This is a genomic window from Microbulbifer echini, from assembly GCF_041447225.1.
Lineage (GTDB): Bacteria > Pseudomonadota > Gammaproteobacteria > Pseudomonadales > Cellvibrionaceae > Microbulbifer > Microbulbifer echini.
In genome coordinates this window covers 229,342-344,684 of the sequence record NZ_JBGMEL010000002.1, presented here as the reverse complement: position 1 = coordinate 344,684, position 115,343 = coordinate 229,342, and the positions used below count along the sequence as shown (strand labels likewise).

General features: G+C 54.7%; 98 protein-coding genes (1 of these 98 running past the window's edge). 28 read left to right on the top strand and 70 right to left on the bottom strand.

Going from position 1 to position 115,343, the window contains the following annotated elements; translation table 11 throughout:
- Positions 1–109: 109 nt before the first annotated feature.
- The 13 genes from tssC to ACCI51_RS03645 form a co-directional block, all read right to left on the bottom strand.
- Positions 110–1,597: a type VI secretion system contractile sheath large subunit gene (gene tssC, locus ACCI51_RS03705; protein WP_299580771.1), complete on the bottom strand. Its 1,488-nt coding sequence runs from the start codon at positions 1,595–1,597 to the stop codon at positions 110–112.
- Positions 1,594–2,115, bottom strand: coding sequence for a type VI secretion system contractile sheath small subunit (tssB, locus tag ACCI51_RS03700; RefSeq protein ID WP_299580767.1), 522 nt, complete (start codon positions 2,113–2,115; stop codon positions 1,594–1,596). Before tssB ends, tssC begins: the two co-directional genes overlap by 4 nt.
- A gap of 44 nt (positions 2,116–2,159) precedes the next feature.
- Positions 2,160–3,452 carry a type VI secretion system protein TssA gene (gene tssA, locus ACCI51_RS03695; RefSeq protein WP_299580764.1) on the bottom strand — a complete coding sequence of 431 codons (1,293 nt, stop codon included), beginning with the start codon at positions 3,450–3,452 and terminating at the stop codon, positions 2,160–2,162.
- Positions 3,453–3,639: 187 nt separating this feature from the next.
- Entirely contained in the window at positions 3,640–4,422 is a 783-nt protein-coding gene (locus ACCI51_RS03690) for a hypothetical protein (protein ID WP_371842638.1), read from the bottom strand.
- Positions 4,423–4,544: 122 nt separating this feature from the next.
- Positions 4,545–5,297, bottom strand: a complete 753-nt coding sequence (locus tag ACCI51_RS03685; RefSeq protein WP_371842637.1) for a SapC family protein — start codon at positions 5,295–5,297, stop codon at positions 4,545–4,547.
- Positions 5,294–5,965 (bottom strand): type VI secretion system-associated protein TagF, encoded by a 672-nt coding sequence (gene tagF / locus ACCI51_RS03680; protein ID WP_371842636.1) that lies wholly within the window; start codon positions 5,963–5,965, stop codon positions 5,294–5,296. Before tagF ends, ACCI51_RS03685 begins: the two co-directional genes overlap by 4 nt.
- A gap of 16 nt (positions 5,966–5,981) precedes the next feature.
- Entirely contained in the window at positions 5,982–9,521 is a 3,540-nt protein-coding gene (gene tssM, locus ACCI51_RS03675; protein ID WP_371842635.1) for a type VI secretion system membrane subunit TssM, read from the bottom strand.
- Positions 9,522–9,574: 53 nt separating this feature from the next.
- Positions 9,575–10,441 (bottom strand): type IVB secretion system protein IcmH/DotU, encoded by an 867-nt coding sequence (gene icmH / locus ACCI51_RS03670; RefSeq protein ID WP_299580748.1) that lies wholly within the window; start codon positions 10,439–10,441, stop codon positions 9,575–9,577.
- A 1-nt stretch (position 10,442) separates the two neighbouring features.
- The gene (gene tssK / locus ACCI51_RS03665; RefSeq protein ID WP_299580745.1) at positions 10,443–11,780 is read right to left on the bottom strand and encodes a type VI secretion system baseplate subunit TssK; all 1,338 of its coding nucleotides are present in this window, start codon (positions 11,778–11,780) and stop codon (positions 10,443–10,445) included.
- A gap of 78 nt (positions 11,781–11,858) precedes the next feature.
- Positions 11,859–12,470 (bottom strand): type VI secretion system lipoprotein TssJ, encoded by a 612-nt coding sequence (gene tssJ / locus ACCI51_RS03660; RefSeq protein ID WP_299580742.1) that lies wholly within the window; start codon positions 12,468–12,470, stop codon positions 11,859–11,861.
- A gap of 30 nt (positions 12,471–12,500) precedes the next feature.
- The gene (gene tagH, locus ACCI51_RS03655; RefSeq protein ID WP_371842634.1) at positions 12,501–14,297 is read right to left on the bottom strand and encodes a type VI secretion system-associated FHA domain protein TagH; all 1,797 of its coding nucleotides are present in this window, start codon (positions 14,295–14,297) and stop codon (positions 12,501–12,503) included.
- Between the two features lie 131 nt (positions 14,298–14,428).
- Entirely contained in the window at positions 14,429–15,928 is a 1,500-nt protein-coding gene (locus ACCI51_RS03650) for a type VI secretion system contractile sheath domain-containing protein (protein WP_371842633.1), read from the bottom strand.
- 70 nt (positions 15,929–15,998) lie between these two features.
- Positions 15,999–16,718, bottom strand: a complete 720-nt coding sequence (locus tag ACCI51_RS03645) for a transposase (RefSeq protein WP_299580733.1) — start codon at positions 16,716–16,718, stop codon at positions 15,999–16,001.
- A 190-nt stretch (positions 16,719–16,908) separates the two neighbouring features.
- Here ACCI51_RS03645 and ACCI51_RS03640 point away from each other — a divergent pair, with 190 nt between their 5' ends.
- The 3 genes from ACCI51_RS03640 to ACCI51_RS03630 all read left to right on the top strand — a co-directional run bounded on the left by ACCI51_RS03640 (position 16,909) and on the right by ACCI51_RS03630 (position 21,983).
- Positions 16,909–17,772, top strand: coding sequence for a Stp1/IreP family PP2C-type Ser/Thr phosphatase (locus ACCI51_RS03640; protein WP_299580730.1), 864 nt, complete (start codon positions 16,909–16,911; stop codon positions 17,770–17,772).
- A 23-nt stretch (positions 17,773–17,795) separates the two neighbouring features.
- Positions 17,796–20,876, top strand: coding sequence for a DUF6531 domain-containing protein (locus tag ACCI51_RS03635; protein ID WP_371842632.1), 3,081 nt, complete (start codon positions 17,796–17,798; stop codon positions 20,874–20,876).
- 84 nt (positions 20,877–20,960) lie between these two features.
- A complete protein-coding gene (locus ACCI51_RS03630; RefSeq protein ID WP_299580724.1) occupies positions 20,961–21,983 on the top strand; it encodes a succinylglutamate desuccinylase/aspartoacylase family protein in 1,023 nt (340 codons plus the stop codon).
- A gap of 6 nt (positions 21,984–21,989) precedes the next feature.
- On the opposite strand, the gene ACCI51_RS03625 is transcribed toward ACCI51_RS03630, so the two are convergent.
- The 13 genes from ACCI51_RS03625 to ACCI51_RS03565 form a co-directional block, all read right to left on the bottom strand.
- Complete coding sequence (locus tag ACCI51_RS03625) at positions 21,990–23,210, bottom strand: lytic murein transglycosylase (RefSeq protein WP_371842631.1); 1,221 nt, start codon at positions 23,208–23,210, stop codon at positions 21,990–21,992.
- 169 nt (positions 23,211–23,379) lie between these two features.
- Entirely contained in the window at positions 23,380–24,033 is a 654-nt protein-coding gene (gene trhA / locus ACCI51_RS03620) for a PAQR family membrane homeostasis protein TrhA (protein WP_299580718.1), read from the bottom strand.
- Between the two features lie 143 nt (positions 24,034–24,176).
- Positions 24,177–25,499, bottom strand: coding sequence for an adenylosuccinate synthase (locus ACCI51_RS03615; RefSeq protein WP_371842630.1), 1,323 nt, complete (start codon positions 25,497–25,499; stop codon positions 24,177–24,179).
- Positions 25,500–25,626: 127 nt separating this feature from the next.
- Positions 25,627–26,820: an ATP phosphoribosyltransferase regulatory subunit gene (locus tag ACCI51_RS03610; RefSeq protein ID WP_299580712.1), complete on the bottom strand. Its 1,194-nt coding sequence runs from the start codon at positions 26,818–26,820 to the stop codon at positions 25,627–25,629.
- A gap of 188 nt (positions 26,821–27,008) precedes the next feature.
- Positions 27,009–27,881, bottom strand: a complete 873-nt coding sequence (hflC, locus tag ACCI51_RS03605) for a protease modulator HflC (protein WP_299580709.1) — start codon at positions 27,879–27,881, stop codon at positions 27,009–27,011.
- Between the two features lie 11 nt (positions 27,882–27,892).
- A complete protein-coding gene (gene hflK / locus ACCI51_RS03600) occupies positions 27,893–29,035 on the bottom strand; it encodes an FtsH protease activity modulator HflK (RefSeq protein ID WP_299580706.1) in 1,143 nt (380 codons plus the stop codon).
- 155 nt (positions 29,036–29,190) lie between these two features.
- Positions 29,191–30,522: a ribosome rescue GTPase HflX gene (gene hflX / locus ACCI51_RS03595; protein ID WP_371842629.1), complete on the bottom strand. Its 1,332-nt coding sequence runs from the start codon at positions 30,520–30,522 to the stop codon at positions 29,191–29,193.
- Positions 30,523–30,655: 133 nt separating this feature from the next.
- A complete protein-coding gene (gene hfq, locus ACCI51_RS03590) occupies positions 30,656–30,940 on the bottom strand; it encodes an RNA chaperone Hfq (protein WP_299580699.1) in 285 nt (94 codons plus the stop codon).
- Positions 30,941–31,130: 190 nt separating this feature from the next.
- Positions 31,131–32,054 (bottom strand): tRNA (adenosine(37)-N6)-dimethylallyltransferase MiaA, encoded by a 924-nt coding sequence (gene miaA, locus ACCI51_RS03585; protein WP_371842651.1) that lies wholly within the window; start codon positions 32,052–32,054, stop codon positions 31,131–31,133.
- A 70-nt stretch (positions 32,055–32,124) separates the two neighbouring features.
- A complete protein-coding gene (gene mutL, locus ACCI51_RS03580) occupies positions 32,125–33,996 on the bottom strand; it encodes a DNA mismatch repair endonuclease MutL (protein ID WP_371842628.1) in 1,872 nt (623 codons plus the stop codon).
- A gap of 56 nt (positions 33,997–34,052) precedes the next feature.
- Positions 34,053–35,363 (bottom strand): N-acetylmuramoyl-L-alanine amidase, encoded by a 1,311-nt coding sequence (locus ACCI51_RS03575; protein ID WP_371842627.1) that lies wholly within the window; start codon positions 35,361–35,363, stop codon positions 34,053–34,055.
- 55 nt (positions 35,364–35,418) lie between these two features.
- Positions 35,419–35,910: a tRNA (adenosine(37)-N6)-threonylcarbamoyltransferase complex ATPase subunit type 1 TsaE gene (tsaE, locus tag ACCI51_RS03570; RefSeq protein ID WP_299580690.1), complete on the bottom strand. Its 492-nt coding sequence runs from the start codon at positions 35,908–35,910 to the stop codon at positions 35,419–35,421.
- Positions 35,910–37,391, bottom strand: a complete 1,482-nt coding sequence (locus ACCI51_RS03565) for an NAD(P)H-hydrate dehydratase (protein WP_371842626.1) — start codon at positions 37,389–37,391, stop codon at positions 35,910–35,912. The genes tsaE and ACCI51_RS03565 overlap by 1 nt, the downstream gene beginning before the upstream one ends.
- 132 nt (positions 37,392–37,523) lie before the next feature.
- On the opposite strand from ACCI51_RS03565, the gene queG reads away from it, so the two are divergent.
- Positions 37,524–38,630, top strand: a complete 1,107-nt coding sequence (queG, locus tag ACCI51_RS03560) for a tRNA epoxyqueuosine(34) reductase QueG (protein ID WP_371842624.1) — start codon at positions 37,524–37,526, stop codon at positions 38,628–38,630.
- Between the two features lie 30 nt (positions 38,631–38,660).
- Here the strand turns inward: queG and orn are convergent, their stop codons facing one another.
- Positions 38,661–39,203, bottom strand: a complete 543-nt coding sequence (orn, locus tag ACCI51_RS03555) for an oligoribonuclease (protein WP_299580681.1) — start codon at positions 39,201–39,203, stop codon at positions 38,661–38,663.
- A gap of 86 nt (positions 39,204–39,289) precedes the next feature.
- Here orn and rsgA point away from each other — a divergent pair, with 86 nt between their 5' ends.
- From rsgA to asd, 3 genes are read left to right on the top strand one after another with little or no spacing between them, the layout of a single operon-like run.
- Positions 39,290–40,330 (top strand): small ribosomal subunit biogenesis GTPase RsgA, encoded by a 1,041-nt coding sequence (rsgA, locus tag ACCI51_RS03550; RefSeq protein WP_371842623.1) that lies wholly within the window; start codon positions 39,290–39,292, stop codon positions 40,328–40,330.
- Positions 40,327–41,121 carry a sulfurtransferase gene (locus ACCI51_RS03545; protein WP_299580676.1) on the top strand — a complete coding sequence of 265 codons (795 nt, stop codon included), beginning with the start codon at positions 40,327–40,329 and terminating at the stop codon, positions 41,119–41,121. Before rsgA ends, ACCI51_RS03545 begins: the two co-directional genes overlap by 4 nt.
- Positions 41,122–41,146: 25 nt before the next feature.
- On the top strand, positions 41,147–42,010 hold the full coding sequence (gene asd, locus ACCI51_RS03540) for an archaetidylserine decarboxylase (RefSeq protein WP_371842622.1): 864 nt from the start codon (positions 41,147–41,149) through the stop codon (positions 42,008–42,010).
- A gap of 72 nt (positions 42,011–42,082) precedes the next feature.
- Here asd and ACCI51_RS03535 read toward each other — a convergent pair whose 3' ends face one another.
- The 11 genes from ACCI51_RS03535 to ACCI51_RS03485 form a co-directional block, all read right to left on the bottom strand.
- A complete protein-coding gene (locus tag ACCI51_RS03535) occupies positions 42,083–43,435 on the bottom strand; it encodes an HD-GYP domain-containing protein (protein ID WP_371842621.1) in 1,353 nt (450 codons plus the stop codon).
- A gap of 172 nt (positions 43,436–43,607) precedes the next feature.
- Positions 43,608–44,687 (bottom strand): uroporphyrinogen decarboxylase, encoded by a 1,080-nt coding sequence (hemE, locus tag ACCI51_RS03530; RefSeq protein ID WP_371842620.1) that lies wholly within the window; start codon positions 44,685–44,687, stop codon positions 43,608–43,610.
- 148 nt (positions 44,688–44,835) lie between these two features.
- Positions 44,836–46,254, bottom strand: coding sequence for an FAD-dependent oxidoreductase (locus ACCI51_RS03525; protein WP_371842619.1), 1,419 nt, complete (start codon positions 46,252–46,254; stop codon positions 44,836–44,838).
- Between the two features lie 20 nt (positions 46,255–46,274).
- A complete protein-coding gene (gene gltB / locus ACCI51_RS03520; RefSeq protein ID WP_371842618.1) occupies positions 46,275–50,723 on the bottom strand; it encodes a glutamate synthase large subunit in 4,449 nt (1,482 codons plus the stop codon).
- Positions 50,724–51,066: 343 nt separating this feature from the next.
- Positions 51,067–52,152 carry a 3-dehydroquinate synthase gene (gene aroB, locus ACCI51_RS03515; RefSeq protein ID WP_371842617.1) on the bottom strand — a complete coding sequence of 362 codons (1,086 nt, stop codon included), beginning with the start codon at positions 52,150–52,152 and terminating at the stop codon, positions 51,067–51,069.
- 78 nt (positions 52,153–52,230) lie between these two features.
- Entirely contained in the window at positions 52,231–52,755 is a 525-nt protein-coding gene (gene aroK / locus ACCI51_RS03510; RefSeq protein WP_371842616.1) for a shikimate kinase AroK, read from the bottom strand.
- A complete protein-coding gene (gene pilQ, locus ACCI51_RS03505) occupies positions 52,752–54,953 on the bottom strand; it encodes a type IV pilus secretin PilQ (protein WP_299580655.1) in 2,202 nt (733 codons plus the stop codon). Before pilQ ends, aroK begins: the two co-directional genes overlap by 4 nt.
- Entirely contained in the window at positions 54,953–55,483 is a 531-nt protein-coding gene (locus ACCI51_RS03500) for a pilus assembly protein PilP (protein ID WP_299580652.1), read from the bottom strand. The genes pilQ and ACCI51_RS03500 overlap by 1 nt, the downstream gene beginning before the upstream one ends.
- Positions 55,480–56,100 carry a type IV pilus inner membrane component PilO gene (pilO, locus tag ACCI51_RS03495; protein WP_299580649.1) on the bottom strand — a complete coding sequence of 207 codons (621 nt, stop codon included), beginning with the start codon at positions 56,098–56,100 and terminating at the stop codon, positions 55,480–55,482. The genes ACCI51_RS03500 and pilO overlap by 4 nt, the downstream gene beginning before the upstream one ends.
- A gap of 12 nt (positions 56,101–56,112) precedes the next feature.
- On the bottom strand, positions 56,113–56,688 hold the full coding sequence (locus ACCI51_RS03490) for a PilN domain-containing protein (protein WP_371842614.1): 576 nt from the start codon (positions 56,686–56,688) through the stop codon (positions 56,113–56,115).
- Position 56,689: 1 nt separating this feature from the next.
- A complete protein-coding gene (locus ACCI51_RS03485; RefSeq protein WP_299580643.1) occupies positions 56,690–57,766 on the bottom strand; it encodes a pilus assembly protein PilM in 1,077 nt (358 codons plus the stop codon).
- A gap of 147 nt (positions 57,767–57,913) precedes the next feature.
- On the opposite strand from ACCI51_RS03485, the gene ACCI51_RS03480 reads away from it, so the two are divergent.
- On the top strand, positions 57,914–60,580 hold the full coding sequence (locus ACCI51_RS03480) for a penicillin-binding protein 1A (RefSeq protein ID WP_371842613.1): 2,667 nt from the start codon (positions 57,914–57,916) through the stop codon (positions 60,578–60,580).
- 104 nt (positions 60,581–60,684) lie between these two features.
- Here the strand turns inward: ACCI51_RS03480 and ACCI51_RS03475 are convergent, their stop codons facing one another.
- The 6 genes from ACCI51_RS03475 to pilG form a co-directional block, all read right to left on the bottom strand.
- Positions 60,685–61,167 (bottom strand): chemotaxis protein CheW, encoded by a 483-nt coding sequence (locus ACCI51_RS03475; RefSeq protein ID WP_371842612.1) that lies wholly within the window; start codon positions 61,165–61,167, stop codon positions 60,685–60,687.
- Positions 61,168–61,226: 59 nt separating this feature from the next.
- Positions 61,227–67,679, bottom strand: a complete 6,453-nt coding sequence (locus tag ACCI51_RS03470; protein WP_371842650.1) for a hybrid sensor histidine kinase/response regulator — start codon at positions 67,677–67,679, stop codon at positions 61,227–61,229.
- Positions 67,680–67,841: 162 nt separating this feature from the next.
- Positions 67,842–69,983 (bottom strand): methyl-accepting chemotaxis protein, encoded by a 2,142-nt coding sequence (locus tag ACCI51_RS03465; protein WP_371842611.1) that lies wholly within the window; start codon positions 69,981–69,983, stop codon positions 67,842–67,844.
- Positions 69,984–70,146: 163 nt separating this feature from the next.
- Positions 70,147–70,686 carry a chemotaxis protein CheW gene (locus tag ACCI51_RS03460; RefSeq protein ID WP_299580628.1) on the bottom strand — a complete coding sequence of 180 codons (540 nt, stop codon included), beginning with the start codon at positions 70,684–70,686 and terminating at the stop codon, positions 70,147–70,149.
- 16 nt (positions 70,687–70,702) lie between these two features.
- Positions 70,703–71,065, bottom strand: a complete 363-nt coding sequence (gene pilH / locus ACCI51_RS03455; RefSeq protein WP_299580625.1) for a twitching motility response regulator PilH — start codon at positions 71,063–71,065, stop codon at positions 70,703–70,705.
- Between the two features lie 244 nt (positions 71,066–71,309).
- On the bottom strand, positions 71,310–71,705 hold the full coding sequence (gene pilG, locus ACCI51_RS03450; RefSeq protein ID WP_020413651.1) for a twitching motility response regulator PilG: 396 nt from the start codon (positions 71,703–71,705) through the stop codon (positions 71,310–71,312).
- 352 nt (positions 71,706–72,057) lie between these two features.
- On the opposite strand from pilG, the gene gshB reads away from it, so the two are divergent.
- From gshB to ACCI51_RS03405, 9 genes are all read left to right on the top strand, one after another.
- Positions 72,058–73,014 (top strand): glutathione synthase, encoded by a 957-nt coding sequence (gene gshB / locus ACCI51_RS03445; protein WP_299580622.1) that lies wholly within the window; start codon positions 72,058–72,060, stop codon positions 73,012–73,014.
- Between the two features lie 110 nt (positions 73,015–73,124).
- On the top strand, positions 73,125–74,030 hold the full coding sequence (locus tag ACCI51_RS03440) for an energy transducer TonB (protein WP_371842610.1): 906 nt from the start codon (positions 73,125–73,127) through the stop codon (positions 74,028–74,030).
- 35 nt (positions 74,031–74,065) lie between these two features.
- Entirely contained in the window at positions 74,066–74,650 is a 585-nt protein-coding gene (locus ACCI51_RS03435; RefSeq protein WP_371842609.1) for a YqgE/AlgH family protein, read from the top strand.
- A 59-nt stretch (positions 74,651–74,709) separates the two neighbouring features.
- Entirely contained in the window at positions 74,710–75,138 is a 429-nt protein-coding gene (gene ruvX / locus ACCI51_RS03430; protein ID WP_299580613.1) for a Holliday junction resolvase RuvX, read from the top strand.
- A gap of 88 nt (positions 75,139–75,226) precedes the next feature.
- Positions 75,227–76,144 carry a hydroxymethylbilane synthase gene (gene hemC / locus ACCI51_RS03425; protein WP_371842608.1) on the top strand — a complete coding sequence of 306 codons (918 nt, stop codon included), beginning with the start codon at positions 75,227–75,229 and terminating at the stop codon, positions 76,142–76,144.
- 12 nt (positions 76,145–76,156) lie between these two features.
- Complete coding sequence (locus tag ACCI51_RS03420) at positions 76,157–76,927, top strand: uroporphyrinogen-III synthase (protein WP_371842607.1); 771 nt, start codon at positions 76,157–76,159, stop codon at positions 76,925–76,927.
- A 119-nt stretch (positions 76,928–77,046) separates the two neighbouring features.
- On the top strand, positions 77,047–78,408 hold the full coding sequence (locus ACCI51_RS03415) for a uroporphyrinogen-III C-methyltransferase (RefSeq protein ID WP_371842606.1): 1,362 nt from the start codon (positions 77,047–77,049) through the stop codon (positions 78,406–78,408).
- On the top strand, positions 78,405–79,655 hold the full coding sequence (locus tag ACCI51_RS03410; protein WP_371842605.1) for a heme biosynthesis protein HemY: 1,251 nt from the start codon (positions 78,405–78,407) through the stop codon (positions 79,653–79,655). The genes ACCI51_RS03415 and ACCI51_RS03410 overlap by 4 nt, the downstream gene beginning before the upstream one ends.
- Before the next feature lie 92 nt (positions 79,656–79,747).
- Entirely contained in the window at positions 79,748–80,788 is a 1,041-nt protein-coding gene (locus tag ACCI51_RS03405; RefSeq protein WP_371842604.1) for an alpha/beta fold hydrolase, read from the top strand.
- A gap of 285 nt (positions 80,789–81,073) precedes the next feature.
- On the opposite strand, the gene ACCI51_RS03400 is transcribed toward ACCI51_RS03405, so the two are convergent.
- The 15 genes from ACCI51_RS03400 to proC all read right to left on the bottom strand — a co-directional run bounded on the left by ACCI51_RS03400 (position 81,074) and on the right by proC (position 95,818).
- Positions 81,074–81,403, bottom strand: a complete 330-nt coding sequence (locus ACCI51_RS03400) for a hypothetical protein (RefSeq protein WP_299580595.1) — start codon at positions 81,401–81,403, stop codon at positions 81,074–81,076.
- Positions 81,404–81,695: 292 nt separating this feature from the next.
- Positions 81,696–82,208 carry a hypothetical protein gene (locus ACCI51_RS03395; RefSeq protein WP_371842603.1) on the bottom strand — a complete coding sequence of 171 codons (513 nt, stop codon included), beginning with the start codon at positions 82,206–82,208 and terminating at the stop codon, positions 81,696–81,698.
- Between the two features lie 156 nt (positions 82,209–82,364).
- Positions 82,365–82,820 (bottom strand): hypothetical protein, encoded by a 456-nt coding sequence (locus ACCI51_RS03390; RefSeq protein ID WP_371842601.1) that lies wholly within the window; start codon positions 82,818–82,820, stop codon positions 82,365–82,367.
- Positions 82,821–83,516: 696 nt separating this feature from the next.
- Complete coding sequence (gene ubiD, locus ACCI51_RS03385) at positions 83,517–84,980, bottom strand: 4-hydroxy-3-polyprenylbenzoate decarboxylase (protein WP_371842600.1); 1,464 nt, start codon at positions 84,978–84,980, stop codon at positions 83,517–83,519.
- A 156-nt stretch (positions 84,981–85,136) separates the two neighbouring features.
- The gene (locus ACCI51_RS03380) at positions 85,137–85,406 is read right to left on the bottom strand and encodes an RNA recognition motif domain-containing protein (RefSeq protein WP_108731407.1); all 270 of its coding nucleotides are present in this window, start codon (positions 85,404–85,406) and stop codon (positions 85,137–85,139) included.
- Between the two features lie 270 nt (positions 85,407–85,676).
- On the bottom strand, positions 85,677–86,936 hold the full coding sequence (rho, locus tag ACCI51_RS03375; protein WP_299580584.1) for a transcription termination factor Rho: 1,260 nt from the start codon (positions 86,934–86,936) through the stop codon (positions 85,677–85,679).
- Between the two features lie 364 nt (positions 86,937–87,300).
- Positions 87,301–87,630: a thioredoxin TrxA gene (gene trxA / locus ACCI51_RS03370; protein WP_152450637.1), complete on the bottom strand. Its 330-nt coding sequence runs from the start codon at positions 87,628–87,630 to the stop codon at positions 87,301–87,303.
- Positions 87,631–87,772: 142 nt separating this feature from the next.
- Entirely contained in the window at positions 87,773–88,987 is a 1,215-nt protein-coding gene (gene hemW, locus ACCI51_RS03365) for a radical SAM family heme chaperone HemW (RefSeq protein WP_371842599.1), read from the bottom strand.
- On the bottom strand, positions 88,974–89,597 hold the full coding sequence (rdgB, locus tag ACCI51_RS03360) for an RdgB/HAM1 family non-canonical purine NTP pyrophosphatase (protein WP_371842598.1): 624 nt from the start codon (positions 89,595–89,597) through the stop codon (positions 88,974–88,976). The genes hemW and rdgB overlap by 14 nt, the downstream gene beginning before the upstream one ends.
- A 132-nt stretch (positions 89,598–89,729) precedes the next feature.
- Entirely contained in the window at positions 89,730–90,173 is a 444-nt protein-coding gene (locus ACCI51_RS03355; RefSeq protein WP_299580574.1) for a DUF4426 domain-containing protein, read from the bottom strand.
- A 136-nt stretch (positions 90,174–90,309) separates the two neighbouring features.
- Positions 90,310–90,900 (bottom strand): methionine biosynthesis protein MetW, encoded by a 591-nt coding sequence (gene metW, locus ACCI51_RS03350; protein ID WP_299580571.1) that lies wholly within the window; start codon positions 90,898–90,900, stop codon positions 90,310–90,312.
- Positions 90,897–92,096, bottom strand: a complete 1,200-nt coding sequence (metX, locus tag ACCI51_RS03345) for a homoserine O-succinyltransferase MetX (RefSeq protein WP_371842597.1) — start codon at positions 92,094–92,096, stop codon at positions 90,897–90,899. The genes metW and metX overlap by 4 nt, the downstream gene beginning before the upstream one ends.
- A gap of 103 nt (positions 92,097–92,199) precedes the next feature.
- Complete coding sequence (locus ACCI51_RS03340; protein WP_371842596.1) at positions 92,200–94,167, bottom strand: dynamin family protein; 1,968 nt, start codon at positions 94,165–94,167, stop codon at positions 92,200–92,202.
- A 145-nt stretch (positions 94,168–94,312) separates the two neighbouring features.
- A complete protein-coding gene (locus ACCI51_RS03335; protein ID WP_371842595.1) occupies positions 94,313–94,921 on the bottom strand; it encodes a YggT family protein in 609 nt (202 codons plus the stop codon).
- A gap of 63 nt (positions 94,922–94,984) precedes the next feature.
- Complete coding sequence (gene proC, locus ACCI51_RS03330; RefSeq protein WP_299580562.1) at positions 94,985–95,818, bottom strand: pyrroline-5-carboxylate reductase; 834 nt, start codon at positions 95,816–95,818, stop codon at positions 94,985–94,987.
- 132 nt (positions 95,819–95,950) lie between these two features.
- On the opposite strand from proC, the gene ACCI51_RS03325 reads away from it, so the two are divergent.
- The gene (locus ACCI51_RS03325; RefSeq protein WP_371842594.1) at positions 95,951–97,975 is read left to right on the top strand and encodes a S9 family peptidase; all 2,025 of its coding nucleotides are present in this window, start codon (positions 95,951–95,953) and stop codon (positions 97,973–97,975) included.
- A gap of 78 nt (positions 97,976–98,053) precedes the next feature.
- Here the strand turns inward: ACCI51_RS03325 and ACCI51_RS03320 are convergent, their stop codons facing one another.
- Positions 98,054–98,341 carry a hypothetical protein gene (locus ACCI51_RS03320; RefSeq protein ID WP_371842593.1) on the bottom strand — a complete coding sequence of 96 codons (288 nt, stop codon included), beginning with the start codon at positions 98,339–98,341 and terminating at the stop codon, positions 98,054–98,056.
- Between the two features lie 41 nt (positions 98,342–98,382).
- The gene (locus ACCI51_RS03315; protein ID WP_371842592.1) at positions 98,383–99,087 is read right to left on the bottom strand and encodes a YggS family pyridoxal phosphate-dependent enzyme; all 705 of its coding nucleotides are present in this window, start codon (positions 99,085–99,087) and stop codon (positions 98,383–98,385) included.
- 69 nt (positions 99,088–99,156) lie between these two features.
- Here ACCI51_RS03315 and ACCI51_RS03310 point away from each other — a divergent pair, with 69 nt between their 5' ends.
- The 4 genes from ACCI51_RS03310 (at position 99,157) to ACCI51_RS03295 (ending at position 102,932) form a co-directional block, all read left to right on the top strand.
- Positions 99,157–100,191, top strand: a complete 1,035-nt coding sequence (locus ACCI51_RS03310) for a type IV pilus twitching motility protein PilT (RefSeq protein WP_299580550.1) — start codon at positions 99,157–99,159, stop codon at positions 100,189–100,191.
- Between the two features lie 64 nt (positions 100,192–100,255).
- Positions 100,256–101,407: a PilT/PilU family type 4a pilus ATPase gene (locus ACCI51_RS03305; protein WP_299580547.1), complete on the top strand. Its 1,152-nt coding sequence runs from the start codon at positions 100,256–100,258 to the stop codon at positions 101,405–101,407.
- Positions 101,408–101,565: 158 nt separating this feature from the next.
- Complete coding sequence (locus ACCI51_RS03300) at positions 101,566–102,321, top strand: SDR family oxidoreductase (RefSeq protein ID WP_371842591.1); 756 nt, start codon at positions 101,566–101,568, stop codon at positions 102,319–102,321.
- 11 nt (positions 102,322–102,332) lie between these two features.
- Positions 102,333–102,932 (top strand): LysE family translocator, encoded by a 600-nt coding sequence (locus ACCI51_RS03295; RefSeq protein WP_371842590.1) that lies wholly within the window; start codon positions 102,333–102,335, stop codon positions 102,930–102,932.
- Between the two features lie 12 nt (positions 102,933–102,944).
- On the opposite strand, the gene ACCI51_RS03290 is transcribed toward ACCI51_RS03295, so the two are convergent.
- Both ACCI51_RS03290 and ACCI51_RS03285 read right to left on the bottom strand, forming a co-directional pair.
- On the bottom strand, positions 102,945–103,685 hold the full coding sequence (locus tag ACCI51_RS03290) for a LytR/AlgR family response regulator transcription factor (RefSeq protein WP_371842589.1): 741 nt from the start codon (positions 103,683–103,685) through the stop codon (positions 102,945–102,947).
- On the bottom strand, positions 103,682–104,839 hold the full coding sequence (locus ACCI51_RS03285; RefSeq protein ID WP_371842588.1) for a sensor histidine kinase: 1,158 nt from the start codon (positions 104,837–104,839) through the stop codon (positions 103,682–103,684). Before ACCI51_RS03285 ends, ACCI51_RS03290 begins: the two co-directional genes overlap by 4 nt.
- 89 nt (positions 104,840–104,928) lie before the next feature.
- On the opposite strand from ACCI51_RS03285, the gene argH reads away from it, so the two are divergent.
- The gene (argH, locus tag ACCI51_RS03280; protein WP_371842587.1) at positions 104,929–106,353 is read left to right on the top strand and encodes an argininosuccinate lyase; all 1,425 of its coding nucleotides are present in this window, start codon (positions 104,929–104,931) and stop codon (positions 106,351–106,353) included.
- 49 nt (positions 106,354–106,402) lie between these two features.
- Here argH and ACCI51_RS03275 read toward each other — a convergent pair whose 3' ends face one another.
- Both ACCI51_RS03275 and cyaY read right to left on the bottom strand, forming a co-directional pair.
- Positions 106,403–107,302, bottom strand: coding sequence for an alpha/beta hydrolase (locus tag ACCI51_RS03275; protein ID WP_371842586.1), 900 nt, complete (start codon positions 107,300–107,302; stop codon positions 106,403–106,405).
- 50 nt (positions 107,303–107,352) lie between these two features.
- On the bottom strand, positions 107,353–107,679 hold the full coding sequence (gene cyaY, locus ACCI51_RS03270; RefSeq protein ID WP_299580526.1) for an iron donor protein CyaY: 327 nt from the start codon (positions 107,677–107,679) through the stop codon (positions 107,353–107,355).
- A gap of 106 nt (positions 107,680–107,785) precedes the next feature.
- Between cyaY and lptM the strand changes: the two genes are divergently transcribed.
- The 4 genes from lptM (at position 107,786) to ACCI51_RS03250 (ending at position 111,185) form a co-directional block, all read left to right on the top strand.
- Positions 107,786–108,088 (top strand): LPS translocon maturation chaperone LptM, encoded by a 303-nt coding sequence (gene lptM, locus ACCI51_RS03265; RefSeq protein WP_371842585.1) that lies wholly within the window; start codon positions 107,786–107,788, stop codon positions 108,086–108,088.
- Positions 108,085–109,338 carry a diaminopimelate decarboxylase gene (gene lysA / locus ACCI51_RS03260; protein ID WP_371842584.1) on the top strand — a complete coding sequence of 418 codons (1,254 nt, stop codon included), beginning with the start codon at positions 108,085–108,087 and terminating at the stop codon, positions 109,336–109,338. Before lptM ends, lysA begins: the two co-directional genes overlap by 4 nt.
- 154 nt (positions 109,339–109,492) lie before the next feature.
- Entirely contained in the window at positions 109,493–110,323 is an 831-nt protein-coding gene (gene dapF, locus ACCI51_RS03255; protein ID WP_371842583.1) for a diaminopimelate epimerase, read from the top strand.
- 124 nt (positions 110,324–110,447) lie between these two features.
- Positions 110,448–111,185, top strand: a complete 738-nt coding sequence (locus ACCI51_RS03250; RefSeq protein ID WP_299580514.1) for a DUF484 family protein — start codon at positions 110,448–110,450, stop codon at positions 111,183–111,185.
- A gap of 104 nt (positions 111,186–111,289) precedes the next feature.
- On the opposite strand, the gene ACCI51_RS03245 is transcribed toward ACCI51_RS03250, so the two are convergent.
- The 5 genes from ACCI51_RS03245 to ACCI51_RS03225 all read right to left on the bottom strand — a co-directional run bounded on the left by ACCI51_RS03245 (position 111,290) and on the right by ACCI51_RS03225 (position 114,766).
- The gene (locus tag ACCI51_RS03245) at positions 111,290–111,514 is read right to left on the bottom strand and encodes a hypothetical protein (protein WP_299580511.1); all 225 of its coding nucleotides are present in this window, start codon (positions 111,512–111,514) and stop codon (positions 111,290–111,292) included.
- A gap of 374 nt (positions 111,515–111,888) precedes the next feature.
- Positions 111,889–112,227, bottom strand: coding sequence for a P-II family nitrogen regulator (locus ACCI51_RS03240; protein ID WP_299580508.1), 339 nt, complete (start codon positions 112,225–112,227; stop codon positions 111,889–111,891).
- A gap of 85 nt (positions 112,228–112,312) precedes the next feature.
- Entirely contained in the window at positions 112,313–113,572 is a 1,260-nt protein-coding gene (locus ACCI51_RS03235; RefSeq protein WP_371842582.1) for an ammonium transporter, read from the bottom strand.
- Positions 113,573–113,626: 54 nt separating this feature from the next.
- Positions 113,627–113,965, bottom strand: coding sequence for a P-II family nitrogen regulator (locus ACCI51_RS03230; protein WP_299580501.1), 339 nt, complete (start codon positions 113,963–113,965; stop codon positions 113,627–113,629).
- Positions 113,966–114,010: 45 nt separating this feature from the next.
- A complete protein-coding gene (locus tag ACCI51_RS03225; RefSeq protein ID WP_299580498.1) occupies positions 114,011–114,766 on the bottom strand; it encodes a TorF family putative porin in 756 nt (251 codons plus the stop codon).
- Between the two features lie 420 nt (positions 114,767–115,186).
- Between ACCI51_RS03225 and ACCI51_RS03220 the strand changes: the two genes are divergently transcribed.
- Positions 115,187–115,343, top strand: partial view of an accessory factor UbiK family protein gene (locus tag ACCI51_RS03220; protein WP_299580495.1) — the 5' portion only. It continues 86 nt past the right edge of the window; only the first 157 of its 243 coding nucleotides appear in the window; its start codon is at positions 115,187–115,189; its stop codon lies beyond the right edge, outside the window.

The window sequence follows — 115,343 nt, the reverse complement described above, 5'->3', positions numbered from 1 at the left end:
GGAAAACTCCAATAACCATTATTTTCGGAGAAGTTCGATTGATTTTAGGCCCAAGGTCAGGCCTGTCCCAATAAAAGATAGCCCGCCACTGAGGGGCGGGCCTTAGGCTTTATCCGGCAGATGGGATATTGGCTACCATGCGCATGGAAGTAGTCAGCTCTTCCATTTGCAGCCAAGGCTTCAGATAGGCAACAGCACTATAGCAACCAGGTTGACCAGGAATTTCCTTAACTTCTACACGAGCTTCGGAAAGCGGATATTTCGCTTTCATTTCTGGGCTCGCATCCGGGTTAGAGTTGGTGTATTGGGTAATCCATTTATTCAGCCAGCGCTCACAATCGCCCGCCTCCATAAAGGAGCCAACTTTATCCCGCGCCATGACCTTTAGGTAATGAGCAATACGGGAAGTAGCCATCAAGTAAGGCAGGCGCGCAGAAATAGCCGCGTTTGCCGTTGCATCGGGATCATCATATGTTTTTGGCTTCTGCGCACTCTGAGAGCCAAAGAACACTGAGTAATCTGTATTTTTATAATGGCACAGAGGCAGGAATCCCTGGGAGCTCAATTCGGCTTCACGTCGATCGGTAATACCAATCTCGGTTGGGCACTTTTGGTCCATGTCTCCATCATCACTTTTGAACACATGGGAAGGTAGGCCTTCCACTTTACCACCTCCTTCAGCCCCGCGAATTGCGGTACACCAGGAGTTCTCGGAGAACGCCTTGGTCATGGTTGTTCCCATCACATAGGAGGCATTCATCCAACAGTATTGATCGTGCTCAGCTGGACGGGATACGCCAGACTCATCGACTTCAAACTCTTCGAAGTCAAAAGCTTCGATCGGTTTGGTATTGGCACCATAGGGAGTCCGAGCCAGGGTGCGAGGCATAACCAGAGTCACAAATCGTGAGTCTTCGCTATCGCGGAAGCTGCGCCACTTAATATATTCTGCAGATTCAAAAATACCGCCAAGATCGCGGGGCTTTGACAGCTCAGTAAAATCGTCAAAACCAAACATGCCCGAACCGGCTGCGGCAACAAATGGACAGAATCCTGCTGCCGCAACATTAGACATTTTACTCAGAAGTTCGATATCTTCAGGGTGGCTGGTGAATTCAAAATCACCAATCATGCAACCGTAGGGCTCGCCACCTGCAATACCAAATTCTTCTTCATAAATCTTTTTGAAGGTTTGACTTTGGTCGAACTCAACCGCCTTATCCAGATCACGGAACAATTCACGCTTGCTCAAATTGAGCATGCGAATCTTCATGGTTGCTCCGGTTTCGGAATTCATTACCAGGTGATTGAGACCGCGCCAGGAGCCTTCTAGTTTCTGGAATTTTTCATCATGCAAAATTGCGGCCATCTGCCTGGACATCGCCTGATCAATAGCACTAACTGCTTTCTTGATTGTTTGGGTCAGATTGCGATCCCAGGATACCGTGCCTTTTAAAACCTGATCCGTAAGGTTGGCAATAAGATCTTGCGCTTCCTGCGGCTCAGTTTGCTTGGTAGCTGCAATCGCCTGCTCGAGAAGATTAACCGATTGTTCCTCAGTTTCACTTTCCGCAACATTTTCTACTTCTGTGCTCATTCTGAGTCCTCTCCTTTATCCTTGTTCAATCCCAGCTGCTCAGAAATAGCGCCGACATTTTCCGTACTCTTCAGGATATCTTCCAAAACCTTTTCCAGCTCTTCAGAGCGGTCAGCCTTACTAAGCAGGTCACGCAATTTACTGCGCGCTTCCAATAGCTGTTTGAGCGGTTCAACCTGATCGACGATTTTTTCGGGAGAGAAGTCATCCATGTGTTTGAAGTCAAGATCAACACCAATCTTGCTACCATCACCAGACAGCGTATTTTCTACCTGCAGATTCAGCTTTGGATTTACTTTGGTCATTACATCATTGAAATTATCGCGATCAATTTGTACAAACTTGCGATCCTTCAATGCTTTGCGGTTCTCAGTGTTATCACCTGAGTAGTCGCCCATAACACCAGCGACAAAAGGAAGTTCCTTTTTAACTTCCGCTCCATTGGTCTCAACATCATAAGTAATATGCACACGCGGCTTGCGCACGCGCTTTAGTTTATTGTGGATACTCTCAGACATCTCAGGTCTCCTTCCTAGATTTAGGGACTGCTATTCTTAATAAATTACCAGCCTGTGCTGGCTTCTTCGTGTGGTTGGCCCCACTCACTATCTGCTGCGAGTGCGGATTCAGTTGTGGCTGAAGGTGGCTCAGACGCAGCCGGAGCTGATGATGGGGGGTTACTCGTTACTGGAGGTGCAACGTAACGCTGAGTATCCGTACCATCGAGGCGTACCCCCGTAAGCTGAGAATAGAGAGCGCGGGACTGTTCATCCGGCAACAACTCTGTCATTAGTTCAGATACGGTCATACGTCCCCAAGCGATTAGCCTCTCCAAGCCAGGGGCCAGAGGAGTATGGGGTTCGTAAGTACGGAAATATTTCGCGGCCTGCTCAAGTAATTTAAGAGCATCTTCCCGTGAGCTAACCGGCCCCGTAGGTGCTGCAATAGCATTAGCGACGATTGTCGCTGCCACATTGGGAACGGCTTCTTCAGTAGCACTGTCTGTGGGTTCAGCCTCACTTGAAGCGGGAGCTTCACTCTCGGCTAAAGAGTCCAGTTGACTCTTATAAATAAACCTCGTTGTCCGCAATACTTCATCAAGTAATGTGGAAATATTTGTCGAAGGAGGGGCATCGTGACCACAACTTGAGCGCAGTGCATCATTGATATTTTTATAACTGCTAATTGTGGATTCTAATGTTTCAATCAGGTCCTTTGCCCATTCATTGGTAGCGCTGTTAACACATTGATTAACATCCTCCAGGCTATAGCCTAGAGTCTCAATACGGGCGGCCTGTGCATCTTCATCCGCGATGCGGTCAGCGTCCCTGGCCTGCTGATGTTGAAAGAAAGAAAAATCCCCGTAATCCCCTTCCGGGGTGATCGGTGCGCTACGAATCGGCATCATCAGTGTACCGTCACCGCCGTCTCCATTAAGACCTGTCAGCGGTGCCACTTTGGTCTCAATGCCATCTTCATCAGGTAGCGGGTACAAGCCCTCCCAGAATTCACTGACCAGTTGCTCAACCAGCTGGAAGCCATCTCTCAGACCACGAAAGCCGTGAAGTCGGATGAGGGCCTCGGTATACCAGCTCGCTACTTCCAGATCTTTACTCTTTTTGGTCAGAATCTTTTCTGCTGCTTTTGCCACATCGCGCCAGGGCGCCAACAGGTCAGAATCTGCATCATCAAACATGGCCGAGCGTTCTGCAGCCCTCGCACTGTTACGCGCATCTTTGATGGAGTAGTAGTCAGAGGTCGGTGATCGATCCTCTCGAATATCTTCACCGACGGGGCTCTCTGAAGAGACTGGAGCCGTGAGTTCTTCGATATTTATTGTATTTGGGAATGCCATGAATAAAAGTCCCTTCTACCGAATCAATTCCTTCATTAAGAATCCCGAGAAGAGTACACGTTGTAAAGATCTAATCAAGGCAAATGACCCGATGAAACCGCAATACCGCAAAAAATGGGCATAAATCACAAAATTAAACAAATTTATTTGCCTAAAATTTTTATTTTTATGAACACCTAAACACCTATTACACGGCAATTACAGCTGAACCCTTATTTTCTGCGGTATCTTCTTCACTGAGCACGATACGACAAGATCCCACTATTTGAATAAATTCGATTTTTGCCTCTACATAGCTTTGCAAAGCCGTCCAGAGAAACAGTGTATAGAACCTTTCTTCTCCTTGAAAAAAAACGACCATATATTGAACGGATTCATCACCAACATCGGCTCGCATTTCATACAACAAACCTGCTTGCCATTCGCGCCGCAGCGCTTCAGGTCCATTCACAACTCGCCCGCTAGTCACTTTGGACAAACATTGTTGCATCTGAGCATGCGCATAATCGGTCAAAGTAAGACTCGGCGGCAGCTCCGAACGCTCTTGTGCCAGTACAATTAAATAGCGGTTCAAATCGGTATTACCAGCCTGAATTTCAGCATTGGAGTTCAAATAATCACAGAGTGCCCAGCTACGAGGTGCGCACAAAGACAGCCGGGAATCTCTACTGTGGAGCTTGTCCAGAACGACTGGAAATTCGGCGCCACCACTTTCAACTGACTCCCGGGTACAATGTATCAGTTCAGAATCCAAATAGAGACGGGAGTGCCAACCTCCCATCCATAGCATTTGTATAAACCGACACGCCTCTGCTCTATCACCGGTTTTCTTGAGCTGGGAATGGCTACTGGCCATAAGTGCTTTTATTTGGGTAAAGCTAAACCCAAACTCGCTACCCAACGCTGCGATAGCCCTGCGTCGCTCAAAATGCGCTCTGATCTCCCCAGTAAATACCACAATGTACGACATACCCTAAACCTTGCTTCCTGCAGCGATTGATAGGTAGGCGACGCTAAACGTATTTAGTACGCTCAGCCAGCGGGTGCTATTTTCGCCTTAAGAGATCCATCTAATTGATTCTATTTTACCGGCTAGTGAAGCACTCTCGCTTGATATTTTTTGAATAGCTGGCTTAAGTTTCCAGACTGATGCAGAGAAAACATATGGGCATATATAGCGGTTAGATACCCTTTCTCACGCAAACACAAAAAATCGCTGTTGCTCAGTTCACTTATCCGTTCTTTGGTAACGCAGAAAACGCCCGTTAAGTTGTGCTTAGTATTTGCCGGTAGGTCCACAGTCACCACCTGCTCTTGAAACAGGTCCATCTCTGTTAGACAACGAATAAACTCTCGGCTTTGTATTTTCTGCTGGTGGATACCTCGTAACAGATTACTGGCTTCTAGCAAGGTTGGGGTTGCGTCACCACTGTCATTGAAAAGCCGTTGCCCTACACCAGAAAAATCATTCAGAGAGATTGAAGAAGCGTCAATACAGATTATGGGATTTATACCTATAGAATCTTTGTAGTGTAAATAAAAGGGATAGGCTCTCAAGGTTGCCGGAATATAAGCACCCTGCCACTTACCCTCCTGCCAAAATAAATTTTTCCCCGGTGTGATACCCAGCAGTGCGCAACTCTCCAGAGCATCGCCATCTTTCGACTTCAAAAATATGATTGGGCATTCCCCGGCCAAAACAGAGAATTCAGACACATACACCTGACAGACATGGTGTGTTTCACTGCGAGACAGATCACCGGTCAATATGTTATGTCTGCGATGTTTATTTTTGTCCAAAGCCACTATTTGGTTCACACTTGACATCCTTTCGCTATTTTTCACTGTCTTTCTTGACTTGCACCAAGCATGGAGCAATAGAACTCCGGGCCAGGCAGCGATGGACAGAGCACACTGGTTGGGGCCAGGTGTTGCGAACCTTCACAAGACCACATGCTGTAACTGGCAAATTGTTTCCGGCAAACCTGCCCCAACAATCCAGCATAGCGGCTTGTGACACCTGAGCTATCACCACTGGCGATATAAAACTCAGTCTGTAACAGAGTATTTACCTGCTTGCCTAGCCCTACCGGTACACTGTTAAACGCCTCGAATAACTGGTCGGCATGCAACATATTTTGCAGAGCGCTGATCGCTAACTCGGTGAGTTCCCGATACCAGTCCTCTGCCTCAGCCATAAAAGAAACAATGTCCACAGTCGGTGATAAGGGTGAAGCTATTGTCAAAGGGAAATAGCGACCAACACTATCCACACTGGGAACAAGAACTCCTACCCAAGCATTTTCATCAATAACGCCTTTACTGTGTGCAAAGCGCCAGACTGGGCTGGTCAAATAATAATCTAGCCAGCTGTCTCCCATAATTTCACGTGAGCCATGCACCGCACGCTGCAACCACCCATCCCAAATACCGACAAAACTTGCGGGCAACTGGCGCTGAATAAAGTCTCCATGCCCCGGAAGTTTTCCGAAAATACCTATGCTGTTGTGCAAGTCACTCTCTCCCTAACTACAGAGTTTCCGGGCAGCGATAACCACGCAGCAGGCTTCGATCAAACGGGTTGTTTACATTCGAAGCCACCAACCTGAATTGTGCCTTGCGCCCTTCTTCCGAGAAAGTCACCAGACGCTCAGCATTGCTTCGCCCTACTTCTAGTTCTGAACTTGCGAGCAATCGATACCATGCCCAGTCACCTTCAAAGTGCTTACGGTGCACGGTCTCGTTAAGATCCTCAAAAATAATTCTCGCCCGATTACTCTCTCCACCGCGCCAAGTGAGCTTTTTACTGGTCTTGGGGCCATGAGAATAAGGGACCCGCTGATCACCCAACTCCAGCTCAAAAAGACGAACACCAGAATCCAGCTTGGTAGGTTCTATACGGAACGAATAAGAAGCATTTTTCCCGGCTTTAAAGAAGGTCTTACGGATTTTTTCCGCCCTACGTAATTGAGAGAGAGTTTCTCTGGAGAGGCTCATACCCTGGCCTTCAACATACTTAACCCGCCAATTTCTTGTATCGATAAAAGGCTTCAAGTACTCACTTACAAATTTCTGCTCAATACCACCTGGCATGAAGTACTGGTTAAACTCAATAACTGGTACTTCCTGATCTCGATCACTGCGCAGTGGGTATCGATTAGCCAGACTATTGGCGTAGCTGAGGTATACCTGCTCACGCCACACTCGATTGAGGTGGCCCTTGGCCTTAGACATTACCAATGCCCAGGCGCTATCGGCGATACCGGTGAGCCACTGATCGAAAGGTGCCGGCGCATTGGCCGCTTTTACCCTGAGTTGCTTAATTGCATCCCCGCCCCCAGCAAAACGTATCTTGGCCCTGGCGAAGGCAGCCTCATTGGAGTCTGGAGCGCTATCGATCTCAGTGAGGTACTCCTGAATTTTGTTGATGGTCAGGAGATACTCCTGAACTCGCGCCGGCCGGCCTTTTTCACTCTGGGTAATACGCTGTATCTCCTCAAAGCGCACATCGACAATGTTGGGCTTGTAGTGATCCTTCAGCGCCCCTGTCGCACCCTCTAGTGCCGCACCGCCCAACCGGCGTGTTGTACTGGATACCGGCAATGGCACACCCCTGGCATCCACTGGCAGTTCTGGCCGAGGCGTCAAGCGAGTATTATCTGAGGTAATTTCAGTAACCGCTAACAGCGGTGAGTAAATCGGATCGGACAGTGTCGAAAGCACCTCCAGCGCCTGAGAAGTACTTTTAAATCTCTGGATACTGAAACCACCGAGAAAAGATTGCCAGCGCTGCAGGTACTCGCCTAAATAAATGCGTTTTACATCCTCTCCGAGTTTCTCCCGATCGGCTTCGGTGAAGTCCTCGCCACTGAGATCACCGCCATAAATCCAGCGCTCTTCGGCCATATTGGTCATCAGCTGGGAGTCTGCGCCAAAATCCATCTCCTTGTAGCCCGCCTTGGTGTACAGGAAAGGAATGCTGAAACGCGGATCAGTGGCGTTCAAACCAAACACCTGCTGAGTGTCTCCACCAATTTCCTGATATAAATCCACAGAGCTTTGGCCCAAATCGCTATTCTGCAGTTGTGCAAAGAGCCTTTGCGGCACTGGAATACGGCGTAACTGCTGTCGGGCACGGGCGACGACTCGCTCGTTTTGCTGGACATCGGCGGGAATGGGGCGGGCCAGTAATTGACCGAGGTGAAAGCGTAGCTTGTCCTGCTCTTTAGCCTCTCCCGGCAACTGGCGTTCCCAGCGGGCACTGTAATATGCATCGATACTGGCAATATCCAACTTATCCGGATTGAAGAACATCAGATAAGTTTTGAGTGTGCTCACCAGCGCAGGATCATCACTCCCCAAGCGGTTCAGATTACTTTCGATATCCCGCATTAGCGCCGGCAGAAAAACGGTTTCGAGCTTGTGACGATAGAGCGCATCCACCGCCTGGTCGATACGGTTGTCATACAGGCCCAGATTGGAAATCCATGGGTGCTCCTCACGATCGTACACCGAAGTGGCATGACGCAGAGGCTCCAGCATCTTCAGCGCACTGGCAGGCGTGGGTCTCTTGCCTTTGAGTTCCCCCTCCGCCTGCTGATAAGCCGCGAGGCTGTCATTGACTTCGCCCATAGACAGCTTGTTTGACGCAAGGCTGCCGCTCCAGAGGAAAATCGAACCCACAAATGCCACCGCCAATGTTGCGTATACACCCCTGCGCAGCCACTGGTTAGCGCTCTCCACCTTGCGGTTAACCCCAACCAACTCCGCCTCTGGGAATACCACATCCTTAAGCAACCGGTGTAGGAAGAAACTCTTACCCACGCCCTGAAACTTGGGCCCGACACTGCGCTCCAGGCCAAAATCCGCAGTTACCGCTGCCATCATACGGTCTACCGGGCTACCCTCCTGTGTGCCACTGGTAAAGTAAATCCCACGGACCATGGGCACCGTTTCATAGCGATTCGGCTCAAAGGTCTGCTTGATAAAGTCTGATAGGATTTCCGATAGACTCTCCATGCGAGCGGGGAATCCCTGCAACAGGGCACGTTTCTCCACGTTGCGCTCCTGGTGTACCCGCCACAGTACCCGCTGATTCAACCGCTCAATCAACTGGTTAAACTCGGCCCGGAAATTATCCAATGGCGCACCGACCGTTGCATTGGCTTCGCGAGGAAAGCTTACCCCCCAAACCTGTTCGCGTTCGGCTTGAGACAGGTTGTCGAAAAACTCACTGAATCCCGCCACCAAGTCACACTTGGTAAAGGTGAGATAGATAGGAAAGCGGATACCCAACTGCTGCTGGAGTTCGTTCACGCGCTGGCGAATAGTCTTGGCTTGATGCTGGCGCTGCTCATCGGTCTGCACCATCAGGTCCTGTAAGCTAATCGCCACCAGTGCGCCATTTATTGGACGGCGGCGACGGTAACGTTTGAGTAGTCCCAAAAATGCTTGCCAGGCGCTATTGTCGTACACCCGGTGACTATCCTGTGTGGTGTAGCGGCCGGCGGTATCAATCAGCACAGCTTCATTGGTAAACCACCAGTCGCAGTTTCGCGTACCACCAACGCCACCCAGAGCCTCTTTGCCGTGACTCTGTGCCAGGGGAAACTCGAGCCCGGAATTCACCAGGGCCGTGGTTTTTCCGCATCCGGGCGGGCCGATAATGACGTACCAGGGCAGCTGGTATAGGGAAACTTTGCCCTTCTCCGACTTGAAGCGGGCATTGCGTAGAACACCCATAGCCTCGCGGAAACGCCCCGACAGGGCATCGAGCTCTTCGCGGGAGTGCTCTTCATCCGGGTCCTGAGTATCCGCCTGGGACTCCTCAATACCCTTGATTAGCGCCTGGTTTTGGCGCCGCTCCACAAGCCACTGGCTCAGGTTCCACACCAGCCAGATGGCAAAAATAAATACGATGATGGTTATGCGAACGGTATGGGAAAGCGTGGCGTTGTCACTGCCAAACTTAATATAGTTCGCCCCAAACCAAATGAGGGCGGACAGTGCCGCAAGGCCGATAATGCCGAGCACCCACTTGTTGGTGAAAAAATCGCGCAAGCGTTTCATGAATAGCTCCATCTCCCGGGCTCAAGCGGCACCGGATCAATTCAGTCCGAGTGTCACCCATCCCCTTGCGGGGTTTCGCTGTCACTGCCGGATAGTTCCACCACACGATCAGCAACAGGCGTGGTCGTTTCGTAAAGCCACCAGCGATAACCGCTGTATGTAGCCATCAACAATCCCACAGCGACACTCATAATGACCCACAACGGCACGTAGTGAATCAGGCGCGATTTACGCTCTACACAACCCTGCCAGTGCGGCGACAGATCCCGGTCCATCGCCGTTTTATGCTGCTCTATGGTGCGATACAGCTCATCGCGAATCTGCTCTATCTGTTCGTGACCCCGCTGTACCAGACGATATTTTCCCTGGAAACCCAAGCTCAGGCAGAGGTAGAAAAGCTCCAATAATTCGAGGTGGGAAGCCGGGGTTTCCAACATGCGCTGTAAAATAGCGAAGCATTTTTCACCTCCAAATGTCTCCTTGTGGAACAGACTGAGCAGAGAGTGCTGGCTCCAACCACTCGCTGTTCCCCAGGGCGTAGTCAATACCACCTCATCAACCACGGTACACAGCAGATAGCGGGCGGTAAGTACAGTCTCCGGTGCGAGACCCAGCTGTTTGGACTCCCGCTCAAAGGCCTGGATTTCCTTGGTAAGGCGCTTGTGTAGGTCCGGCACATTGGTGTGATTCATGGTTGTGCGCAGCTTGATAACCACCCCCAGTAACTTGGAGGCAGCGGAAACCAGCGGGTTCAAGCTGTTGCGGATCTGCATATCTGCCGAGCTGCCGGGATTGGCAAAAAACTGCGGCTGGGCAGCCGGGCCCGGCTGCGCCGGAGCTGCGGCGCCAGGGGTCGGGATCATTACAGTTCTGTCACCGGCATTCGGAGCCTGTGGAGGGGAGAAGCCGTCATTGCTCATGTCAGTTATTCCTTATGGCCCAAAGCTCCATGGTCAGACCCGGAAATTCCGCTCCGAGATGCACCGCAAAGCCACCAGACCTCTGCATCGCCTGCCACAGCTCACCGCTGCGCTCCAGTTCGAAATAGGTGAAGCCCGCGTGGTAGGGAATTTGTCTGGGTGCCACCGGTAGTGGGCGCAGTGACAACCCCGGCAACTGGGCGGAAATCAACTCGCGAATAGCCTCTACCGGTGCCACCTTGGTCTGGGTAGGGAAACGGCTGCGTAGCAGATCGCCGGGCATATCCGCTTTGGCCGCCATAACAAAACTCGCGGTCTTGAGTAGTGAAGGATCGGAAATTGGCGCTACATAGATACCAAATTTTCTCTGTACCAACTCCATGGCGATTGCAGTTTGCTCTAGAACCGTGGAGAGGGACTGGCGCAGGGCCGAGAATAAACCGGCAAAACTCAGCTGCAGGTTTTCGTGAGCATAATTTGGAATTTCCGGCGGGCGCTTGGTCGACGAGGTAAAGGTCGATAGCTCACCGGCCAATTGCAAGAGCTCCACAAACAGACTGTGCGGGTGCAGGCGCGGTTGCCCCGTAATCTGTTTGAGCAGCGGCTCAAAGCGGTTCAGTACCTGCAGCAACAGATAATCGGCAATTTCGGCAGAGCCACTGCGGCCACTGTCACTCAGGCGGTGCCCCAAAGCCGAGCCGCGGTGATCCAAAAGACCTTTAACTTCTTCGATATAAGCTTTAATTACCGGGGAGGTTTCGGTATTCAGTAGTGGCGGGATATAGTCTGTGTCCAGCTCGACCGGCTTTTCCGGTTGGCGCTCGCGTATCCTGGCAATACCGATAGCCGCGTAACCGCTGAGATCATCGCTCTCCAATTTCAGGCACACACGCAGCTTGCCCACTTGAATACGCGCGGATTCACCCGAAGCCGCAGCACTATTGCGCGCATCAAAGTTTGCGGTCTGGAAGCGCGCCTGGGGGAAGTCTTCCTGATCGCGAATAGACTCCTGGCTGCCTGGACGCTTCATCGGCACACACAAATAAACAATCTCGTCGCGGGCATTTACCGGCACATCCAAAACATCCGGCAGAATCTCATTCTCCGGTGCCAGGATGGGCGTACCATCGGGGAATATTGCCCGCACGCGGGATAGTGAAATCTTGCCCATCGAGAGCGGTTCGCTATCGATCGCCAATTCGAGAACCCCCCAGGTGTAGGGGCCCAGTGAAGCCGTGCGCGCTTCGACCAGTTGCTCGAGATAGCGATCCTGTTGCTGGAAGTGCTGAGGGCGCAAGAACATGCCCTCACTCCAAATCACCTTGTTGTTAGCCGACATAAGTCTTCCTTGTAAAGCCCTAACCGAACGGAATAGGGCTTAATTAAAACGGGGCTGAGCGACAAAATGGGCAGTGCCCTACTTGGACTGTTCGGCTTCCTGAAGGCGTTTTTTCATCAGCTCATAGTCCTCGCTGGAAATCGTTATCGTATCGTCACTTCCCTTGCCTGCATCGTTGCGCGACAGGGGCGAGACAATCCCGCGTCTCCGCTTGGCAATATTATCTGGTGTGCCGATACGAGTATCCGCCAGGGCCACTTGGTAAGTATTTTTCTTGTGGTCAGTAATAGGGAGCACCATCAAAGCATCGGCTTGTTGGTACTGGACAAATTCCGCCAGTAGACCGATGTACTTCACATCCGGACTCAACGGTAGCTCTTCTACACGTTGCTCGCCGGGGGCAAACTCTTTCAGGATAACGGTATCCAGCAGATCCTTACCGAGGCGGGATTCCGCATTTTCATACAAGTTGAGAAAATCCTCTCGCGCAAACTGGCGGTCATCTGCAAGCATAAACACCCGTACCACCACCGGTGAAGCGCGGCCGTCGTCATCGGGGTTGACGTCTTCGCGAATCTCGACCGACAGCTCCACTGTGGTGTCCAGATTCAGGGTGCGCCTGGTGGTCTGACAAGCTGCTAAACTAACCACTAATATTCCCAGCAGGGTGAGTTGTAATAGTTTTCCCATCGACACGAGTCATTCCCTCTTTTCGATCAATTAATTTTTTAGCTGTCTGGCATTCTTCAATTCAGACAGTTGGTTTTCGTATGTCGCCGCAAATTCATCACCAAACAGCTTGCGGTAGCAGGCATCCGGGTCACCCACTAAATCCCGATACATAGCGCTGAAACCTTCCCACTTCTTCGCATTCTTATTGCCGAATACACCGGAAGTGTTGCCCAAGCGCCGCTCGATATTGCCCGGACTGAAATACTGCAACATCGCGCTGTAACCCGCTCGCATTCCCGCCAATACCGCGACCTGATGATCGGATAGATCATCGAAACTATCCTGCACCGCCTCTTTGGGCTGTAAAAAAGCACCGTTACCCGCAAACATCGCCTCCAGCGCATCCCGCTCTGTAGCACTAAATTTCAGCGGGTTATTCGCCTCTGTTTGAATCATGGTGCGCTGTACCCGCAACTCATTTTTGATGCTGCTGCGCGCGCGCAGGAGGTCAATCAGACGCGCAACCGTTTCGCGAACAATTTCCGCGGCCTGCTGATCCGCCAGTTGTTGCTGGGCTGGATTCATAGACAGACCCAGCGTCGACGCCAACACGCTGGATCGCGGAGTAGCCGGTGCCGCGGGAGGTGGCGCTGGCTGGACCGGCACTTCAGGAGCCGGACTCTGTGGGTTACCCGCCTGCTGTAACGAAGAAAAACGCTGCCCCTGAGCGGCAAAACCAGCTGGGCTCGCGACGGGTGCCTGTGCGGTATCGAATCCCGGCGCACCTGCCACTTGCTGCCCCTGAATCGCGGCGAAAGAATCCGCAAAAGGATTATCCTGCGGACCCAGTGGTGCTTGGTTCTGTGGCGCCTGTGGCTGGGCTTGTACCGGAGGCGGCGGTGGTGTCACTGGCGCCTGGGGAGGAGCGTATTGTGACTGTTGGGAGGCAACTTGCGGCTGCGGCGGCACTGGTGCCGCTTGCGGTTGTATCGGTGGCGCCTGGAAAGGTTGCGGCTGGGGGGGCTGTGGCGGTGCAGCCGGTGGTACCTCTACCGGTTGCGCCTGGGCTTGCGGAGCGATATGCACCGCATGACGATCTGCCGGCACATGATCCTGGTCACTGCCATCTTTCCACCACTCATCATCCGACCACTGCCCGGAAGCACCCTGCCCTTGAGGCTCAGAGCCAAAGGAAGCAAAGCCGGGAGTGTCTGTCAGGCCCAAAGACTGGGGTTGTTCAAAAGCGGAAAGGGGATCGAGCGGGCCCGATTCAGCCCCTAGCAAACCTTCTTGGGAGGGAGCATTTGGGCTGCCCGGAGCGATATACCCCCACTCACCGGACTGGGATATATCACTACTGCCGCCCGGCTCAAGCCAGTTATCTAACTGCTTGGCCTCGGCCTGACTCTGCATCTTGGCCATAGCACTGGCGTTGAACGTGGTGCGGTCTGAGGTATCGAGAAAATCGGCACTGTCCAGCCCTTTGGGTAAATCGCTCTCGGCCTGTGGCTGGCGCAACGTCACCTTGAGGCGGTAATCCCCAACATTGATGATATCGCCCTCGTTTAAAGGGATTTTATTCCCTTTTCCCAGTGGGTTGTCTCCATCGTTGTGATAGGTACCGTTGGTACTGGTATCAGTCAGGAAAAACTGATTTCCGCTAAAAGAAATTTGTGCGTGCTGAGATGAGACGACACGTTCGGGATCGGGCAGCACCCAGTTGTTATCCGCAGAGCGGCCCAGACTGCCCCCCTCTTTCGTAAACAGCTTGGTGTGCTTGAGCATATTGGCTCCCGCGGGGTCGGCCAATACTGAGAGAATTAGATCCATGTCTTCCTGACTCACACAGTTGATGTACTTCGCACCCCCTCCTGGACTAGAGCCACACAGAAGTAGGCGAATTGATCGGGGCAAATTTGCCGGTCACATAATAAATTCAAATCCGGCTCAGGAGTTTCCGCAGCCGGGGAACACTTTTAGCCCCAAGGGCCTTTTAAGGCACTGCCAGCGAGAGACCTCAGGCTCGGCAAGACAATCTGGTCCCGTCCCTGAACAGAGCGCATAGTGCTCAACCCTGCCTGAGTAAATTCTGCAGCTGCACGGTCGGTAAGCAGTGCTTCCGCGCAGGGGGTGATCCACTGCCCCTGGGGCAGCTTGCGCAGGTGCAGTGGCAGGCTTTCATAGGTTGCTGAAGCGGGCACCTGGAGTTTGCCAGTGGAGGAAAAGCCCTGACAGATTGCCAGGGTGAGCAGGTAGGCGCTATTGCCCCACTGATAATATTGATGTCCCTGTTCTGGGGTCAGCTCTTCAAAGTTGAAATGCTCTGTGGTTGAGGTCTCACGCCCAAACGGCAGACGCAGCATAAACCGGGGGGCGGCCAGGGCCACGTATTCACTTGCGGAATAATCCCGCACTGCCTGCCAGCTTTCTGCAAAGCGTTCACTCAAGGGGTAGCACCAGTCATCCGGATCGACTGAACCCGCCAGGTTAGGGCAACCGGCCAGCTTAGTATCGCCGCCCAGAAGCAGCGCGCTACCAGCCGCCTCTGAGATTGTGGAGAGGTCGATCAGCAGGTGCAGATCGCGCTCCTCGTCGGTGATGTAAAAATCACCCAGTACGAGGTTGTAAGGGCGATTGCCCGCAGCGGTCTCACGCTCCACCAGCAACTTGAATACCTGCGATTTTTCCAGGTCGCTCTCAGCACTGGCGAAGTCAGCAAGCAGCTCTTCTTTGCTGACGTCTATCAGGTGTAACTCTAGGTTTGGGTGCTCATCAAGGCGCCTCATCAGAAAATGCAGGCTGAGCCAACTCGCCTCGAGTTGGCGAAAGTCACTGTGATGCATCACTTTGCGCATGGTCTCTGAAGTGGCCTCAGCCAGCGCATTTAAATACTCATCCTGACGCGGGTCTGTGCTCTTTTGCACGTAGGGCGCGACAATGTCTCTGATCAACTTATCCACCTGAAACGCGCTGCCGCTATCCCTGGCTTGGCGGGCACGACCCGCTGCGAGGATTTCATCGAGTACGGACTGCTCAGCTGAATAGCCTACAGTCTCACTCGGGGCTTCACGCAGCTCGGGCTTCCATTGACGAAGTTCTTCCGCGGCCTGCTGGAATTGTGTGGGGTCGCACAGGCGCTGTCCCAGTTCAATAAAATGATTGAAAAGGGGGAGGCGGCTGTAAAGGTAGTCCGGGTGTAAATCATCGAAATAAGGCAGCCGCAGAAGCTCATCCATCACTGGCAATTGCAGACTCACCCCCAAATCGCTAAACACCCCTTCGAAGGTATCGCGATTCAGTAAGTACACCCTGCGCTGGGCAATGGTCTCCGGTTCGCACTGACGGCGGCTGGAGCGCCCACTGAAATCACCCAGAATCGCGACTTTCAGGTTATCGCTGCCAAGATCCATTATTTCTCCCACATTATCCTTGTCACCGTGGATCTGAAATCCCGCGGTTATCGTCGCTTTATTCACAGTCAATTATCCACAGGTAAAAGAGATACGCAGCACAGCGACATCTCATGTATTTATCATGCTTATTTATCTAATTGGTTTCCACCAATTGTTTTTCGATTTTATTTGATTTTCTTGGGCGCCCTCTCTTAAGTGGGCGGACCCTCTGATTGGCAATTTGCTCAATTTTATCCTTGAAGGCATCGCCCCCCAGCACATGACCCAGTTTGATGGTCTCGGCAATATAATCGAGTAAACGGCTATCAAAGCTGTAGCGGAAAAGCTTTCGATAGGCCTGGGCACGCTGCTCGGCATTCTCACCCAGATCTACATATAAACGGTGGTCTTTGATTAAGTTGTCATGCTGATCATTTACATGATGATTAAAACTTGACCAGCGATAATTCCCTAGAGAATCGGCAAGCCCCAAATACAACGGGCGCAGCTCCACATAGCGATAGCAGGTCAACAAATAGGCATCGGAGTCAATCAAGCTCGACTTGTAACGCCCGCGCCAAATCGTACCAGAGCGCTTGTAACGGTGATTAACAAACTGTACGTAACGCCTACCCAATGATTGCATCATCGAAGGTATGCCATCTGGAACCCTCGGAGTGGCGATAATCTGGATCATATTGGGCAGCAAGACGTAAGCATGTACATCCACACGATATTGATCAGCGGCGTTTCGCAAACTAATCAAATAATATTGATAATCTTCCTCATCAAAGAAACAGGGCAAATTATTGTGACCAACCTGCACAATATGTTGGGGGATATCTATTAGATTGAGCCTGGGCAAACGAGGCATTTTGCCTGCAAATCCTTTTTTATAAGGCGCGATGCCTTTCTAGTGATGGATAAAGGTTTTATTATCGCAAACCAAGGAAAAAAATTTCAAACTTAGTCTACTGCCAAGTTAACATGAACGCTGGTTAGTGGTTGTAATAATGTTACGCTGCATTTTGTTGCTATTTAAATAAAGGGGAGTTGCACCAGACATGGATCAGATAAGTCTGGCGGTCAACGGACGCACTGACATCGGTCAAGTGCGCGAGGAAAACGAGGATAGTATCCGCTGGCATGCCAGTGCTGAAAAACCCTTCGCCTATATCGTAATTGCGGATGGTATGGGAGGGTACACCGGTGGTGCTACAGCCAGTAAAATAGCGGCAGAAACCGTTCAAACTCACCTCGACGCCCTTTTAAAACACACCTTTCTCTCTTGCACCCCAGAACAGCAACAACTGATTTTACGCGCGACCCTGATCGACGCTATCAACAGTGCCAATAACGCTCTCCTGAACACCAAAAATACCAATCCCCAATTTTCTAAAATGGGGACAACGATTGTTGCCGCAGTTATGTGGCACGACTTCCTGATCGTGGCGCATATTGGCGATTCACGTGCTTATCTATGGAATAACTTCGGCTTACAGCGCCTTACGCGAGATCACAGCGTTGTTCAGGAAATGATAGACAGCGGTCAAATTACCGAGGAGCAGGCTCAACACTCCAGTGTGAGAAACCATATAACACGCGCATTAGGTGTCTCCAATACCGTAGAAGCAGAAATTAACAGTTGGAAATTAACAGAAAACGCCCTCTTGTTACTCTGCAGTGATGGCCTCACCGAATACTTGGATGATCACGCAATCGAGCGTGTACTTGCCACCCATCGCCCCGCATTGGAGTGCGTCTACCGTTTTATCGACGATGCCAACAGAATGGGAGGGCGAGACAATATCAGTGCGGGTATTCTCGAGTACTCCTCTCAGCACGCAGCGCAAATACTCACTCAAGAGCAAAGCGCAACGCAAAGACCCCATTCACCCGATGTAACTATCCGAAAAGCGCAACGCTAAACCCGTTTGCCGGAAGCTGAAGAATGACACCGGAACGTCTTACCCAGCTGGTCCCCAACCTGCTCAAAGTTCTCAGCCCTCCTACCACCTCCTTCCCTCAAGGAAGTCCAGCGGCGGCCTGCCGTTGGCTGGAGGCAATTCGAGAGCTACCCGAAGCCCAGCTCCCAAGCGAGAGCGCCCAGGCCTTATGGCCCGAGCCACCGGCCATCGATGTCAATGCCTTTACCATTGCCTGCGCGCCTGAGGTTCAACTCTTGCCAGGCATCGGCGAAGGCCCAGTCCTCTTTGTTAATACCGCGGGTGTCAATCCGCAGGGCTCCTATATTCCACCTCTTACACACTGTCACCGGATTAAAGATCGAGTGACCACAGCGACTGGTGAACTGAGCTTTGAACAAGTAGATCTCACCATTCCCGGCCCATTACCGTTTGAGTGGAAACGCTTCTATCGCTCAACAATTAGCGAGGACTGCGGAATAGGTGCGGGCTGGCGCCATTCGCTGAGCGAACAGCTCATGGTGCAGGATAACAAGGTAGAACTACACACCGCTGAAGGCCGCCGGGTGCAGTTCCAATTACCCGCCATAGGGCACGGCTGCTACAACCGCTTCGAGCGACTGCTCCTATTTCGGCAGAGTCTGCACAGTTACCGGCTATCCGCTCTCAACGAACCGCATAAAATTTTTCGTGCCGACGGTGTCAACAGCGCCCTGCCACTCACCGAGATCCGCGATCAATTCGGCAATGCGCTAACAATCGATTTCAGCGAGGGACTACCCAAAAAAATTGTCAGCTCCTGGGGACGGGTACTGGATTTTGAAACCCGAGGTGGCCGTATTGGAAAATTGGTTAACAACCACGCTCCCGACGACCAACGCCAGCTGTGCGCTTATGAGTTCCAGGGGGGGGTACTTATAGAGGCTAACAGTAACCGCGGCCTGGAGCACTATAGCTATCACGACTTATCCCTTGTGCGGGCACACAGCGGAGCAAACGGCGATTTCCAGTTTGAGTACGACCACCAGGGGCACTGCCACAGGCTTATACAAGGCGATTCAGAAACCCTATTAAGTTGGCAAAACACCCTGGGAAATTGCCAGGTGGAAACTACCGATCGCGACCCTCAGCAGCTGCACTTTAACCAATTTGGACAGCTTACCGGCGAGCGAAAGGGTCCGTGTAAACAAAGTTGGCTGTACGATTTCTATGGCAATATGTGTCAGCACATCAGCGAGGATGGGCAACGCACTTACCTGCGCTACGATGAGTTCGGACGCCTGCGGCGCACCACCCGGGGGAAGAATAGTAACCGCTACCTCTATGGAGAAGACGGCTATCCTCTAGCTGTTCTGCTCAATACACAGCAAACCTGGCGCTACCATTTCAATGATAGGGGGCGGCCGCTGGCAATTATTGATCCGGAACAACAAGAGTGGAAATTCCACTACAGTGAGCGCGGCCTACTCACGCAGATCACCGATCCCGAGGGGGGAAGCGTGAACTTCAGCTGGGACGGCCAGGGCCAGCTACAAACCGTGCGCAGAGGAGAGCAACAGTGGAATTTTGAGTACGACCATTGGCAGCGTCTGACTGCGCTGATTGTAAATGGGGAATCCTGGCGCGTATGGCGTTACGGTCCCACGGGCGAGCTGCGCGAATCTCATATCGGCACCTACCAATACGGGATAGATTACACTGAGCGCGGACAGCCCCACGCCATCCATGCCAGCAATAGCCAGAGCCTGCAATGGGAGTACGATAATAGTGGGCGTATTTGCCAGATTCATTTTGCCGATGGCAACCAATGGGCCCTGCACACCGATACCCAGGGTCAGCTAACCCACCTGCAAACATCCAGCGGGGATTACCGCTGGCAATACGATGGGTTAGGCCAGCTGGTAAGCCAGCAGACGCCTGACAATCAGCTCCTCAGCTGGAATTACCATATTGATGGCCGCCTCAGCGAATATAACGATAACGACTGCCGCTGGTATTTTCACTACAACGGCAGTGGCTGTATTACCAGCATACGCAATAACAACGGCCAGATTAGTGAGTTTCACTACGATGCACACGAACGCCTGATACAGGCTAACAATTTACACTCCTCAGTGCGCTTTAAATACGACCGGCGCAGCCGGATTATCGCTGAGAACCACGACAGCAGCGACGTGCGCGATTTCAGTCTGAGATACCAGTACGACTCGCGCGGCTGGCTAAAAAGCGCGAGTTCCGACAACCTTGATCTAGCCTATACTCTCACGCCCTGCGGGGCACTGTATGGCATAGATGCCAATGGCGAGCCGGTACTGCGCACCGAGTTCAATGAAAAAAGCGCCATTCATGTACAGGGCAATGTACGCAGCACTTACAAACACCAGTTTGGGCGCCCCAGCGCTCTAGAGAGCGGCCTCGCTCTCGCCTGGCAGTTCGACAAGCACCCCCCATTACAACTCACTGCCCCCGCACGCTCCAGCGGGTTTACCCAGGCGCAAATCGAAAGAGATAAGCGCGGCAACGTAATCAGTGAGCAACAAATTCCGGGCCGCAGAGATTACCAATATCAATATGATGGCTGGGGACTGATGAGCACGGCAGAATGTAGCGATTTCAAGACTTATTTCCGCTATGATCCTTTCGGGCGCCGTCTGAGCAAAACTTGTACTCACCGCAAATCAACACGCCAGCGCCGAGTCACCACCAGCTGGAGCGGCCTGGGTATCTGGGCAGAGGCCCATCACGTCGATGGTAAATCACGGGGTATCGGTCACTGGATCACCCACCCACTGAGCGGGTCCATCTTGTGCCACTGGAGTTCCGGCCGCTTTGAACATTACCACGCAGACCCTACGGGTAAGCCACTGGCCATCTTTGATGCGCAGGGCACTGTGCAGTGGTCGCAGGGAAGTGATGCCGAAGACAGTGCCGGCAGGGGGTTCGGACAGACTCCGGGCCCCTGGCGAGGCATTAATTTGATTGCCGATATCGAGACCGGTCTCTGGTACACCCCCTCAGGATATTGGAATCCGGCCCTGCATATCTGGCTGAATGGCTCGGGAATTTTCTCCCACAGCACATCCGATGTGCCTCTGGCCATGCTCTGACCTCCTCGCGGAAGCCCAAATCGCGGCCCATCAGGGCCTGCGCCCCCCCCCTTTCTATGAATCGAGTAATTGCGTAGAACAATCATGCAAGAAGGCCTGGACTTTGAAATCGGCGGTATCACGGTGGCCAAGGGAGAATCCCGGCACATCGACCTGCCAGTGGTGAGCCTCTACACCAACACGGAGATGGCTATTCCCGTCTATGTGCAGCGCGGTAAACGCGAGGGCCCCACAATATTTGTATGCGCGGCCGTGCACGGAGATGAGTTAAACGGCATTGAGGTGATCAGCCGCCTGATCCAAAGCCGAAGCCTTAAGTCTTTGCGCGGCACTCTCATCGCCGTACCCATGGTCAATGTCTACGGCGTGCTCCAGCACACCCGTTACCTGCCCGACCGCCGCGACCTAAACCGCAGTTTTCCCGGTTCCGCCAAGGGCTCCATGGCAGCGCGTATGGCCCATGTATTCCTGCGGGAGATAGTGGCCAAATGCGACTATGGTATCGACCTACACACGGGAGCCGCACATCGCAGTAACCTGCCGCAAGTGCGCGCCAACCTCGACGATGACACTACCCGCGAAATGGCCAAAGCTTTCGGCGTGCCGGTCCTGCTCAACGCCTCGATCCGCGATGGCTCCCTGCGACAGGCGGCTGCGGATCGGGGGGTGCGTGTCTTGCTATATGAGGCTGGCGAGGCCCTGCGCTTCGACGAACTGTGTATACGCGCAGGTCTTAAAGGGGTCACCAACGTTCTGCGGCATCTGGGTATGCTGCCCGCGAGGCGCAGGCGCAACCCGATAGAACCGTTTATCGCCCGTAGAAGTGGCTGGCTGCGCGCCGGGGACAGTGGTATTGCTACCCACCTAAAAGCGTTGGGCGATCAGGTCTATAAGGGCGACCTACTCGCTACCATAGCCGACCCCTACGGCAATGAACTCGACCAGGTGCGCAGTAACGGCGAGGGTATCATTATCGGCAAGCAGAACATCCCCTTAGTACAAGAGGGTGAGGCGATGTATCACATCGCCTATTTCCAAGAATCGCAGGAGGTGGTGGATAACCTCGAGTTATTACAGGATAGCCTGCTCCCAGATGAAAATTTTTAAGGGCCTCTACTGCTGCTGGAGTAACTCCAACACTTCCTTGCTGGGGAAGCCCTGAACCTCTACACCGGCGCGCTTTTCGAATGCCCGGATGGCCTTGCGGGTACCCGGTCCGGCCTTGCCATCGATTTCGCCGCTGTAAAAACCCTTTTGCTTCAGTAGTTTTTGCAGCTGCTCGACCTGACCGCTCTCGAGGGGAGTAAAGGGGCGATTCCAGTCCTTTACCAGAGGCGGGCCCCCAGCAATCCGATCGGCAAGAAGGCCTATTGCGGTAGCGTAGCGATCTGAGTTGTTGTAACGCTTGAGAACAAAGAAGTTCTTAAACACCAGGAAGGCCGGACCGTTACGCCCATCTGGCAACTTAAGCTCGGCTATGGCTTTTTTGTTCGGGTACGGCTTGCCGTTGGCCCGTTTGACTCCAAGCTTTTCCCACTCCGCAACGGTCAATTTGCCTCCGGGCATTTTGCGCGCGGGGATGGAGACTTCATAGCCCCAGGGCTTGCCCTTCTGCCATCCATTGCTGGACAAAAGATTAGCCGCGGTGGCCAGGGCATCGGGCACAGAGTTCCAAATATCACGCTTGCCATCGCCATCAATATCCACAGCGTAGGCTTGGTAGCTAGTGGGGATAAACTGAGTGTGTCCCATGGCACCGGCCCAGGAGCCTAGCAGGTGCTGCCCTTCAACGTCACCGGCCTGCAGTATTTTCAGGGCCGCAAGCAGCTGCTGTCGTCCAAATTTCTTACGCTGCGGATCTGCGTAGGCCAGAGTCGCCAGGGAGCGAACTACGCTGCGCATCACTTTCTCGTTACCGAGAATGCCACCGAAGCTCGATTCTACCGACCAGATCGCCAACAGGATATTCGGGTCCACACCAAAGCGCTTCTCGATCTTATCCAGCCAGGATCCCATCTTTTCCTTTTCCTGCTGGCCCCGCAGGATGGCGCGTTTTTGCACCCGGTTATCAAAATACTGCCAGACTGGCGCCTTGAATTCCGGCTGATAACTGGCCCGATCCAACACCCATTGGTCCGGGGAGGTAACCCCCTGGAATGCTTGGTCGTAGACCTTCGGCGAAATTCCATTCTTAATGGCGGTTTTGCGGAACTCCTGCACCCACTTTTCGAACGCCGGGTCCGGCTTATCGGCAGCCTGAGCCCCCAGTGTAAACAGGGTTAGGCAGAGGGTGAGGAAATACAATAGCGTGGGGAACCTGTGCAATCTGCGCATGGGAGTACCTTTGACACGACATTTCGCTCGCACAAGGTTAGGACGAGCCACTCTCTTCTGAAAGGCGGATTTTCCAAGGGTGACACCCACCCGATCAGTCATTAATGAGGACATCGGAGCCGAAGGGAAGTTCTGACGCTAAGTTGATCTTGTGATCAAGGCCACAAAATCAGGGAATCACGTAAAAGAGCACGGCAAAGAAGTGCAGTATGCCGCCGGCCAGCACAAACAAGTGCCAGATCGCATGATGGAAGCGCAGACTGCGCCATAAGTAGAAAGCGATACCCCCGGTGTAACAGAGTCCGCCCAGGACCAGCAGCCACAGACCACCGGTTTCAAGACTATTCGCAAGCGGCTTAATCGCAGCGATAACAACCCAGCCCATCAGGGCACTGAGCGTTATTGAAAGCGCGCGAATCTTTTTCAGAGGGGTGAATTGGATAACCAATCCGAGTAGCGCCAACCCCCAGATAATCCCAAACAGCCACCAACCCCAGGGCCCGCGCAGGGTAACCAGGGTAAAGGGCGTGTAAGTCCCGGCAATCAGGAGGAATATCGAGGTGTGATCGAGGGTCCGCAGAATTTCTTTGGCACCGATGTGGCTGACCGCGTGATACAGGGTCGAGGCGAGGAAACAGAGAATCAGCGTGGAGGCATAGACACTAGAGCTGACGATATGCCAGGCATCCCCACGCAGTACGGCAAAACCAATAAGAACACCGAGGCCGGCAATAGCCAGTACAGCTCCGATACCGTGGGTTATGCTATTGGCGATCTCTTCAGCAAAGCTATAGCGGTTGGCAACGGAAACGGATGCGGTCATAAATTGGCCCGATTAAATTTTGGTTCTGAACGGCCTCAAAAGCCACTCGACCGATAATTTGTATCAAGTCTAATGATCAGAGGCCTCACTAAAAATAGCAAGGCCAGGATCAGACCGGCTATTCACAACCGCTCCATTACCACTTATTCACTCGCGTTGTGAATTCCCATTTCACACAATGCCGAGGAGGCGCGGACAATAGTCTCATTGCGATCGGGACCAGTAGAAACGATATCTACCGGCGCGCTCACCAACTCCTCAATACGGGCGATATAGGCCTTGGCATTAGCAGGTAGGTCCGCCTCGCGACGCACACCAAAAGTGTTGTCGCTCCAACCCGGCATGGTCTCGTATACGGGCTCGACATTTTCCCAACCAGCGGCATCGAATGGCACCGGCATTTCTTCTCCCGCACTATTGCGGTAGCCCACACAGATCTTCACTTCCTCGAGGCCATCGAGCACATCCAGCTTGGTCAGGCACAAACCCGAGATACTGTTGATACGAATCGCGTGGCGCACAGCGACTGCATCGAACCAGCCAGTACGGCGCTGGCGACCGGTGGTGGCACCGAATTCGTGCCCTTTCTCGCCCAGGTGACGGCCTACTTCGCAGTCGAGCTCAGTGGGAAAAGGACCACTACCAACGCGAGTGGTATAGGCCTTGGTAATACCCAACACATAGTCCAGATACAGAGGGCCAAAACCGGAGCCCGTGGCAGTGCCACCAGCGGTGGTGTTAGAGGACGTGACAAACGGGTAGGTACCGTGATCGATATCCAGCAGGGAGCCCTGGGCGCCCTCGAACAGAATATGCTCGCCCTGCTCTCGGGTCTTGTGCAAATGATCGGCCACATCGGTCATCATTGGCAGCAGCTGCTCACGCCAAATTTGAGCTTGCTCCAGGGTGTCCTCGTAGCTGACTGGATCGACTTTGTAGTATTGGGTCAGGGCAAAGTTGTGGTAGTCAATCAGTTCCTTGAGCTGACTACAGAAGTTCTCCCAGTTGCACAGATCGCCCAGACGCAAGCCGCGGCGGGCAACTTTATCTTCATAGGCGGGGCCGATGCCGCGGCCAGTGGTGCCAATCGCCTTGGCGCCGCGCGCCTTCTCACGGGCTTGGTCCAGTGCTACGTGCACCGGCAGAATCAACGGACAAGCTGGGGAAAGACGCAAACGCTCGCGCACAGGTACGCCGCGCTCTTCCAGTTCCGCCATTTCCTTGAGCAATGCTTCCGGAGACAGTACCACGCCATTGCCAATCAAACAGGTTACGCTGGGGCGCAGGATACCGGAGGGAATCAGGTGCAGTACGGTTTTCTCACCATCGATCACCAGGGTGTGGCCGGCATTGTGTCCGCCCTGGAAGCGCACCACCAGAGAGACCTGTTCGGTCAGCAAGTCGACAATCTTGCCCTTGCCTTCATCGCCCCACTGGGTACCCAGTACTACTACGTTCTTGCCCATCTGTATCAATCTCTAACTCAGGTTTCGTTCTGCGAGAAGCCCGGAGGCCCCTACATCAAAGGATCTTGCGGAGTTCACCGCATCAATATAGGCGCATAATCGGCACATCCGCTGCACCCGCCTCTGTTCAGTCCCGGGGCTTGACCACCCAGGAATCGCCTTCCAACACCAGCTCGCGATCACAGCGCGAGTGGAGATCGCTTTCCGCGCTATCGGAAAGCGTGGCGATCACCACCTCTCCCCGCTTGCGCAGCTCGTCAACTTTGCGCCAAAGCTCGGCCCCTTGCGGGCCACTCACCTCTGGAGCGAGTATGGCTCCAGCAGTGGCTGCCATACCGCTACCGAGGGTATTGAGTGCCACCAGATCACTACTAAAGCCCGTTGCTGGGCGGTCCCGACCAAATACCGCACCAATACCGTTGTAGCGGCCACCATTGGCAAGCGCTTGGCCGTGGCCTGGAGTGTAAGCGGCAAAAACCAGTCCGGTTTCGTAGTCGTAACCACGCACTTCACTCAAATCAAAAAAGAACTTCACGGCCGGATAGCGCTGCCCCAGGGCCTCGGCTACCCGCTGCAAATCCGACAGCGCACTCAGTAGCGGTTGCGGTGCCTCTGACAGCAACACTCGCGCTCGTTCCAGGCAGTCGAGTCCACCGGCGAGGCCGGGCAAAGCCAGCAACCAGGATGCCACCTGGGGGTCATTAATATTTTGCTCCACCCAACTGTGCACATCGGCACTTGCCTTGCTCTGCAACAGGGCGGACAGCGCTTCCCGCTCGGTTTCGCTCAGGCCGGCCGTCTCTGCGAGGCTGCGGTAGATAGCCACGTGGCCGAGATCCAGATAAATGTTCTCTATCCCGGCAGCCTGGAGGCTCTCCAGCATCAGGGACATAACTTCGATATCCCCACTGAGGCTGTCCACACCAAACAGTTCCGCGCCTATCTGTATCGGCGCGCGTGAGCCCATGGCGGTCCGCGGTCGGGTGTGGAGAACTTGGCCTGCATAGCACAGGCGATTGGCTCCTGCGCGTGGGAAACTATGCGCATCAATACGCGCAGTTTGCGGAGTAATATCGGCGCGAATGCCCAAAGTGCGCCCAGAAATCTGATCGGTGACTTTAAAAGTACTCAAATCGAGATCATGCCCCATACCAACCAGTAGGGACTCGGTGAATTCCAACATAGGCGGTATCACTAACTCGTACCCCCAGCAATGGTAGAGGTCCAGCAGTCGGCGGCGCAAAGTTTCGACCTGGATGGCACCCGCGGGCAAAATCTCCGCGATGCCATCCGGCAGCATCCAACGATCGGCTTGAGTCATGGTGAAACGAACTTTTCAGAGTTAACGGGGTGCATCAGCTTCCACAAAAAAACCGGGCGAGGCCCGGTTTGCGTGATTTTAGCACCAACTGCCGGCAGGAAGGTAGGGCTGTCGCAAGGACAGCCTCGACCTCGGGCAAACAGCGGGAGACTACCGATAATCCGCTGCCATTTGCCCTGCTGGCTGGTTTATTGCCCTTTGGGATCCTTCAGATAGCGGAAAAATTCACTATCCGGGTCCACCAGCAACATATCGGATTTGCTCTGGAAAGACTCTTTATAGGCCTGCAGGCTGCGGGTAAAGCGATAGAACTCGGGGTTCTTGTTGTAGGCTGAGGCATAAATAGCCGCGGCCGTTGCATCACCAGCACCGCGCAATTCTTCCGACTGGCGGTAGGCTTCAGACTCAATCACTACTCTCTGACGATCGGCGTTGGCCTTGATACGCTCACTGGCCTCCTGACCTTTGGCGCGGTGATCTCGCGCTTCCAGCTCACGACCGGCGCGCATACGCTGGAACACCGATTCAGAAACTTCCGGCGGCAGGTCGATACGCTTCACGCGCACGTCGATCACTTCCACACCCAGATTCTTCTGCGCAATCTGGTTCAGGTTCTTGGTGATTTCTGCCATCAGCTCATCGCGCTCACCACTGACCACTTCGTGTAGATCGCGCACACCAAACTGGTTACGCAGGCGATCGTTAATCTGTTCGGACAACAGACGTACCGCATTGCGCTCATCGCCACGGGTAGCAATATAAAACTTGCTCACGTCGGAGATACGGTACTTAGCGTACGAATCCACCATCATGAACTTGTTTTCGCTGTTGAGCATACGCACCGGACTAGAATCCACTGTCTGGATACGCGCATCAAACTTGCGCAGCCTCTCGGCGAAGGGGATCTTGAAGTGGAGTCCGGGCTCGGTATAGGTGCGCACCAGCTCACCAAAGCGCAGCAGTACGCCCTTTTCCGTCTCCTTGACGACAAAGGCACTGGAGGTAACCAGCAGGATACCTAGCAGTAGTACGACAATAATTCCCAGAGTTTTGTTGTTCATTCTATCACCTCCTAGCGAACAGTCTGGCTGCGGCGGTTGCTGGCAGCATCCTGGCGCAGGCGCTCGACGATCCGCTGGTAGACCTCCTCAATCACGACCGGGGAGGTGTCTTTACGCTGGCCTGATTGGGTAGTGCCCTCTTGCGTCAACTTGTCGAGCGGCAGGTACATCATGTTATTGCCACCCTCGACATCCACCATGACTTTGGAAGTGCTGGTCATGACTTGCTGCATCGCATCCAGATAGAGACGCTCTCGGGTCACTTCGGGCGCACGCTCATATTCGGCCAGCAGCTTTTCGAAACGCACCGCCTCACCGCGAGCACTCTCGACAACCTGGGCCTTGTAGCCTTCAGCCTCTTCGATAATGCGCTGAGCCTGACCGCGAGCCACCGGAATTACCTGGTTGGCGTAGGCCTGGGCTTCATTTTGCAGGCGGACCTCGTCCTCGCGGGCCTTGGTCACATCATCAAAGGCATCCTGAACTTCACGGGGCGCCTTGGCGTCGGTCAAGTTGACCACGTCGACGAGGATACCGGTCTGATAAAGGTCCAGATACTCCTGCAGGCGTTTCTGGGTATCGGTGGATACCTGGGTACGATTCTGGGAAATAACACCGTTGAGGGTCAGGGAACCGACTACGTGGCGCAGGGCACTATCGGTAGCTTCCTGCAGACTCTTCACCGGATCGCGAACACGCAGCACATAGGACTCTGCATCACCCACCTGCCACTGCACGGTCAATACCACTTCAACAATGTTCGCGTCTTCGGTCAGCATCTGCCCGGTGGTGCGCTCGGTACGCACCTCGGTCATGTTGACCTTGGTGACACTGTCGATCAGCGGTGGGTTCCAGTGTAGGCCGGCGGACTCTGTAGAGTGGTATTTGCCCAGGCGCAGCACCACCGCCTGTTCGTTCGCGTTGACCTGGTAAATTCCCAGCCCCGCATATATTAAAACCGCAACAACAATCACCAGCATCCAGGGAAAGTTGCCGGTCCCCGTGCTGGGGCTACCGCCAAACAACCCACCAAGTTTCTGCTGAATTTTGCGAAACAGCTCGTCGAGGTCCGGCGGACCATCGTTATTGCGGTTGCCACCGCCACCGCCCCAAGGGTCTTTGCCGTTATTACCACCCGGTTCATTCCAGGCCATTTACATTACTCCAACTCTGATCATTTAAGCTTTAACTCCGGCGGATTCTAGCACTCCCCGCCGGTAAATATTGCCGCCAGACTTCTGCTGGAGGCAAGTTTGTCGCAATCACAGCCCCTCGGGCTGTATGAAATCGTGTCCACAAGCGGATTAGACTAGGATTCCCACCACTCGATATCTCCGCTGGTTTCCTCTTCCGGCTGCCATTCAGGCGCCTCATCATCGCTTAAAAATGGGGCGAGCAAACGCTGGAAATCACTGCGCGGTAACAGCAACTGCAATGCACAGTCTCCATTATCCCGGTAGTGCTCGCTCTGCACAGCATTAATCTGGTAGAGCTGGGCGCGTAGGCGCGACTGTTGCGGCTTCACCACCAATCGTCCAGATACCATCTGCTCGCCCAGGCGCTCGGCGATCGCCTCCACCAACAGATCACAGCCCACACCGGTCACAGCGGATAGCCATACCGCACGCGGTACACCCTCCTCATCGCGATCGATACGGGGCTCGCAATCGGCGAGCAGATCAATTTTGTTGTACACCAGCAGTTGCGGCAGGTCCGACGCACCGATCTCCTCGAGTACAGTCTGCACTTCTTCCATCAGGTGCAGGCGGTTCTCCGCGGCGGCATCCACGACGTGCAATAGCAGGGTGGCCTGGGCCGCCTCTTCAAGAGTTGCACGAAAGGCCTCCACCAGTTTATGCGGTAGGTGTGAAACAAAACCCACCGTGTCTGCAAGAATCATGGCGCCGACATTGGGTAATTCAACCCTACGCATGGTCGGATCCAGTGTTGCGAATAATTGATCGCGCACATAAACATCGGCATCGGTGAGCCGATTAAACAGAGTCGACTTGCCCGCATTGGTGTAGCCCACCAGGGAAACCGTGGCCACTTGCGCGCGGGAACGTGCGCGCCGGCCCTGCTCCCGCTGACGACGGACTTTTTCCAGGCGCTTCTCGATAGAATCGATACGCGCGCGCAAAAGGCGGCGGTCGGTTTCCAGCTGGGTTTCACCCGGTCCGCGCAGACCGATACCACCTTTCTGGCGCTCCAAGTGGGTCCAGCCACGCACGAGTCTGGTGGCCATATGGCGCAACTGCGCCAGTTCCACCTGCAACTTGCCCTCATGGGTGCGCGCGCGCTGGGCAAAAATATCCAGGATCAGGCCGGTGCGATCGAGCACCCGGCACTCCAATTCGCGCTCTATATTGCGCTCCTGGCTGGGGGAGAGGATGTGATCGAATATCACAAGCTCCGCGCCCTGCTCCGTGACTACCTGGCGAATCTCTTCCAGTTTACCCCGCCCAACAAAAGTTTTCGGGTCCGGACTAGCGCGCTGTCCAAAGATAAAACTGACCGGGTCTGCTCCAGCAGAGAGGGCCAGTTCCTCGAATTCGCGAGGGTCGTCGGGGCTGTCAATAGCGGAGAGCTCTAGGTGTACCAGCACCGCCAGTTCACCGGATTCCGGTCGATCGAAAAACAATGGGAAATCTCTATATGAGGAAACGGGCGCCCACCCGGCTCCCAGATTGAAGTGGCAGCCGAAAACCCGGATCGGGTTCACTCGGCTGCTAGCGCCCCGGAATTGGGGCGCGAGTCTCGTTAGCGCGACTCAATCAGCTGAAAGATTCGCGCTCACCACCTTCGCCATTGCCTTCGCCACCCGGTTGCGCGGCCGGATTCAGCAGCGGAACACGCACAGCGCGAGAAGGAACAACAGTGGAAATAGCGTGCTTATAAACCATTTGACTGACGGTATTTTTGAGTAACACCACAAATTGGTCGAAAGATTCAATTTGCCCTTGGAGCTTGATGCCGTTTACCAAATAAATAGAAACAGGGATACGCTCTTTGCGCAGTACATTGAGGTAAGGGTCTTGTAAGCTATGCCCTTTTGACATCTTTTTTCTCCTTGTCAAAAAGCTGAATGCGGTATGCAGGCCGCAATCGTATCCGCGAAGTGCGCGGATCAAAGAACGACTGAGGTCGAATACGCGTATAAGTAGTGTAGTAGCGAGCCGGGAAAGGCCGACCCTATGTAAACTGACTGACTGAGCTTGTCGTTTTTTAGCCCAACCACGTTATGGATGCTCAAGCGAGAAATTTCAAGGCTTCCGCCAATATTTCGTCATTCTCCCGCACCCCGCCCGCACTGTCCTGAGTGTACAAAATTTCCAGCTCTGGCCAGCGCCGCAACCACGTCAGCTGACGCTTGGCCAGCTGTCGTGTCGCGGCAATGCCCGCGGCAACCATCTCATCATAGTGACAGCGCCCATCCAGGTACTGCCAGACTTGACGATAGCCCACCGCGCGAATCGCCGGCAGGTCTTCATGCAGGTCTCCACGTTCGTACAAACCGCGTACCTCCTGTACAAACCCGGCCTCGAGCATACGCTGGAAACGCAGCTCAATACGCTGGTGCAGCAGTGATCTATCCTGGGGCATTATCGCAAACTGATTTAGCTGATAGCGTTCCTGCACCCCGCCCCCAGCCTGCTCGCGCCGCAACTGCGACAGAGGCACACCAGTCAGCCGGTAGACCTCCAGCCCCCGCTCGATACGCACCGAGTGATTGGGATGCAGCTCCGCCGCCAACTCCGGATCCACCCGTGACAGCTCCGCGTGCAGGGCGGGCCAGCCCTCGCGCTCGGCACGCGCCTCGATATCGGCGCGTAGCTGTGCATCGGCCGCTGGCAATTTTGCCATTCCCTCCAGGAGAGAACGGAAATACAACATAGTTCCGCCAACCAGTAAAGGGATCTTACCGTTTGCGCTGATTTCGTCCATAGCCGCCAGGGCCTCTTTGCGAAAACGACCGGCGGAATAAGACTCACTGGGGTCGCAAATATCGATCAGCCGGTGAGGATAACGGGCCAACTCCTGCGCACTCGGTTTGGCCGATCCCAGATCGAGGCCGCGGTAGACCAGAGCCGAATCTACGCTGATCAACTCCACCGGCAGACGATCCGCCAGCGCCATGGCCAAATCTGTTTTACCCGATGCCGTGGGGCCCATCAGAAAAATTGCGCGGGGTTTGCCGCCCGGCGTGCTCTCGCTCAAATCACCACCTACTTCCACGACGCGGTTACTGGCCGCGCATAAACCACTTATCCATATCCGCCAGTTTAACCTGGGTCCAGGTCGGGCGGCCGTGATTGCACTGGCCGCTGCGTTCGGTGCGCTCCATATCCCGCAGCAGCGCATTCATTTCCGGCACCGTCAGGCGGCGGTTGGCTCGGACTGAACCGTGACAGGCCATGGTGCCGAGCACTTCGTTGATACGCTCACCGATACGCTCACTATCACCCTGTCCGAGCAGGTCCGACAGCACATCGCGCACCAGCTGCTCCACCTGAGCGCCGTGCAACATAGTGGGCACCTGGCGCACCAGTAGGGTTTCCGGCCCCGCGCGCTGCAGCACAAAGCCGAGCGCAGTAAACACCTCGCTGCGCTCTTCAAAACAGTCCGCTTCGCGCTGACTCACGGCCAGGCTTACCGGCACTAAAAGGGGCTGAGCCTGAATACCACCGGCGGCATGAGCCACCTTCATCTGTTCATAAACAATGCGCTCATGGGCCGCGTGCATGTCCACTACAATCATGCCCAGCGCATTTTGCGCGAGGATATAAATACCGTGTAGTTGGGCCATAGCGAAACCCAGCGGCGGTATGTCTTCCCCGCTGGCTGCGGGCATTGAAGGGGCAACTGGAGCCGCAACATGGGCCTCAACCAGCGATCCGGTGGGCTCGGCAATCCCCGCCGGTTCACGGTAGGGCTGGTGAAGAGCGCCGTAAGTATTCATCTGCTGCTGAAGGTTCGCCGGGGAGGGGCGGTTGCTGAGCGGCATTTTGTGTTGGCCGGCAAACTCACCCGTCTGAATACCACTTGCCCGCTCTCCCGTCTCAGCCTCTCCTGTATCTACCTCCGCGGTGCCCTCTTCCCGCTGCCCTGGGCGCACGTCCGCCAGAGCACGGTGCAAACTGCCAAACAAGAAGTCGTGCACCAGACGGCCATCGCGGAAGCGCACCTCGTGCTTGGTGGGGTGCACATTCACATCCACAGACGCCGGGTCCAGCTCCAGGTAAAGAACAAACGCCGGGTGGCGGCCGTGATACAGCACATCGGCATAGGCGCGACGCACCGCGTGGCTCACGACCTTGTCGCGAATGGCACGGCCATTGACATAAAAAAACTGTAAGTCGGCCTGGGAGCGCGAGAATGCCGGCTCAGCCACCCAGCCCCACAGACGCAATCCGCTGCGCTCCACATCAATATGCAGGGCATTTTGCATAAACGCCGGACCGCATACCTGGGCCACGCGGCGCTCCATCTCTACACGACCGCTGCCCGCACGCAGGTTGTGCACCCCCTTGCCATTGTGGCGCAGGCTGATGGAGACATCGAATCTAGACAGTGCCAGGCGTTTAATGGTGTCGTCGATACGGTTAAATTCGGTCTTTTCGGTGCGCAGGAATTTGCGCCTTGCGGGCGTGTTAAAGAAGAGGTCGCGCACATCCACGGTGGTGCCGCGGGGATGAGCAGCCGGGGCCAACTGCGCCTGCATATCGCGGCCCTCGGCACTCACCTGCCAGCCCTTGCCACTCTCATCGCGGCTACTTGTAAGAGACAGGCGCGCCACCGAGGAAATACTGGCCAACGCCTCGCCGCGAAATCCCAGAGTAGCCACCGCCTCCAGATCCTCCAGCGCGTGTATTTTTGAGGTGGCATGGCGTGCCAGGGCCATTGGCAGATCTTCGCGCTCGATTCCCTTGCCGTTATCGTGCACCTTCATGCGCTTGATACCGCCGTTGTCGATATCCACTTCCAAGCGCGTAGCACCGGCATCGAGACTGTTTTCCAGCAACTCCTTGACAACCGAGGCAGGCCGTTCGACCACCTCACCGGCGGCAATCTGGTTGGCGAGACGGGGCGATAATTGCTGGATACGTTCGTGCATGATTCTGGCCTGTTAACGCTGATATGACCGGCCTGGAAGGCAGTAAAACTTGAGGGTTATCCCGAGGGGATGCTCAGGGTCTGACCCACTCGAATGACAGAGTTTTTAATCCCGTTGGCGCTCATCAAGGCTGCCACGGAGATATTATACCGCGCGGCGATCCCGGACAGGGTCTCACCACGGGCGATCACATGGCGCCGCGACTTGGTGTGCTGATTGGCCGCCAGCCAGGTCCCCGCAGGGGGGCGGCTGCTGAAGTAGGCCACTATACCTTCGCTGAGTTTTTCTGCCATACGTTGCTGAAATTTGGGGTCGCTCAACCGTCGGGATTCGTAGGGGTTGGTGATAAAGCCAGTCTCCACCAGAATTGAGGGCACATCCGGGTTGCGCAGCTCCGAGAAGTTAGCCTGCTCCACTTTCTTTTTATGCAGGTGGGTAAAACTCCCCAGCGAGCTTAATACACTGGCACCAATATCCAGGCTGGCATTCATCGTGGCGGTCATCGATAGATCCAGAAGTACCCCGGCGAGGGTGTCGTCCTTGTCATCCAAGCTCAGATCTCCGACACCGCCGATCAGGTCAGACTCGTTTTCCCGCTGAGCCAAAAAGCGCGCAGTTTCACTGGTGGCGCCGCGTGAGGAAACCGCATAGACACCGGCCCCGCGAGCTTCCTTGCGCGTAAAGGCATCGGCGTGAACCGAAACATACAGATCCGCACGCATTTTGCGCCCTTTCTTTACCCTCTGCCGTAGGGGAATGAAGTAATCGCCAGTTCTCACGAGCTTCGCGCTGAAGCCCCGCTCGCGCTCAAGCGCCCTTTGCAGTTTGCGCGCAATCGCCAGTACGACATCCTTCTCCCGCAGTCCCCCGGGGCCCAGGGCCCCCGGGTCTTCCCCGCCGTGACCAGCATTTACAGCGATCACGATATCCCGCTCGGTGCTCACCTCCTGTAGGGTTTTCTCCTTGTTCTCAGTCTTGTCATAGAGGTCGAGCACAAGGCGGTCCGGCAGCAGCTCGTGGCGGCGCAGGGCGAAACTGCGTGGATTGATTTGCTGTTTGAGGTCGAGCACCACTCGCAGGTCTTTCTTGTTGTGGCGGGCGTGGCGCACCTGGGCAATAGGCGTATCCTTAAGGTCCAGTTCGCTCAGCTGTGCTTGCAACTTGGTATCGGCAATATCCACCACAACCCGGTGCGGGCTGCTCAGGGTAAACAGTTTGTGCTCCGCCGGACCACTCAAGTCAAAAACCAAGCGCGTGTGGTCTGGTGCACGCCACAGGCGCACCCCCTCCACTTCCGCCGCCTTCAGGGGCAGTATGATTGCCAGCCCGAACCCCCAGGCCACCAGCGAGTACCACATCCTACTCATCACTTCCCAACCCTTTCACTTTTTTATCCCGCTTCCCTGAATCCAGGTCTATCCGCTACTTTTGCAACATCTTTACCAGCGTGTGGATCACCGCACTGCCCTGTTTGGAGTGCGCTTCCAGCAAAAGCTGGCGGCCGCTATCCGGGACGCCCAAATCCAACTGCAGATCTGGCTCTGGCAATACGCCGACGCCTCGCTCGGGCCACTCCACCAGGCTCAGGCTGTGCGCGGCAAAATAATCCCGCACCCCCATAAATTCCAATTCCTCGGCATCGCCTAGGCGGTAGAGGTCAAAATGATAAACTCGTTGCGTACCGAGCTCGTAGGGTTCCACCAGTGTGTAAGTGGGACTCTTCACCGCACCCTGGTGCCCAAAAGCCCTTAACACACCCCGACAAAACGTAGTCTTGCCGGCACCCAGCTGGCCATTCAAGTAGAGGGTTAGGCCCCGTTGCAGGCCACTGGCCAGGCAGGCGCGACCCAGCGCTTCACCGCTGGCCACCGTCGCTTCTTCGTCCCTTAAATACAGTTTCAGTTCACTCGCCATCAGTCCACCAATCGTCGAATCCAGGGCAATAAATCGGTAGCCAACAAACCGCGCAGCCCCTCTTCCGCGGCGCGATCCCCCGCTTCGCCGTGCAGCCAAACCGCTAGGCGCGCGGCTTCCACCAGTGGCAAGTGCTGACCGATCAGCGCCGCAACTATCCCGGTAAGCAGGTCGCCCATACCCCCGGACGCCATACCCGGATTGCCGCTGTTAATCAGGTCGACACCGCCATCGTGGGCAACCAGGGTACCCGCGCCTTTAAGTATCACCACCCCACTGAATTTCTGCTGAACTGCCACCGCTGCGGCGCGGGGGTCGGCCAGTACTTCCTTTGTGTCGCAACCAAGCAGGCGCGCTGCCTCGCCCACATGTGGGGTCAGTACCCAGTCATCACGCTTTACTCCTGCGAGCACCCGCCCACCGGCGAGGATATTCAGCGCATCGGCATCCACCACCAGCGGCACCTGCGCGCGGCCGGCCCGAGCCAACAACTGCTCGCTCCAAGGGGAACGCCCCAGGCCTGGGCCCACCGCAATGACATCCGGTCCCTCGAGCAGCGGTTCCAGCTCCTGACCGGAAATCACCGAGTGTGCCATTACTTCCGGGCAGCGGGTCAGAGCAGCGGTGAGGTGCTCAGGGCGGGTTGCCAGAGATATCAAGCCGGCGCCACAGCGCGCGGAAGATTGCGCAGCCATTAACACCGCGCCACCAAAGCCGTTATCGCCGCCCACGACCAGGATATGCCCGAATAGATTTTTGAAGCTGTCCACAGGACGGGCTGACAGGCGCTTAATACTGGTAGCCGAATAACGCTGCACCAGAGGCTGCAGTGCCTGCTGAGCTGATACCGGCGCACCCAAATCTGCAAAAATCACCTCACCGCAAAGGGCCGGGCCGCGCCCACAATAGAGCCCCAGCTTGCGCCCGATAAAAGTCACCGTCATGTCCGCCTGAACCGCCAGCTCGGCGCAGCCACTATCGGCATTCAAGCCCGAGGGAATATCCACAGAGAAAACGGGACCGGGGCTTTTCCGAATTCGTTCAATAGCATGACCTACATCCGGGCGCAGCTCACCGCTAAATCCCGTTCCCAGCAGCGCATCCACGATCAGGGTGTCCCCATCCGCACTGTCCAGCTCGGTGAGAGAGTTCAGCACCTGTACCCCTTCCCGGCACGCGTACGCATGGGCCTCACGCGCATCGCCCTTCAACTGCACTGGGTCGACACAGGCAAAAACCGTGACGGGGATTTTCTTCTGCGCAGCCAGGGCCGCGATTACATAGCCGTCGCCGCCATTATTGCCACCACCACAAAAAACCTGGATGCGACCGATATCGCCCCAGCGCCTGTGCAGGTGCGCAAAGGCCGCACGGGCGGCGCGCTTCATCAACTGAATAGAGGGAATTCCCAGTGCTGCGATGGTTTGTCGGTCGAGTTCCCGTACCGATTCGGCACTGTACAAAGGTTGTGGCGTATCCATGCGGCTCCCGCAATATGGTGAAGATGTCATCTGTGGCAAAATGGACGATTGCATCGCCATCACTTGCTGACGGCAAAGTATACCGCCCCGGCCAGTCAATGTGCTTGCATGGGATATCGAGCCGCTTTATCTATGACCGAATCACTGCTCGCCGAATTAGCTGACCTGATCAAACTCTGGGGGCGAGAACTGGGTTTTCAGCAGGTCGGGATCACCGACTGCCAGCTGGAGGAGGACGGCGAGCGCCTGCGCGCCTGGATCGATAAAGGCTACCACGCAGACATGGAGTGGATGGGGGCTCACGGGGCAAAACGCTGGCGGCCGGAGCTGCTGGAAGAAGGCACCCTGCGCGCCATCAGCGTGCGCCTCGACTACCTGCCACCGGACACCCAGCCGATCAAAATACTTAAAGATTCCAGCAAAGCCTATATCTCGCGCTACGCCAATGGGCGCGATTACCATAAGTTGATCCGTAAACGCCTAGCCGCCCTGGCCAAGAAAATTGACGCTTTCTGTGCAGAGCGCGGTATCGAATCCAAGGGGCGCGCCTTCACCGACAGCGCTCCGGTAATGGAGCGTGCCCTGGCGCGCAAGGCCGGCCTGGGCTGGGTGGGCAAAAACTGCCTGCTGATCAATTCCAGGGCCGGCTCCTTCTTTTTTCTCGGTGAGATTTACACCAACCTGGCTCTACCGGTGGACAAGGGTGATTTTGCCGACGAGTGTGGCGACTGTGTGGCCTGCCTCAAAGTCTGCCCGACCGATGCCTTTATCAGCCCGCGCACCCTGGATGCGGGCCGCTGTATTTCCTACCTGACCATCGAAAACAAGGGGCCCATTCCAGAGGAGTTCCGCGAGCCCATCGGAAACCGCGTATTCGGCTGCGACGACTGTCAGACAATCTGTCCCTGGAATAAATTTGCCAAACCTACCGCTGAGCAGGATTTCCACCCGCGCCATGGCCTCGATAGCGGCGATCTGCTAGCGCTGTTTCATTGGAGCGAGGAAGAGTTTCTGCGCAAGACTGAGGGCTCGCCCATTCGCCGCATCGGCTACGAGCGCTGGCAGCGCAATCTGGCAGTAGGCCTCGGCAACGGCGAGGCCGGCGCCGAGGTTTTCGAAACCCTGGAGCAGGCACGGCAAACGGCAACACCTCTGGTGCAGGAGCACATCGACTGGGCCCTGGCGAGGCTGCGCAGTGGACGCAAACGCAAGCGTAAAATCAAGCGTGCAACCCAGTAGCCCCTCACCAGCAGAGGAGTAATCGGGCCCTCAACTGAGGCGAAAAAAGGTCTCACGATAGTGGCGCAGTTCTTCGATGGAATCGCGAATATCGTCGAGGGCCAGATGGCTACTGTGCTTTTTCACTCCATCCAATACATCCGGTCGCCAGCGCCTGGCCAATTCCTTTACCGAGCTCACATCCAGATTGCGATAGTGAAAGTAGGCTTCCAGGTACGGCATATATTTGACTAGGAAACGGCGGTCCTGACCGATAGAGTTACCGCACATCGGCGAGGCCCCTTCGGGTACCCAATGGCGCAAAAACTCCAGAGTCTCCCGCTCCGCCTCCCGCTCAGAGATGACCGATTCCTTCACTTTTGCGACCAGACCCGAACCACCGTGCTGTTCGGTGTTCCAGTCATCCATGGCATCGAGCAACTCATTACTCTGATGCACCACCAAGGCCGGGCCCTCAGCGAGGATATTGAGCCGGGAATCGGTCACGACTGTCGCAATCTCGATAATGCGCTCTTTTTCTGGATCGAGGCCGGTCATTTCCAGATCAATCCAGATCAGGTTGTTCTGATCCACAGCGGGTCTCCTCAAACTTTCCGCGCAAGTTACCGCAACTACCCGGCAATGGCTATAATCCGCCGCTAATCTCCAGGTGTCTGTGCATGAGTAAACGCAAATTGAACCGCCGCCAGCAGTGGCGAGTGACCAAAATCCAGCAGGAGCGCGAGGCGCGAGCGCGCAAACGCGAAGAGTCCGCAGAGCAGGTTCTCGACGATGGCCAGCTGGGTCAGGAGCAGACCGGTTTGGTCATTGCCAATTACGGCACCCAAATTCTGGTAGAGAGTGAGAGTGATGCCTCCTTGCGCCAGCGCTGCCACCTTCGCGCCAATATAGACACCCTGGTGACAGGTGACCGTGTCGCCTGGCACCCGGCCACCAGTGACAGCGATGGTGGCTACGGGGTTGTGGGAGCGCGTTTGCCGCGCAGCTCGGAACTACAGCGCCCGGACCGCTACGGAGACCTGAAAACTGTCGCGGCCAATATCGATCGTATCGTCATCGTTATTGCACCCTACCCGGAGCCCTTCGCCAATGCTATCGACCGCTATCTGGTCGCCGCTGAAACCACCGGCATAGCGCCGATCCTGCTGCTGAACAAAATCGACCTGATCGACGACGGCAACCGCGAAGCGCTCGAGGCGCTACTCGCGCCCTATCCCGATCTCGGCTACCCGGTGCTGCGCCTCTCCACCAAAACCGGTGAGGGCCTGCCGCATCTGCTCCAAACCCTAGCAAAAGGCAGTAGCGTTTTTGTGGGGCAGTCCGGCGTGGGCAAATCATCTCTGGTAAACGCCCTGCTGCCCAGCGCCGGGGCGCGTACAGGCGCCCTATCCGAGGCGACGCTCAAAGGCACCCACACCACCACCGCGGCGGAACTGTTTCACCTGCCCAGTGGCGGTGATCTGATAGACTCCCCCGGCATCCGTGAGTTTGGCCTTTGGCACATGGAGGAGGCCGCGCTTTTGGAGGGATTCGTGGAGTTTCGCCCTTTTATCGGCCACTGCCGCTTTCGCGACTGCCGCCACCAGGGCGAGCCCGGCTGTGCCATTCACGAGGCACTGGCCAATGGCGACATCAGTGAGCGCCGCATGAACAGCTTTCTGCACCTGCGCAACAGCCTGGAATCGGAGAACAAATTTTGAACCTGATTATCGAGGCGGAAGAACTCGCCGCCGAGCTGGAGCACGAGGAACTACTGGTTATCGACCTCAGCTCCAGCCAAAACTACCTCAATGGCCATATTCCCGGCGCTCTGCACCTGCCTTTTCAGGCACTGATGGCCGGCACTTCACCGGCACCGGGTAAACTGCCAGATTTGGAACAGCTCACTCGTGTCTTTCGCGCTATTGGTTTGCATGCGGAAACCCATGTGGTGGCCTGCGATGATGAGGGCGGTGGCTGGGCCGGGCGTTTCCTGTGGACCTTAGAGAGTATTGGCCACCGCAACTACAGCTACCTGAACGGCGGTATGCACGCCTGGCGCGGTGCCGGCCTGCCAGTGACCACTGAAGAGTCACGGGCCACTCCAAGTGAGATTGAAATCTCCATCGATACCAATGCCGCCATGAATGCCCAGCAGATTCAGGAGCAATTGGGCAACCCCGATTTCCTCATCTGGGATGCCCGTTCCCCCCAGGAATATTGTGGTGAAAGAGTATTGGCGATGAAGGGCGGCCATATTCCCGGTGCCATTAACTGCGAGTGGACCCAGCTGATGGACCCACAACGCGACCTGCGTATCCGCACCGATGCGCGGGAGATTCTGGCCAAACTGGGCATTGATGGTGAGCACAAAATCGTCACCCACTGCCAGAGCCACCACCGTTCCGGTTTTACCTGGTTAGTGGGCAAATCCCTGGGCTTTGATATCCGCCCCTATCCCGGCTCCTGGAGCGAATGGGGCAATCTGCCCGGTACGCCCGTTGAACAGTAAGCATTAGCAGAAACGTTGTACTTGTATGAACCCGAAACTCTTTACCACACTGCAATACCTGACCCCACAGCATGCGCTATCCCGCGCAGCCGGTTGGCTGGCGAATACGCCGATCAAGTCGATCAAAGACCCTTTCACCCGCTGGTTTGTCGATAAGTATGGCGTCGATATGCAGGAGGCCAAAGAAACCGACTGCACTGCCTACCGCACGTTCAACGATTTTTTTACCCGCGAGCTTAAGGAAGGTGTACGACCGGTTGTCAGCGGAGAACAGAGCCTCGCCTGCCCTGCCGATGGCGCAATCAGCCAGCTGGGCGGAATCCACAACGGACGCGTGTTCCAGGCCAAAGGTCACGATTACAGCCTGTTGGAGCTGGTCGGTGGCAACCCCGAGTTAGCGGCGCAGTTTAACGACGGCCATTTCGCCACGGTTTACCTGTCACCCAAGGATTATCACCGGGTGCATATGCCGGTCGACGGTACCCTGCGCAGCATGACCTATGTACCGGGCCAGCTGTTTTCGGTCAACACCGTCACTGCAGAAAATGTGCCGCGCCTCTTTGCCCGTAACGAACGCCTGGTATGCGTGTTCGATACGGCCGCCGGTCCCATGGCCATGATTTTGGTCGGCGCCATGATCGTCGCTGGAATAGAAACCGTATGGGCTGGTCAGGTGACCCCGCACACTCGTACAGTGCGCACCACGGACTACCAAGAAAAATCGCCGGTCTATTTGCGTAAAGGCGAAGAAATGGGGCGCTTTAAACTGGGTTCCACGGTGATCATGCTGTTCGGTGCTGACCAAGTGCGCTGGCTGGATAGCCTGGAAGCGGAATCCCCTGTGCAAATGGGGGAGCACTTTGGCAATAAAATTGCCGATAAAGGCTAGCCTCTTGGGAAGCGGCCTAAATGCGCCGCTTCCACTCGTCCAGGCGCTCCCTGTTTCAAGACAGTAAGCCGCCTACCTGGCTAGGCGCGAGAAGAAACGGGACAGCTGCCCACCACTCTTGAATAGATAATTGTCCCGCACGGCTGTGGTATTGACCTCGGGATAGGCTCCCGGCTCTATATCCCGCACAATGCTGACCTTTTCCTCGGGGCGCATCTTACCGCTCTGGATCAGCTTTTCAGCGCGATCTTCGGCCGCAGCCAAGTCAAATAGGCGCGGTTTACTCAACTGGCGCTTGTGCGCATCGAGCACGATCATCACCTTGGGGCGCAGGCGGCGGTCATAAGTCTGTTCCACCACAACCCCCACCTCTCCACTGGAAAGTTCTACCTGGGTGCCCGTGGGGTAAAGCCCTATGGCCTGAATAAATTCGACCACCAGCTGCTCCTGGTAGGCGATGCCGCGAAGGTCATAGAGATCCGCAACTGCCCTGGAGGGAGCAATGGGCTGGCTGGCTCCACGGGGATTAGTCGCCTCATCGTAAAAGGTCACTATCCCGCACATGCGTGCCAGCACAGGAATTTTGTCGCCGCGCAAGCCATCGGGATAGCCACCACCATCGTGGCGCTCGCGGTGACCACGCACAATATTGATCACCTGGGGGTCGACCTGCGCATCTGCGGACAACATCTGCACACTGTGCTGTACAAACTTGCGGTACTCCAGTTCAGCGCGCGGATCGCGCTGCTTCACTTGCAGTACCTCGGCCGGGATTGCCAGTTTCCCCACGTCCTTGAGGAGTGTGGCCACCCCCAATTGCACTAACTCGTGCCGCGCCAGGCCAATATGTCGACCAAACAACACGGCCCAAATACTGGCGCGCACCGAGTGGCTGTAGGTGTGCTCATCTCTATCGCGCACTCGAGCCAGCCAGGCAAAAGCATCGGGACTGCGCAACACGCTCTCGACCAAATCCTCCACTACCCGATTCATTGGCTGTACTGGCAGGGGGCGGTTACTCGCTACCAGTCCCATCACCTCGCCCATCCCACGCAGTATCTGCCCGTGTAGCTTGCGCGCATTGCCCGCCTCGCGCTGAGCCGGCTGCGGGGGTGGATAGGCCTTATGAGTAACCGTGACAGGGCGACAGGGAATGGTGACACGGGAGACAGTGCGTCCCTGCCCCTTGGCACTCGCGCCACTGCCAATCAGGCGGCGCAATGTGGCACCAGCGCTGCCCACCGTTTTATGTACATCCACGTAAACGTAACGGCAATACTTCTGCAGCTGGCGAATCTCTTCCAAATCGCGAACATAAAAACCCTGTAATGCGAATGGGGTGCGCGTCCAGGGCCTGTCGAGCCGGGATACAAACATGCCGCGCTGTAGATCACCGACGGAGATTTTTACTTGTTCGATTGCCACTTGGAGAGATGCCGACCAGTGTGATGATTGCCTGAAGACCGTCCTGAGTGCGGGCCCCGGCACAGCGACCGGGGCCCCTCAGACAGGCGCACCTTTATATCACGGACAGATATTGGCGAGCACCCTGACAAACTGCGACTGTATTCACAGACTTAGACACTAAACACCACAATTAAGCGTGATATTTTGCGGAAAGCTCCACAACAGCCTCGATCATGGCGCCAGCGTGGGCTGGATCGACTTTCGGGGTGATACCGTGACCGAGGTTGAATATGTGGCCGTTACCCTGGCCAAAGGACTTCAAAATCGCCTCTACTTCCTCGCGAATACGCTTCGGGCTGGCGTAGAGCACAGAGGGATCCAGGTTACCCTGCAGAGCGACGCGGTCCCCTACTCGTGCGCGGGCGCTGCCGATATCGGTGGTCCAGTCGAGCCCCAGGGCATCGGCACCGGTATCCGCCATGGCTTCCAGCCATTGGCCACCACCTTTCGTGAACAGGATCGCGGGTACCCGACGGCCATCGGCCTCCTTGATCAGACCGCTGAGAATACGCTGCATATACTGCAGGGAGAACTCGCGATAAGCGCTGTGGCTCAAAGCGCCACCCCAGGTATCAAAGATCTGTACCGCTTGAGCGCCGGCGCGAATCTGCGTATTCAGGTAATCGGTCACCGAGTCGGCCAGCACCGTTAGCAGCTGGTGCATCAATTCCGGGCGGTTGTAGAGCATCTCCTTACAACGGGCAAAGTCCTTGCTCGAGCCACCCTCGATCATATAGGTAGCCAGAGTCCAGGGGCTGCCGGAAAAGCCAATCAACGGCACACGCCCATTCAGTTCCCGGCGAATAGTGGAAACGGCGTTCATAACGTAGTCGAGGTCGCGCTCGCTGTTGACCACTTCCAGGGCCTCAATATCGGCGGCACTGCGCAGCGGCTTGTGGAATTTGGGCCCCTCGCCCTCCGCAAAATAGAGACCCAATCCCATGGCATCTGGAATTGTGAGGATATCCGAGAACAGGATCGCCGCATCCAGCGGGTAGCGTTCCAGCGGCTGCAAAGTGACCTCGCACGCCAGTTCAGTATTGCGGCACAAGTCCATAAAACTGCCCGCCTCCGCGCGACTGGCGCGGTACTCGGGTAAATAACGACCCGCTTGGCGCATCATCCACACAGGCGTTCGATCCACGGGCTGACGCAAAAGGGCGCGAAGAAAGCGGTCGTTTTTCAATTCGGACGGTTTGTTATCAGACATGGGTACACCGAGCGGGCTAAAAAAACGGCCATTGTACAGGGGGCGGGGCCACTATAAACAGAGCGACAAAAATATCATTGATACGAACTCAAACTCGCACGAAGAAAAAAACGGGAGGCTTAAAGCCTCCCATTCATGATTTAGCCGATCAGATATCCAAATAATCCAAAATACCCTCGCCGGCCTGCCGCCCCTCCCAGATGGCCGTCACCACCAAGTCGGATCCGCGCACCATATCGCCACCGGCAAAGACCTTCTCGTTGGAGGTCTGGAATTTGTATTTCTGCTCTTCCGGGGCAACCACGCCGCCCCAGTCCGCCACCTCAATTTTGTGCTCGGCAAACCACTCCGCCGGGCTTGGACGAAAACCGAATGCAACCAACACAATATCCGCCGGGATCACCTCTTCGGATTCCGGTACCACTTGCGGGCGGCGGCGGCCGTTCTCGTCGGGCTCGCCCAGCTGTGTAGTGACCACCTTAACCCCAGAAACCTTGCCATCGCCGACAATCTCCACCGGCTGACGGTTAAACAGAAATTGCACGCCCTCTTCTTTGGCGTTGACCACCTCGCGGCGGGAGCCGGGCATATTTTCCTCGTCGCGACGATAGGCGCAGGTCACGCTTTTCGCCCCCAGGCGGACAGAGCTGCGATTACAGTCCATGGCGGTATCACCACCACCGAGTACCACTACGCGCTTGCCCTCCACCGATACAAATTCAGCGGGGTCCTTTTCCCAACCCATATTGCGATTGACGTTGGCCACCAGGAACGGCAGGGCGTCGTGGACGCCGGGTAGGTCCTCGCCAGGAAAGCCGCCTTTCATATAGTTGTAAGTGCCCATTCCCAGGAATACGGCATCGTAGTCGTTGAGCAGCTGATCAAAACTGATGTCCTTGCCCACCTCAGTATTGAGACAGAACTCCACTCCCATCTCGACAAACACCTCACGGCGCTTTTCCATCACCGATTTTTCCAGCTTGAACTCGGGGATACCGAAGGTGATCAGGCCGCCGATCTCTGGGTGCTTGTCGAAAACCACCGGCTGTACGCCATTGCGCACCAAAATATCGGCACAACCCAACCCTGCGGGACCGGCGCCCACAATAGCGACCTTTTTACCGGTTTTTTCCACATGGCTGAGATCCGGGCGCCAGCCCAGGGCAAAAGCCGTATCGGTGATGTACTTTTCCGCATTGCCTATAGTCACTGCGCCAAAGCCATCATTGAGAGTGCAGGCGCCCTCGCACAGGCGATCCTGGGGACACACGCGCCCGCAGACTTCCGGCAGCGTATTGGTTTCATGGCAGAGTTCCGCCGCCTCAATCACGTTCCCCTCGCTGATCAACTTGAGCCAGTTGGGAATATAATTGTGCACCGGGCATTTCCACTCACAATAGGGATTGCCACAGTCCAAGCAACGGTGCGCTTGGCTCGCTACCTGGTTTTCGCTGAAAGGTTGGTAGATCTCCACAAACTCGTTGGTGCGCGTGATGATGTCTTTTTTCGGCGGATCGATACGGGACACATCGATAAACTGGAAATCGTTGTTCAGTCTGTCTTTCATACTGTTTCTCCACCCCAGCCTTATTCGCCGCGCTTGCGCACGTCAGAAAGAAGATCCGCAAGGCTTGCCGCCTTGGGTTTAACCAGCCAGAAACGGCTCAGGTAATCATCGAAATTATCCAGTAGCTCCGCGCCCCAGGCACTGCCGGTCTCCGCGGCGTAGGCCTCGGTCACCTCGCGCAGGTGGCTCTGGTGCGGCTCTAAAATCTCGCTGCTGATACGGCGCAACTCGATGAGCTCGTGATTGCAACGGTCAAAGAAATCGCGCTCCAAATCCAGTACATAGGCAAAACCGCCGGTCATGCCGGCACCAAAGTTGAAGCCTGTGCGCCCCAGTACCGCGACCATACCGCCGGTCATATATTCACAACAGTGATCGCCGGCCCCCTCCACCACGGCGAAGGCGCCGGAGTTGCGCACGGCAAAGCGCTCACCGGCACGGCCCGCAGCAAACAGTTTGCCGCCGGTGGCGCCATACAGGCAGGTGTTGCCGACGATACTGGTGTCCTGGGAGGCAAACTCGCTGCCCTGTGGCGGGCGAATAACCAGCTTGCCACCGGCCATGCCCTTACCGACATAATCGTTGGCATCCCCCTCGAGGTACATCTCCAGGCCACCGGCATTCCATACGCCAAAAGACTGCCCGGCGACCCCTTTGAGATGGAGCTTGATCGGGGCCTCGACCATGCCCTGGTTACCATGGCGTTTGGCGATTTCACCTGACAGGCGCGCACCCAGGGAACGATCGCAGTTGGTCACGTCATAACTGAAGTCGCCACCACTTAGGTTTTCTATGGCGGGCAGAATCTCTTCCACCATACGCTCGGCCAACTCCCCCTTATCCCAGGGTGCGTTCTTGGCCTGCTGGCACGTCTGCGGTTTGCTGTCGAGCAATGCGTCGGTGTGCAACAGCGGCGACAGATCCAATCTCTTCTGCTTATCGGTTTCACCTTCCAGGACGCGCAACAAATCAACGCGACCGACCAGCTCTTCCATAGTGCGCACCCCGAGGCGCGCCATCCACTCGCGGGTTTCCTCGGCGACAAAACGGAAGAAGTTCATCGCCATCTCGGCGGTACCGATATAGTGCTCGTCGCGCAAATTTTTGCGCTGAGTGGCAATGCCTGTGGCGCAATTATTCAGGTGACAGATACGCAGGTATTTACAGCCGATCGCTACCATGGGCGCGGTACCAAAGCCAAAGCTCTCCGCACCGAGAATCGCCGCTTTCACCACATCCAGACCCGTCTTGAGGCCACCATCGGTCTGCACCCGCACTTTGCCGCGCAAGTCATTGGCGCGCAGGGTCTGATGCGTCTCCGCCAGACCCAATTCCCAGGGGGAACCGGCGTAACGAATGGAAGTAATAGGGCTGGCGGCGGTGCCGCCGTCGTAGCCGGAGATCGTGATCAGATCGGCATAGGCCTTAGCCACGCCGGCAGCAATGGTGCCGACACCGGGGCGGGACACCAGTTTGACCGAGACCAGGGCATCGGGGTTGACCTGTTTCAGATCGAAGATCAGCTGGGCCAAATCCTCAATGGAATAGATATCGTGGTGCGGTGGCGGTGAAATCAGAGTGACACCAGGCACCGAGTAGCGCAGCCGCGCGATTAGGTCATTCACCTTGCCGCCGGGCAACTGCCCGCCCTCACCGGGCTTGGCGCCCTGAGCCACCTTGATCTGCAGAACTTCGGCATTCACCAGATAATGGGGCGTGACACCAAAACGCCCCGAGGCGATCTGCTTGATCTTTGAAACCTTGTCGGTACCAAAACGCGCCGGGTCCTCGCCACCCTCTCCACTGTTGGAGCGGCCGCCCAGACGGTTCATCGCCTGAGCCAGGGATTCATGTGCCTCCGGAGAGAGGGCCCCCAGGGACATGGCGGCAGAATCAAAGCGGCGCACAATCTGCTCGACCGGCTCAACGTCCTCGAGGGCGACCGGTTCGAGGTTTTCCTTGAAATCGAGCATATCCCGCAGAGTCGCTACCGGACGCTGATTGACCAGCTGTGCATAATCACGCCAGGCGGAGTAATCCCCGGTGCTGGCGGCACGGCGCAAGGCCGTCACCACATCCGGGTTAAAGGTATGGTATTCGGTACCGTGCACATACTTGTGCAAGCCTCCAGGGGACACCGGCTTGCGCGCCTTCCAGGCAATATCGGCGCGCGAGGCCATATCCGCCTGTAATTCAGTAAAGCCCGCGCCCTCAATACGAGAGGGAGCACCGGGGAAGCACAGGTTAACCACTTCTTTGGAGAGACCAACCAATTCAAAGAGCAGTGCACCGCGGTAGGAAGCCACCGTGGAAATTCCCATTTTTGACAGAATTTTCAGCAAGCCTTTGATAATGCCGTTGCGATAATTCTTTTGCGCTTCTGCCGCATCCAGCAGAAGTTCACCAGTATCGATCAGGTGATTGATGATGCTGTAGGAGAAGTAGGGGTGCACTGCGGTAGCGCCCACACCGACCAGGCAGGCGAGCTGGTGAGCATCCCGCGCACTGGCCGTATCCACAACCACGTTGGAGTCACAGCGTAGGCCGGCATGCACAAGATGGTGGTGCACGGCTCCGGTGGCGAGCAGCGCATCTATCGGTAGGTGGCCCTGGCGGATATCCCGATCGGAGAGCACCACGATCACGGTGCCGGCGCGCACCGAGGCCTCGACTTTGGCGCACAACCGCTCAATGGCGCCTTGTAAATCCAGTTCAACCGGGTCGAAATTCAGGTCGAAAATCTCCGCATCGAAGCCAGGACGATCCAGCGACAGCAGTGCGGTGTATTTCATATGGGACAATACCGGGGAGGACAAAATCACCCGGTCGGCGTGCTCCGGGGTTTCCTCGAAGACAGACTTCTCACGCCCCAAACAAGTCTCTAGGGACATCACCACCGTCTCCCGCAGGGGGTCAATAGGCGGGTTGGTCACCTGGGCAAACTGCTGGCGGAAGTAGTCGTAGAGAGAACGGTTGTAACGGGACAACACCGCCATCGGCGTGTCATCCCCCATGGAACCCACCGCTTCCTGGCCGGCTTCCGCCATGGGACGCACGACCTTATCGCGCTCTTCCAGGGAAGAGCTGAACAGCTTCTGGTAGACCTTGAACTGCTGGTGAGAAAAGTTGTTATCGACAGGGGCCGTTACCAGAGTGGAGCGAATACGGCGCGCCTTGTCTTTCAACCAGCGTTTATAGGGCTGGGTGCGCTTGAGCATATTGTCAATATCGGTGGTGTGGTAAAGCTTACCTTCCACAGTATCCACAGAGAGCATCTGCCCAGGTCCCAGTCGCCCCTTGGCGACCACATCTTCCGGCGCATAGTCGTATACGCCGACTTCCGAGGCGACAGTGATGATATCGTCCTTGGTAATCACCCAGCGGGATGGACGTAAACCATTGCGGTCGAGGGTACACACGGCGTGACGACCATCCGTCATCACCAGGCCGGCGGGACCATCCCAGGGCTCCATATGCATGGAGATATATTCGTAAAAAGCACGCAGATCCGCGTCCATACCCTCGACATTCTGCCAGGCTGGTGGGACTAGCATACGCACCGCGCGGTGCAGTTCCATTCCGCCCGCCACCAACATTTCCAGCATATTATCCAGGCTGGAGGAATCGGAGCCCTCGCGGTTCACCAACGGCACCAGCTCATTCAACTCGGGAATCAGCTCGGTGACAAACTTGTTGGTGCGCGCCACGGACCAATTGCGGTTGCCGGTGATGGTGTTGATTTCGCCATTGTGTGCCAATAGGCGGAATGGCTGTGCCAGGGGCCAGCGGGGCATAGTATTGGTGGAAAATCGCTGGTGGAAAACACAAATTGCGGTCTCCAGGCGGGGGTCGGCCAGTTCGGGGAAGAACTTGGGCAGGTCCGCCGGGATCATCAATCCCTTGTAAGAGAGCACACTGGTGGAAAGGCTGGCGATATAGACATCACCACTGAGCTGCAATTCGGCTTTGCGCCTAGCCACATACAAGCGCGCATTAAAGCGGGCCTCACCCTGAGCATTTTCGGCGTCATTGATAAGGAGCTGCTCGAAACGCGGCTGACAGTCCCTGGCGATGGGACCGAGGCATTCTGGGTTGGTGGGAACCGTACGCCAACCAACGATGCGCATCCCCTGCCCCTGCAGCTCACGCTCGAGAATCTGACGGGCGCCTTGCGCTTCTCCTTCGTCCAGCGGCAGCATCACGGAGCCCACCGCATAGGTCTCAGAAAGCTCGGCCCCAAAAAGCTGGCGAGCCTCCTCGCGCAGGAAGGAATCGGGCTTCTGCAGCAGTAAACCACAACCATCGCCAGTCTTGCCATCTGCAGCAATACCGCCTCGGTGGGTCATACAGGTGAGGGACTCGATGGCCGTCTGTACCAACTTATGGCTCGCCACACCGTGTAAATGAGCGATCAGACCAAAACCGCAATTGTCCTTAAACTCATCCAACTGATACAGACTGCTACCCATAGAATTCCTCGTCACTATCGATTGGGGGACCACAGGCATTGCCAGTTAGCGGCCTGCTATGGGCAAAAATGGCTTAACGCTCGCGCTACGCTCTCCTGCGGTCCCTAGGTAAAAGATCCCGAGATAAAAAAAGCCCTCATCTGGGGCTTTTTTATTGTTCTTTTGGCGGTCATCTGGCCCCGCCATTATCTCCGGGGGGCGCGCAATATTACTTTCTCATCACTACATTTTCAATATTTTGCAGTTTTTTTATCTGCCAAACAAAATTAAGACAGACGTATTTCCTATATGAGGGGTTATACGTAACCATCGACTCTAATGACCTGGATTTGCGAAGCCTCTGTCACCTGGCACCACAGTTCCTTAGCGCTTCCATAACTTTTTCCATTGGTGTGTCGTCGACAACTTTTGCATCGCCCAACGCCCTCAGCAAAACGAGGCGCAATTTGCCATCGATGACTTTCTTGTCGACCTGCATCACCCGTAAAAAATCATCGACACGCATGTCCTCAGGTGACCGCTGAGGCAGCTGGGCCCTTTGCAACAGATTACACACACGCTCGAGCAGCTCGCTGTCCACACCCCCTTGCAGTCGCGACAACTCCAGCGCCATTACCATACCTGCTGCAACCGCCTCACCGTGTAGCCAGCGTCCGTAGCCTTGCACCGCCTCAATGGCGTGCCCAAAAGTATGACCAAAGTTCAATATGGCACGCCGGCCTCCCTCGCGCTCGTCACTGGCGACGACCTCGGCCTTATCCCGGCAGCAGCGGTCAACCGCATAGGCCAGGGCCCGCGGGTCTCGTATCAGTAGCGCATCGATATTGGATTCTATCCAGTGGAAAAATGGCGCATCGCAGATCAAACCGTATTTGATCACCTCGGCAATGCCGGCAGAGAACTCTCGCTCTGGCAGAGTGCCCAGGGTATCCATATCCGCAAGCACCAATCGGGGTTGGTAAAAAGCCCCGATCATATTTTTGCCCAAGGGGTGATTCACGCCAGTCTTTCCCCCCACAGAGGAATCCACTTGAGCGAGAAGGGTGGTGGGCACTTGGATAAAGTCGACGCCGCGCTGGTAACAGGCGGCGGCAAAGCCGCACATATCTCCCACAACTCCTCCACCCAGAGCAATCAGGGTAGTGGATCGGTTGTGGCGCTGCTCCAGCAAGGTGTCAAAAATACGATTGAGCGTTTCCAGGGTTTTAAAAGCCTCCCCGTCGGGTAGCTCAACAACATCAAATTTATCGAAGTCGGAAAGTCCATCGAGGAGCTGGGCCAGATACAGGGGGGCCACAGTCTCATTGGTAACCACACACACCTGGCGTCCACGAATATAGGGCAGCAAGTATTGTGAATCGCCGAGTAGCTTGGACCCGATAACAATGGGGTAACTGCGCTCCCCCAGCTCTACATTGAATGAATGCATGGTGCTCCTCTTCCCACTAACGTCTATATGCAACGATTTGAGTCAATGAGACGCACTTTAGCACAGTGTATTTAGAGGTTACTGGGAGAGACTGGCCTGTAGGCGTTCTGCGACTAGAGTCGATGCCTGTTTGGGGGTGAGGTGGTCGGTATCGCAGATCACATCCGCCACTTCACGATAGAGAGGGTCCCGCTCCTGCAAAATTTCTTCAATACGCAGGCGTGGATTTGGCACGCGTAAAAGCGGGCGGTTACTGTTCTTGGAAGTGCGCTCTAGCAACTGCTCCACACTGGCCTGCAGATAGACTACATGGCCAAATTTCTGCAGCAGCCTCCTGTTCTCCTCCAACAGAACAATACCACCACCGGTGCCTATTACTTGGCAATCACCCCGGCAGAGATCTTCAAGTACTTCACTCTCCCGGCGGCGAAATCCCACCTCCCCTTCCACATCAAAAATCCAGGGAATATCCGCCCCTGTGCGCTCTTCCAGCACCTTATCGGTATCGGCAAAAGGTAGCTGCAACTGCGCCGCCAGCAACTTGCCGATCGTGGATTTGCCGGCCCCCATGGGGCCGACAAGAAAGATAGAGCGGTTAATCACTTGGCGTAAAAATTCTCATCATCCATTATTCGCGGGGTAATGAACATTAAAAGCTCCCGCTTGTTATCTTCGCGAATGGTTTTTTTGAACAATCTACCAAGATATGGAATATCTCCCAGTAAAGGGACTTTGGATTCAGTTTCAATTGCCACGCTTTCAAAAACCCCACCCAATACTATAGTCTCACCATCACGAACAAGAACTTTCGTCTCTAAGGTATTTACATTAATTGAAGGCACCGCAGCAAAGCTTGACACACTAAACAGTTGGCCAACCGTATTCTGTTCAATATTTAAAGTCATGATAATATTATTATCGGGTGTGATTTGAGGAAGCACATTAAGTTCCAATACTGCCTCACGGAATGTTACCGCTGCCGCACCGGAGGATGTAGCCTCGAGATATGGAATTTCCACACCAGACTGTATACTTGCCTCTTGCTTATCTCCTGTGACAACTTTGGGCTGAGAGACAATCTCAGCCATTCCCACATCCTCCAAGGCAGATAATTCCAAGCCTAAATAAAAACTCTCTTTCAAAATCGCATAAGCTAGACTTCCAGCCGGTGAACCAACACCCAAATCTACCATCAAAGGTTCATGAAAACTAATAGGTGAAGAGACACTTCCCCCTGATCCGCTCCCAATAACCGTGGAACTATTTTGTCCGCCAGAGCCAATAGCTATCGTATCATCATTAACGTCATGGGTTCCTGTGTAGTTCCATTGCACACCTAGCTCTTTAGAAAAATCACTATTCGCCGTCACTATACGAGCTTCGATCATGACCTGCCGAATTGGAACATCAATAACCTCAATCAATTCACGAAACTGGGCTATTTTATCCTCGGTATCAGTGAGGATAATTGTATTTGTACGCTCATCTACAATTGCGCTGCCGCGCGGGGATAATATACTGCCTTTATTTGCATCCCGGCTATTACCTCCTGTAAAGCCACCCTGACCAGAACTCCCACTATCCTTACCGGAGAACAATGTGAAAATTTCGCCCGCATCAGCATATCGGACATGTATATATTCAGTGCGTAGGGGGGCTAATTCTTGTAACTGCTTCCGAGTCTCCAGCTCTTGCCGCTCCCTTTCAGCGATTTCTGCTGCAGGAGCCACCATAATAACACTGCCTTCCTGCCGCTTATCTAACCCTTTGGCCTTTAGTATTAATGCCAAGGCCTGATCCCAGGGAACGCCATCAAGGCGTAAGGTAATGCGCCCTTGCACTGTGTCACTAGCTACAAGATTTAAGCCTGTAAAATCTGCAATTACCTGAAGGACAGAGCGAACTTCAATATCCTGAAAATTTAAGGATAGCTTTTTCCCGACAAACTGGAATTCTTTTTCTTTCTCACGAATTTCAGCTTCTGTCAGGGGCTTTACGCTAAGTACATATTCATTATCTGTCTGATAAGCTAGATAGTCATAATCTATATTCGTTGGATCAACAGCAATAACTGTATTGCGACCATCATAATCTACAGTTATTGAATTTACTGGTGTTGCAAAATCCGTCACATCAAGACGTTGACGTAATGATTCTGGAAGATCGGCGCCCAGAAACGTTAAATAAATTTTTCCTTTAGCCCGTTCAACATCAATATTAACTCCTGGATCAGACAGACTGACAATTACCTTGCCTTCCCCATCTTCGCCACGACGAAAATCAACATTCTTTACAGCTATCGAATCTGTCGCATGAAAATCATTATTTCCACCGAAACCCAAGCCAGCACTTTGAGAGTCCTGGCTCCCTGAGTTCCCTACAGTGGCAACAGAAGCAGAGTTTGCTCCAATCTCCATGACTAATTGATTACCCTTGCGCTCAGTAGAGTACACCGGTAATTGGTCCAAATTCACAATTAGGCGAGTGCGATCATCATTAGATACAACTACTGCACTCCTGGCCCCACCTATTCCTAAAGAATACTTCTTTTGGGGCAAGGCACTTTCAACTCCAGGAAAGTCAATCACAATTCGTGCAGGTTGTTCAATCGTGTAGCCTGTGGGCTCTGGAGCGGCATCGCTAAAAGACAAACGCAATTGCACTCGACTGCCAGGCAGTTCAGAAAACTGTATATCATTTAACTGGTTTACCTGTGCTTGTAAAATCGCCGGCACCATTAGTACCGCAAGCACTACTAACCGAATCGTAGCCAAATTTCTGGCAAGCTTTTTATGAATCATTACCCGTTGTCCTTCTCTTCCAACGCTAATGCGCGTGGCCTCTCAATCCAACTGCCAGTACCATCAGGCACAATTTCTAATACGTCTAGTTGGGCAGCTGTAGCACTAACTACACGCCCATGATTTTTTCCCACATAATTACCAACAGTTATTCTATGAATACCTCCGGCACCATCATCAATCAAAGCCCAAAGTTGCCCTTCACGAGACAAGGTGCCAACCATCGAAAGGGCATCAAAATTATACCTTTCAAGCAGCTCTCGCTGCCGGCTCATATCTGGCGCTATATCTAATTTACGACCAACTAAACGCTGATCGGATGCCAACACAGGGCGTGTAAAGGGGCTTCGCAGCGCTGTTGCGCTATAAACATAAGGGCTATATGGAGTAAAAGTTGGAATAGGCTCAATCTGCCCTTTAGGTCTGCTTTCAATTTCTGCCATCCTTTCATACAAATCAGAATGATCATTCTTTAGGCTGCAGCCCGCCATAGTTATCATGATGGTACAAAGGGAGAAAAACCTAATCACTCTTGATCCTCCTGATCCTTATAGCGATAAGTTTTGGCATTAATAACCATTCCCAAGAGACCAGCGCTGTCACGACTGGTTGATATATTAAAATCATGTAAGGTTACAATACGCGGCATACCAGCAATACCACTGATAAAAGATCCAAATTCATGATATCCGCCTTGTACTTGGATACGGATTGGGAGTTCCACATAAAACTCCCCAACTAACTCACTCTCCAGGGCAACCTTTTCAATCGTTAAGCCACTACCGCGACCATACTCATCAATATCTTCAAGCAGTCCAGGAACCTCTGTATCTTTTGGCAGCTGCTTTAATAAAGCACCAAAAGTTTCCTCCATTTCCATCAATTGGACACGATAGGTGTCCAAGTTTGCAGCCTCAAACTGCTTCTTTTCAAACTGAGAAAATAATTCTTGCTCCTTTTTCGCAGCAATTTCTAACCGACCATATAAATCGCCAACCCAGAGGTAATAACCTATCAAAATGATTACTGAGACTATGATGGCAAGGAGAGTAACACGCCCCAGTAAAGGCCAAACCCCTACACGACTAAAATCAATATCATTAATATCAAGTTCTTGAATCTGCTTAAGCGTATCTGCCAATGCCATGCTTATTTCCCTTTAGTTGGCCACGCCTTGGTCTTCATTATTACTTTTACGCCCGCTCATATTCACTGAGAGCTGAAATGCACTGGCCTGCTCACCAAAAGCCGGGCTTGCGGTAACATCATTAAGGTTGGGTGACTCATACCAATCAGACTGATCCAGATTACGCATAAAAGATGAAACGCGATTATTTGACTCTGCAATCCCGGATACGCTTAGGTTGTTACCCTTGCGCTCAAGAGTGGTCAACCAGAGCCCCTCCGGGGTAGCCTGAACCAACTCATCAAAATAACGCACTGCCAGGGGGCGGTTACCCTGAAGCTCCTGAATTACACGCATGCGGTCGATCAATTCCTGACGGCGCATCTTCAGGTCCTGAATTTCCCGCACTTGCTTATTCAAAGCATTAATTTTGACCTGTAGGATTTGATTGCGCTCGTCTTGTAGGGCGACTTGTCCATCAACGGTCTTCATCCACAAGAATACTGAGGCTGCCGCAGCGATAACCACCAGAGCCAGTACTTGCTGGAACTCTTTTTGTTTCTGCGCACGATATTCCTGGCGCCACGGGAGTAGGTTAATCTTGGCCATCTCAGTACTCCTTCTCCCGCATGGCGAGCCCTGCCGCAATCATCAGACCAGGAGCCTCTTTAGTCAGCGCCTTCTGATTCACTCGTGAGGACGAGCCCATTTCAAAAAATGGATTGGCGACCACAGTGGGTTTACCTAGTTTTTCTCCAACCAAGTCAGACAAGCCTTCCATCGCGGCAACACCACCGCTGAGCAATATGTAATCCACATCGCTATACGAGGTCGATGAATAAAAGAATTGCAGCGCACGGGTCACTTGCTGAATAACCGCATCCCGAAATGGTTCCAAAACCTCGGCATAGTAGTCGTCGGGTAATCCGCTGCCACCCTGATGCTTGGCCAGGGTAGCCTCCTCGGCTGAGAGACCATAGCGCCGCTGAATCTCGTCTGTCAGCTGGCGTCCACCGAAGAGCTGCTCACGGGTATAAACCGTCTTACCATCGACGAGCACCGACAGGGCGCTCATAGTCGCACCGATATCCACTACCGCAACCACCAACTGCTCTTGAGGGGGAAACTGATCCTCAAGCAGGGTGTAAGTGCGCTCAATGGCATAGGCTTCCACATCGACCACTCCCGTCTCCAGCTCGGCCTCTGTGAGGGCGGAAACTCGCTGTTCGATGTTCTCGCTGCGGCAGGCCGCAAGCAGTACTTCGACCTGGTCCTCCCCTTTGTCGGACGGCCCCTGCACTTCAAAGTCGAGACTGACTTCCTCAAGGGGATAGGGAATGTACTGATCGGCCTCCAGTGCTATACGCGCTTCCAGATCCTCTTCGGAAAGATCTGCGGGCATGTCCAAGGTCTTGGTGATTACTGCCGAGCCTGATACGGCCACAGCGGCCCGGCGCAGACGGGTTTTGGAGCGGCGCACCACCTTGCGGATCGCCTCCGCTGTGGCGCCGACATCATTGATGTTTTTGTCCACCACCGCGTTCGGCGGCAGGGGTTCCACGGCGTAACTTTCGACTCGATATTTATCGCCATTGCGACTTAGCTCCAGCAACTTGACTGCGGTCGAGCTAATATCGAGTCCCAACATGGCCTTCGGGCCTTTATCCAAAAAAGGGAAAATCCCCATTTTTCTTATCTTTTCCGTGGGTTATGAAAGTTTGATGTTATAGCACTTTAAATTACCGCTTCAACCGGCATTTGCATAGGTAATAGCGCACAATATTCGTATAATTATTCACCGAATCACTCAGATGAAGTACACAGAAGCAGTTTCATGACCGTAAAAGCTCGAAATCGTCTATTAGCACTGCTCTGGCTCTGTCTCGCCGGCGCAGCCGGCGCAGCCATGGTTTTCGCCAGCATCTATCTCTTCCTGAAGCCCGGACTGCCCTCCGTCGAGAGCCTGCGCGATATTCGCCTGCAGACGCCACTGCGGGTTTACTCACAGGATATGAAACTGATCGGTGAGTTCGGTGAGAAGCGGCGCAACCCCATTACTATCGAGCAGACCCCAGAGCCGTTTATCAAGGCGATTCTCGCGGCTGAAGACGCGAGCTTCTACTCCCACAACGGGGTATCGATCCGGGGCCTGATGCGGGCGGCCTCGCAATTGGTGCAAACCGGTTCGATCCAGTCGGGGGGCAGCACACTAACCATGCAGGTTGCACGCAACTTTTTCCTGAGTCGTGAGCAGCGCTTCATTCGCAAATTCAACGAGATTCTCTTATCGCTGCAGATTGAACGCGAGCTCAGTAAAGACGAGATTTTGCAGCTCTATATCAACAAAATTTTCCTCGGTAACCGCGCCTATGGTTTCCAGGCCGCCGCTCATGTCTACTACGGTCGAGACATCAAGGATCTCAGCTTGGCACAGTGGGCCATGATGGCCGGCCTGCCAAAGGCACCCTCCACGTTCAATCCTATCGCCAACCCCACCCGAGCGCTTGTGCGCCGTAACTGGATCCTGAAGCGCATGCTGGATCTGGGTTATATCGACCAGGATGAATACAAGCACTCTATGACCGCCCCGGTAACCGCCAGCTACCACAGCCGCGACCTGGACCTAGACGCCCCCTACATTGCGGAAATGGCTCGTAAAGAAGCTGTAGAGCTATTTGGCGACAGTGCCTATACCGACGGCTATCAGGTGATCACCACGGTTAACAGCCGCCTCCAGGATGAGGCGCGCAAGGCGCTCCAAAACGGTCTCGAGACCTACGATGCCCGCCACGGTTACCGCGGCCCGGAACAGCGCCTACCGCCAGAGTTACTGCACGACAGCGACCAATTAGTCGACCTTCTCCATGAAATTCCCGTGCTTGGCGGCTTGGAGCCCGGTGTCGTTACCGCCGTGGAGCCAAAGCTCTTACAGGTACAACTTCGCAACCGTCAGGTTGTGGAAATCCCTTGGGAGAACGGTCTGGATTCTATTCGCCCATATGTTTCTGAGAGCGCCCGGGGCCCGCGCTTGCAGTCCGCGGACAAAATGTTTGCGCCCGGCGATGTGGTGCGCCTGCGCCGTATCGAAATATCCCATACCGAAGTTGTTGGCAGTCCGGATTCTGCCCCGGAAACCAATCCAGTAGAGGACGCTTCCCAGCCCGATCCATTTGCAGAACCGAAAGAACAGGTTGCCACCCCTCAGGAACCCCAAGTCACCGAAGAGTGGGAACTGGCCCAGGTACCCTCCGCCCAGGGCGCCCTGGTTTCCATCGACCCCAAAGATGGGGCCATTCGCGCTCTGGTCGGCGGTTACGACTTCCGCCAAAGTCACTTTAACCGGGTGACTCAGGCCGCCCGCCAGCCGGGTTCTAGCTTCAAGCCGTTTATCTATGCCTCGGCCATTGAGCGCGGCTATACCGCCGCGAGTATGATCAACGATGCTCCGATTATCTTCGAGGAAACCAACCTACAGGATGTGTGGCGTCCGGAGAATGATGGCGGTACTTTCCTCGGCCCAACCCGCTTGCGCATGGCCTTATACAAGTCTCGCAACATGGTCTCCATTCGCTTGCTACAGGCCCTCGGGCTCGACTACGCCCTGGGTTTTGTCGAGGGTTTCGGCTTTGACCGCAGCAAGCTTGCCCGCAACCTGACCATTGCTCTGGGCAGCTCCGCCCTCACACCGCTGGATATGGTGCGTGGATATGCCGCCTTCGCCAATGGTGGTTACCGGGTAGAACCCTACTTGGTGGACCGGGTTTTAGACGTGAACGGTGAGATCCTCTACCAGGCCCTGCCCCTCACAGTCTGTAACGATTGCCCGGAGCCCGGCAGTGAACCCGAGGGGGGGGATGAAGAACCGGTGGACCTGTCAGCCCTGCAACAGGAGGAGGGGGGGCCGGACCAGGGCAGTGAACCCGCCGACCTGCAAGAGCTTCCTGTCGGTCCCCTGGACCCGTCCAAGTCCCAGGCGCGCCCCCTTGCACCACGTGCCATGTCCCCAGAGACGGCTTACATCATGGATTCCATCCTGAAAGACGTCATTAAGAAAGGCACCGGCCGCCGCGCTCGCGCCATGAAACGCGGTGATATTGCCGGTAAAACCGGAACCACCAACGGACCCCGCGATGCCTGGTTCTCTGGCTACAGCCCCTACTTAGCCACCAGTGCCTGGGTAGGCTTCGACTCTTATGGGGAGCTGGGCAAAAATGAGTACGGCGGCTCTGCAGCACTGCCAATCTGGGTTGAATTTATGACCGAAGCCCTGGAGGGGTTGCCGGAGCGCCACCTGCCCCAGCCCGACGGCATAGTGACCGTGCGCATTAACCCTAAGAACGGCTTGCGCACCTCCTACGGGGGCATGTTTGAGATTTTCCGCACTAACCGGGTGCCCGGCCGTGAGGTCTACAACCCCTATCGCTCCCGTTATACGGACGAGGATAGGGATATGCCCGGCCGGGAACAGCGGAGCGAGCCCCCGCCGGAAGAGCTGTTTTAAGCCGTGCAATAACCCTTCGAAGAGGGCGAAGCTACAAATAAGAAAAGGGGCCTCTGGCCCCTTTTCGTTTATCCATCTTTTACGCGCAATAACCCAGAGAAGTGCTAACCGGGCTCCCGATACCTGAGACAAGTCCTCTCCAACCCCTGCAGATCGGGGATAACCGCCGCCTCACCAGAGAGTGCCACATGCATCAACTCCCCTGGGTTTAGGTTCTGCTCGCGCAGGGCCAACTCCTCAGGTGTCACCCGCACTAAGCGCGGTGTGCCCTGCAGCACAAGGGCAAAATAGGGCAGGTCTCCATCGGGATTACCGGTACTGAGTACAGCAATACGACCGTCCTCAGAGATGCCATCCAGCGCTTCACCACGCATCACATCAAAAGACAAAAGCGGCAGCCGCTGCTCACGCCAGACGAGGTCTCCGAGATACCATTCGGGGGCGTCATGTACCGATATAGGTACCTGCATGGCGATCACCTCGGAAAGGGTCTCTACCGGCACCAGCATCTGCCCCTGTTGCAGAGGTAATAGCAAGCTACTCACCTCCTGTGGAACATCTATCGACAGTGCTTCAACTTCACTCATCGCCTATCTCTTGTCTGTAATCTTTCATCCGATACATCGGCCCACTTCAGGCACCTACTTCAACCGCCAACTGCAGTGGCTCCGGCGTATTCGCGAATTGCTTCGAGCAAAACATCTTCCTGATAGGGCTTGCCCAGGTAGTGATTAACCCCCAGAGACATAGCGTGCTCGCGGTGCTTGCTCCCAGTTCTCGAAGTAATCATCACAATGGGGATATCCCGTAAACGGCTACTGGAACGGATATGACGCGCCACCTCGAAACCGTCCATACGCGGCATCTCAATATCCAGCAGGATCAGATCCGGAACTTTATCCTGCAGCTGAATCACCGCATCCTGACCATCCTTCGCTGTGCTCACCAGGTATCCCTCACGCTCCAGGAAGCGCGTAGTCACCTTGCGCACCGTTACCGAATCGTCCACTACCATAACGGTTTGCTGCCGCTCTTCGGGCTCCGGCTGCGGCTCTGTTTGCAACTGTAGCTGCGCGATATCCGGACGCGCCAACTGGGTTGCCTGGCGGCGCAGTAAGGCGTGGGCATCCAGAATGACTACTACGCTGCCATCACCCGTCACTGTAGCGCCCGATACACCCTGCACTCCGGCAAACTGTGGCCCCAGGCTCTTCACCACGATTTCACGACTGCCGCGTATAGCATCCACCTGCAGTGCCATGGCGTGTCCCTCGGAGCGCACCAACAGCACCGGCAGCTGCATATCGTCGACACTGAGTTTCGGCTGGGCACCGGATTTCAACAAAGTGCCAAAATAGTTCACCTCATAGAACTCACCGGCGTATTCGAAACGCGCCTCACTGGAACGGTAGTAATGCTCGAGCTCAAAAGGACTGAGGCGCACAATACCTTCGATCGTGTTAAGCGGCAGCGCAAACAGGTCATCACCAATCTTCACCATCAGAGCGCGGTTAACCGATACCGTGAACGGCAGGCGTACTACAAACTCAGTTCCAGCGCCCGCCTCGGAATTGATATGAACACTACCGCCGATCTGCTTGAGTTCGGCGGAGACCACATCCATACCCACACCGCGACCGGAGATCTGGGTCACTTTCTCAGCAGTGGTGAATCCCGCCTGCAGGATAAACTGCAAAATTTCGCTGTTGGATAGCTCCGCATCGGGACGCATCAGGCCGTTTTCTACCGCCTTTTCACGCACCCGGATTAAATTCACACCCGCGCCGTCATCGCGGATAGTCAGCACCACCTCGCTGCCCTCACGCGCCAGGGCCACGTCGATACGCCCACGCTCGGCCTTGCCGGCCGTGAGACGCTCGTCGGGCATTTCAATACCGTGGTCCACCGCATTGCGCAGCATATGCTCCAGTGGCGCCACCATGCGTTCGAGCATGGATCTGTCCAGTTCGCCCTCCACGTTGGAGAACACCAACTCCACCTGCTTGCCCAGCTCCGCACTTACCTGGCGTACGATGCGACGCAATCTGGGTACCAAGCGCGAGAAGGGCACCATGCGACTGCGCATCAGGCCTTCCTGCAGCTCGGTGTTTACGCGAGATTGCTGCAGCAGCAGTGTTTCGGTATCGCGCGCCTTGTTATCCAGTGTGGAGCGCAGCTCCATCAAGTCAGACGTGGACTCCAGCAGGGAACGGGACAGCTGCTGAATGGAGGAGTAGCGGTCCATTTCCAGTGGATCAAAGTCCCCGTCCTGCTCTGCCAACTGCTCCTGACGGAACAGAATCTGAGCCTCGGTTTCCCGATCCAGGCGGCGCAACTGCTCATTGAGACGCAATAGCGTCGAATCCATCTCATCGAGAGCCAGACCAAACTCACTCATCTGCTCTTCGAGACGACCGCGGGAGATAGCGGTCTCGCCAGCGAGGTTCACCAGTTCTTCCAGCAGCTCCGCGGCGACGCGAACCATTTCCTGCGGCTGGTTTCTGGGGGGCGCGGCCATTTCACTTTTCGCCCCTTCTGGCTTGCGGATAAATGGCAGGATATTGCCGGCTTCCGGCAAATTTGTCGTTTCTGGCAGGGAATCAGTGGGTTCTGTCGGCAGCTCCGTCACGGAGCTTTCGGCCTCAACGGCAGGCAACGCACCCTGCTCGTTGACTGTATGCTGGGCTTCGTCAGAGGGGGCCGTAGGCAGTGCAGCAGCACTTGTGGATTCGACTTGCGGTAACTCATTCACACCGACTTCAGCCGTGCGATTAATAACTACCTGGCTATCCGCCCAGTCTGTGTTGACTAACTGGAGGAAAGCTTCCAGCTGCTCCCCAGCCATCCATGCCTGCACGGTTTCCACCCCATCGGCAATTCGATCGTGGGTCAAATGTGCATCGACAAAAAACTGCGCTGAAGGTCTAACAATATCGCGCATGCCTTCAATCGCAGTTTCAAAACGGTGTGCGACTTCCCCGAGCCCCATTAAGCCGGCCATACGTGCACCGCCTTTAAAGGTGTGCAGCACCCGCTTGAGCGCCTCGGCTTGCTGAACATTTTCCGGTGCTTCCTCCCAACCCTGGATCAACTCCTCCAGCTCGTCGATAAGGTCGCCAGCTTCCTCCATAAAGACATCGACCACATCGGGATCGATGTCCGCCAGCAGAAGCTGCTGCTGAGCAGCAACATCCTGTGAATCCTGCTCAGACGTTACAGCTTCGCGAGTCTCTAAGGGGGTGCATTCCACATCCGTCGCGATGGATTCAGTGCTGAGCGGTGCTTGCACAATATGTTCAGCGGTATCTTCAACAACCGGCTCTGCCGATTCAAACAATGCGTCGTATAAGTCATCCAGGACGGGCTCGAGCACATTTTGTGCGGATACCTCTGCCTCTGCCTCTGCCACAGGAATATCGGCACTTTCGCCCTTGATGGGCAACGCGAGTTCCTGTTCAGCTTCGGCTAGGGTTTCAGGGACAGGCTCAAATATTTCCGCCAAATCGCGGGTAGCGTCTTGTACTGGAGCTGGAAGCTCACCGCTGGAATCCGGGTCTCCATCGGCATCTACTGGATCGAGTGCCTGTGCCTCTATGCCCAGTTCGCTCAGGTCGTAGTCTTCCTCGGACGCCTCTTCGCTCGCTTCGCCCTCGGCCAGGTAGCGCAATGCTTCCTCTACGGCTTCACTTACCTCCGGCAAGTCCTGAGCGGCGGCAACGGCATCTACCAGATCCAACAGCTCATTGTGCCCCTGCTCCAGGGAAGCCCATAAAGCGGGCTCCTCCTCAAGCTGGCCCGTCAATACTTTGCGGTAAACATCCAGTAATAGTTGCGCCAGCTCCGCCAGAGTCGGTAACTGCGCACGACTGGCGGCTTCCTGCAGCACCTGGAGCTCTTCAGCAACTTCACTGACCTGGGATTTATCGGACGGGTTTACCCGCCACCGGTTCAGCATCTGGTCCGCATCCAATAGGACACGCATACCATCCGCCATCAGTACGGCGAGGAGCTGAGGATCCACCGCCCTGGGCTCATTCGCCTCGCGCTCACGGATCAAGTGCCCAACGGAACGCTCCTGCAGCTCTGTGACACGAGCGAGGAATTGTTCGGCTCGCTCCACCACAAGAGGCTCTGCCGCGCGAATCTGTGCCAATACTTGGCGCACATAGCTGGCGCTATCGCCGATCAGTTCGAAGATATCCGCATCAATTGGCACCTGGTATATGCGCAGTTCTTTGGCAAAGCGTTCCAGAGGTGCCATCATCTCGGCAACCACCTTGACCTCTGCCATATGCGCGGAACCCTTCAGGGTGTGCAGTGCCCGGTGCAGAGGGTCGCTAGGCACACCGTAAACCGGGGCTTCGGCGCGCATATCCGCAAGGAAGTCATCGACAACCCCCAAATGGGTTTCAGCTTCCTGAGCAAATATTTCCCACAGCTGCGCCCGATCATCGCTGCTATCTTCTTCGGCAAAATCTGACTCGGGTATCGCGTTCGTATCCTGGGCCTCCAGTTCAGCGGGGATATGCCCCTGACTGAGCTGCTCCGCCCAGGCCTGTAGCTGCAGGGTGAGCGACTTGTCCGGATCACCCTGACGAAGACGAAACGCCTCAATCATTGAGGGCAGTTTCTGATAAATCCCATCGATCAGGTTCACGTGTGCACGCTGGGGCTTAATGCTGTCGTCGATCACCCGGTTCAGCATATTTTCCACAGCCCAGGCCAGCTCGCCGATATCCAGGGCTTCCACCATTCGGCCGGAGCCCTTTAGGGTATGGAAGCCGCGGCGGAACTCCACCAAAGCGTCGGTGTTATCAAAGTTTGCCGCCCACTCTGGGAAGTAATTGCCGATATGGGTGAGTACCTCACTGGCCTCTTCGAGGAAAATCTCGATGATCTCATCATCGATCAGACTCTCGCTGTCCTCGACAAGCTCCTGCTCGGTTTCGGCAGTTTCTGTGGCGGAGCCAACCCCCTCATCACTCGGTACCTCAATACTGGGCAGGGTATCGCTGCTCTCAACCACTGGTACATCCGGGGCATGTTCCGTTGCGCTTGCAGATGGGGTCTCGGGGGGAGTTTCGGCTTCAGTGGTCTCTTCCTCTGGGAGGAACCAGCTGTGCTCCTCTTCACCGGGCTCTTCTCCACTGTCGGTTACTGCAGCGGGGTCACTTTCCCCAGCCAAAACCTCAGTCGACCGCAACTCTTCACCGCGCGTATCCAGGGTCGTGTCACTACCCGTATGATCGCGGGGAAGCGGCTCAGCCACTGACAAAGTATCGCTCAGCGCCTCGGTCTCTAGAGCCTTGGCTATTGGTGGAACTTGCTCTTCCTGGGTTTCCGGCAAGGTGTCCGCAGACTTTATAAACTCCGGATCAATCAGTTCGAAAGCTTCGCTATCATCTTCGACCGAAGCGGTTGCGGTGGTGACTTTCGTTTCTTCTTCAAGTGGAGTTTCGGGTTCCACTTCATTGAAGGTGATACCCAGATTGGCGACACTATCCTCGGCCAGAGCCAGAAGCATTTCGGTATCGTCCAGTCCCTCGACCCGACGCTCCAAGTAGTATTCGACACTTGTAATGGCGTCGGCCAGGGTATCGAGCATGTGCCACTCTGGCTGCTCTGTGCGCTCAATAAGAGAGGCGCCGATATATTGGTTACAGGCCGCAATGATTTTACTAGCGCGCTGATAACCGACCATATCCAGGCCGCCGCAAACTTCCTGTAAGCGCTGGGGCACTCGGCTCAGATAACTGATATCCCAGTGGCTGGCCACATACTCCATGACCGCTTCTTTCACCGCCTCCAGACCCAGGCGCGCCTCGCGCAGGACCGAGTCTGTGGCATCGCCCATCATCGGCTGTTCGTCATCGCCGCGCTTGTTGCGATCGACAGTGGCCGCCAGGGCTGAGTCGAGTTGCACCAGCTCACCGGCGGCACGCATCAGGTACTCCTCAACGTCGGTACCACGGGAGGCATCGCGCAGGTATTCATAGATACCGCGAGCGCGAGTTCGCGGCGCCTCGAGTCCGAGTACGCCGAGGGTATCTGCAACGCGCTTGGCCACGGCTGCAGTTTCACTCAAGGGCGGCTGCTCCGTGGAAGCGCCACTGGGCTCCAGTGCTTCACGCACCAGTTGCAATTCCTCACGCAGGGCAGTGATTGCGGTTCCCAGGGCCTCAGGACCCATCGCCAGCACATCTTCGGTGTCAGGTCTGGGTGTACCGGGAACCGCCTTATCCAGGGCGAAGCGCTGATAGAGATCCCCACAGCGCGTGCCGTTCGGGCCAGCCAGGTAGACATAAAACAGCAGGTTGCACAGGAAACCAGTATCCAGCTCGGCACCCAACAGACTGGCACCGCGACCCTGCACCAGGCGGAATTCCACATCGATTCTGCGCAACAGGTGACGCAATGCCGGCTGCACATTAATACGGTGCTCGCCGAGCGCCTCCAAAACGCCCAGTAGTACTACCCACAGGGATTGACGAACGCTGCCGCTATAGAGCAACTGCAGCTTTTCGACGATTTTCACTAGGTAGGAGAGGCTCTCGCCGCTATTTACATCGCGGATAAGCCCCGCTGCCGCGACGTGATACATCTTGCGCAACTTGCCGACCAGTTCCTGCAGACGTGTATTGTCCGCCGTCAATGGCTGGCGCTTGCCGATTATACGGCCCAGCGTGGAGAGGTCTGGGGAAAAGAGTGCGCCTTCGGTGATCAGGCGCTCGCGACGTACAGCGCGCAAATCGTTGAGAAGGGGTAATAACAGCACCGCGTTATCCCGGCGCTGGAACGACACTTTCTCCAGGTAGAGAGGCAGCTCCAACAAAGCCCGCATCAGGAATTCGCGCGTTTCATCGGTATTTTCAACCGAGCCGCCGGCAAGTGACTGGAGCAATTGCTCCATTTCTTCAGCCAGCATTGCCGCGCCGTCGAGCTGCGCCATATGCAGGCTGCCGTGTACTTGGTGCACCAGTGACAGGCTGTTTTGCAGCAGCGTTGTCCCCGCTTCCGGATTCGTAGCGAAAGTCTCGAGAAACTGGCGCGCCTGCGCCAGGGTCTCGTTAATTTCGCCTATCAGCCAATCCAGGGCCATGAAGTTCGGATTGTCGTGACTCACGCCAAGTCCCCAATATTTCATTCTCTATGCAGGCGCTCTACCCCGGTGCGAACCTAGGTTCGCGACTTTGCGGAAAGTGTTTCCGTGCGCCCTCTCCGCCCGGCAACCATCAATGGTGCCGGGCATTATTTTTGTGGGTTAGGCCAGAGCCCGGTCTTCGCGGGACTCCAAGGAATCGGTCTCTTCACTTTCGATCGTGAACGTTTCCGCATCCATCTCCGGCAACTCCACATCGTACATGTCACTGTTGGTATCCACGCCCTCCTCCTGCGGTAACTTGAAGCCGGCAACAGACTCACGCAGGGCGCTGGCGGTTTGCGCCAGGTTACCAATAGATTGAGCTGTCGCCTGGGTACCGGCAGAGGTCTGCGAGGTAATTTCCTGAATCACGTTCATCGTGTTGGAAATGTGACCTGCAGAGGAGGCTTGCTGGCGTGCGGCATTGGAGATGTTTTGAATCAAGGATGCCAGGTTGCTGGATACATTCTCGATCTCCTCCAGGGCAACACCGGCGTCCTGTGCCAGTCGAGCACCGCGCACCACCTCAGTGGTGGTCTGCTCCATGGAGATTACCGCTTCGTTAGTGTCGGACTGAATCGCTTTTACTAGTCCTTCAATCTGCTTGGTTGCAGCGGCGGAACGTTCCGCCAGGCGCTGTACCTCATCCGCAACCACGGCGAAGCCGCGGCCGGCATCACCGGCCATGCTCGCCTGAATTGCGGCATTCAGCGCGAGGATGTTGGTCTGGTCAGCAATGTCGTTAATCAAGCTCACGATATCGCCAATCTCCTGGGAAGACTCACCCAGTCGCTTGATTCGCTTGGAGGTGTCTTGAATCTGCTCGCGGATATTGTCCATGCCCTTGATGGTGTTCTGTACCACCTTGGAGCCGTTGCTGGCGATCTGTACCGAGCGCTCGGCTACCTGGGCGGATTCGGAGGCGTTGGCAGATACCTGGTCAATAGTGACCGCCATCTCATTCACCGCGGCCGAAGCCCCGGCAATTTCCTGGGCCTGGTGCTCCGAGGCCTCCGCCAGATGCAGGGCGGTCTGCTGGGTTTCCTGGGACAGGCCGGATACTTCCTGCGCTGTGCCATTGATTCGCGATACCAGTACACGCAGCTGGTCGATAGTGAAGTTGATGGAGTCCGCAATCGCACCGGTGAAGGCTTCGGTAACTGTTGCCGAGGTCGTCAAGTCACCATCGGCAAGATCCGCCAGCTCATCCAGCAGCTGCATAATGGCCTGCTGGTTACGCTCGTTGGTATCCGCTTCCTCCATCAGGCTGCGACGAGTACCGGAGAAGGCCATGCCCATCATGGCAAAAATCAACAGCACAAATGCCGCAGCCAAAATGGAAATCGTCATGTTGTTGGGCTGACGCTCATCGGCCAGGTTAACGATGCGGTCGTTCAGGGTACTCAGGGCCTCTAGTAACTGCGGCGACGAGGCGATAATACCGTCGGAGGCCTGGCGCGAGGCAAACAGTGCCGGGGTCGCTTCGAAGATATCCCGTACAGAGGTACTTACGAATCCGAACAGTTCGGTAATTTCATCGAGTGAGCGACGCGCTTCCTCATCGGTGATACGGGAAATACCCATCACCACGTCGCCGCTCTTCATGCCGTCCACTACTTTACCGAAAAGGCTGGCATCGGTATTGAACTGGTCGGCGGCAGCTTCGGCATCATCACCGCCCTGAAGCATCTTATCGATATTTCGGCCGATTCGCTCCGCACGCCAGACCTGCAGCTGTGCCTGCTCTACCTGGTTCGCCGGGGCGTTGTTCGCCAGGAGGATTTCCACAATATTGTTGTGCTCCGCCTGGAGTTCCGGGAGGGAGTCGCTCAGCGTAGAGGCGATATCGTTAAGGAATACGATGGTATCTTGGTTGCCGAGAATCGTATCGACCTGCTCGCGCAGCTTGCGCCAAACGGTACCGTAAGTAGCGAGCTCGGCATCGAGCGCTCTACGGCTTCCCTTATCCATCCCCTGCAGTTGGTTCCAGGCGTTCGCCATTTGCCCGGAAACTTTCTCCAATTCAGCAAAGGCCTCATCATCACCGGAGGTCGCCGCCGGTGCGTAGGAAACCAACTGATAGGAAAGTGCGCGCAGCTCCGCCACTTGTTGTAGGTACTCTTTATCGCGGTCACTGCGGGTCTGTACCAAATAGATACTGACAATCAGTCCCGCCAGTACGGCGAGTACCAGCAGACCCAAACCCAGCGCGGCAGGGTTACTGCGAAACGCGGAAAAGGAACTCTGGGAGCCTGTTTTCATAGTTTACTCCTAGCGGGCCCAAGCATGAGGCCGGTTTAAAACCACTAAATATTTAACGCTTTAATAACAATGGCCCTCAGCCAGTGCGGACATCCCTGCACCGCCTATAGGTCCCCCCAACATCTCAACGAATTGTGAGATGACGAAAAGTCCAGTTGGACCTTCAGTGAGTGGCGGCGTCCATAAAATGAGGGTCTTTGAGTAGAGCCCGCATGTCGAACACCAGCCATCGGTCCTTCTGCAAAATAAACTGGCCGTGCACCATAGGGGCAAACGGCTCAATTAAATCTGTTGGCGCTTCACGGGCATATTCAAATGCCAGATGCTGCATTCCGTGCAACCTGTCGACAATCAACCCCACGTAGGTTTTGTCCCGCTCCAATACCAGAACCCGGCGCTGTTGGCGCGGGCCAGTAAGGTGGCCACCATAAAAAGCGGCAAGGTCAATGAGGGGTAACAGGCGGCCGCGCACATTGGCAACGCCTTTCACCCAGGGCTGAACGCCGGGGATAAAAGTGTGCTGCGGCACTTCGAGCAGTTCCACAACATCGTCCATAGAAGCGACGAAATTGTGATCGAGTAGAGAAAAACCGATTCCGGTCCAATAAGGTTTGATTTCGCGACGCCCGGGCAATCCAGTGGCCTGCGCTTTAGCGCGCCGCGCGATATCGACAAGTGCTAGATAAGGTGTTTGTGACTGCACGCTCAGCAGCTGGCCGTCAGGCCAACACCTCCTCGATTGCCTTCAACAATTTGCCCTCATCAACGGGCTTAGTGAGATAGGCCTTGGCCCCCTGCCGCATGCCCCACACGCGGTCGGTGTCCTGATCCTTAGTAGTCACGATAATGATTGGAATCCCGGCGGTACTGCCATCTTTGCTCAACTGGCGCGTGGCCTGAAAACCATTCAGTCCAGGCATCACAATGTCCATCAGGATAAGATCCGGACGCTGAGTACGCGCCACATCCACACCATTTTCACCATTGGGCGCGGTAATTACCGCGTGGCCATTTTTCTCAAGAATTGTGGTCAGCTTATGTGTTTCGGTAGGAGAGTCATCAACTATTAGTACTCTTGCCATCATTTCCCCCATGACTTCTTCTAATTTTGGCAACTGCTCTATAAATGACAGTGCTTGGCGGCTTGTTGTATTTATCGTTGATAGCGCGTGCCAAGTCTGCACTTACTGCCAATGCACTGCCCGACTACAGAACCTCACGCCCCAGGCAGGTGGGGAGAACTGTACGTCTGTTAAATTATCAATCCCACTAAACAGTGGGGATGCAGGCCCTTAAAGAGCACTTTGTTTTTTTGTTAGTGGCCACTCAGGCTGCATGGTGCGGCTTTGCGTGGGCAGAAATAGCCCCGAGAAGCTCGCTTTTACTGAATGGCTTTGTTAAATATTGATCGCAACCAACGACGCGGCCTTTTGCCTTATCGAACAAACCATCTTTGCTCGACAACATAACAACCGGAGTGGAGCGAAATTCGCTGTTGTTCTTAATCAGTGCACAGGTCTGATAGCCATCCAAGCGCGGCATCATGATATCGACAAAAATAACATCGGGACGGGAGTCCGCGATTTTCGCCAGCGCATCAAAGCCATCTGTTGCGGTGACAACCGTGCAACCTGCTTTTTGCAGCAATGTCTCGGCGGTGCGGCGAATTGTCTTACTGTCGTCAATCACCATCACAGTCAGACTTTCCCAGTTAAGCTCCATAGTCTTTTTTGAATCCCCTGTTTACTTATTTTCGGGCACGCGAAAAATTTTATCTGCACCCTTTTTTTGAGCCACTTATGGGGCCTGGGTGTCTCACTTAGCCAAGATCACACACTGGGTGGAACTTTTATCACAGAACCCCTGGTGAATCTACCTGCAGCTAAGCGCTGGCGACCTTGCGGTTCAAATTATCGCCACTTTACACCCAAACTCAGCGGAGCTTGTTAAAAAGTTGCACCTCGGCGAAGCTACTCTTACCTTATCCACCCAACAAGTTGGCAGTGCCAAAAAGACAGCTAGCCACAACCACCGCGGCGCGGGATTAAATATCCCTTCAACTACGGAAGCCCAGATGAATTATTCCCTCGGTGTGGTGATGGACCCCATCGCCCAAATCAATTTTAAGAAAGATACGACACTCGCACTGTTACAGGCCGCACAAGACAGCGGTTTTCAGTTGTTTTATTTTGAGCAGAGCGACCTGTACCTGGACAACGGCCGCGCTATTGGTAGAGGTAGAGCGCTGCAGGTTTTTGATGATGCTGAACGCTGGTTTTCCCTAGAGGAACCCAGAGAGATGCCTCTGGGCGACCTCGATGCTATCCTGATGCGCATCGACCCACCCTTCGATAATGAGTACATTTACTCCACCTACATTCTCGAAGCGGCAGAGCGCGAAGGTGCGCTAGTGGTTAACAAGCCGCAATCGCTGCGCGACTGCAACGAAAAAATATTCGCCACTAGCTTTCCGCAATGTTGTCCCCCGGTATTGGTCAGTCGGGATATGCAGCGCCTGCGCACATTCCATAAAACCCACCAGGATGTCATCTTCAAACCATTAGATGGTATGGGGGGTGCCGGTATTTTCCACTGCAAACCCGATGGCGCCAATTTGGGCGCAATCCTGGAAATGCTCACAGAGCATGGGCGCCAGCAAATTATGGCGCAGCGCTACATCCCCGAAATTAAAAATGGCGATAAACGCATTCTGGTCGTCGACGGTGTAGCGGTACCTTACTGCCTGGCGAGAATACCTGAAGCTGGCGAAACACGCGGCAACCTGGCCGCAGGTGGACGCGGCGAAGCGCGCCCTCTCAATGATCGCGATCGATGGATCGTGGAACAGGTCGCTCCCACCCTGAAAGAAAAAGGATTGCTGTTTGTTGGCTTGGATGTCATCGGGGATTATCTCACCGAGATCAATGTCACAAGCCCAACCTGCGTGCGCGAGATTGACGCGGCTTACGATACCTATATCGGTGCGCGACTAATGAGCGCCATCACACATCGCTTGGCGCAAAAGCGCTAAACTGCGCACTTCAATTTGAGTGAATCCCAGGGCTGTTTACCAATAAATGGCTCTGGTAGAAATGCCGAACGTCTTGCTCGGTGCAAAAAAGTAGTAACCGAAAATACATAATGAATTCCATCGCTAACACAACGCCATTTGATGCAGCCCAACGCGAGCGTTTTGTGTTCTCCCTGTTTCTCGCTGGCGCCCTCCATGTTCTGTTACTTTACGTATCCTTCCCCGACTCCGAAGGCAGGCAAGCGCCACCCACCCTGGAGGTGACTCTCTCTCAGCATCAGTCTGCACAAGCACCAGAGGATGCCGATTATCTGGCCCAGCACAACCAGCAGGCCAGTGGCACCGCGGACAGCCCACGGGAGCTCTCCAGTAAACGTCGCGCCGAATTTGCCGACACGCAAATTCACGACGTGACCCCATTGCCGCAACAGCAGGCCGCGCACCCGACAGACCAGCGCCGCCAACTAATCACCACCATTGGCGACAGCCCCCGCCAGGCGCCGGAACTACCCGCCGAAGATACGTTTTCCGAAAAGAAGCGCGGCGACGCGCCCAATGACCTGGCTTTAATCAAGCAGAAATATGCCAGTCTAATGGCTCGCAAAGATAAGATCAGTCAGACCATCGCTCAGCGCCCACGCGTGCTTCGACTCACTTCGGTGGCCACCAAGGCCTCCGCAGATGCCGCCTACCTGCACGAATGGCGCCAGAAAATAGAGGACGTGGGTAATGGCAACTTCCCAGCGGAAGTCCTCCAACAAAAAATCACTGGTAGCCTGCGTATGAAAGTGCGCCTGCTGCCCAATGGCGCAGTAGAGGAGGTAAAGATCACACACTCCTCAGGTGAGCGTATCCTGGACGACGCTGCCCAGCAGATTGTGCGGCAGGCGGCCCCCTTCGCACCCTTCCCGGCAGAAATCCGCAAAGAGGCCGACCGCCTGGAAATTATCCGCACCTGGAATTTTGAATTGACCGGGCTTTCAACCTCTGCAGGTGAGCCGCCCGAGCGTGGCTAAACTTGCGTTTCATTCAGGCGACCTAGAATCAAACTATGCCTACACCGAACATCGACAGTGATTTGACCCACGGCAGCCTGCGCGGCCAGTTCCTACTGGCCATGCCCGGCATGGAGGATCCGCGCTTCAAGCACAGCATCGCCCTAATCGTCGAGCACAGCGAGGAGGGCGCCATGGGCATAGTGATCAATGCCCCCAGTAAGGTGCACTGGAAGGAAGTTTTCGAACAGCTCTCGCTGCAGGACTCCAGCCAACGTGGCGATGAGACTGTTCTCTTGGGCGGACCCATCTCCACGGAGCAGGGCTTTGTACTTCATGGTGCCGGCGTGCAGTTTGACTCAACCACCGAAATCAATCGAGAAATCAGCCTCACCGCCTCCAGGGATATTCTCGAGTCCCTTGCCTCCGGACACGGCCCGGACGATGTATTGCTGGCCCTGGGCTATGCCGGTTGGGGAGCCGGGCAACTAGAACAGGAACTGGCGGAGAACGCCTGGCTGACACTGCCGGCAGAGCCTGAAATTCTATTTGCCACTCCGGTGGACAAACGCTGGCAAAATGCTGCCGCCCGCCACGGTATTGATCTCTCCGGCCTCGGCTCCCAGGCTGGGCACGCTTAACCCGCCCCGGTTATCATCCCTCGCAAGTCTTATTCCCCGTGAAACCGGATCTTTCCCCCATGAGTAAACCCATTACAGCCCTCGCCTTCGACTTTGGCACCCGCTCCATCGGTCTCGCATTTGGCCAGAGCCTAACAGCCAGCGCCAGAGAGCTTGCACCCCTGCCGGCAAAGGACGGCAAGCCGGATTGGGATAAGGTACAGCAACTTATCGACGAGTGGCGGCCCCACTATTTGCTGGTGGGACTGCCACTGAATATGGACGGCAGCGAGAGTGAATTCGGTGCTCGCGCACGCAAATTTGGCCAACGCCTGCACGGGCGCAGCGGGCTGCCGGTGGAAATGATTGATGAGCGCCTCAGTACGCGCGCGGCCAAGGAAGAGGCGGCAGAGCGCGGCCATCGCGGCAACTTCGCGCAGGACCCCGTGGACTCAATCGCCGCGCGCATCATTCTCGAAGACTGGTTGCGCGCGCGAGGCGGATCGTAACAGTTTACTGAGCCGAGCGCCGGGCAGAGCCACAGGCAACAGCCCTCTGTTAGAATTGCCTCCCCATACAAGCGAGTGATCGAACCCTATGCCCATTAACCGCATCCGCATCGCCACACGCGAGAGCGCCCTGGCCCTATGGCAGGCCAATTTCGTCAAGGACCGCCTGAAGCAGGAGCACCCAACGCTGGATGTGCAGCTGCTGCCGATGACCAGCCGAGGCGACCGGGTACTGGATATTCCCCTGGCCAAAATCGGCGGCAAGGGGCTCTTTGTGAAAGAGCTGGAAGTGGCCATGTTGGAAGGGCGCGCGGATATCGCCGTGCACTCCATGAAGGATGTGCCCATGGAATTTCCCGAGGGACTCTACCTGCCGGTTATCTGTGAGCGTGAGGACCCACGCGACGCTTTTGTCAGCAATAACTTCGCCGGCATTGCGGAGCTACCCCAGGGCGCCGTGGTAGGTACTTCGAGTCTGCGCCGCCAGTGCCAACTGCTTGCACACCGCCCCGATCTACAGATCAAATTCCTCCGCGGTAATGTCAATACTCGCCTGGCCAAGCTCGATGCAGGGGAATACGACGCCATTATTCTCGCCGCCGCAGGCCTGTTGCGTCTCGAAATGCGCGAGCGCATTCGGAGCTTCCTACCCTCCACCGTCTTACTGCCCGCTGGTGGCCAGGGCGCTGTCGGTATCGAGGCCCGCAATGACCGCGAACTGGAGGCTCTGCTGCGCCCTTTGCACTGCAGCAAAACCGCCGCCCGTTTATCTGCCGAACGCGCCCTGGTAAAGCGCCTTAACGGCAGCTGTCAGGTCCCCATCGGTTGCTACGCCGAATTGGAGGATAACGCCCTGTGGTTGCGCGGCTTGGTGGGCAGCCCCGATGGCTCCACCATGATTCGCGCGGAAATCCGCGGCGCGGCAGAAGATGGCGAAGCGCTGGGAACTCAGCTCGCAGAGCAATTGCTAGCACAGGGCGCCGACGAAATTCTAGCCGCCATCTGAGAGCACTTCTACATGGCTGAGTATTTGCGAGACAAACGCATACTAACTACACGCCCAACGATGCACGCCGATACCTGGAGCGCACTGTTGCGCGCAGCCGGCGCCGAAGTCGACTGTATACCCATGCTGGCGATCAACCCCCTTGTAGAGGTATCGGCACTGCAGGCGATTAAAAATCGCATCCTCGACTTCGACCAGACAGATCTTGCGATTTTTGTTTCACAGAATGCGGTACGCTATGGCGTGGACTGGCTGGAGGACTACTGGCCACAGTTGCCCCAGGGACCGCGCTACTACGCCATTGGCGCAGCCACAGCTAAGGCTCTGCTGGCGCGGGGCATTCCCTGTGAACGCAGCGGCGAGTCTATGAACTCCGAAGACCTGCTCGCCCTGCCTTCACTGCGGCAAGTCGCGGGGCAGCATGTTCTGATTTTTCGCGGCGCCGGGGGGCGCACGTTGATCGGCGACACACTGCTCGCACGCGGTGCGCAGGTGAGGTACTGCGAGCTCTACCAGAGATCTCTGCCGACGGGCGCCACAGATCAATTGCAAGACTACGCTTTTACCCCGGATGCCATCACGGTCCACAGCGGCGAAACCCTGGCGAACTTGCACCGATGTATTGAACAGTCCGGATGTGAACGGCTGCTACACCCCCCCCTGATCGGCCCCAGCGCGCGAGTCGCCAAGCAAGCGCGCGCACTGGGCTTTACTGAGACCCACACCGCACTAAATGCCGGCGACAGCGCTATGCTGGAGGCACTCTCCCAGGCGCTAGTTTGAATTGCTATCGAATTACCCGCCCTGTAGGGTTAAAAGTCTCAAAACGGCGCCAGCTCCGCTATTAAGGTCTGCGCCACTCGCTATAATTCGACGACAATTTACAGCTGCGCCCCAAGCCCATGACCAACGAAAAATCCAAGGACAATGCCTCCACACCGGCGGGTGACCTCACCGCAGATACGCTGGCCAAGCAGGAGAGCAAGAGCAATTTTGCCAAGGCGACACAGGGCAAAAAGAAAGATAAGCCACCTCAAGATGCCACTCTCAGTGGAAAAAGCGGCGGTCGTTGGTGGTGGCTAGTCTTTATTTTGCTACTTATTGCCCTGATCGCATTCGCCTGGCACAGTTGGCCGCAGCTGCGCAATCGCATCGCCCAGTTCGACTTCCCCGCGTTTAAACAAACAGCGTCCCCTCAGGAAACGGATCGTCAAGGGGAAGCGTCCGCACCTAATACGACCGCTCAACCCCCAGTAGATACCACTCCCGCTGAACCGGTATCGAACGCCGAGCCCTCCTCCGACTCGACGCCATCTGAGGCGCAGCCACCGCAGCCCTCAGTAGAAACGACCACTTCCCTGCTGAATCAGCAACTCGACCAACTTCAGCAGGCCGATACCACCCTGCGCAATCAGATACAGCTGCAAGCCCGTACCATTGCGCAACTGCAACAACAGCTCGCCGGAATGCAGCGCAGCATGACAGCTCAGGGCAACCGCCTCAGCGAACTGGGCAATGTAAGCCGGGAAGACTGGCAACTGGCAGAGGCCGATTACCTCTTGCGCATGGCCAATCAACGCCTGATGCTGGAGGACAACAGCAGCGCTGCCCTGGGGCTAGTGGAAAAGGTCGACACTATTCTGCGCCAGGTGAACCTGCCGGATCTCTACGGGGTACGCCAACAACTGGCACGCGATATCACCGCGCTTAAATTGGTGGAAAATATCGACCGGGAGGGGCTTTATCTGCGTCTGCGCGCTCTGGAGGAGCAACTTATACGCGCGCGGATCCAACCAGAGTTTGATATTGCCCATTCCCAGGCGCAGAAGACGCAAGAGGAACCTGCACAAGAAGGGCAGACGCCGTGGCAGCGTAGTTGGAGGCGCTTTACCACCTTCCTGCGCGACTCTGTCCGGCCCATTGACGGCGATATCAATCCCGTCATGCTCTCCCCGCAGAGTGAGACACGTTTTCGCCAGACCTTGCGCCTTAATATGGAGCAGGCACAGTTGGCCCTATTGCGCGGTGATTCCACCGTGTACAAAGACGCACTGAACAGCGCCCGCGAACTTCTGCTAACTTATGGCACCGCCAACACCCAGCGCAACGCCCTGGCCCAGCAACTGGCCGAACTCAGCGAAAAACCCATTCAAGCCCAGATGCCGGACCTGAATGCCTCGCAGGTGGCCTTGTACAATTACATTGAGCTTCTGCACAAAACCTCAGGGCATGGTGCCGACACACCCGGGGGAGGCAACCCGTGAGAAAAGTCCTTTTTGCTACCGTAGCCCTACTTTTACTTGGCGCTCTGCTACCACAGATTAACCAGAACTATCCGGGATATCTGGTGATTGGCTTCGGTGGCGAGTTGAACAAGGGCTATGAGATGAATCTCTGGTTTGCCATCGTCGCACTCGTAGCCCTACTAATCGCTCTACTGTTTCTCGCTTGGTTAACCCGCAGCCTGTTTCGTGCGGTGCGCGGCAGTGTCGACCGTCTGCGCTTTGGCCGCCAGCGGGTGGCCCGACGGCGCCTCACCAGCGGCCTGGTGGAGTTTATGGAGGGCAACTGGTCTCGTGCAAGGCGCCAGCTCTTAAAAAGCGCCCCACGCTCCGAGGCGCCGTTAATCAATTATCTAGCGGCCGCGCGCAGTGCCCATGAACTGGGGTTCCGCGAGGAAGCCAATGAACTGCTGGCGAAGGCCGAGGCCTGCGGCGAAGACACACGCTTGGCGGTGGCATTGAGTCAGGCGCGCATGCAGTTGCAAGACAAGCATTACGAGCAGTGTATTGCCAGTCTAAAACGGGCTAAGCAACTGGAGCCCAAACACCCAGCCCTGCTGCAACTTCTCCGACAAGCCTACTACTCCTTGGGCGATTGGAGTAGCTTGCAGGAGCTACTTCCAGAGCTGGAAAAGCATGCCAATATGCCTGAAGAAGACCTGCAAAAATTAGAGCGTGAGGTTTACGAGCATCAGCTTGGCGAGGCCGCGAATCGCAATGACAAGGAGAAGCTACACAACATCTGGCACAGCCTAAATGGGCGCTGGCAGCGCAATGTAGAGCTACGCAGTCTCTTTGCAAACCTGCTACATCGGATTGGCGATGATACCGAAGCAGAAAAACACCTGCGCTGGTTACTAAATCGCGAGTGGACTCCTATGCTGGCCAAGCTGTATGGCTGTCTCACCGGTGCCAATGCCACAACACAGCTCTCTGCCGCGGAGGGCTGGCTCAAAGAGTACGGTGAAAGTGCCGATCTGCTCACCTGTCTAGGGCGTTTAAGCATGCGCAACGAGCTTTGGGGCAAAGCACAGCAATATTTTGAGAAAAGCCTGCTGCTGCGCCATGACCCGGCCACCTCCGCAGAACTGGCGCGCTTATTTCAGGCCCTCGGGGAAAAAGATAAGGCCGCCCGCCTTTTTGAAGAGGGATTGTTGCAGGCAGTTCCAGACCTGCCGCCGGTGCCCATGCCCAGTCAAGACAAACCCCTACTCGGTATCCACGCCTAACGACCGCCCTAGTGGCCCAGATTATCTGGGCCCTTTCCCCATAACACTCTTTGGCCCATAGTGGGCTTCCGCATCTTTTTTGAAGCTTGCTCATGACACTACCGCAACAATGCCTCTCCACTCTCACCTTGCTATTTTTGATTCTCCTATCGAATTTTACGCTCGCTTCTGTTCCCTCCACCCAACCACAGGATATGTTACTGAGTGGCTACAACTATCCCTATCCGGTTAAAACGTTAGAGCTGTCCAAATTAGGACAACCTGCTTCCATGGCCTATATGGATGTCCCCTCAAGCACAGCTGCACCTGCCAGAGGTACGGTATTACTACTGCATGGCAAAAATTTTTCCGCTGCCTACTGGGCAGACAGCATCGCCGCGCTCACCGAACAAGGTTACCGGGTCATTGCCCCGGACCAAATCGGCTTCGGCAAATCGGACAAACCATTAATGCCGTACAACCTGCACGGTATGGCTGCAGATACCGAGGCTCTGCTCAACACACTTAAAGTGACTCGAGTATCTGTAGTTGGCCATTCCATGGGAGGTATGCTGGCGACGCGCTTCTCACTTATGTACCCAGAGATGGTGGAGAAGCTGGCTTTGATCAACCCTATCGGTTTGGAGGATTGGAGGCGCTTCGTCCCCTATGAGCCTTTGGAGCAAGCCATACTCAGAGAGCAGGCACAAACACCGGAGGGTATTAAGAACTATATGTTGAAGGCCTATTTCGATGGAAAATGGCGGGAATCCTACAACTCCCTACTGGATATCCAGGCCGGCTGGACACTGGGACCAGACTCCCGGCATATAGCCAAGATTGATGCCCTCACCTCAGAAATGGTGTTTACTCAACCGGTTTTGTATGAGTTCGCAGATCTCCAGGTACCCACCCTCCTGATTATCGGCACTCGGGATCGCACCGCGATTGGCCGTACCCGCGCTGCTGAACCCATCAGAAAGACATTGGGACGTTACGAGCTATTAGGCAAAAAAACCGCCTCCGTAATTCCAGGTGCGCAGCTAATAGAATTCGATGGTGTCGGGCACTTGCCACAGTTCGAAACCTTCAGCGATTATTTCAAGGCCCTAAGCGAGTTCCTCAAGGAGGAAACCCAGCAGGTTTCCGATTAGCAGGCTAGATATTAATCAGGCCCCGCCCAAACAGGCATTCTGGCCAAATAATATTTCCAAAAACTGCTACCAAATTCTCTGCGCAGAGAGTTTTCTTTAGGTCTGTAGAAATGACGCCCTGCTCTTATGGATAGACCTGCGCCTGAGAAACAGAGGGGAAAAGTTTAAAGAAAGACCTCTATAGGAGCGACGTTTGACTTGGACCAGATACCGAAAGAGCTTTCCAACAGAAATCACTGAGCAGTACCTGATCCGGGTAAATCAGAACATCATCGATCGGGAAGATTAGATATTTGCAAACATACCGGCAAAAAGTAGCATGGCCAAAAAAGTAATAATTCCCTGTAGTATTGCGATAATGATCGCTTTCAAAAATCCTGTACCTAAAACCAACATATAAGCGATTGCTGCCAATGGAATAGTCAAAAGAATCCCGGCACTGTCACTTACACCCGGTAGCATACCACCCACAATTCTCTGTACAATCAGCGCCAGTAAAAGTGCAAAAAGACAATGAAAAACCCCGGTATTTCTCGCTCCCATCATGGCAGCAGCCATCTTTAATGGCAGAACCAAAACCGCTACCATAATGATTACAAAAAGAATCAACTCCATGTTTCACCCCTCCCTCATATTGTAGTTATTTGGCCTAATCCCCAAGGCCATCATGATACAGAATGCATATCAGCCGTTTAGGGCCAGATAGAAATTTCACCAAATGGTAAATCCTGTAGCTGCTTGCATAATTAACCTGCAATATAGCAACGAAGTATAGAAGACATTGCATCATACTACCTAAGCTGTATCCCGTTGAGTTAGGCATACAAAAAAAGCTGACAGGATAATCATTGTCAGCTTTGATTAAGAGTAGAATAGATTAATATACAGAAAATAGAGATTTGGCAGTTTATTTGCGCACTAGGCGTATACTTGAGGGCCTTAGCTCTCCATTTTCCATATAGCTCTCTGTGCGGATGACCTTGCCATTCTCTAACCATTCAAAAGCCAAGCTGTGCTGATGGTTTGCCTCTAAATCCCCAAGATTGGTAGCATCCTTAAAAGAAAACTCAATCGGCCTGCTTTCAACACTTGAGGTGAGCTGCAAGCGGGGCTGGTTTCCCTGAGGGCAATAGTGGGTTGCCAATAAATTGCTATTATCTATGTGGTAGATAGTGAGCGAATGCGATTTCCCTTTATACAACCAATTCTCCACCAAAACAGAATCTGCGGCGGTCTGAGAAAATTTAATATGGAAATTTCCGGCTGTATCTCCCTCCTTCTTCCAATCTCCTTGAAGCAATTTCATTCGCTCGAATACAATCGAACTTTTCAGATCAACCTTCTCTGCATTGACTGTCAGCGACAAAAAACATATAGCAACTAAAAAATATTTAGTAACAGATTGTATTTTTCTAATCATAATGAATTATCCTTACCCCCCCACAACCTACCAGTCAAGAATATATTATTTTAGTAATAAGTTACCAAATTATAGAAATCAAAATTCAGAAATTTTTAGAAGACTTTTAAAAGTCTCCCAGACATTCTCTGTACTGGACTCTCTCATCACTCATTTTTACATTTGCATTAAGCGACTAGCAATACGCCTCATTGCATCGGCAGAGTTACCATCCATATCACGGTTCATCAGGATAATATAGCCATCCTTACGATTAGGGTCAAAATACATTGCCATAAATACTCCCAGTATCCGACCCCAGATGTTCCACAAATCCATCGGAATCTTGCCAAAAGGAGCCTTGCGAATCTGAAACGGATCTAGGTAATTGTCAGTGAAAAATTTCCTGCTAGAAGGCATCTGACAAAAAATTCGCTCCAGAATTGTCACAATTATGGGGTGCTGCCAGTAAGAAATCACTAAGGTCGTCAATACTGATGCGAATACCACCATCGGGGCACTGTGGCTTTCTTTGTACTCGAAAGGTGGGTTGATGTATCTTCCCATCAAATAATTTATTCTGCTTGATTCACTATCAGTGCAAAGACCTAAAAGTGGTATGCATTGCTCCATCTTATAGGGTACTGCTAGGGAACCTAGATCTATCCCGTTAAGCTTTCAGCTAGCATTCTCCATTTTCAAGCCTCGAAAAGCGCTTCCCTGCTATAGTTTGCATAGGATGCACCAGTTAATGATTCCACTAATAAATTCGCCAAACTTGTAGGAAAATTATTGTACTGGCGACGCTCTCCAGGCATAGCTTCCAAATAATGAGCCCCTTTATTGTACAGACTACCTTTCTCAGTAAGGAGAGAACGGAGGTGTTGCTCCAGACTAATTTAGGGATGACGATTTGCCGAGTAAATAGTGTAGCCATAGTAATCTGCAATCGCTGAAGAGTGACTTACCAAGCTCTTCGCCAGCCAATCCATATACTAACTGAACGAGAAGTTTACCCCCTTTTATTCTTGATAAGGCTATAACAGGAATGGCAGTCCCGGTGCTTTTCTTCTGCTCACTTAGTAGCATTGTCCAATTTTCGGAAATACCAACAGCCATTAGGCCGACTGCATAAAGTATTCTCATTTAAATACCCCCCACAATTCATCAAAGGCGGCAAATAAACCGATACCGGGATTCAACGTCCTCAGCTACATCCATATAGATGTAGGCTTGGGAAAATTTAGAATAATTACTATGAAACCATTAATTAGAGCGCCTCTATAGACGCTCTACAAATGAATAAAAAATGAGATGTCGGGATTATGCTTAAAGACCTAGCTTGGACCAGATTTCATCCACCTTCTGGACCACCTGTGAGTCTTTCTCAATAGGATTGCCCCACTCCCTGTTGGTTTCTCCCGGCCATTTGTTCGTGGCATCGAAACCCATCTTGGAGCCCAAGCCAGATACCGGCGAGGCAAAATCCAGATAATCAATCGGGGTATTTTCCACCATTACCGTATCCCGTGCCGGGTCCATACGAGTGGTCATAGCCCAAATTACATCATTCCAATCCCGCGCGTTAACGTCGTCATCGGTGACAATCACAAATTTAGTATACATAAACTGTCGCAGGAAAGACCAAACCCCCATCATCACCCGTTTGGCGTGACCCGCATACTGTTTCTTCATGGTCACTACCGCAAGACGGTAAGAACACCCCTCTGGTGGCAGGTAGAAATCGACTATTTCAGGAAATTGCTTCTGCAAAATTGGTACGAAGACCTCATTGAGTGCCTCACCTAAAATCGCCGGTTCATCTGGTGGTCTTCCGGTATAAGTGCTGTGATAAATGGGGTCTTTACGGTGGGTTATTTTCTCCACAGTAAATACTGGAAAGCGATCGACCTCATTGTAGTAACCGGTATGATCTCCATAGGGACCTTCATCCGCCATATCATCGGGATAGATAAACCCTTCCAATACATACTCAGCGCTGGCCGGCACCTGTAAATCACTAAGCAACGCGCCTGCCACTTCCGTTTTAGCGCCGCGCAGCAAGCCGGCAAAGGCGTATTCGGACAGGGTGTCCGGTACCGGAGTAACCGCTCCAAGTATCGTGGCTGGGTCCGCCCCCAAGGCCACCGCCACTGGGTAGGGCTTTCCAGGGTTTTGCTTGCACCAGTCACGATAATCCAGCGCGCCCCCTCTGTGGCTGAGCCAGCGCATAATCAGACGGTTTTTACCAATTAACTGCATTCGGTAAATACCCAGATTCTGACGCTGCTTCTCGGGTCCCCGGGTAATCACCAGCGGCCAAGTCACCAGTGGCGCGGCATCCCCAGGCCAACAGGTCTGAATGGGCAATACATGGAGGTCCACCTGAGATTTATCCAACACAACCTGTTGGCAGGCGGCGCTCTTAACCACCTTTGGTCCCATATTAAGCACTTGCTTAAAGACAGGTAATTTCTCCCAGGCATCGCGCAGATTCTCGGGTGGCTGTGGCTCTTTGAGAAAAGCGAGCAGTTGGCCAACCTCGCGCAGCTCACCAATACACTCGCGCCCCATTCCCAATGCCACTCTCTCAGTAGTGCCAAATAGGTTAGCCAATACTGGAGTATCGAATCCTACGGGATTTTCAAACAGCAAAGCAGGTCCCCCTGAGCGCAATACGCGATCAGAGATTTCTGTCATTTCCAGTTTGGGGTCTACAGGATATTGAATTCGTTTTAGCAGGCCACGCTTTTCCAACAACTGGATAAAGTCGCGCAGGTCTTTATATTTCATGCATTGCCGGTCGTGAAGAAGAAACCAGAACGCAGTGTAAAACAGAAATTACAAAATGGGGAATGGCGCCGGAATGGAGGGTGCTTAACAGAGGGGCTAGAAGCGGCCCGCAAGCGTTTAAGCTGCGGGCCGAAAAAATCTTAAGCTTGCCTAAGCTTAGAAGCGGGGGCGACGCGGACGATCTTCGCGAGGCTTAGCTTCGTTAACGCGGATGTTACGGCCAGACATAGGCTGGTCGTTCATCTCTTCGATGGCTTTACGTGCTTCGTCGTCGTTGGGCATTTCTACGAAACCGAAGCCCTTAGAGCGGCCAGTCTCACGGTCAGTAATTACAGTAGCCCGAGAGATCTCTCCGAATGCGCCGAAAGCTTCGTGCAGGTCGTCAGAGGTTACCGCGTAGGCCAGATTTCCAATATAGATATTCACAAAAGGTTCTCACTAGATGTGTGGGCTGTCGTGCAGTCACAAATGAATAACCAGCTCCACCAGATTATCCATTTGAGATTGACCCTTTTACGGAGTAAATCCTGGGCCAATTCGGTCGGGCGCCTCGCTATAAATTTCATACCCAGCGCCACGATGTGGAACTTTATATGCCTTATAGCTCGCCTTTTCAACATTAATTCGCGCAAATAATCACTTTGTGCGATCCAGAATATAAAAGGCGCCGGTATAGGCGCCTTTTATATATAAAAATTATTTCCGTTTCATGGATAGGAAGAATTCGTCATTACTCTTGAAATCCTTCAACTTGTCCACTAGGAACTCCGTTGATGCTACATCTTCCATATCGTGTAGCAATTTGCGCAGGATCCATACACGCTGAAGTTCACCCTCAGGCATCAACAGTTCTTCGCGACGCGTCCCAGAACGGCGCACGTTAATTGCCGGGTATACACGTTTTTCAGCAATCTTGCGATCCAACTGCAGCTCCATATTGCCGGTGCCTTTGAATTCTTCGAAAATTACTTCGTCCATCTTCGAGCCGGTATCGATCAGTGCAGTAGCAATAATAGACAGGCTTCCGCCTTCTTCAATGTTACGCGCAGCACCGAAGAAGCGTTTGGGGCGCTCGAGGGCATGGGCATCCACACCACCGGTTAGGACCTTGCCAGAACTCGGTACCGTGGTGTTATAAGCGCGCGCCAGACGGGTGATGGAATCGAGTAGAATTACCACGTCTTTTTTGTGTTCTACCAGGCGTTTAGCCTTTTCGATAACCATTTCAGCGACCTGAACGTGGCGTGCGGGCGGCTCATCGAAGGTAGAAGCAACCACCTCTCCACGCACCGAACGCTGCATCTCGGTCACTTCTTCCGGACGCTCATCAATCAGCAAAACAATGAGGTGGCACTCTGGATTATTGCGTGTAATGGCCTGGGCCATATTCTGCAACATAATAGTTTTACCGGCCTTGGGCGGCGCCACGATCAAGCCCCGCTGACCCTTTCCGATGGGGGCCACTAAATCGATAATGCGGCCGATCAGATCTTCAGAAGAGCCATTGCCACATTCCAAAGTCAGGCGATCATTAGGGAAAAGCGGGGTAAGGTTTTCGAAAAGAATCTTATTTCGGGCATTTTCCGGTTTATCAAAATTAATCTCGTTAACTTTTAATAAAGCGAAATATCTCTCACCCTCTTTGGGTGGGCGAATTTTCCCGGAAATTGAATCGCCCGTACGCAAATTAAATCGGCGAATCTGACTAGGGGAGACATAAATATCGTCCGGCCCTGCGAGATAAGAGGAATCAGCGGAACGCAAAAACCCGAAACCATCCTGAAGGATTTCCAATACGCCGTCGCCATAGATATCTTCACCGCTTTTCGCGTGGCGTTTGAGAATATTGAAAATAATATCCTGTTTGCGTGACCGAGCCAGATTTTCCAGGCCCATGCCTTTGGCTATTTCAATCAACTCTTCAATGGGTTTAGTTTTTAATTCGGAGAGATTCATACCAATTGCTTATTAAGGTTTCTGTTGTCATTGGCGCGGACACGCCGGAATAATTTGGGGAGGGGTTTGAAAATCAGAGATTTGCTCGTCAATTTTGCCCGGTACACCAGGACTCCATGCCTATCAAAAGCGTAATACTCATTGGGCTTTAGCTCTCCTACTCTACAGGAAAAGCTATCTCAATTAAGCTCAACTCGAGGAATAAATACGCCGGGAATGGTCAAGGACCTATGGGGGGGCGTTTTCTTCAGCTGGTCGTTACCGATCCCACAGCTGACTGAACTATTACAGAATTACAGCCAGTATAACGGCTGTTTCTCATCCTGCAAAGAAATTTGCCCTCTGCAGGATGAATTGGCCGAGATTAAAGCTGGCTGTCAATGAACTCAGTTAATTGAGCGCGAGACAGTGCCCCAACCTTGGTACCTTCCACATTGCCACCTTTAAACAGCAATAGGGTAGGTATACCGCGAACATTGTACTTGGCCGGTGTTTCCTTATTGGCATCCACGTCAACCTTAACGATCTTTAGCTTTTCGCCATAGTGACCTGCCAGGTCTTCCAGGACCGGAGCGATCATTTTGCACGGGCCGCACCATTGAGCCCAGAAGTCCACCAACACCGGACCTTCAGCTTTGAGAACCTCAGCTTCGAACTCAGCGTCGGTTACGTTGATGATTGCGTGCTCGCTCATATTGCTTTCCTGTTCTTTAGTTACTCGATGCGGGGCCTCCGCAGGCGTAGCATCTCGCGATGCCGGCTGTGGGATACAGCTGGACTACGCCGGTTAGCCCGTAGATTGGGGCGTTAATTCAGTTTTCAAGCCCAAGCCAACATCACGCTTGCTCTAGGAAGCGCTGAAGAATCTCATCAAGATAGTCGAAGCCAAAAGCGGTGGCAGCGATGCACTGCTCCAGTGGCTGTACGAGATCCATCGCCATCAGGCCAGACCAATGGCGCTGCAAAACCTCTATAGGCAGGCCTGTATAGCGCTCAAAAGTATCCAGAGGCACCCCTTCCACTAGGCGCAGTGCATTCATCAGGAACTCCAAGGACAAATCCTCGGCCTCAATCGGATCGCTATGGGGTTCGGATAGTGCGCGGTGCAACAGCGCTCTGGTATCGGGTGTTATTGCCAAATAGTCTCTGGGTGTACGTGTACGGCGACTGCGAAGTATCTGTCCTTCCTCCGGAAGAGTGACCTTGCCGTGAGCACCAGCACCGATTCCCAGGTAATCGCCAAACCCCCAATAATTGAGATTATGACGGGATTCCAGGCCCTTGCCGCTGTAGGCGGAGACCTCGTAACGCAAATACCCTTCCGAGGCGAGAAAGTCACGGCCACGACTCTGCATACTGGCAATAAGCTGCGATCCCGGCGTAGAGGGTGGTGCGCTGTAGAAGGCCGTATTCGGCTCTATGGTGAGCTGGTACCAAGAGATATGCTCTGGGGCCAGGGTAACGGCGCGATGCAGGTCTTCCAACGCCTCGGCCTCAGTCTGTCCGGGCAGACCGTGCATAAGGTCGAGATTAATATTATCGAAGCCTGCGCGGCGAGCCATGTCCAGGGCCCTGCTGGCCTCCTCACCACTGTGGATACGGCCCAAGTTATGCAGCTGAGTGCTGCTGAAACTCTGCACACCGATCGAGAGGCGATTGACCCCTGCGGCGCGATAACCAGTAAATTTTTCCTGCTCAAAGGTTCCTGGGTTCGCCTCCAGGGTAATCTCAATACTCTCGCTGAACCCCACAAGTTCCTCGGCCATAACCAGAATTTGCCCGATGGCCTCGGGGGAGAAAAGGCTCGGGGTGCCACCACCAAAGAAAATCGACTGCAGCTTGCGCCCCTGCACCCAGGAGAGCTGGCTGATTAAGTCGAGGCGCAACTGCGCCACGTAATCTGCCTGGGGTAACGCATACTCTGTATCCGTATGGTCCCTGGCCGCCTGGTGGGAATTGAAGTCACAATAGGGGCATTTGCGCACACACCATGGGATATGCACGTAGAGACTGAGCGGCGGTAACTGCAGGCCGTGCTTACTGGCCAGCAAGGTCGATACCCCGCATATTTTCTCGCCACATCACTTCAAATTGAGCCACAGCCTGGGCGCGGTGGCTGAGACGATTTTTTACTTCGCGCGGCAGCTGAGCAGAGGTCATCCCCTCAGAGGCCACATAAAACAGGGGGTCGTAGCCAAACCCTTGCTCTCCCACAGGTTCACTGAGTATGCGGCCGCGCCACTGAGCGTTGCACACCAGAGGCACGGGGTCGTCGAAACTGCGCACGAAGGCCAGGGCACAGTGAAAGCTGGCGCTGCGTCGTATTTCTTCGACGCCTTCGAGGGCCTCAAGCAGTTTGATGTTGTTACGCTTATCCGTGGCACCATCTCCGGAATATCGCGCCGAGTAAATGCCCGGTGCGCCCCCAAGGGCATCCACCGCCAAGCCGGAATCATCCGCCAGCGCAGGGAGGCCACTGACCTGACTCGCGTGTCGCGCCTTGATCAAGGCATTTTCAATAAAGCTCAGCCCGGTCTCCTCGGCATCGGTAACTCCGAACTCCGATTGGGGCAGGACCTCGATATCCCAGCTGTTAAAAAGCTGAGAAAACTCGCGCAATTTGCCGGCGTTGCCGCTGGCCAGAACAATTTGTTTTAACATGCGGTATCAAATAAAAAACGGGCACTGGGCCCGCAATAGATTCAGTTTAAAGGGACTGCTCTCTGCTACAAAACGGCCGAAAGCCATATTGACTAGAGGGAAATCACTCACCCAGACAGTCAACCAAAACCCCTAGAGCTTGCGGCGGAAAGTAACCGTCTCTTTCTTGCCATTGGGCAGAGTCACATCCACATTGAAAGTGAGAGTCTCTTCATTCTCAAAGCGCAGTGGCGCCAGGTAGTAAACCGCGTCACCCTCGCGGATTTCGGTAAATTTTAGCGGTCGTGACTGTTGAATCAGATTGGTCGCATTACCCGACATCTCGGCGCTGAGCCCTTTGGCGCCGCCAACTTTTTTTACAACAGCAACATTGACGTAAGCCCGGTCTTTGGCGCGCACCAATTGGTATTTTTGCGCGATATCCGGCTGGATAAAATCACTGTTGAATACAGAATAAACAACCCGATAATCACCGAAATCCTCATAATTCTTAATAATGCGGGCCTGTTGCGCAACTGCGCCGGCGGCGAGGAAGAGCAGGGCCAAAGTGGCAGCTGCAGCAAAAATACGTCTCACGGGTCACCTCCAATTGTTATGAGCGCGATTCACCAGGAGAATCGCGTATTTCCCAGTGGCTGACCTCAAAGTGGCAACCACGCAAACCTGCGATTTACCCCAAAGTGATGAAACAAAACTTGGCGCAGATATTAGTTTAGCGAGTTAGATGGTAGATCGCGGTCTCACCAAATAAATTTGGCAAAAAGTCTTTGAGGGTTACCCCCAATTTCGACTCGGATACTACCTCCCGGTGCAAAATAGTCCAATCGTTCTGCCGGCACAGTACTTCGAAGTCACGGAAAGTACAAAAGTGAATATTGGGTGTGTCATACCATTCAAAAGGTAATAAATCGGAAACCGGCATTTGCCCAGAAAATGTCAAGTGCCAGCGGGCCTTCCACTGCCCAAAGTTGGGGAATGTAATGATGCAATCGCGTCCCACTCTGAGCATTTCCCGTACCACAAGGTGCGGGTGCCTCAATGTTTGCAGCGCCTGGGTCATCACCACCGTATCAAAGCTCGCATCGGCAAAATTGGTGAGTCCCGTATCCAGATTTTGCTCCACCACATTGACGCCACGCTGCACACAACGGGTAATCTGCTCTGGATCTATTTCCAGGCCGTAACCGGTAACCCCTTTTTTCTTACCCAGCTGCTCTAACAGTTCGCCATCGCCACAACCCAGGTCCAACACACGGCTGCCTGGGGCGATCCACGCCTGGATTGCATTGAGGTCTATCCTCATCGGTGCAGCCCCGCTGCCTGTTCGGCCGCTACTCTCTGCATGTATGCGCGGAAAACACCTTCGTAGCGCCTGTTCGGCAGCAGAAAGGCGTCGTGGCCCATAGCGGACTCAATTTCGGCATAACTGACCGATAGGTTGGCGTGCATCAGCGCATCGGCGATTTCCCGCGAGCGTCCGGGGGCAAAGCGCCAATCGGAAGTAAAGGAAATCAATAGAAAGCGACAGCGCGCATGAGTGAAAGCCGCCACCGGATCGTCATCGTATTCCCGCGCAAGATCAAAGTAATCCAGTGCGCGAGTCATAAGGATGTAGGTATTTGGGTCGAAACTACTGGAAAAGCGATCGCCCTGATAGCGCAAGTAGCTCTGGATTTGAAACTCTACCTCTTCGCCAGTACCTTGCTGGAAACTGCCGGAGCGCAACTCCCGGCCAAACTTGTGCGCCAAACCATCATCGGAGAGATAGGTGATATGGCCGATCATCCGAGCCACCGCTAGGCCGCCGCGTGGTAACTTCCCCTCCTCCAAGTAGCGCCCCCCGCAGAAATCCGGATCTGAAATAATCGCCTGGCGCGCCGTTTCATTAAAAGCGATATTTTGCGCCGAAAGTTTCAGCGCCGAAGCAATAACCACACAGTGACGCAGTCGCTCCGGGTACTCCAGTGACCAACGCATGGCCTGCATGCCTCCCAGACTACCGCCAATCACGGCGGCCCACTGCTCAATACCCAACACATCCGCCAGGCGCGCCTGGCTGTGCACCCAGTCGCGCACCCTTAGAGCGGGAAAGTCCGGTCCCCAGGGTTTGTCGGTAGCGGGATTAATGGCGGCTGGCCCGGTAGAACCATGGCAACCGCCCAGGTTATTCAGGGCCACCACGAAAAATGTATTGGTATCAATGGGTTTGCCGGGGCCAATGTAGTGATCCCACCACCCCGGGTGCTTGTCCTCAGGGCTGTGCCGGCCGGCGGCGTGATGATGGCCGGATAATGCATGGCAAATTAACACCGCATTGCTTTTATCGGCATTCAACTCGCCATAGGTCTCATAGACCAGGGTGTAATCCTGTAAAACACGACCACAGGCCAACGGCAGTGCTTCGCAAAACTTGTGGCTCTTCGCGGCAACGAGGCCTACTGAGCTCGCCTCGGCGGAGCTCGTTGCCTCATGGGAGGCGCTGGGATTTTCCGTGGACAAAGTAATAATATCTGTCGGGTTATTTAGCGGTTGGCGATTGCCAGAGCAGCAAGTGTACGGGAGTGCTATAACTTCTGACAATTGCCAACCGCCGCTGGGTACCTCAAGTATTTAGGGCCGGCTTCAACGGGGTGACATTGTGCGCGCGCGGCGCGGGAGCCAGAGGCTGTGGTGCCGAGGCACTGTGGCGCAACAACTCTTCCAGTCCCGACAAAGCCCGATCATTGCGCAGCACTTCATCTTCCAATGTGCGTAAATCCGTATGCTGACTCTGAGTTTTCTGCTTCAGCTCAGTGAGTTTGATCAGGTGACGGTTTAACAGGTGTTTTTGATACTGAGTATGCTGTTTCAGTGGTTCCAACGCTTGTTCCAACCAGTTTTCTGCAGCGCCGCTCATCTGGGTGTACAGGCGCCCAACCTCACTGGCCAGAGTGGTGACAAAGCGCTCGCTGAGGCGATTGCGCCTCGCCAGTAGAAGTTGTGGAGAGCGCCGCAGCTGAGCCGCCTGGCGATGCAAACCGCGCAAAGTGAGGCGGAATTTGCGAATGGTGAAGTACTGCTCGGCATCCTCCACCTTCTTCAGGCTGGAGCGCTCAAAAATTGCATCCAGCAGTCGATTCGCCTGATCGACTTCGCGCTCCAGGTTGGCGAGCTGGCCGTCGACCCCCTCCATAAAAGCATCGATCGCCTTGGCGAGCCCCATAGGAGTCCAGCGCTTATGTAATGCCTTACTGGTTTCATCGATCAACAATTGCAGCTGCTGCATGGTAATTGGAGCCAACAAGGAGGTGCTCTGCCGCATAAGCATGCGCTGACTGGATTTCATTGTGAGCAACTCCTGGTGGCACAGCTTGTGCTGCTCGCGCACGGTTTGCTGCAACTGGCCCAGCTCGGCCAGTTGTTCCTCGGTGCTGCCACTGTTGCGCTGTAGGTGCACCAACGCTGCACGCCCGCTATTGAGACGGCGCTTGAGCAAATCGCGGGTGTCCGCCATTAAAGTGAGGGCCTGGTGCAGTGAGCGGTGCTCCGCTACTTTCTGGCGATGCTCCAGCAGACGCTGGACCAGCAGCTTTTCAAAATCGGTGAAGCGGCTGTTGCGCAATAGCTCTGCGTCTTGTTGCTGGCGCGCCAACAGGGCCATTTTGGCCGAAACTCCTGCGACGCTTTCCAGCGGTAGAGAAAGCAGCTTGGCAACCTGTGCACGCATGCGTCGCAGCAACTGCTGCGCATCCTCATCGGGATCGTCCCAGAGAACATCCACTTTATTGAGCAGCGCCATAACTGAGGTGCCACGATGATCGCGCAGGGGAGCCAGGTGGGTCTCCCACATATTCATATCGGTGCCGCTGACACCGGCATCTGCGGCCAGCAAAAACGCCACCGCCTGAGCACCGGGTAGGGTACTCAGGGTGAGCTCCGGCTCATTACCGAGAGCGTTCAGTCCCGGCGTATCGATAATACGCAAGCCCTGATCTAAGAGGGGATGTGGCAGACAAATCAGCGCATAACGCCAAGCGGGGATTTCCACCAAGTTACCCTTGTCATCCAGGTGGCGGCGGTCAAAACCGTAGCGCGCCGCCTCCTCGGGTAATACCGATTTAGTCGCGGCGACTTTCAGCAGGGCCTCACGGGTGGCCTCGGGGTCATTTGCATCGAATTCGTGGGTGACCCACTTTTGCGGAATCCTCCGGAAACTCTCCAGGCTGGTATTGGTTGCCAAAGTCTCAATAGGCAACAGACGCAGGCTGGCGCGTTCACCGCCATCACTGAAAATCTCCGTTGGACACATGGTAGTGCGCCCAGGTTTCGAGGGTAACAGTCGCTGGCCATAGGTCTGCGCCAGAAGAGCGTTGATCAGTTCTGTCTTACCGCGGGAAAACTCACCGACAAATACCAGTGTGAACTGATCATCGGTGAGAAGCGCTCGGGCCTGCTGGACAACCTGGCAGGCACCGGCGGAGTTGGGGAAGTGTTGCTGTAACCACTGGCTGAAACGGGCAAACTGCCGGTCCAGGTTCTTCTTCCAACGGTCGTACTCGGCAATGTGCTGGCGTAAAAGTGCGTCTTCCATTTCACAGTGTTCTTGTTATTTATACTCTGCAATTATCGGCCAAGCCCCTTTACATTGGGTTTGGCCGACAGCCGTTAGTATAAAAGTCTAACACCGCGCCAGATGCGATCCAGTACGCGTGGCGGAAAATCTGTAGAGAAAGGATTCAAAAACCGGGAATATGCCAAAAAAGGCTGTAGACGAAGGGCGGCATATTCGCCATACCGGCAAACCCGAGCAGTAATTTATCGGCCACGGTAAGCAAGATAAATACAAAGATCGGACTGATATCGATCACCCCCAGTGGCGGAATCAAACGGCGAATCGGCGCGCAAAAAGGTTCCAGTAACTGGCGCAGCAACATCAGTGCCGGGTGGCTGCTCTGTGGGGCGATCCAGCTAAACACAATAGAGATCAGCATGCCCACAAACACTACCGCGATCACCGTGGCGACGCAGCCAATCAGGGACCAGAGCAGCGCACTCAGCGGATTAAACAGGCCAAAACCGGCAAGTAGTCCACAAGCCAGGATCATCACCAATCCAACGAGCAGGGCCAATACCACAGAGGCCATATCCAGGCCGAAAAGCCCTGGCACCGCTTTGCGCAGTGGCAGCAGCAACGGGTTAGTAACTTTTACGATGCCCTGGGAAATCGGATTGTAAAAATCGGCCCGGGCCAACTGCAGTAAAAAGCGCATCAAGACCGCAAACAGAAACAGGATGCCCAGGGTAGCCACCAGGAAAACGCCGATATTGCTAAAGGTACTTGTCATTGAAAAACCCTAAAGAGTGATTAGCTCGCGGCGCAGCCTGCACCATCGTTTTTGTCGAGTTGTTTAACGGTCCAGTTCGCGGGCCATCTCCGCAGCGCGCTCGGCGCAGTCGCGCATGGCATCGGCGACCAGTTGCGGCAGTCCGCCCTGCTCAAAGCGCTTTACTGCGCGTTCGGTAGTCCCTCCTGGGGACATTACATTGCGCTTCAACTGAGCCACGTCCACATCGCTGGCCATGGCCAGTTTGGCGGCGCCCAGGGCAGTTTGCAATACGAGGCGCTCGGCATCGGCGCGGGCAAAGCCACTGGCTGTGGATGCGTCGATCATCGCCTCCATAAACTGGAAGAAATACGCCGGCGCCGACCCGGCCACGGCGATCACTTGATCTATGCCCTCCTCCTGCTCCACCCACAGGGAGATACCCACTGCGTTCACTATGCGTTCGGTGATCGTGCGGTGTTCTGCCGTTACTGCCTCGTCCGCATAGAGCCCGGTTACCCCGGCGCGCACCAGGGCTGGTGTGTTGGGCATGGCGCGAACGATGGGCAGGTACTCGCCCAACCAGCGCTGGTAGGCAGCCAGGGGAATACCCGCAGCCAGGGTAATAATCAGCGGCGCGCGCTCTGCCAGATGTGGACGCAAATCCATACACAAAGCACGCATCATCTGCGGTTTAACAGACAACACAATCACATCGGCTTCATTAATAGCAGCGATATTATCGTCATGCGCTACCACACCGTGGCGCTTGGCAAAGGCCTCGAGCTTGAGCGGATCGCGCCCAGTCGCCACTATCTGACTGGTAGGGTAACCCGACGCCAGTAGCCCCCCGATAACTGCGCCGGCCATATTGCCGGCCCCACCAATAAATACGATATTCGGATCTGTTGTATTCACACGTATTACCTCGGCCCACCTGATGTGGATCTGACTTGCTACTCTGCCCTCTCGGGAATACCGGTAATATGTGGTCGGCATATTCCAATAACAAGAGAGGCGCGCCCCTGCGCCGTAGCCAAGGAGAATAATATGAAGAAGTGGCATCACTTACTAAGCGTAATATTCATAGGGACTGCGGCTGTTGCCAGCGCGGTAGAGACCCGTACCGAAAATAACGGCCAGCTGCTGTTGGAGGACATTCCTCCTATTCCGCAAAACTTGGTCGAAGAACTCAACCGCTACCAAAATGTGCGCTCGGCCAGCTTTCGCGGCTGGGATATGGATGGCACGGGCATGTACATCAGCACCCGTTTCGGCGAAGTCGAGCAACTGCACAAAGTAGAGCACGCCGGTGGCGTTCGCCGTCAGCTCACTTTTTTTGAAGAGCCCATCAATGAGGTCGCCACCCGGCCACAACAGCGGCAGCTGGCCTACACCATGGACGCCGGCGGCAACGAATACGCACAGGTTTTCTTGTTCGACCGTGTCAGCGGCAAAAGTGAGAGGCTCAGCGACGGCAAGTCCCGCAACAGCGTTCTCACCTGGAACAAGCAAGGCTCCGCACTGGCCTACCAGAGCACCCGCCGCGACGGCAGAGCCAACGACATCTGGCTGACCACCTTTGTCGGCAATAAAAAAACGGACCGACTGATCCTGAAGTCGGAAGATGGCAGCTGGTGGGGGCCGATTAGCTTCTCCCAGTCCGGCAGCCAGTTGCTGGTCCTGCAATACGTTTCCTCTACCCGATCCAAGGTACACCTACTGGATCTGGATAGCGGTGAGGTAACTTTACTCGCAGGAGACGGTGAAGAAGATTCGCGCAACTTCCCTGCCGGCTTCAGTTACGACGACCGCTCTGTATTTTTGGTGAGCGACAAGGGGAATGAGTTCACTCGCCTGATTCGCAAAGACCTTGCCAGCGGTGATGAAAAGGTGATCACTACCGATATTCCCTGGGATATCAGTAACTTTACTCTCAGTGACGACGGCCGACGAGGCGCCTTCGTGGCTAACGAAAATGGGGTATCGGCCCTTTATCTCTACGACCCACGCAGCGACCGCTACCGCAGGGAGGATTCACTGCCTATTGGGGTTATTGGTAGTAACGGCGGCATCGGTGGAATGCAGTTCAACCCCCGCGGTGACAAGCTGGCAATGTCGCTGAACACCCCAAGAACTCCAACCGACACCTTTGTGTTGGCATTAGGTCGGCGCCCACTATCAAGTAACAACCTCAACCGCTGGACCTTCAGCGAAGTGGGAGGCCTGAATACCGAGCAGTTTATCGAGCCGGAACTAGTGCACTACCCCACTTTCGACAAGGTGGAGGACGAGCCGCGCAAAATCCCCGCCTTTGTCTACAAACCTCGTAATACCAAGGGGCCCGCTCCAGTAATCATTTCCATCCACGGTGGCCCCGAAGGTCAATATCGCCCGACGTTTTCCAGCCAATACCAGCTGTGGCTGCAGAAGCTGGGGGCAGCGGTGATCGCCCCAAATGTGCGCGGCTCGGCCGGTTATGGCAAAAGCTATCTGGCCATGGATAACGGTTATAAACGCGAGGACTCGGTGAAGGATATCGGGGCCTTACTGGACTGGATTGCCACCCAGCCAGACTTGGACGCTGAACGTGTCGCGGTGTTCGGAGGCAGCTATGGCGGATATATGGTGCTGGCCAGCAGTGTTCACTATTCCGACCGCCTTAAAGCGGCCGTGGATATTGTGGGCATCTCCAATTTTGTCACCTTTCTCACCAACACCAAGAGCTATCGCCGCGACCTGCGCCGGGTGGAATACGGCGATGAGCGCGACCCTGAAATGCGCGCCTTTCTAGAGAACATCAGCCCCAGTAACAATGTCGAGGACATCCAGGTACCCATGTTTGTGGTTCAGGGGCAAAACGATCCCCGTGTCCCTGTCACTGAAGCCGAACAGATCGTCGCGGCTTTGCGTGAGAACGGCAACCGGGTTTGGTATATGAATGCATTGAACGAGGGACACGGTTATCGCAAGAAAGAAAACAGCGATGTCTTCACCCAAGCGACCGCACTCTTTTTCGCCGAACACCTGCTCGGCGAAACACAGAAAGAAAAACTGACCTCAATTGCGCAGTAGCAAGAAATGCTACTTAACTTCAAACAAATATAAACGGTCCTCACGGGCCGTTTATATTTTCTCGCGGCGACTGTAAAACTAAAGCGGCTTGAGTCTCAGTGTCTCTGCAATCGCAATCAGGTTGAGAGCTATGGCCAGTACCCAAAGCCAGTAGCGGCTCTCCGGCCACAACGCCTGGGAAACTGTGCGGCTTAAAAAATTCGTAATCAGAGATGCCTTGGGAAGCACGAAAGAAAGCGCACAGAGAAAAGCCAACCACTCCAGCGCTATCCAGGTAACCATCAAGCTGTGCGCTATAGAAAGAGATATCACCGCGCATAGCGTCAATCCCAGTAATATCACCTCGAGAATCCCCGACCGTTTCATTTATCCCTTCCCCATCAACATCGGGTCAACGATCTACCGTTTCACTCAGGGTAATTGCGCACGCCAAAAATATCTGTGCCAATGCGCACAATGGTGGCACCGCAGGTAATAGCCGCCTCCATATCCGCAGACATCCCCATAGAGAGAGTATCCAACTGCTCCTCAGGAAATGCCTCGCGCAGAGACTGCAGCAGTCGCGCCAGTTCGATAAAAGGTTTGCGCTGCGCCTGCCTATTCGGCCGCGCCGCAGGAATCGCCATCAGACCCCGCAGGCGCAATCCCGGCAATTGTACAACTTCACGCGCCAACCCCTCCAATTCTTGTGGAGCTATGCCAGACTTGCTCTGCTCATTATCGATATTCACCTGCAAACAAATATTGAGGGGAGCCAAGGTATCCGGGCGCTGGGATGATAGGCGCTGGGCAATTTTTAGGCGGTCCACAGTATGTATCCACTGAAATCGCTCTGCCACCGCGCGGCTTTTATTCGACTGTAGCGGCCCGATAAAATGCCAGCGAATATCCAGATCGCTCAGCGCGTCCTGTTTTTCCAGGGCCTCCTGCAGGTAGTTTTCACCGAAGTGACGCTGGCCGGCCGTATAAGCGCTGCGTAAATCCTCAGCGGGACGAGTTTTGGAAACCGCCAGCAGGGTGATTTCTGCGGGATCGCGATCGCAGTTGTTGCAGCAGGTCACAATCCGCTCACCTACTGCATTCAGGTTTTCGACGATTGTCTCTTTGCGCATATACTGAGGCCCTTACCGAAATGAGCGGCGATTTTACCTGAGCCCAAACAAGAACCATAAGGTAGCAGTATGGATATCACTGAACTCCTCGCCTTCAGCGCCAAACAAAACGCCTCGGATTTGCACCTTTCCGCCGGCCTCCCCCCCATGATCCGGGTAGATGGCGACGTGCGCCGCATCAACCTGCCCTCCATGGAACACAAGCAGGTGCACGGCCTGATCTACGAGATCATGAACGACAAACAGCGCAAGGATTACGAAGAGTTTCTCGAAACCGACTTCTCTTTCGAAGTACCCGGTGTGGCGCGTTTTCGTGTCAATGCCTTCAACCACAACCGCGGCGCCGGTGCGGTGTTCCGGACCATTCCCTCCAAGGTGCTCACCATGGAAGACCTGGGTATGGGTCAGGTCTTTAAGCAGATTTCCGATACCCCGCGCGGCCTGGTACTGGTAACCGGGCCCACCGGCTCCGGTAAGTCCACCACCCTCGCCGCGATGATGGACTACATCAACGACAACAAGTACGAGCATATCCTCACCATTGAGGACCCCATCGAATTCGTACACGAATCAAAAAAATGCCTGGTGAACCAGCGTGAGGTGCATCGGGATACCCATGGCTTTGCCGAGGCATTGCGCTCGGCTCTGCGTGAAGACCCGGATATTATCCTGGTGGGTGAGATGCGCGATCTGGAGACCATTCGCCTGGCACTGACCGCTGCGGAAACCGGTCACTTGGTATTCGGCACCCTACACACCACCTCCGCCGCCAAGACCATCGACCGGGTGGTAGACGTATTCCCGGCACAAGAGAAAGCGATGGTGCGCTCCATGCTATCGGAATCCCTGCAGGCGGTGGTCTCCCAGACCCTGATGAAGAAAAATGGCGGCGGCCGGATCGCTGCACACGAGATTATGCGCGGTACCCCGGCGATCCGTAACCTGATTCGCGAAGACAAGATCGCGCAGATGTACTCGGCCATCCAGACCGGCGCCAGCGTCGGCATGCAGACCATGGACCAGTGCCTGGAAGACCTGGTCGCCCGACGTATCATCAGCCGCGAAGTCGCGCGGGAAAAAGCCAAGATGCCGGATAATTTTTAAGCGTCACAGCTCGCGGGCTCACAAGCGGGCCCACCCCTGTCAAAAATAATACGCGGTAAACACCATGGAAATTGAAAGACTTCTACAGCTGGTTGTAGAGAAAGGCGCTTCGGATCTGTTTATCACCGCCGGCGTACCGCCTTCGATCAAATTGCACGGCCGCGTTGTGCCTTGCAGCAGTACGGCCCTCAGCCCGGACAAGGCGCGCGAGCTGGTGGTGGGCACCATGAACGAGAAACAGCGCCGCGAGTTCGCTGAAAAAAAAGAACTGAACTTCGCCATTGCTGTGCGCAATGTCGGTCGCTTTCGGGTATCCGCTTTTTTCCAGCGCAACCTGGTGGGCATGGTATTGCGCCGTATCGAAACTAAAATTCCCACCATCGACGGCCTCGGCCTACCGGATGTGCTCAAAGACCTAGCTATGACCAAGCGCGGGCTGATCATTTTTGTAGGTGCCACCGGTACCGGTAAGTCCACCTCGCTGGCATCCATGATTGGGCACCGCAACGAAAATACCAAGGGCCACATCATTACTATCGAGGACCCGATCGAATTTATCCACCAGCACCGCGGCTGCATTGTGACTCAGCGCGAGGTTGGCCTGGATACCGACTCCTTCGAGATCGCCCTGAAAAATACCCTGCGCCAGGCACCGGACGTGATTCTGATCGGTGAGGTGCGCTCCCGTGAAACGATGGAACACGCCATCGCCTTTGCCGAAACCGGCCATTTGTGTCTGTGCACTCTGCACGCCAACAACGCCAACCAGGCTATCGACCGTATCATTCACTTCTTCCCAGCCGACCGCCATCAACAGCTGTTTATGGACCTGTCGCTGAACCTCAAGGCCATGGTCGCCCAGCAGCTGGTACCCACACCGGATGGCGATGGCCGTCGCGCCTGTCTGGAAGTAATGATCAACACCCCACTGATGTCGGATCTGGTGCGCAAAGGGCAGGTTCACCAGATGAAGGAGCTGATGAAACGCTCCGGCGAACAGGGCATGCAGACCTTCGATCAAGCCCTGTACGAACTCTACGATCGCGGCGAAATCACTTACGAGGACGCCCTCGCCCACGCCGACTCCGCCAACGACCTGCGCCTGATGATCAAGCTCAAATCTGAGTCCGATGCGGAATACCTAAATAGCGCTGCCGGCGAGTTGAGCTTGCAGAACGATTCGGAGTACGGGGATGGTGGGCCGCAGCTGTATTAAAGCCCATTAAGTCCAGTCTCATTCAAGGGCACTGGCAGCGCTAGTGCTGCCAGTGCCCTTCCGCATTTTTCGAAAAACACCCCCATTCTTCAATAACATCAGCAAAACCCTATATATCCCCTCTGTTCCCGATAGTTTTCCCCTTCAGGAGTTAAAAAGTGCCCGTTAAAAATAATATTGCTCTAGTCACCGGCGGAAGCCGTGGAATCGGTGTCGCAACGGCGCGATTACTTGCTCAGCAGGGATACCACATCGCTATCAGTTATCGGGAGAGAAAAGACTCGGCCGAAAGTCTGCTGAATGAACTCAAAGCCTTAGGTCATAAGGCGATCGCTGTACGCGCTGATATTTCCTCAGAAACCGATATCACGCATTTATTTAATGAAGTAGATCGGCAACTCGGCCCCCTGCAATATCTGGTGAACAATGCCGCAATCCTTAAACCACAAATGCGCGTTGAGGCAATGGAGGCGGAGCGAATCAACCAGGTTCTTCGCACAAATGTCACCGGTACGATTCTCTGCTGCCGCGAAGCTATAAAAAGAATGTCGACCAAACATGGCGGCGGTGGCGGAGTCATTGTCAATATCTCATCTGCCGCCAGCCGCTGGGGGGCACCCAACGAATATATTGACTACGCAGCGAGTAAAGGGGCCGTAGACACCCTGACTATTGGCCTAAGCCAGGAGCTTGCCCGCGAGGGAATCCGGGTAAATGGGGTACGTCCAGGTTTTATCTATACAGAAATGCATAAGGATGGCGGGGAGCCAGACAGGGTGGAGCGATTAAAATCGGCAATTCCCCTCGGCCGAGGCGGTCAGCCAGAAGAGGTCGCTGCAGCAGTAGCCTGGTTACTGAGTCATGAATCGGCATTCACTACCGGCTCATTTATTGATGTTGCAGGTGGGAAATAGGATAGCGATTTATGTTTGAAGCACTGTTTTCCCTGATTGCAGCCACGGGTCTGTTACTCGGCTCTCCCGGTCCTGCACCACTTGCACTGGCAGCTTCGGGAGCGACCTTTGGAGTGAAAAAGAGCACCGGTTTTCTTGTTGGTATTCTACTCGGGCTGTGCGTAGCGATTGTCGGTGCCACTGCCGGGGTAGCGGCGCTGTATTCTGCCTGGCCCGAGGCCCGTTTGGCAGTGCAGATATGTGGCGCGCTTTATATTGGTTACATCGCCATCAAAATTGCCACAGCCTCGGTATTGGATCGAGACCAATCGACAGCTGCCCGACCACCATCCCTTCTGGATGGATTTATTTTTAATCTGCTCAACCCAAAAGCCTATGCCGCTTTTTTAGCGATCTTTTCCCAGTTTCTGTTACCTATTGAGGAGAGTGGTTTCAGCTATGTCGCCACAGGGTTGGTCTGCTTAGTAGTCGCTGCCGTGGTGGATTTTACCTGGCTATGTCTGGGTGGCAGTCTACGGCCACTATTCCACAAACCAAAACAGGCGAGAGTGATCAGGGTGAGCTTTGCCCTATTGATGGTAGCTGCAGTACTGTTTGTTTTTCTGCGTTAAAAAACTGAATACTCAGCATATCTCTGTAATTAGTGCTTTTACGGAAGGCAGCATGCGCCGGCTTACCAGCGGCGCTTCTGCCACACCATCCAACTCTATCCGGTAATGACCACCATCCCTGCGTAGCCCGATAATATGCTCCGCTGCTACCAGAGCGCTACGGTGTACACGTACAAAACGCTCACCGAATTCACTTTCCAGCTCTTTTAGGGATTCGTCCAGGATCGTCTCACCAGCAAGGTGGTGGGCCACCACATATTTACTATCGGCAACCAGGCAGCGGATGGCATCCACTTCCAGTAATTCCACGCCCATGCGGCTCACCGCTTTAATACGACTGCGACCACAGGGCTCCCCGCCACCATTCACCAACTTCTGCTGGGGTTTGTTGAGACGCTGCACTTTGGCCAGGGCCTGGCTCAGCTGTTCGACACTGACTGGCTTTAGCAGGTAGCCAATCGCCGCCGTAGCGAAAGCCGGCAGGGCGAACTCATCGTGGGCGGTGCAGAAAATAATTGCCGGCGGACACTCGCGGGCGGAGAGTCGTTGCGCCAGCTCCAGGCCACTGCCTCCGGGCATTTCTATATCGAGCAACACCAGGTCCGGATCCAATATCTGTACCTGCAGCAACGCAGAATCGCTATCCGCAGCCTCACCCACCGGAGTGCAATAATCGATCGAGGACAACTGCCGTTGCAGTCGCGCGCGGGCCAGGGGTTCATCGTCGACAATCAGAACTCGTAACTGGGTCACTCCATCACCTCAGTGTGTCTATTGGAATTCACAGCCGTTTGTGTTGGCCGTTGGGCCAGCTCCTGGGGAGATAAGGGTAGCTGCAGGACCACCCGGTAGTGGTCGGCCTCCCGACAGGCGGTAAATTTGAAGCGATCACCGTAATAGGCAGCGAGGCGCTGGCGGATATTCTCTACGGCCATACCATTATTTTCCCTGCCGGGGCGCACATTTTCCTGCGGCAGGGGATTATCGATAATAATTCTCAGAGCACCACCCTCAACAGCGAGGCGCACTGTGATTTCCCCCCCTTCTCGCAGTTGTGCCACGCCGTGCAACACAGCATTCTCAAGCAGGGGCTGCAGCAACATACTGGGTACATAGATCTCCTCAAGTGAACCCGCCAACTGCCAACGCTGCCTGAGACGCTCCCCCAGGCGCAGCGCCTCGATTTCCAGGTAGCGCTGCGCCAGCTTTACCTCTTGCAGAAGGGGCACCAGCTTTGAATCGGCGAGACTGGCCCTAAACAGCACACACAAATCCTCCACCAGGCGCTCGGCGCGATGCGGGTCCACGGCGATCAGGCTGGCCAGACTGTTCATGCTATTAAATAGAAAATGTGGGCGGATACGCGACTGCAGTGCCTCAATACGCGCTCCCAACTCGGCCTGCTGCTGGTTGTACAGCTGCTGTTGCAGATAGGCGTAGCGCAATACAACCCCGGCACAGATAGCCCCCAGCAGGCAATCGCTCGCCAGGCCCCACCAATCGAAACCGCTCTGCAATAACAGGGCACGCAGATAGCGCTGGATGCCCATCACTACTCCCAATACCACCAGCACAACAATAAAACTGATGGCACCGGCAAATTTGTGCGGCAGCTGCGCCAAATAGGGACGCAATCGGCACAACACAGCGGCGCAGGGCAAAATCACCCACTGGATCACCAGGGACACCAGCCCCAAACGCTGCCAGCTAAATTCTCGCAATCCATCCAAAGCGAGTACCAATACCAGCGCCAATAGCTCCCCCATTAACACCAAGGCCGCCAGGGCCGTAACACTGCACAGGTCGGGGAGGAAGGCCAGCTGCGCTGAAAGCGCAGATTCCTTGCTACTGGGGTCAGATTTTCGAATTTTCTGCGATATAATGCCCGTCGGCCTGGGTAGTGACATGCAGTTGTTATTCTTGATTGTCCCTAAATGTGAAGCGCAAGATACCACCAAGCTCCCCGGCCTTTCACCTCACTGCAGCCAGGAAAACCATGAGCAACGACAAAGCCCCAACTGAATCCACCAGCAACCCGGCCGCCAAACTCTGGGGTGGCCGATTCAGCGAAGCCACCGATGCGTTCGTAGAGCGATTTACCGCCTCAGTTAACTTCGATCAGCGCATGGCATTAGAGGATATCCAGGGGTCCCTCGCCCATGCACAGATGCTGTCGGAAGTGGGCGTACTGAGCACCGACGAATATCACAGAATCGCCGACGGCCTGAAAGAGATCGCAGAAGAGATTCAAAACGGAGAGTTTCCCTGGTCGGTGCAATTGGAAGATGTGCACATGAATATCGAGGCGCGTCTGACCCAGCGCATCGGTGCCACCGGCAAGAAACTGCACACCGGCCGCTCCCGCAACGACCAAGTGGCGACCGATATTCGCCTGTGGTTGCGCGCTCGCATCGACCGCATCGGCGCCGAACTAACTCGCCTGCAGTCGGGCCTGGTGCAGCTGGCGGAGCGCGAGGCCGATACCATCATGCCCGGCTTCACCCACTTACAGAGCGCACAGCCGGTCACCTTTGGTCACCACCTGTTGGCTTGGAACGCCATGCTCACCAGGGATTACGAGCGCCTGATGGACTGCCGCAAGCGCGTTAACCGCTCACCTCTGGGCGCCGCCGCCCTGGCCGGCACCAGCTACCCGATCGATCGCGAGCGCACGGCGGAATTACTGGGTTTTGACGCGCCCACGGAAAATTCCCTGGACTCTGTGAGCGACCGGGATTTCGCTATTGAGTTTTGTGCCTTCGCCGCCCTGTTGCTCACCCACCTGTCCCGCGCCAGTGAGGAACTGGTGCTCTGGGCTTCAAGCCAGTTTGATTTTATCGACCTGCCGGATCGCTTCTGCACCGGCTCCTCGATCATGCCGCAAAAAAAGAACCCCGACGTGCCTGAGCTGGTGCGCGGTAAAACCGGCCGCGTCAACGGCCATTTGATCGCCCTGCTCACACTGATGAAGAGCCAACCGCTGGCCTACAACAAGGACAACCAGGAAGATAAAGAGCCATTGTTCGATGCCGCCGACACCGCCCTGGATTGCCTGCGCGCCTTTGCCGATATGGTGCCGGCGCTCAAGGCGAAAAAGGACAATATGTTGTCGGCGGCTGCCAAGGGCTTTTCCACCGCCACGGATCTGGCGGATTACCTAGTGCGCAAAGGCGTCGCCTTCCGCGATGCCCACGAGATCGTCGGCCAGTCGGTATCCTTTGCCATTGAGCAGGACAAAGACCTGTCCGAACTGAGCCTGGAGCAATTGCAGCAATTCTCCTCTGAAATTGGCGAGGATGTCTTTGAAGTACTCACCCTAGAAGGCTCAGTGGCCGCCCGCGATCATATCGGTGGCACCGCACCAAACCAGGTACGCGCCGCCTGTATCCAGGCGCGGGAGCAGATAGCCCAGCGCGCTTGAATCCACTGACACCGCACCGAGAAGCCCGGCCGGCCGCCTTATCACCGGGCTAATGCGCTTGCAAACATCCCTCGATCCACTGGCAAATGATGTGGAATACCCGCTCGCGCTCCACATCGTTATGGGCCTCATGCTTACTGTGCGAAAGAAGCTGCCAGTGAATAAAGGTGGGGTTACTGGCGGCGAACGCGCGGTTGGCCTCGATAGAGACCAGAGAATCGCACTGCCCCTGCAGGAGCAGGGTCGGCAGCCGCAATTCGCCACCATGGCCAAGAGCCCAGAGGCCCGCGCGATAACATGAACTCAGCATCTGCGCACTGATGACCCCATGTACGAGAGGATCGCGGCGGTAGTTATCCTCCACCGCCCCGAGATGGCTGAGTTGCTGCGGTGTTACGCCACTATTGAGAGGAAAAGCCGGGTAGAACTTACGGAGCAGGCCAATCGCAGTAATGACCAGTTTGGGAATTGGCCGGTAGAAGCGCAGGGCCGGCGCATTGAGAATTAGGCCGTTCAAACCCGTGCCCCCCTTCCTCAGCACATAATTCAGAGCAAAATTGCCGCCCATACTATGCCCATAGAGAAATAGGGGGAGGCCCCGCCACTCGCTGTGGATCAGAGCCAAAACCCCCTGGATATCCTCCAGCACATACTCGAGGCCTGGGATATGCCCGCGCCTCCCCTGCGACAAGCCGTGGCCTCGCAAATCGAAGGTGTACACCCCAAGATCCGCTCCCTGCAGGGCTCGTACGAGCGCTCCGTAGCGCCCCTGATGTTCGCCTAAACCGTGAACCAGGCACAGTACTGCCCGCACCCTGCCAGCGCAATAGCGCTGCCCCTGCAGACGCAGGCCATCGCGGGTATCGAGGAAAAAGGACTCAGGCACAGCCACTAACGGCGATTCCACTGATAATGGGGTATTCGACGCTCCGGACCTACACCAGGACATCAAGGGCTGCCGAGAAGATCGGCCGGTGAGATCGCCCTAACAACATAGAGTTATTGTGGCAGTCCCAGCTTGACCCGCTCACCCTGCTGCTCACTCAATACCCGATCGAGCAGCGTGGGCAGGTCCTCTCCCGTGGTGCTGCATTTCCAGCCGGGCGCGGTAAAAGAAAGATGGTAACCGCCGGATTTGGCCGCTACCCAGAGTTCGCTATTGGCTAACTGACGTGAGAGGATCACCTGACTGCCATTGTCCTCAAGGGTCAAAGTGAGTACGGCGCCGCTGCGCTCATAGTCGATATCCCAGTCGCAATCGTCCAGGGCATCTTCAATCACCATCAGGGTTTGCTCAATAGCCGCTTCATATTCCGTTTGGCTCATCTTTTATTACTTCTGTTACCGTTTACTGTGTTCGATCTATTGGCTCGCTATACTATCAGCCTTTTGCCGAACACCGCTCTGAAAGCCCGAGTGCAGGATTTCACCCATGCCGAAAAAAATGCTCCCTCCCTTTTTTGCCCTGCTCAGTGCAACAGCACTAGTGGTGGGCTGCGGCCAGAAGGGGCCGCTGTACCTGCCCCAGGCGCCGGCCGAACCCGCGCCGAGCATCACCACGGGCCCGCTTTCTACAGTGCCCACCAGCAGTACCGCGGTGGAACCCGATGAGCCGGAGCTTGCACCTGTTGGAGAGGTCGTGGCACCTGAGGGTTATTCCGAGCCACAGGATTACTCAGAACCAGAAGACTACCCGGAAGAGGGCTACCCAGAGGAGCAAGTACCGGAGAAATGAGCGAATTTAGCTATCGCCAAGGCAGCCTATGGGCGGAGCAGGTGCCATTGGAAGAAGTCGCCGAGCGCTTCGGAACCCCCACTTACGTGTACAGCCGCGCCCATTTTGAGCGCCAATATCGGGCCTATGCCGAGGCACTCGGCGATCATCCGGGCCTGATCTGTTACGCGGTCAAGGCCAACAGCAATCTGGGCATCCTGTCCCTGCTGGCCCAACTCGGCGCCGGCTTTGACATCGTCTCCGCTGGCGAACTGGAGAGGGTGCTGCTGGCGGGAGGAGACCCCGCCCGCATCGTATTCTCCGGCGTGGGTAAAACGGCGGAGGAGATCCGCCGCGGCCTGGAAGTTGGGGTGCACTGTTTCAATATCGAATCCGAAGCGGAAATGCGCCGTGTCGAGTGTGTGGCCGCAGAGTGCGAGACCGTTGCCCCGATCTCCCTGCGGGTCAATCCGGATGTGGACGCACAAACCCACCCCTATATTTCCACCGGCCTCAAAGAAAACAAATTCGGTATCGCCATCGATAACGCCCTGGAAGTCTATTCCTACGCGGCGAACTCGCCACACTTAAGAATCACTGGTGTGGATTGTCATATCGGCTCCCAGCTCACTGAAGTGGCGCCTTTCCTCGATGCCCTGGACCGATTGTTAGCTTTGGTGGATACCTTGAACGCCGAGGGTATCCAGCTGGAACACCTCGACCTCGGCGGTGGTCTCGGTGTGCGCTACCGGGGTGAAGAGCCGCCCGTCGTGGCGGACTACCTGAAAGCGGTGCTGGAGCGCATCGGCGAGCGTTCGCTCGGCCTAATACTGGAGCCGGGCCGCTCCATCGCCGCCAATGGCGGTGTTCTCCTGACGCGTGTTGAATACCTAAAACGCACCGAAGGACATAACTTCGCCATTGTCGATGCCGCCATGAATGACAATCTGCGCCCGGCCCTTTATCAAGCCTGGCAGGATATAGTTCCGGTCACACCGGACGACGGCGAAGACACACTTTGGGATATCGTTGGACCGGTTTGTGAAACCGGCGATTTCCTCGGTAAAAATCGCGCTCTGGCCCTGCGCGAGGGACAATTACTGGCCATGCTCTCCGTTGGCGCCTACGGCTTCACCATGAGCTCCAATTACAATAGCCGCCCGCGCGCAGCGGAGGTGCTGGTGGATGGGGAGAACACCTACTTGGTGCGCACCCGGGAAACTTTCGACGATCTAGTTCGGGGTGAGACCCCGGTGCCGGAAAAAGTCTGATTGTTTGTGCGAGGCTTGGCGCCTGTTCTATTTAACCTCCACACAAGGACCTTGCCGTCCGCAGATTGACCTATCTGCTTCGGTTGCAGACCGGGCCAATAGCGGGGTACAACCCTCGGATGGCCCACTCCATAAAAATCTATAGAGAAATGGAATGCGCGTTAAATTCAGCAAGATGCATGGGCTCGGCAATGACTTTGTAATGCTCGATGGCATCAGCCAAAGGCTCAAATTGTCCCCGGACAAAATTCGCCGTATCGCCGACCGCCGTATTGGTATCGGCTGTGATCAGGTATTACTTGTCGAGCCACCGCGCGAACCTGACGCGGACTTTCGGTATCGCATCTTCAACGCCGATGGTGGTGAGGTAGAGAACTGCGGCAACGGCGCGCGCTGTTTTGCCCGCTTCGTGCGCGAGCGCCGCCTGACCGGTAAAAAACGCCTCAACGTGGAAACCGCTGCAGGCATGTTGCAGCTCAACGTACTCGAGAATGACCAAGTCAGTGTGGATATGGGAGCCCCTGTTTTAGAGCCGGAGCAAATCCCTTTTGGCGCCGACCGCCGCGCCGAAAGCTATCCTCTGGAAGTCCATGAAGAGACTTACACCATTGGCGCCGTCTCCATGGGCAACCCCCACGCTGTACTTTTGGTCGACGATGTCCAGACCGCACCGGTAACAAGCATCGGACCCTCTATTGAGACCCATCCACGCTTTCCACAGAAGGTTAATGTGGGCTTCCTGCAAATCGACTCCCGCAGTCAGGCACAATTGCGGGTGTTCGAGCGCGGAGTGGGAGAAACCCTCGCCTGTGGTACCGGCGCCTGCGCGGCCATGGTCTATGCCCATCTGCGCGGCTTGGTAGATAATCAGGTAGAAATACACCTGCCCGGCGGCGCCCTGACAATCCACTGGAGTGGGCCGGGTCAGCCAGTTACTATGACGGGGCCCGCCATGACGGTTTTCCACGGGCAAATCATTATTTGAACCATTTCGCGGGCGGGCAGCGTTTTGCCCTTCTGAAAGATCCAAGCGCGTTCAATGGCACCGGGTCTCTCACCGACGGAACAAAAGATTCACCGCGCACCTGCGCCAATGTGAACAGAACAAGATGGAACACACAGACGCCAATCACAATTGCGAAGAGATTGTCGCCGGCAGCCACAGGGAAACCCAGCGCGATAACAAACTACTCGCGCGCCAGGTGGCCCGCTATCTGATGCAGAATCCGGATTTTTTTATCGAACGCATGGACCTGCTCGAAACCATCAAACTGCCACGGGAAAACGGCAAGACCGTGTCTCTGATGACACACCACACCAACCTGCTGCGCGAACGCAATATCGAGATGCGCCAGCGTCTCGACCAGCTGCTACACAACGCCCGCGACAACGACCAGTTGTTTCTCAACAGCCGCCGTCTGTTCCTGGCGTTGCTGGAGGCACAGACAGTGGGGGAAGCCGCTGCGGCGCTGTACACAAGCTTTAGTGACCACTTTAACGTGGAGTTCACTCGCCTGACCCTGTTCGGCCCCTTTCCGAGTTCGGCCGGCAGCCTCGGCGAAGTACACACCAGCACGCTCTCCACTGCGGAGACCGCCATTGGCGCCATACTGCGCAATGGGCGCCCGATATGTGGTGTTTTACGCCCTGGTGAAAAAGAATATCTTTTTGGGAACCACTGGCAGGATGTCGCTTCAGCAGCCATTATTCCCCTCGGCAATCAGCTCGGTATGCTCGCGGTTGGTTCCTCAGATCCACAATATTACCGATCCAGCCTAGGCACTCTATTCCTTTCCTACATCGGTGAGGTACTAGAACGCTTATTACCCAAACTACTGGATAGCTGAAACCAGCCGGCGCCTTTTGTGTGCGCATCGACGGACAGGTATAGACTCCCACAGAAAAATTTGCCGCCAGCCTGACAACAGGGGCGGCACAGTTCTGTACAGTACTAAATAGGGCGGCTGCCGTATTTAGGCTGTGGCTTGCGTGGGGGGTCGGCAGTGATCTCTGGATCAACTTCATTAATCGCCCCACCACTGGCGAGAAATTCCTCTACTTCAGTGCTCAGTTGGCTCCTGGCACGCTCGCGAGAGGTGATAGAGCGCTCTTCGGCAAATTCCTCGGAGTCCTTGCTGCGAGCGTTCTTACCCTGATCTTCATAACCATCTTTCATAGCAAAACCCTGTAACCCTTACTCCTGTTACAGAGGGAGTACCTCTGTGCCGCCCCTTCCCGCAGCGTCAATGAAATTGAAAGCCACCGGGGTGGCAATCTCCTACCGCATTAAAAGCGGCGATTAATATATAGGCACTTCCCATCTGGGCTGCCAGCAGCAGGCACCGAAGCCAGTAGAGTTTTTTGTGGATAGAAATCGAGGGAATATTGCAGTTTGTTATGGCGGGTTCCGCGACAGCCGGGGATTAGGCATTTCCCGTAGGAAACAAAGGGCAAGAAAAGTATAAGGGCTGGAGGAAGCTAAGGCCTCTTAAGAGGCCTTAGCACGCGATGGATATCAAATATATTGGCACCAATGCTTTCGGGTAAAGATTAAACCGCCTCGCTGCCGGTTTCCCCGGTGCGAATACGGATCACTTCCTCCAGAGCGGTAATAAAGATTTTGCCATCGCCGATTTTGCCGGTCTGTGCCGCCTTGGTGATCGCCTCCACCGCGGCATCTACCATGTCGTCATCGACGGCCAATTCCAGTTTGACCTTAGGCAGGAAATCCACCACATACTCAGCGCCGCGATAGAGCTCGGTATGACCCTTCTGGCGACCAAAGCCTTTCACTTCTGTCACCGTCATCCCCTGAACCCCGACCTCGGAGAGGGCGGTGCGCACATCATCCAATTTGAAGGGCTTCACTACGGCCGTTATTAATTTCATCTTGTATCTTTCCCCTGATTTATCTTCTTTGCGGGAACCTCAATCGAGCGACCGCCCCTTGCGGGGCAGCGCCATTGCAGAGCGGTTACTTGCTCATAAATTCCGGGTAAGCTTCCATTCCACACTCGGCCAAGTCAACACCCTCCATCTCTTCGTCCTCACTGACGCGGATACCGGTGACCAGCTTAAGCAGATACCAAACCGCCAGGGAGCTTACAAAAACCCAGAGGAAGATTGTCAGCGCACCAACCAACTGACCCACAAGGCTGGATTCCTCATTGGTAAGAGGCACCAACAGCAGGCCAAGCAAGCCGACCACTCCGTGCACGGAGATGGCACCAACCGGGTCATCGATTTTGAGTTTGTCGAGAGTGATGATGGAGAAGACCACCAGGACGCCGGCAAACATTCCAAATACCGTAGCTTGCAGCGCGGTGGGCGTAGAGGGCTCAGCAGTGATTGCCACCAATCCGGCCAGGGCGCCATTTAACAACATAGTGAGGTCGGCTTTGCCAAACAGTAAACGTGCGGTAACCAATGCGGCGATAGCACCACCGGCTGCAGCGGCATTGGTATTCACAAACACCATAGCCACAGAATGCGCACTGGCCGCATCGCCCAACTTCAAGACTGAACCACCGTTAAAACCGAACCAACCCATCCACAGGATAAACGTGCCGAGGGTTGCCAGTGGCAGGTTCGCGCCGGGAATCGCATAAACCTGGCCATTGTTACCGTATTTACCTTTACGCGCTCCCAGCAGCAGCACACCCGCCAGGGCGGCGGCGGCACCGGCCATATGCACAATGCCGGAACCGGCAAAGTCGGAGAAACCGAGATCACCCAAGTTATACAACCCGAAAACTTCTTTGCCACCCCAGGTCCAAGAGCCTTCCAGCGGATAGATAAAACCGGTGAGCACAACGGCAAATGCCAGGAAGCTCCACAGCTTCATACGCTCAGCCACGGCACCGGATACAATAGACATAGCGGTGGCCACAAACACCACTTGGAAGAAAAAGTCTGAGGCTCCAGAATATACGGAATCACCATCGAAACCATTTTTGCTGGAATCTGCCAGGACACCGTCAAGGCTAAATGCCTCGATACCGGATAACATCCAGCTGCCATCGTACATAATGGCGTAGCCGGTGAAGAGATACATAATGCTCGCGATGGCAAACAGCGCAACATTTTTTGTAAGGATTTCTGTGGTGTTTTTAGAGCGCACCAGACCGGCTTCCAGCATGGCGAAACCCGCAGCCATCCACATCACCAGCGCACCGCTCATCAGGAAATAAAAGGTATCAATTGCATATTGCAATTGAAATATCTGGTTTTCCATTTTTCTCTCCGTTCGGTCAGAATATTTTTGAAATTATATTGGTTTACGATTTATTCAGAGCGCATCACTGCCGGTTTCACCCGTGCGTATACGCACCACTTGTTCCAGGTTCGCGACAAATATTTTTCCATCGCCAATTTTTCCACTGTGCGCACTGGCACCCAGTGATTCCAAAACGGTATCCACTTGCCCATCTTCCACAGCAATTTGCAGCATGGTTTTCGGCAGGAAGTCCACTACATATTCAGCGCCTCGATACAGCTCGGTATGCCCTTTCTGCCGACCAAATCCTTTGACTTCTGTGACGGTAACACCACTCACTCCCACTTCCCGCAGGGCATCACGTACAGCATCTAATTTAAAAGGCTTGATAATTGCGGTGATTAATTTCATGGCTCCCCCCAAAAAAATGCCCGCGAATTATCGCGGGCGTATTCATTACCAAGTGTAAGTAGCACCGACTAATAAAGTGGGCTCACACCAGTCGGTATCAAAGCACTCCTCTTTACTCACATCCGTGCCAACAAATGCAGCACTGAGATTTAAACCACCAAAGTCTCTGTGTAGGGTTGCGGAGTAATCAACATAAGCATCATCTTCGTGCAAGAATTCGTTATATTCTTCGAAATAATTGAAACCAACATGTAAATCCAAACTGATAGCCGCGGGCAGAGAAAAACTGTAATCCGCATAGGGGTAATAAAATTGTCCACTTTGTGCCCAGTAATCCTTGGCATAAGCGAATCCAAGCGTCAGGTCGGAAATACTGAGGCTACCGTAGAGTTCCCAGTAGTCCTCATCCTGATTGCTACCGTGATAGGCATAATAGATATAGCCCACGTCATAGCTAATGGAGTCATTGATTTCTGCCGTGTAGCCACCATAAAAATCCTGCTCGTAATCGGTTTCATCTTTACCGTAAGCAAAATCCACTTGTGAGGCCCAGGTACCAACGTAAAAGCCATTGCCAAAATCCAGATCTATACCACCTTGAATAGCGGGGTTTCTATCCTTTTGGGAGATTCCCCGAAATCGGTAATCGGAAACCATACCCAAATTAGCGCTGAAGCTGATATCCGTCTTTTCTGCACTGCTGGCAGAGGTATTTTCTTCGGCGATTGATAGATTGGCAGTACCCAACGCCAGTAAAGCGCCAGCGAAAACAGTGGCAATTTTATGCTTTTTAACTTCCACCTTATTTCTCCTAAATTTCTATAGGCTTTATTTCAAGAGCTATGGCGCCGCCTGCAATCGGTCCTGCACTGTCGGGTATGACAGAGGGTCTCTTGCGTCTTGTGAACCGCTACTTTCCCAGACTCCCAGTGATCGTTAATGGCACACCTCCCCTTTCACTGCAGGGTTAATGCCAAAACGGCAATACTTAGTAAAATCAATACGTTATTAAGGAGTAAGAAAACCGGAATAAATACGAACAAGGCACCCGTAATGTCTCACGCACCAAGATGGAACTATTTATCTTCACATGCACAGAAGTGGGGAATCCCTGCAGAGGCAAAGATCAGAATAGTGCACAAAGAGTTATCTTTTGCGACCAAATGGGGTGGGTTACAATCTGATGCCAATAGATAATATTTTTATAGTAAGGAGTTGCCCGTGGCTGCGGACAAATTGCAACAGCTGCTAAAAGAGCTGCAACAACAGGGCACGGTGGTCACTAACGACCTGCGCAGTGCACTAGAGGTGTCCCTGGACAAATTACCCCTGGTCTCCCAGCGAGAATTTGACACTCAGGTGGAGATTCTCAGACGCA

What these genes read in the sequence shown, in the direction of transcription:
- tssC (WP_299580771.1), bottom strand. Translation starts at nt 1,597, where the DNA reads ATGAGCACAGAAGTAGAAAATGTTGCGGAAAGTGAAACTGAGGAACAA.
- tssB (WP_299580767.1), bottom strand. Translation starts at nt 2,115, where the DNA reads ATGTCTGAGAGTATCCACAATAAACTAAAGCGCGTGCGCAAGCCGCGT.
- tssA (WP_299580764.1), bottom strand. Translation starts at nt 3,452, where the DNA reads ATGGCATTCCCAAATACAATAAATATCGAAGAACTCACGGCTCCAGTC.
- ACCI51_RS03690 (WP_371842638.1), bottom strand. Translation starts at nt 4,422, where the DNA reads ATGTCGTACATTGTGGTATTTACTGGGGAGATCAGAGCGCATTTTGAG.
- tssM (WP_371842635.1), bottom strand. Translation starts at nt 9,521, where the DNA reads ATGAAACGCTTGCGCGATTTTTTCACCAACAAGTGGGTGCTCGGCATT.
- icmH (WP_299580748.1), bottom strand. Translation starts at nt 10,441, where the DNA reads ATGAGCAATGACGGCTTCTCCCCTCCACAGGCTCCGAATGCCGGTGAC.
- tssK (WP_299580745.1), bottom strand. Translation starts at nt 11,780, where the DNA reads ATGTCGGCTAACAACAAGGTGATTTGGAGTGAGGGCATGTTCTTGCGC.
- tssJ (WP_299580742.1), bottom strand. Translation starts at nt 12,470, where the DNA reads ATGGGAAAACTATTACAACTCACCCTGCTGGGAATATTAGTGGTTAGT.
- ACCI51_RS03645 (WP_299580733.1), bottom strand. Translation starts at nt 16,718, where the DNA reads ATGCCTCGTTTGCCCAGGCTCAATCTAATAGATATCCCCCAACATATT.
- ACCI51_RS03640 (WP_299580730.1), top strand. Translation starts at nt 16,909, where the DNA reads ATGGATCAGATAAGTCTGGCGGTCAACGGACGCACTGACATCGGTCAA.
- ACCI51_RS03635 (WP_371842632.1), top strand. Translation starts at nt 17,796, where the DNA reads ATGACACCGGAACGTCTTACCCAGCTGGTCCCCAACCTGCTCAAAGTT.
- ACCI51_RS03630 (WP_299580724.1), top strand. Translation starts at nt 20,961, where the DNA reads ATGCAAGAAGGCCTGGACTTTGAAATCGGCGGTATCACGGTGGCCAAG.
- ACCI51_RS03625 (WP_371842631.1), bottom strand. Translation starts at nt 23,210, where the DNA reads ATGCGCAGATTGCACAGGTTCCCCACGCTATTGTATTTCCTCACCCTC.
- trhA (WP_299580718.1), bottom strand. Translation starts at nt 24,033, where the DNA reads ATGACCGCATCCGTTTCCGTTGCCAACCGCTATAGCTTTGCTGAAGAG.
- ACCI51_RS03615 (WP_371842630.1), bottom strand. Translation starts at nt 25,499, where the DNA reads ATGGGCAAGAACGTAGTAGTACTGGGTACCCAGTGGGGCGATGAAGGC.
- ACCI51_RS03610 (WP_299580712.1), bottom strand. Translation starts at nt 26,820, where the DNA reads ATGACTCAAGCCGATCGTTGGATGCTGCCGGATGGCATCGCGGAGATT.
- hflC (WP_299580709.1), bottom strand. Translation starts at nt 27,881, where the DNA reads ATGAACAACAAAACTCTGGGAATTATTGTCGTACTACTGCTAGGTATC.
- hflK (WP_299580706.1), bottom strand. Translation starts at nt 29,035, where the DNA reads ATGGCCTGGAATGAACCGGGTGGTAATAACGGCAAAGACCCTTGGGGC.
- hfq (WP_299580699.1), bottom strand. Translation starts at nt 30,940, where the DNA reads ATGTCAAAAGGGCATAGCTTACAAGACCCTTACCTCAATGTACTGCGC.
- miaA (WP_371842651.1), bottom strand. Translation starts at nt 32,054, where the DNA reads ATGGGCCCCACGGCATCGGGTAAAACAGATTTGGCCATGGCGCTGGCG.
- mutL (WP_371842628.1), bottom strand. Translation starts at nt 33,996, where the DNA reads ATGCACGAACGTATCCAGCAATTATCGCCCCGTCTCGCCAACCAGATT.
- ACCI51_RS03575 (WP_371842627.1), bottom strand. Translation starts at nt 35,363, where the DNA reads ATGAGTAGGATGTGGTACTCGCTGGTGGCCTGGGGGTTCGGGCTGGCA.
- tsaE (WP_299580690.1), bottom strand. Translation starts at nt 35,910, where the DNA reads ATGGCGAGTGAACTGAAACTGTATTTAAGGGACGAAGAAGCGACGGTG.
- ACCI51_RS03565 (WP_371842626.1), bottom strand. Translation starts at nt 37,391, where the DNA reads ATGGATACGCCACAACCTTTGTACAGTGCCGAATCGGTACGGGAACTC.
- queG (WP_371842624.1), top strand. Translation starts at nt 37,524, where the DNA reads ATGACCGAATCACTGCTCGCCGAATTAGCTGACCTGATCAAACTCTGG.
- rsgA (WP_371842623.1), top strand. Translation starts at nt 39,290, where the DNA reads ATGAGTAAACGCAAATTGAACCGCCGCCAGCAGTGGCGAGTGACCAAA.
- asd (WP_371842622.1), top strand. Translation starts at nt 41,147, where the DNA reads ATGAACCCGAAACTCTTTACCACACTGCAATACCTGACCCCACAGCAT.
- hemE (WP_371842620.1), bottom strand. Translation starts at nt 44,687, where the DNA reads ATGTCTGATAACAAACCGTCCGAATTGAAAAACGACCGCTTTCTTCGC.
- ACCI51_RS03525 (WP_371842619.1), bottom strand. Translation starts at nt 46,254, where the DNA reads ATGAAAGACAGACTGAACAACGATTTCCAGTTTATCGATGTGTCCCGT.
- gltB (WP_371842618.1), bottom strand. Translation starts at nt 50,723, where the DNA reads ATGGGTAGCAGTCTGTATCAGTTGGATGAGTTTAAGGACAATTGCGGT.
- aroB (WP_371842617.1), bottom strand. Translation starts at nt 52,152, where the DNA reads ATGCATTCATTCAATGTAGAGCTGGGGGAGCGCAGTTACCCCATTGTT.
- pilQ (WP_299580655.1), bottom strand. Translation starts at nt 54,953, where the DNA reads ATGATTCATAAAAAGCTTGCCAGAAATTTGGCTACGATTCGGTTAGTA.
- pilO (WP_299580649.1), bottom strand. Translation starts at nt 56,100, where the DNA reads ATGGCATTGGCAGATACGCTTAAGCAGATTCAAGAACTTGATATTAAT.
- ACCI51_RS03490 (WP_371842614.1), bottom strand. Translation starts at nt 56,688, where the DNA reads ATGGCCAAGATTAACCTACTCCCGTGGCGCCAGGAATATCGTGCGCAG.
- ACCI51_RS03485 (WP_299580643.1), bottom strand. Translation starts at nt 57,766, where the DNA reads ATGGGGATTTTCCCTTTTTTGGATAAAGGCCCGAAGGCCATGTTGGGA.
- ACCI51_RS03480 (WP_371842613.1), top strand. Translation starts at nt 57,914, where the DNA reads ATGACCGTAAAAGCTCGAAATCGTCTATTAGCACTGCTCTGGCTCTGT.
- ACCI51_RS03475 (WP_371842612.1), bottom strand. Translation starts at nt 61,167, where the DNA reads ATGAGTGAAGTTGAAGCACTGTCGATAGATGTTCCACAGGAGGTGAGT.
- ACCI51_RS03470 (WP_371842650.1), bottom strand. Translation starts at nt 67,679, where the DNA reads ATGGCCCTGGATTGGCTGATAGGCGAAATTAACGAGACCCTGGCGCAG.
- ACCI51_RS03465 (WP_371842611.1), bottom strand. Translation starts at nt 69,983, where the DNA reads ATGAAAACAGGCTCCCAGAGTTCCTTTTCCGCGTTTCGCAGTAACCCT.
- pilH (WP_299580625.1), bottom strand. Translation starts at nt 71,065, where the DNA reads ATGGCAAGAGTACTAATAGTTGATGACTCTCCTACCGAAACACATAAG.
- pilG (WP_020413651.1), bottom strand. Translation starts at nt 71,705, where the DNA reads ATGGAGCTTAACTGGGAAAGTCTGACTGTGATGGTGATTGACGACAGT.
- gshB (WP_299580622.1), top strand. Translation starts at nt 72,058, where the DNA reads ATGAATTATTCCCTCGGTGTGGTGATGGACCCCATCGCCCAAATCAAT.
- ACCI51_RS03440 (WP_371842610.1), top strand. Translation starts at nt 73,125, where the DNA reads ATGAATTCCATCGCTAACACAACGCCATTTGATGCAGCCCAACGCGAG.
- ACCI51_RS03435 (WP_371842609.1), top strand. Translation starts at nt 74,066, where the DNA reads ATGCCTACACCGAACATCGACAGTGATTTGACCCACGGCAGCCTGCGC.
- ruvX (WP_299580613.1), top strand. Translation starts at nt 74,710, where the DNA reads ATGAGTAAACCCATTACAGCCCTCGCCTTCGACTTTGGCACCCGCTCC.
- hemC (WP_371842608.1), top strand. Translation starts at nt 75,227, where the DNA reads ATGCCCATTAACCGCATCCGCATCGCCACACGCGAGAGCGCCCTGGCC.
- ACCI51_RS03420 (WP_371842607.1), top strand. Translation starts at nt 76,157, where the DNA reads ATGGCTGAGTATTTGCGAGACAAACGCATACTAACTACACGCCCAACG.
- ACCI51_RS03415 (WP_371842606.1), top strand. Translation starts at nt 77,047, where the DNA reads ATGACCAACGAAAAATCCAAGGACAATGCCTCCACACCGGCGGGTGAC.
- ACCI51_RS03405 (WP_371842604.1), top strand. Translation starts at nt 79,748, where the DNA reads ATGACACTACCGCAACAATGCCTCTCCACTCTCACCTTGCTATTTTTG.
- ACCI51_RS03400 (WP_299580595.1), bottom strand. Translation starts at nt 81,403, where the DNA reads ATGGAGTTGATTCTTTTTGTAATCATTATGGTAGCGGTTTTGGTTCTG.
- ACCI51_RS03395 (WP_371842603.1), bottom strand. Translation starts at nt 82,208, where the DNA reads ATGATTAGAAAAATACAATCTGTTACTAAATATTTTTTAGTTGCTATA.
- ACCI51_RS03390 (WP_371842601.1), bottom strand. Translation starts at nt 82,820, where the DNA reads ATGGAGCAATGCATACCACTTTTAGGTCTTTGCACTGATAGTGAATCA.
- ubiD (WP_371842600.1), bottom strand. Translation starts at nt 84,980, where the DNA reads ATGAAATATAAAGACCTGCGCGACTTTATCCAGTTGTTGGAAAAGCGT.
- rho (WP_299580584.1), bottom strand. Translation starts at nt 86,936, where the DNA reads ATGAATCTCTCCGAATTAAAAACTAAACCCATTGAAGAGTTGATTGAA.
- trxA (WP_152450637.1), bottom strand. Translation starts at nt 87,630, where the DNA reads ATGAGCGAGCACGCAATCATCAACGTAACCGACGCTGAGTTCGAAGCT.
- rdgB (WP_371842598.1), bottom strand. Translation starts at nt 89,597, where the DNA reads ATGTTAAAACAAATTGTTCTGGCCAGCGGCAACGCCGGCAAATTGCGC.
- metW (WP_299580571.1), bottom strand. Translation starts at nt 90,900, where the DNA reads ATGAGGATAGACCTCAATGCAATCCAGGCGTGGATCGCCCCAGGCAGC.
- ACCI51_RS03340 (WP_371842596.1), bottom strand. Translation starts at nt 94,167, where the DNA reads ATGGAAGACGCACTTTTACGCCAGCACATTGCCGAGTACGACCGTTGG.
- ACCI51_RS03335 (WP_371842595.1), bottom strand. Translation starts at nt 94,921, where the DNA reads ATGACAAGTACCTTTAGCAATATCGGCGTTTTCCTGGTGGCTACCCTG.
- ACCI51_RS03325 (WP_371842594.1), top strand. Translation starts at nt 95,951, where the DNA reads ATGAAGAAGTGGCATCACTTACTAAGCGTAATATTCATAGGGACTGCG.
- ACCI51_RS03320 (WP_371842593.1), bottom strand. Translation starts at nt 98,341, where the DNA reads ATGAAACGGTCGGGGATTCTCGAGGTGATATTACTGGGATTGACGCTA.
- ACCI51_RS03315 (WP_371842592.1), bottom strand. Translation starts at nt 99,087, where the DNA reads ATGCGCAAAGAGACAATCGTCGAAAACCTGAATGCAGTAGGTGAGCGG.
- ACCI51_RS03310 (WP_299580550.1), top strand. Translation starts at nt 99,157, where the DNA reads ATGGATATCACTGAACTCCTCGCCTTCAGCGCCAAACAAAACGCCTCG.
- ACCI51_RS03305 (WP_299580547.1), top strand. Translation starts at nt 100,256, where the DNA reads ATGGAAATTGAAAGACTTCTACAGCTGGTTGTAGAGAAAGGCGCTTCG.
- ACCI51_RS03295 (WP_371842590.1), top strand. Translation starts at nt 102,333, where the DNA reads ATGTTTGAAGCACTGTTTTCCCTGATTGCAGCCACGGGTCTGTTACTC.
- ACCI51_RS03285 (WP_371842588.1), bottom strand. Translation starts at nt 104,839, where the DNA reads ATGTCACTACCCAGGCCGACGGGCATTATATCGCAGAAAATTCGAAAA.
- argH (WP_371842587.1), top strand. Translation starts at nt 104,929, where the DNA reads ATGAGCAACGACAAAGCCCCAACTGAATCCACCAGCAACCCGGCCGCC.
- ACCI51_RS03275 (WP_371842586.1), bottom strand. Translation starts at nt 107,302, where the DNA reads ATGTCCTGGTGTAGGTCCGGAGCGTCGAATACCCCATTATCAGTGGAA.
- cyaY (WP_299580526.1), bottom strand. Translation starts at nt 107,679, where the DNA reads ATGAGCCAAACGGAATATGAAGCGGCTATTGAGCAAACCCTGATGGTG.
- lptM (WP_371842585.1), top strand. Translation starts at nt 107,786, where the DNA reads ATGCCGAAAAAAATGCTCCCTCCCTTTTTTGCCCTGCTCAGTGCAACA.
- lysA (WP_371842584.1), top strand. Translation starts at nt 108,085, where the DNA reads ATGAGCGAATTTAGCTATCGCCAAGGCAGCCTATGGGCGGAGCAGGTG.
- dapF (WP_371842583.1), top strand. Translation starts at nt 109,493, where the DNA reads ATGCGCGTTAAATTCAGCAAGATGCATGGGCTCGGCAATGACTTTGTA.
- ACCI51_RS03250 (WP_299580514.1), top strand. Translation starts at nt 110,448, where the DNA reads ATGGAACACACAGACGCCAATCACAATTGCGAAGAGATTGTCGCCGGC.
- ACCI51_RS03245 (WP_299580511.1), bottom strand. Translation starts at nt 111,514, where the DNA reads ATGAAAGATGGTTATGAAGATCAGGGTAAGAACGCTCGCAGCAAGGAC.
- ACCI51_RS03240 (WP_299580508.1), bottom strand. Translation starts at nt 112,227, where the DNA reads ATGAAATTAATAACGGCCGTAGTGAAGCCCTTCAAATTGGATGATGTG.
- ACCI51_RS03235 (WP_371842582.1), bottom strand. Translation starts at nt 113,572, where the DNA reads ATGGAAAACCAGATATTTCAATTGCAATATGCAATTGATACCTTTTAT.
- ACCI51_RS03230 (WP_299580501.1), bottom strand. Translation starts at nt 113,965, where the DNA reads ATGAAATTAATCACCGCAATTATCAAGCCTTTTAAATTAGATGCTGTA.